Below are 113,332 nucleotides of genomic sequence, written 5' to 3'. Positions count from 1 at the left end.
CGAGCGCTGCGTGCTGTGCGCCCGCTGCACCCGCTTCTCCAACCAGATCGCGGGCGACCCGATGATCGAGCTGGTCGAGCGGGGCGCCCTGCAGCAGGTCGGCACCGGCGAGGGCGACCCCTTCGAGTCGTACTTCTCCGGGAACACCATCCAGATCTGCCCGGTCGGCGCGCTCACCTCGGCGGCGTACCGCTTCCGCTCGCGCCCCTTCGACCTGGTCTCCTCGCCGAGCGTGTGCGAGCACTGCTCGGGCGGCTGCGCGACCCGCACCGACCACCGGCGCGGCAAGGTCATGCGGCGGCTCGCCGCCGACGACCCCGAGGTCAACGAGGAGTGGATCTGCGACAAGGGCCGGTTCGCCTTCCGGTACGCGCAGCGCCCGGACCGGCTGACGACCCCCCTCGTGCGCAACGGGCAGGGCGTCCTCGAACCCGCCTCCTGGCCGGAGGCCCTGGAGGCGGCGGCCCGGGGGCTGCTGGCGGCCCGCGGCCGGGCGGGCGTCCTGACCGGCGGCCGGCTGACCGTCGAGGACGCCTACGCGTACAGCAAGTTCGCGCGCGTGGCGCTCGGCACGAACGACATCGACTTCCGCGCGCGCGTGCACAGCGAGGAGGAGGCCGAGTTCCTCGCCGCCCGGGTCGCCGGACGCGGAAGGGACCTCGACAGCACGGGCGTGACGTACGCCCTCCTGGAGAAGGCGCCCGCCGTCCTGCTCGTCGGGTTCGAGGCGGAGGAGGAGGCGCCCGGCGTCTTCCTGCGGCTGCGCAAGGCCTGGCGCGGGCACGGGCAGCAGACCTTCGCCCTGGCCACGTACGCCACCCGGGGCCTGGAGAAGGCGGGCGGCACGCTGCTCCCCGCGGCGCCCGGCACCGAGACCGAGTGGCTGGACGCGCTCGCGAGCGGCGTCGGCCTGGAGGGCGACGGGGCGCGGGCCGCCGAGGCGCTGCGCGGCGAGGGCGCCGTGATCGTCGTCGGCGAGCGGCTGGCCGGTGTCGCCGGCGGGCTCACCGCCGCCGTACGGGCCGCCTCCGCGACCGGCGCCCGCCTGGCGTGGATCCCGCGCCGGGCCGGGGAGCGCGGCGCGGTCGAGGCGGGCGCCCTGCCGTCGCTGCTGCCGGGCGGGCGCCCGGCCACCGACCCGCGCGCGCGGGACGAGGTCGCCGCCGTCTGGAACGTGGCCGCGCTGCCGCACCGCTTCGGGCGCGACACCGGCCGGATCGTCGAGGCCGCCGCCACGGGCGAACTGGGCGCCCTGGTGGTGGCGGGCGTCGAGGTCGCCGACCTGCCCGACCCGGCCCGCGCGCGCGTGGCGCTCGACGAGGTGGGCTTCGTGGTCTCCCTGGAGCTGCGCCCGAGCGAGGTCACCGAACGCGCCGACGTGGTGCTGCCGGTGGCCGCGGTCGCCGAGAAGGCGGGCACCTTCCTCAACTGGGAGGGCCGGGTCCGCCTCTTCGAGGCCGCCCTCAAGCCCGACCAGATGACCCGCCGCCTGGCGCCCACCGACGCCCGGGTGCTGCAGATGCTCGCCGACGCCATGGACGTGCACCTGGGCCTGCCCGACCTGCGCACCGTCCGCGCGGAGCTGGACCGGCTCGGCACCTGGGACGGTCCCCGGGCGACGGAACCGCTGGAGAGCGCGGTCCAGCCGCCGCGGCCCGCCGCCGGGGAGGCGGTCCTGGCCGGCCACCGGCTGCTGCTCGACCAGGGGCGCCTGCAGGACGGCGACGAGGCGCTCGCCGGGACGCGGCACGCCGCCCGCGCGCGCGTGTCGCCCGCCACGGCCGCCGAGGCGGGCGTCGCGGACGGCGAGCCGCTGGCCGTCACCGGCCCCGCCGGAGCGGTCGTGCTCCCGCTGCAGATCACGGAGATGCCCGACCGCGTGGTGTGGCTCCCGCTGAACTCCGCGGGCACGGGCGTCGCCTCCGGCACCGGCGCGCTGCCCGGCGCGCTCGTCCGCATCGGCCCGGCGGCCCCCGCCGGCCGGGCCCCCGAGGCTCCCGAGGAGGTGGAGGCATGACCCCGTACCTCGCCGCGTCCCCGTACCTGGCTGCGGAGGACCTCTCCATGTTCGGCCGCGACCCCTGGTGGCTGGTCGTGGTCAAGGCGGTGTTCTGCTTCGCCTTCCTGATGGTGACCGTGCTGTTCTCCATCGTCTGGGAGCGCAAGGTCGTCGCCTGGATGCAGCTGCGCATCGGCCCCAACCGGCACGGCCCCTGGGGCATGCTCCAGTCGCTCGCCGACGGTGTGAAGCTGATGCTCAAGGAGGACCTCGTCGTCAGGCGCGCGGACAAGGTGGTCTACGTCCTCGCGCCGATCGTCGCCGCGATCCCCGCCTTCATGGCGATCGCCGTGATCCCCTTCGGGCCGGCCGGCAACGAGGTCTCGATCTTCGGCACGCGCACCGCGATGCAGCTCACCGACCTGCCGATCGCGATGCTCTACATCCTCGCGGTCGCCTCGGTCGGCATCTACGGCATCGTGCTCGCGGGCTGGTCCTCCGGCTCCACCTACCCGCTGCTCGGCGGCCTGCGCTCGTGCGCCCAGATGATCTCGTACGAGATCGCCATGGGCGCCGCGTTCGCCTCGGTGTTCCTGTACTCGGGCTCGATGTCGACCTCGGAGATCGTCGCCCAGCAGCAGGACCGCTGGTACGTGCTGCTGCTGCCGGTGTCGTTCCTGATCTACATCGTGACGATGGTCGGCGAGACCAACCGCGCCCCCTTCGACATGCCGGAGTCCGAGGGCGACCTGGTCGGCGGCTTCAACACCGAGTACTCGTCCATCAAGTTCGCGATGTTCATGCTCGCCGAGTACGTGAACATGGTGACGGTCTCGGCGGTGTCGGTGACGCTCTTCCTGGGCGGCTGGCGGGCCCCGTGGCCCGTCAGCACCTTCTGGGAGGGCGCCAACCACGGCTGGTGGCCGATGCTCTGGTTCACGGTGAAGGTGCAGCTGCTGCTGTTCTTCTTCATCTGGCTGCGCGGCACGCTGCCGCGCGTGCGCTACGACCAGCTGATGAAGCTCGGCTGGAAGGTCCTGATCCCGGTCTCCGTGGTGTGGCTGATGCTCGTGGCGACCGTCCGGACCCTGCGCAACGAGAACTACGACTTCACCGACATCGCCCTCTACGTGGGCGGCGGTGTCCTGGTCCTGCTGCTGCTCTCCTTCGTGGCCGACCTCTTCCGCGACCGGAAGGACGCGCAGGAGGCGTCCGGCGGACCGGCCGCCTTCGACCCGATGGCGGGCGGGTTCCCCGTACCGCCGCTGCCGGGGCAGGAGCTGCCGCCGGTACCGCGGCGCAGGCCGCGACGGGAGCGGGAGCGGGAGCTCATTGTCAGTGGCGGGGGCGATACTCACAGTGACGGGCCCGTGGGCGGATCGCACGACGGAAAGGAGGCGTCCGATGGCTGACGAGCAGCACGACGAGCAGCACAAGGAGACCGGCACCGGTTTCCTCAACCCCGTGGCCGGCTTCGGCGTGACCTTCAAGGCCATGTTCAAGAAGCGGCTCACCGAGCAGTATCCGGAGCAGCCGAAGACGACCGCCCCGCGGTTCCACGGCCGGCACCAGCTCAACCGCCATCCGGACGGCCTGGAGAAGTGCGTCGGCTGCGAGCTGTGCGCCTGGGCGTGTCCCGCCGACGCCATCTACGTGGAGGGCGCGGACAACACCGACGAGGAGCGCTACTCGCCCGGCGAGCGCTACGGCCGCGTCTACCAGATCAACTACGCCCGCTGCATCCTGTGCGGGCTGTGCATCGAGGCGTGCCCCACGCGCGCGCTGACGATGACGAACGAGTTCGAGCTGGCCGACTCCAGCCGCGCGAACCTCATCTACACCAAGGAGCAGCTGCTCGCCGGTCTGGAGGAGGGCATGGTCGACACCCCCCACGCCATCCACCCCGGCACGGACGAGCAGGACTACTACCGCGGGCTGGTGACGGAGGCCGCGCCGGGCACCACCCGGCAGGTCGCCCTCTCCAAGGGCGAGGTGCCGCAGGAGGCCGCCTCCGACTTCGGTCCGGGGGAGCCCGCCTCGGAGAAGGTGGTCGGCCGATGACGCACATCGCGGCCTACGCCACCTCCACCGGCGAGGCCTTCCAGTTCTGGGTCCTCGGCACCGTCGCGGTGATCGGCGCCCTGTGCACCGTCTTCATGAAGAAGGCCGTGCACAGTGCGCTCTGCCTGGCCGGCACCATGATCGTCCTGGCGGTGTTCTACCTCGCCAACGGCGCCTACTTCCTGGGCATCGTGCAGATCGTCGTCTACACCGGCGCGATCATGATGCTGTTCCTCTTCGTGGTCATGCTCGTCGGCGTCACCGCGGCCGACTCGCTGAAGGAGACCATCAGGGGCCAGCGCTGGCTCGCCCTGCTGTGCGGGCTCGGCTTCGGCATCCTGCTGATCGCGGGCATCGGCAACGCCTCGCTGACGGAGTTCAACGGCCTGGGCGAGGCCAACGCCGGGGGCAACGTCGAGGGCCTGGCGGCGCTGATCTTCACCAAGTACGTCTTCGCCTTCGAGCTCACCGGCGCCCTGCTGATCACGGCCGCCGTCGGCGCGATGGTGCTCACGCACCGCGAGCGCACCGAGCGCGCGAAGACCCAGCGCGAGCTGGCCGAGCAGCGCGTGCGCGAGGGCAGGCAGGTGCCTCCGCTGCCCGCCCCGGGCGTCTACGCCCGGCACAACGCGGTGGACATCGCCGGTCTCCTCCCGGACGGCACCCCGTCCGAGCTGACCGTGAACAAGACGCTGCGCGAGCGCGGCCAGATCCGCGACGTGTCGCAGGACGCGATCAACGACCTGCGGGCCCTGGAGCAGCGGGCGGCCGACCGCCTGGAGCGGCGCGGCGCGGTCCGGCCCGCCGAGCGAGCCGAGGAGGCGTCGAAGTGAATCCCGTCAACTACCTCTACCTCGCCGCCCTGCTGTTCACCATCGGCGCCACCGGCGTACTGATCAGGCGGAACGCGATCGTGGTCTTCATGTGCGTCGAGCTGATGCTCAACGCCTGCAACCTCGCGCTCGTCGCCTTCTCCCGACTGCACGGCAACCTCGACGGCCAGATCATCGCCTTCTTCACGATGGTCGTCGCCGCCGCGGAGGTCGTGGTCGGGCTCGCGATCATCGTGTCGCTGTTCCGTACCCGCCACTCGGCCTCGGTCGACGACGCCGGCCTGATGAAGCTCTGAGGGGCGCTGAATCGTGGAGAACCTGATTGCGCTGCTGATCGCGGCGCCCCTGCTCGGAGCGGCGGTCCTGCTGTGCGGCGGCCGGCGGCTCGACGCCGTCGGCCACTGGATCGGCACGGTACTCGCCGCGGCCTCCTTCGCCGTCGGCGTGGTGCTCTTCACCGACATGCTCGGCCGGTCCGCCGAGGAGCGCACGCTCACCCGGCACCTGTACAGCTGGATCCCGGTCGAGGGCTTCCGGGCGGACGTCGCCTTCCACCTCGACCAGCTGTCGATGACGTTCGTGCTGCTGATCTCCGGGGTCGGCACGCTCATCCACGTGTACTCGATCGGGTACATGGAGCACGACGAGCGCCGGCGCCGCTTCTTCGGCTACCTGAACCTGTTCCTCGCGGCGATGCTGCTGCTCGTCCTCGCCGACAACTACCTGCTGCTGTACGTCGGCTGGGAGGGCGTCGGCCTCGCCTCGTACCTGCTGATCGGCTTCTGGCAGCACAAGCCCAGCGCGGCCACCGCCGCGAAGAAGGCCTTCCTGGTCAACCGCGTCGGCGACGTGGGCCTGTCCATCGCCATCATGCTGATGTTCACCACCTTCGGGACCTTCGCCTTCGGGCCGGTCCTGGCGGCGGCCGGGGACACGGGCGAGGGGAAGCTCACCGCGATCGCGCTGATGCTGCTGCTCGCCGCCTGCGGCAAGTCCGCCCAGGTGCCGCTCCAGTCCTGGCTGGGCGACGCCATGGAGGGCCCGACCCCGGTCTCGGCCCTGATCCACGCCGCGACCATGGTGACCGCGGGCGTGTACCTCATCGTCCGCTCCGGCGCGATCTTCAACGCGGCGCCCGACGCGCAGCTGGTCGTCACCGTCGTCGGCGCCGTCACGCTGCTGTTCGGTGCGGTCGTCGGTTGCGCCAAGGACGACATCAAGAAGGCGCTCGCCGGGTCGACCATGTCGCAGATCGGCTACATGGTGCTGGCCGCGGGCCTCGGCCCGATCGGCTACGTCTTCGCGATCATGCACCTGGTGACGCACGGCTTCTTCAAGGCCGGCCTGTTCCTCGGAGCCGGCTCGGTCATGCACGGCATGAACGACGAGGTCGACATGCGCCGCTACGGCGGTCTGCGGAAGTACATGCCGGTCACGTTCGTCACCTTCGGCCTCGGCTACCTGGCCATCATCGGCTTCCCCGGCCTGTCCGGCTTCTTCTCCAAGGACAAGATCATCGAGGCGGCGTTCGCCAAGGGCGGCGCCGAGGGCTGGATCCTCGGCGGCGCGGCCCTGCTGGGCGCGGCCATCACGGCGTACTACATGACCCGCGTGATGCTGATGACCTTCTTCGGCGAGGAGCGCTGGCGCGACGCGCCGACGCCGTCCCCGGCCGAGTCCGACGTGGAGCCCGCCGCCGAGACCAGGGGCGAGTACACCCCGCCGCACCCGCACGAGTCGCCCTCGTCCATGACGATCCCCATGATCGTGCTGGCCTTCGGCTCGGTCTTCGCGGGCGCGTTCTTCGGCATCGGCGACCGCTTCCTGCACTGGCTGGAGCCGGTCACCGGGCACGCCCACGGGCACCCGCCGGTCAGCGCCCTGACGGTCACGCTCTCCACGGTCGTCGTGCTGATCGTCGGTGTCGCGATCGCCTGGGCGCAGTACGGGCGCCGCCCGGTCCCGGCCGTCGCCCCGCGCGGCTCGCTGCTCACCCGGGCCGCCCGGCGCGACCTGCTCCAGGACGACTTCAACCACGTCGTGCTGGTGCGCGGCGGCGAGCACCTGACCCGCTCGCTGGTCTACGTCGACCACACCCTGGTCGACGGGGTCGTCAACGGCACGGCCGCCTCGGTCGGCGGCCTCTCCGGCCGGCTCCGCAAGCTGCAGAACGGCTACGCGCGCTCGTACGCGGTCTCGATGTTCGGCGGCGCGGCGGTCCTCGTCGCCGCGACCCTGCTGATGAGGGCGGTCTGATACCGATGTCCTTTCCCCTGCTGACAGCGACGGCGGCGCTCCCCGCGCTCGGCGCGGTCGCCACGGCCGCCGTGCCGGCCGCGCGGCGCACCGCCGCGAAGTGGCTGGCGCTGCTCGTCTCGCTCGCCACCCTGGTGCTCGCCGCTCTCGTCGCGGTGCGCTTCGAACCCGGCGGCGACCGCTACCAGCTCACCGAGTCCCACGCCTGGATCAAGGACTTCGGGGTGCGGTACGAGCTGGGCGTGGACGGCATCGGGGTGGCGCTCATCGCGCTGACCGCGCTGCTGATCCCGTTCATCGTCCTCGCGGGCTGGCACGACGCCGACCCCCAGGAGACGGGCAGCAAGCGGTGGCGGCCCACTCAGGGCTTCTTCGCCCTGATCCTGGCCGTCGAGGCGATGGTGATCCTCTCCTTCGAGGCCACCGACGTCTTCCTCTTCTACATCTTCTTCGAGGCCATGCTGATCCCGATGTACTTCCTCATCGGCGGCTTCGGGGACCGTGCCCACGAGCACGGCGAGGAGACGGCGTCCACGCAGCGGTCGTACGCGGCCGTGAAGTTCCTCCTCTACAACCTGGCCGGCGGTCTGATCATGCTGGCCGCGGTGATCGGCCTCTACGTGGTCGCCGGGAGCTTCTCGCTCCAGGAGATCGCCGAGGCGCGGGCGAACGGCTCGCTGCAGATGGCGGCCACCACCGAGCGGTGGCTGTTCCTCGGCTTCTTCTTCGCCTTCGCGGTGAAGGCGCCGCTGTGGCCGCTGCACACCTGGCTGCCCAACGCCATGGGCGAGGCCACCGCCCCCGTCGCCGTACTGATCACCGCGGTCGTCGACAAGGTCGGCACCTTCGCGATGCTCCGCTTCTGCCTCGGGCTGTTCCCGGAGGCGAGCAAGTGGGCGACGCCGGTGATCCTGGTCCTGGCGCTGGTCAGCATCGTCTACGGCGCGCTGCTCGCGGTGGGCCAGCGCGACATCAAGCGCCTGGTGGCGTACGCGTCGATCTCCCACTTCGGCTTCATCGTCATGGGCATCTTCGCGATGACCAGCCAGGGGCAGTCGGGCGCGACGCTGTACATGGTCAACCACGGGATCTCGACGGCCGCGCTGATGCTGGTGGCGGGCTTCCTGATCTCGCGGCGCGGCTCGCGCCTCATCGCCGACTACGGCGGGGTGCAGAAGGTCGCGCCGGTGCTCGCCGGCACCTTCCTGATCGGCGGTCTGGCGACCCTGTCGCTGCCGGGGCTCGCGCCGTTCGTGAGCGAGTTCCTGGTGCTGGTCGGCACGTTCGCGCGCTATCCGGTGATCGGGATCATCGCCACCGTCGGCATCGTCCTGGCCGCGCTCTACACGCTCGTCCTCTACCAGCGGACGATGACGGGCCCGGTGCGGCCCGAGGTCTCGCGGATGCCCGACCTCAGGGCGCGCGAGCTCGCGGTGGTCGCCCCCCTGATCGCCCTCCTGATCCTCCTGGGCGTCTTCCCGAAGCCGCTCACCGACATCGTGAACCCGGCGGTCGAGCACACCATGTCCGACGTCCAGCAGAAGGACCCCCAGCCCGAGGTGGAGGCGGCCAAGTGAGCGCACCAGCCGTCCACAGCCTGTGGACAACAGCGGCCGACCCGATCTCGAAGATCGACGCGCCGAAGATCGAGTACGGACAGCTGTCGCCCACGCTGATCGTCATCGGCGCGGCGGTCGTCGGCGTGCTCGTCGAGGCGTTCGTACCGCGCAGGTCCCGGTACTACGTCCAGGTGTTCGTGTCCGTCGTCGCGCTGGCCGCCGCGTTCGCCGCGGTGGTCGCCCTCGCGGCCGGCGGGTACGGCACGACGAGGGCGCACATCGCGGCGATGGGCGCCGTCGCCGTCGACGGGCCCGCGCTCTTCCTGCAGGGCACGATCCTGCTGGCCGCCCTGCTCGGCGTGTTCACCTTCGCCGAGCGGCGCCTGGACCCCGAAGCGCACGGCAACCGCGTCGACTCCTTCGCCGCCCAGGCCGCCTCCGTGCCCGGCAGCGACAGCGAGAAGGCCGCGGTCAGGGCCGGGTTCACCACCACCGAGGTGTTCCCGCTGCTGCTCTTCGCGGTCGGCGGCATGCTGATCTTCCCGGCGGCGAACGACCTGCTGACCCTGTTCGTCGCCCTGGAGGTCTTCTCCCTCCCGCTGTACCTGCTGTGCGCCGTGGCCCGCCGCAAGCGGCTCATGTCGCAGGAGGCCGCGGTCAAGTACTTCCTGCTCGGCGCCTTCGCGTCCGCGTTCACCCTGTTCGGCATCGCCCTGCTGTACGGCTACGCGGGCTCGGTGTCGTACGCCCGCATCGCCCAGGTGGTCGACGGCTCCGTGCAGAACGTGGACCCGGCGCTCGCCGGCACCATGGGCAACGACGCGCTGCTGCTCGTCGGCGCCGCGCTGACCGTGATGGGCCTGCTGTTCAAGGTGGGCGCGGTGCCGTTCCACATGTGGACCCCGGACGTGTACCAGGGCGCGCCGACGCCGGTGACCGGCTTCATGGCGGCGGCGACGAAGGTGGCGGCGTTCGGCGCGCTGCTGCGCCTGCTGTACGTCGTGCTGCCGGGCCTGCGCTGGGACTGGCGCCCGGTGATGTGGGCCGTGGCGGTGGTCACCATGCTGGGCGGCGCGATCGTCGCGATCACCCAGACCGACATCAAGCGGCTGCTGGCGTACTCGTCGATCGCGCACGCGGGCTTCATCCTCGCCGGCGTCATCGCCACGTCGGCCGAGGGCATCTCGTCGGTGCTCTTCTACCTGGGCGCGTACTCCTTCGTCACCATCGGCGCGTTCGCGGTGGTGACCCTGGTCCGGGACGCCGGCGGCGAGGCCACGCACCTGTCCAAGTGGGCCGGGCTCGGACGGCGCTCGCCCCTGGTGGCGGCCGTCTTCGCGGTCTTCCTGCTGGCCTTCGCCGGTATTCCGCTGACCTCGGGCTTCGCGGGCAAGTTCGCGGTGTTCAAGGCGGCGGCCCAGGGCGGCGCGGGCGCGCTGGTCGTGGTCGGTGTGATCGCCTCGGCGGTCGCGGCGTTCTTCTACATCCGCGTGATCGTCCTGATGTTCTTCAGCGAGCCGCGCCCCGAGGGGCCGACGGTCGCCGTGCCGTCCCCGCTGACCATGACGGCGATCGCCGTCGGCGTGGCGGTCACGGTGGTGCTGGGCGTGGCCCCGCAGTACTTCCTGGACCTGGCGGGCCAGGCGAGCGTCTTCGTGCGCTGACACGCCCGACCCGTCACACACGGCGGCCCGGCCCCTGGGAGTGGGGCCGGGCCGCCGGCGTGCGGTGCGCGGTACCCGCTCGCTGGTGCCGTGCCGGGTGTCGTGAGCCGGTGAACCTCTCCGGTCACGGCACTAGCGGCTCTCCTTGCGCCCCGTCCTGATGGCGGTGAGGTCCAGATCCACGGGGAACGGGGAGGCCAGCTTCATCCGCTCCCGGAAGATGCCGACGCTGGTGCAGGCGCCGATGGCGGGCTCCAGCTCGAAGACGTGCACGACGGCGAGCCCCTTCTCGTGCTCGACCCGCCAGTAGTGCGGAATCCCCGCCCGGGCGTACTTGAGCGGCTTGGTCTCCCGGTCCCGCGAGACGGAGTCCGGGGAGACGACCTCGACCGCGAGCACGACGGCTTCGGCCGGGAAGCGGATCTGCTCCGGATCCTGCACCACGTCACCGCGCACCACGACCACGTCCGGCTAGGGCCGGTTCTGCCGGTCGATGTCGATGGTGAACTCGCGAATGACCTCGAGCTCCTCGGGAGCCAGCGATTCCAGTCGCCGCTCGAAGAAGGTGACAGCGCGTGAGTGGAAAAGAGTCTGCGGACTCACGAAGACGAGGCTCCCGTCGATCAGTTCCGTGTGCGGAGGCAGATTCGGAAGCCGGTCCAGGTCGTCGGCGGTCCAGCTGCCCTCCGGCGGAGTCGGCCAGGTGGGTGTGGACGTCTCGGGTCGGACGCGCATGAGTGCTCCCATGGGACGGAGTCTCGCCGGTCGCTCCAGGCTAGCGGCCGGGAACGGGCTGGTCTCCCGCGTACGTGTGAACGAGTGGCGTGTCCTGACACGGGTCCCGCGGGGGCGGCCTGTGGACAACTCCGTGGGTGTCGGTGCGGACCCCTATCGTGGACGCAGTGGTCGAGGAGGCCGGACGTACGGGGACAGGACGATGGGCGGCACAGGGTGATGACGGAATCGGACGCGGCGGGACCAGCCGTGGCGGGACGGCCCGCGGCGGGCGGAGTGCCGGGCGGGGGCGAGGACAGCGAGGCGCTCGCCACACTGCACCGCGTCTTCGGGTACGAGGCGTTCCGCGGGCAGCAGGAAGAGATCATCGAGCACGTGGTGGCCGGCGGCGACGCGGTCGTCCTCATGCCGACCGGCGGAGGAAAGTCGCTGTGCTACCAGATCCCGGCTCTGGTCAGAGCGGGTACCGGCATCGTGGTCTCCCCCCTCATCGCGCTGATGCAGGACCAGGTCGACGCGCTGCGGGCGCTCGGCGTGCAGGCCGGCTTCATCAACTCCACGCAGGACTTCGACGAGCGCCGCGTGGTGGAGGCCCAGTTCCTGGCGGGCGAGCTGGACCTGCTGTACCTCGCGCCCGAGCGGCTGCGTCTCGAGGGCACGCTCGACCTCCTCTCGCGCGGCAAGATCTCCGTCTTCGCCATCGACGAGGCGCACTGCGTGTCCCAGTGGGGGCACGACTTCCGCCCCGACTACCTGGCCCTGTCGATGCTGGGCGAGCGCTGGCCGGACGTCCCGCGCATCGCGCTGACGGCGACGGCCACGCGCGCCACGCACCGGGAGATCACCGAGCGGCTCGGCATGCCGGAGGCCCGGCACTTCGAGGCGAGCTTCGACCGGCCCAACATCCAGTACCGGATCGTGCCGAAGGCCGACCCGAAGAAGCAGCTGCTGTCGTTCCTGCGCGAGGAGCACGCGGGCGACGCGGGCATCGTCTACTGCCTGTCGCGCAATTCGGTGGAGAAGACCGCCGAGTTCCTCGTGCGCAACGGCGTCGAGGCGGTGCCCTACCACGCGGGCCTCGACGCGGCCGTGCGCGCCGGGAACCAGGCGCGGTTCCTGCGCGAGGACGGCCTCGTGGTCGTCGCGACCATCGCCTTCGGCATGGGCATCGACAAGCCGGACGTGCGCTTCGTCGCCCACCTCGATCTGCCGAAGTCGGTCGAGGGCTACTACCAGGAGACGGGCCGCGCGGGCCGCGACGGCCTGCCGTCCACGGCCTGGATGGCGTACGGCCTGCAGGACGTGGTCCAGCAGCGCAAGATGATCCAGTCCGGCGAGGGCGACGAGGCGTTCCGGCGGCGGGCGGCCGCGCACCTGGACTCGATGCTCGCGCTGTGCGAGACCGCCCAGTGCCGCCGCACCCAGCTCCTCGCCTACTTCGGCCAGGAGGCCGAGACGCCGGCCTGCGGCAACTGCGACACGTGCCTGGCACCGCCGGAGACCTGGGACGGCACGGTCGCCGCGCAGAAGCTGCTGTCCACGGTGTGGCGGCTGCACCACGAGCGGCGGCAGAAGTTCGGCGTCGTGCAGGCGGTGGACATCCTGCTGGGGAAGCGGACGGCCAAGGTCATCCAGTTCGACCACGACCAGCTGTCGGTGTTCGGCATCGGCCAGGAGCTGACCGAGGCCGAGTGGCGGGGCGTGGCCCGCCAGCTCCTGGCCCAGCGGCTCCTCGCGGTCGAGGGGGAGTACGGGGCACTGGTGCTGACGGAGGCGAGCGGCGAGGTGCTCGGGCGCAAGAGGGAGGTGCCGCTGCGCAAGGAGCCGAAGCGGCCGGCCGCGGCACGGTCCGGCTCCGGCTCCGGTTCCGCGCGGGGCGAGCGCAAGGCGCGGACCGCCGCGGCCGAGCTGCCCGAGGAGCTGCTGCCGGTGTTCGAGGCGCTGCGCGCGTGGCGCGCCGCACAGGCGAAGGAGCAGGGCGTCCCGGCCTACGTGATCTTCCACGACGCGACGCTCCGGGAGATCGCCACGGCCGCGCCCACCACGATCGCCGAGCTGGGCGGCATCAGCGGCGTCGGCGAGAAGAAGCTGGCCACGTACGGGGAAGGGGTGCTGGAGGCGCTCGCCTCCGCGGGCGGGGGCGGGGCGGGCGGCTCCGCGGAGGAACCCCCGGCCCCGGCCCGGGCGTCGGTCCCGGCCCAGAAATCGGCCTCGGCCTCGGTCCCGGCGGCCCGTGCCGACGCCGACGGATCCGCCTTCGACTGGCCGGACGAGGAGCCGGAGCCCGAGCCGGAGGACTGGGCGTAGGAGGAGCGAAGAGGAGCGGGCCCCGTCCCGCTCCTCGCGCCCGGGCCACGTCCCGCTCCTCGCGCCCGGGCCCCGTCCCGCTCCTCGCGCCCGGGCCACGTCCCGCTCCTCGCGCCCGGGCCCCGTCCCGCTCCTCGCGCCCGGGCCCCGTCCCGCTCCTCGCGCCCGGGCGCCGCCTCGTTCCCCGGCTCAGGGGCCCGCCCCGCTCCTCACGCCCGTGGCACGATCCGCCCCCTGACCTCGCCCAGTCCGACCCGCGTCCCGTCCGGTCCCGGTGCCCACGCCGTCAGGGTGACCTCGTCGCCGTCCTCCAGGAACGTGCGCTCGCCGCCGGGGAGTCCGAGGGGGTCGCGGCCGTTCCAGGTCAGTTCGAGGAGCGAGCCGCGCTCGCCCTCGCCGGGACCGCTCACCGTTCCGGAGGCGAAGAGGTCGCCGGTGCGCAGGGAGGCGCCGTTGACCGTCAAATGCGCGAGCTGCTGCCCGGCCGTCCAGTACATGGTGCGGAACGGCGGCTCGGAGACGGTGTGGCCGTTGAGGGCGACGGAGAGGCGGAGGTCGTAGCCGCCGGGCTCCTCCTCCGCGTCGTCGAGGTAGGGCAGCAGCGGGTGGGTGCGCGCGGGGGGCGCCACCCGGGCGTCCTCCAGGGCGTCGAGCGGGGTGATCCACGCCGACACGGACGTGGCGAAGGACTTGCCGAGGAACGGGCCCAGCGGGACGTACTCCCAGGCCTGGATGTCGCGGGCGGACCAGTCGTTGAGGAGGCACAGGCCGAAGACGTGGTCGCGGAAGGCGCTCAGCGGGACGGGGGCGCCGGGCGCGGACGGCACGCCGACCACGAACCCGACCTCCGCCTCGATGTCCAGCCGGACCGACGGGCCGAAGACCGGCGCGGCGTCCCCCGGCGCCTTGCGCTGGCCGGAGGGGCGCACGACGTCCGTGCCGGAGACGACGACCGTGCCGGCCCGGCCGTGGTAACCGATCGGCAGGTGCTTCCAGTTGGGCGTCAGCGAGTCCGCCGCGTCGGGGCGGAAGATCTTCCCGACGTTCCGGGCGTGGTGCTCGGACGCGTAGAAGTCGACGTAGTCCGCCACCTCGAAGGGCAGGTGCAGGACCACCTCGGACAGCGGATGGAAGAAGGGGACGAGCGTCTCGCGGTGGGCGGGCACCGTCACCCACGCGGTCAGCGCGCGCCGTACGTCCGACCACGCGGTGCGGCCGGCCGACAGCAGCGCATCGAGGGAGGGCCGGGCCAGCAAGGAGACGTAGGGAGAGCCGAGCGCGGCGGCCGCGGCGCCCGCGTCCAGGACGTGGTCCCCGAGCCGGATGCCTACGGTCCGCTCGGTGGAGCCCGACCGGGAGAACACGCCGTACGGAAGATTGTGCGGGCCGAAGGGGTCGCCCTCGGAGACATCGAAGGGGGGCATCGAACGCTGCCTCGCTTTCCGTGTGGTGGTGTCTCACGTTACGGCGCGAGGGAGCACTCGTCCGGCCATGCCTAAAGAGTTCGTAATGTCCTGATAAGCCTTGTCGGAGTGGTGAATTCCGTCTTAGCGTCCTTTGGGGGGCGACGGACGGAATGGGTCCGGCCCGTAGGGGGGACACGTGGGGGGACCCGTGGCCAGGACCGCCGGCGGTGCGCCGTGGGGCGCGGACCGGAACGTACCGGGCCTGATCGTGAAGTTCGGCCGTTATCCGCTGCACCACGGCGGCGTCGGCGCCATCCGCACCCTCGGGCGGCTGGGCGTGCCGATGTACGCGATCACCGAGGACGGCTGGACGCCGGCGGCGGCGTCCCGCCATCTGCGCCGCGCGATCGTCTGGCCGACCACCGGGACGGAGGAGCCGGAGCGGCTCGTCGAGGGCCTGCTGCGCGCCGGACGCCGCATCGGGCGCCCGGCCGTGCTGATCCCGACCGACGAGGAGGCGGCGGTGCTCATCGCCGAGCACCAGGAGGCGCTGGCGGGCGCCTTCCTGTTCCCGCGGGTGCGGCCCGATCTGCCGCGCAGGCTCGCCAGCAAGCAGGGCCTGTACGAGCTGTGCGTGGAGCACGGCGTCCCGAGCCCGGCGACGGTCTTCCCGCGCTCGTACGCGGAGATCGAGGAGTTCGCGCGGGCGGCGCGCTTCCCGCTGGTCGCCAAGAACCGCGAGGCGTTCCTGCGCCGCGAGCGGCCCGCGGTGAACGGCACGACGCGCATCGCGACCCGCCGGGCCCTGCTGGCGCTCGCGCGCGACTGGGGCGAGCACCCCGGCGTGATCCTCCAGGAGTACCTGCCGAAGGAGGAGGCCGAGGACTGGATCGTGCACGGGTACTTCGACGCGGAGTCGGCGCCGCTCGCCCTGTTCACGGGCGTCAAGATCCGCTCGTGGCCGCCGCACGCGGGGATGACCGCGCACGCGTGCGTCGTCGACAACCCGGACCTCGCGGACCTCGCCGCGCGGTTCGTCAAGGAGATCGGCTACAGCGGGATCATCGACCTCGACCTGCGCTTCGACCGGCGTGACGGCCGGTACAAGCTGCTGGACTTCAACCCCCGGGCGGGCGCGCAGTTCCGGCTCTTCGAGAACGAGGCGGGGGTCGACGTCGTCCGGGCCATGCACCTGGACCTGACCGGCCGCGCCGTCCCGGAGGGGGAGCAGCGGGCCGGGCGCCGCTACGTCGTGGAGAACATCGACCTGCCGGCGCTGCTCGCGTACCGCCGCGGCCGGCGCCACGCCCGCCACCGCCACGACCGCCGGCGCGGCGACGGCCGTACGACACCGCACGTGCCGGCCCGGGCGAACGGCACGGAGCTGGCCTGGTTCGCGCGGGACGACCCGCGGCCGTTCCTCACGCTGCTCGTGCGCATGGTGCGGCCCGGGGCGAAACACCTCTACCAGCTGTGGCGGGCCCACCGCCGCGGGACCGGCCGGGCCGCCGGCTAGTGCCGTGACCGGAAGGGTTCACCGGCTCGCGGCGTCCGGCACGGCATTCCCCTGGCTCTTCGAGCAGGGGGACCCCACGCCGCGTTGCCGGAGCCACCCGGGTACGCCCGGTACGAGGGTGGTCCTCCGCTTGCGACGCGCCGCACCGGACGCCGCGAGCCCACGGCGGACCCTTCCGGTCACGGCACCAGCGGGCCCGCCGCACCGCGCAGCCCGCGGCCGCGCTCCGCCGCCCACGGCAGCGCACAGCGCCCAGGCCATCGCACACCGCCCACGACCGCACTCCGACACCCATGACCGCACTCCGACACCCATGACTACGTCTCACACGCCTCATCGGCCGACCACCAGCAGATCAGACCACCACCACGAAGTGACGCAGCCGCGTCCTGGGGGAGGGACTTCGTGAACCAACCGGTAGCAGTGATCGGGGCCGGGCCGTTCGGCCTGTCCACCGCGGCCCATCTGCGGGCGCGCGGCATTCCCGTACGCGTCTTCGGCGAGCCCATGGTGAGCTGGCGCGCGCACATGCCCGTGGGCATGCTCCTGAAATCGACCCCGGCCGCGTCCAACATCGACGCACCGCAGCCCGGGCACGACCTCGTCGACTACTGCGACGCGGCCGGCATCCCGAGGCTCGTCACGGACGAGGACATCGTGCCGGTCGAGACGTTCGTGGCGTACGGGGAGTGGTTCCAGCAGCGGCTCGTGCCCGACCTGGAGCGGGTGCGGGTCGTCTCCGTGGACCGCCGCGACGGCTCCGGCTTCGACCTCAAGCTCGACTCGGGTGAGTCGTTCACGGCGCGGGCCGTGGTCGTGGCCACCGGGCTGTCCGGGCTCGCGTACGTGCCCCCGGAGCTGGCCGCCGCCGTGCCGGACGGGCCGAGCCCCACGGGAGCGGTGTCGCACAGCTCACAGCACCACGACCTGAGCGGGTTCGCCGGACGGGAGCTGCTGGTCGTCGGGGCGGGGCAGTCCGCCCTGGAGACGGCGGCGCTGGCGGCGGAGGCCGGGGCGAGCGTCCGGGTGGTGGCGCGCGGCAAGGGCGCGGTGGCCTTCGGAGCGCCCCCGTGGCAGCAGCCGAGACTGCGTCCGGAGTCGCCGTTCGGCCGGGCCTGGTCGCTGTACGCGATCAGCTACTACCCCCACCCGTACCGCTTCCTGCCGCCGCAGGCCCGGCACTACCTGGTCCGCCGCATCCTGGGGCCGCTCGGCGCGTGGTGGCTCCAGGAGCGCTTCGAGGACCAGGTGCGGGTGCGCGAGGTCGCGCGGATCACGGGGGCGGGCACGACGGGCGGGCGGCCGTCGGTCGAGGTGCGCACCCTCGGCGGCCGGACGCAGGAGCTGACGGCGGACCACGTCGTCGCCGCGACCGGCTACCGCGTCGACACCGCCGCGATGGACTTCCTCGGGCACGGGCTGCGCGCGCGGCTCGCGGTGAGCCGCGGCACCCCGAAGCTCGGCGCGGGCTACCGCTCCTCCGTCCCCGGCCTGTACTTCACGGGCCTGCCGGCGGCGGCGTCGTACGGCCCGGTGATGCGCTTCGTCTGCGGTACGGAGTTCGCCTCGCCGCGGCTGGCGCAGCACCTGGCGGCGGCGCACGGGCGGGCGGGGCGCGGGTAGCCGGGGCACGGCACGGCGCGGCACCGGCCGCTCCCGGCGGCCGGTGCCGTCGTGGGCGGTCGGGACGCCGGAAGCGGCCGGGACCGTCGTGGGCGGTCGGGACGCCGGAAGCGGCTGAGGCCCCGGAGCCGTGCCTTCCTCCTTCGAACACGAGGTACCGAAGGGATCACATCGGCCACCGCAACGCCTGCGCACGGGAACGGAGTTGCGGGGACCTGGACGCCCGTGGGACCGCTGGAACGCCGCGGGACCGGCGCGAACAGGGGCGGGCGCCGACCACCGGAGTGCCCGGGCGGTGCCCGTGGTGACGGGTGGGACGGCGGAGGCGTCGTACTACGTCCGGTTACGGTCGAGCCGAGGGGCCCCGCGATCCGTATTCTCTGATCATGGCCCCACCGATCGCGTACTCACTCATCGCCACGGACCTGGACGGGACGCTGCTGCGCGGTGACGACACCCTCTCCGACCGGTCACGGTCCGCTCTGGCGGCGGCGGTCGCGGCGGGCGCCAGACATCTGGTGGTGACGGGCCGCCCGGCCCCCCGCGTCCAGCCGCTGCTCGCCGAACTCGGCGGCACGGGACTCGCGGTGTGCGGCCAGGGCGCGCAGCTGTACGACGCCGGGACGCACCGCATGGTGTGGTCGGTGACCCTGGACCGCGAGCTGGCCGACACGGCGCTCGGCAAGATCGAGGCGGAGGTCGGCTACGTCTACGCGGCCGTCGACCAGGACGGAGTGGACGGGCTCACGCTCATCGAGCCCGGGTACGAGATGCCGCACCCCACGCTGCCCGCGGTGCGCGTGCCCCGCCGCGACGACCTCTGGGCGGAGCCCATCAGCAAGGTGCTGCTGCGCCACCCGTACCTGTCGGACGACGCGTTGGCGGCCGCGGCGCGCCAGGTCGTCGGCTCCATGGCGACGGTCACGATGTCGGGGCCGGGCACCGTGGAGCTCCAGCCGTCGGGCGTGACCAAGGCCACAGGGCTGGCGCGGGCGGCCGACCTGATGGGTCTGGAGCCGTCCGGCACGATCGCCTTCGGCGACATGCCCAACGACATCCCGATGTTCGCCTGGGCCGCCCGCGGCGTGGCCATGGCGAACGCGCACCCCGAACTCAAGGCGACGGCGGACGAGGTGACCCTCTCGAACGAGGAGGACGGCATCGCGGTGGTGCTGGAGCGCCTGCTGGAGGACGGGCGGCGGGGGCCGGGGGCCGCGGCGTCCCGGGCGTGACGGCGGAGGCCGTCCCCGACCGCGCCGGCGGCGGCCGACGGCACGGCCGGAAGCCGGGGTCATCGGCTGTGACGCGGCGGTCGTGGAGTGTGACGCGGCGGCGTGGAGCGTGACGGCGGCAGTCGCCGTCCGGGAGGAGCGGGTCCGGCCGGAAGGGCCGGCGAGGGCGGGGCCGAGGGCGGGGCCGGGCGGGTGCGTCCGGGGGCCGGCCGCCGAAGCGCGGCTTCCGCGGGCGCCGGTGCACCGGATCCGGCCGAATGTCCGCGCCAGGGCAGGTGACGGCTGTCCCGCGCGTACCGGAACGGCGCGGGAGCCGGGCCGGCCGCCGGGGCGGACCGTCGCGCCGGGGAGCGGGACGGTGAACCGCCCGCCGGAACGTCTCCTGGTTTGTCAAGACATTCGTTGCCATATGCGTAGATCGAGCACATTCCGCTTCTGGCCCGGTACGGCCCGTCTCGGACGAGTGGGCGCTCGCCGTGATCGAACAACGACCGGATACGCTGACTTGAGAGCCGACAACGACACATCGACAAACCCTCTGAACACCCAGAGCATCATCCAGAGCACCTAGAGATCGCCCTTGAGAGCGTCAGCAGACAGGAGACCCTCGTGACCGTCGTCGAGCCGTTCGGGCTGAGCGTGCGGGACCAGGCTCTCGAAGCCGATGTCCAGGCCGGACTGGCGGCCGCCGAGGAGGGCCTGCTGGAGGCCACCAAGAGCGAGGTCCCGTTCATCACGGAGGCCGCGCAGCACCTCGTGCGCGCGGGCGGGAAGCGGTTCCGCCCGCTGCTCGTGATGCTCGCCGCCCAGTTCGGCGACCCGTACGCGCCGGGGGTCGTGCCCTCCGCCGTGGTCGTCGAGCTGACCCACCTCGCCACGCTGTACCACGACGACGTGATGGACGAGGCCGACGTGCGCCGCGGCGTGCCCAGCGCGAACGTCCGGTGGGGCAACTCGCTGGCCGTCCTGACCGGTGACTTCCTCTTCTCCCGTGCCTCGCACATCCTGGCCGACCTGGGGCCCGAGGCGGTCCGGATCCAGGCCGAGGCGTTCGAGCGCCTGGTCACGGGGCAGATCCTGGAGACGGCCGGGCCGCGCGACGGCCGCGACCCCATCGAGCACTACATGGACGTGCTCAGCGGCAAGACCGGCTCGCTGGTCGCCGTGGCGGGACGGTTCGGCGCGATGATGTCGGGCGCCGACGAGACGGTCGTCGACGTGCTGACCCAGTACGGCGAGCGGCTCGGCGTCGCCTTCCAGCTCGCCGACGACGTCCTGGACATCGCGAGCGACTCGCACGAGTCCGGCAAGACGCCGGGCACCGACCTGCGCGAGGGCGTCGCCACGCTGCCGGTGCTGCGGCTGCGCGAGCGGATCCGCAAGCTCGGCCTCCCCGAGGACGTCGCCCTCGGCGAACTCCTCGACTCCGACCTCACCGACGACGCCCGGCACGCGGAGGCCCTGGCCCGGCTGCGCGCCCACCCCGCCCTCGAACTCGCCCGCCAGGACACCGTGCGGTACGCGCAGGAGGCCCGCGCGGTGCTCGCCCCGCTCCCGGAGTGCGACGCGAAGTCCGCCCTGGTGGACCTCTGCGACGCGGTGGTGCACCGGGCGGGCTGAGCCCCCCGGGGTCCGCCGGACCCGCCGGCCCGGGTCCGGGAAGAGGGCGGACGCCGAGCCGCGACCGCCCTCCGGCGCCCGCACCGGTCCTCCGGCACCTGGTACCGCCCTCCGCGCCCGCACCGGTCCTCCGGCACCTGGTACCGCCCTCCGGCGTCCCGTACCGGCCCACGGAGCCCGCCCGTCCGGCGGCCCGGGCGACCGGATGCGCGCGATCCGCGGCCCGTGGTGGGAAGGCATACGGCGAGGAGTGGCCCACGTCACTCCTCCGCACCGAGTCCGGACCCCGATCCGCTCCGTACGCATCCTCGGAGGCCGGCGCAGCGGGCGCCGCCCGGGAAGGGCTGGGACGATCATGGGTACTGTCGCTGTGCCGTCAGCGCCGCCGAAGGCGCCTGCGCCGTCGGGGCGCCGTGGAAGGCTGTTCGTCACCTGCGCCGCGGTGGCCGCCGTGCTCGCCGTGGCGGCTCCGGCCGCCGCGGGGGGAAGCACGGAGGCGGTCCGCCCGCGATCCCCGTACGCCGCCGGGGGCGACGGCCGTGCCGCCGAGGTCCGGGGCGGTGGCGGCGGGGGCACGATCCTCGCGGCGAGCCTGCGCGGCAGGAACGAGGTGGCGCAGCCCGGCGGCCCCGCCGCCGACGACCCGGACGGCACCGCGCTGCAGTTCGTGGAGGTCGAGGGCGACGAGGTGTCCGTCGCGGTCGAGTGGCGCGGCACCGGGAGGCCGGTCGGGCTCCGCCTCCACGAAGGGGGCGACGGCGCCGACGGCTCCGTGAGGGTCGACTTCACCGGGCAGCTCGACCGGGCCCGGCAGCGGACGTTCACCGGCAGGGTCGAGGTGCGCGACGCCGCGCTGCTGGAACGCCTGAGGACGGAACCGGAGGATTTCTACGCCAACCTGTACACGTCCGAATTCCCCGGCGGCGCCGTCCGCGGCCGGCTCCACCACGTCACCACGCCCTTCGACTTCCGGTACGCGCTGCGCAGCTTCCAGGCCGCCGTGGTCGAGGGCGAGCAGGTCTACGTGTGCAAGGAGGCGGCCGACGGGACCACGGCCTTCGCCCAGCGGGACGTGCGGGCCCGGCTCGACCGCGGGGTGCGGCACTCCTTCGTCGCGCCGGACTCCGGCACGCCGCAGTGGGTGGCGCCCGACCGCAGCGCGGTCACCGGCACGGTCCTCACGAGGACGCCGAACGGCGACGGGAACATCCCCGAACTGGACCTGGGCGCCACGCCGTCCGGGGCGCGGCACGGCCTGTTCGCCGGGGTCGCGGAGGTCCTGCGCCTGAACACGGTGGGCGGCGCGGCCCCCGCCGGGTCCTGCCGGACGGGGACGGTCGTCGGCGTGCCCTACCGGGCGGACTACGTATTCGTACGCTCCTGACGGGCCGCGGACGGGCGACAGATGGACGACGGGCGGCGGGCGGACGACGGGCCGGACGCCCGACGGCCACGACGGGCGCCGCATGACGGCGGACGGTGTTCTCCCTGCCCGACCCCTACGGGTCGGGGAGGACGCCACCCGGTGCGCGTCATACCGCAGGAGTACGCGGAGTTGAATCCCCGGTCTGACGCTTCCCGTTGGCCGATTTGGTCAGATGGAGAGAAGCACCCCTGGACCCGTTCGGGTAAGAATGGCGGCGCGGGGTGGACGAGGACAGTGACGGTTGGCCGCCGCCGACAACGGAGGTAGGGCACACATGGCACCGTACGAATCCGACGACAGCACGAACGCCGACGAAGTACAGGACGTGCGCTCCGGCCGGCGCAGGGCGGCGCGGTACGTCGTTCCCGTCACGGTGGTGGGGGTGGCCGCGGCGACCATCGGGCTGGTCCCGGCGTTCGCCGGCTCCGGCGACCCGGGCCTGCCGGAGATCAGCGCACAGGAGCTCATCGAGAGGGTGGCGGCCTCGGACACCGAGCGGCTGTCCGGCACGGTGAAGGTCAGCACGGACCTGGGGCTGCCCGACCTGGGCGGCCTGGAGAGCGCCTTCACGTCCGGCGCGGCGCGCGGCGGTGACGGCTCCGCCGCCGACCCCGCGTCGAAGCTGACGGAGCTGGCGTCCGGCACGCACACGCTGCGCGTCGCCGTCGACGGCCCCGACAGGGCGAAGGTGTCCCTGCTGGACAACGCCTCCGAGTACAGCCTGATCCACAACGGCGACGAGGTGTGGGCGTACGACAGCAGGTCGAACGAGGCGTACCACATGGCCGCGCCCGAGACCTCCGGCTCCGCCGGGAAGCGTGCGCAGGAGCCGCGGGGCGCCGAGGACTTCGGGGCGACGCCCAAGGAGCTGACGGCGCAGGCGCTGAAGGCGGTCGACGGCACGACGTCCGTCACCGTCGACGGCACCGTGCGGGTCGCGGACCGGGACGCGTACAAGCTGCTGATCAAGCCCAGGCAGTCCGGTTCGACGGTCGGGGCGATATCGATCGCGGTGGACGCGAGGACCGGCACGCCGCTGAAGTTCACGCTGTCGCCGTCGGGCGGCGGAGCGGCCGTCGTGGACGCGGGCTTCACCGAGGTGGACTTCGCCGCGCCGGCGGCCTCCACCTTCGACTTCAGCCCGCCGAAGGGCGCGAAGGTCACCGAGGGCGACGAGCTGAAGGAGGCCGGCGAGGCCGGGAAGGCGGCGCCGAAGGCCGACGAGCACCTCGGCAAGGAGCTCGGCGCGGGCCTCGGGCAGGAGCTCGACGGGCTGACGGTCCTCGGCGAGGGCTGGAGCTCCGTCGCCCGCTTCGAGACGGGCGGCTCGGGCATGCCGGCCTCCGGCGAGGTGTCCGGTGACGCGGGCCGCTTCCTCGACTCGCTCGGCGAGCAGGTCAAGGGCTCGTTCGGCTCGGGCACCGTCTTCTCGACGCGCCTGGTCAACGCGCTCGTCACGGACGACGGCACGGTGTACGCCGGCACGGTCACCAAGGAGACGCTGCTGAAGGCGGCGAACGCCGGGCGGTAGCCGCCCGTACGACGCCCGGCGCCCGGCGCACCTCCCGGGCGTCCGGCGCCCGACCCACGAGCCACGCACGCGGCACGCCCGCCGTGCGTGGCTCACGGGTCGTGCAAGGGGGCCGGGCGAAGGGTGCGGCCACGGTCCCGGGGCAGCGACGAATCGAGGGAGCCGATGGCGGAACCGTCCACCGCGCGGGACGGCGGGCAGCACGGCGGCGGGACCGACGCGGACGGCCCGGCCGCGGGCCCCGGGGCTCGCGGGGGAACGGGCAGGCACAGGCAGGAAGCCCGCGGTACGACCGCTGAGGGCGAAGCCGCCGGTGGTTCCGGCGGGGCCGGGACCACCGGCGCGACGGGCAGGCACAGGCAGGTGGCCGGCGGAGCGGTCGGCGAGGACGGAACCGCCGGTACGGCCCGCAGGAGCGAGGCCACCGACGCGACCGGCCGGGACAGGACCGGCCGGAGCGGGACCGGCGGCGCGACTGGCCGGGACGGGACCGGCAACGCGGCCGGCCGGAGCGGGACCGGCGGCGTGACCGGCCGGGACGGGGTTGGCGGCGTGACCGGCCGGGGCAGGGGCGGGCGGCGTGCGGTCGGCGGCGTGGTCGGGCGGCGTGCGGTCGGCGGGGCGCGGGGGCGGGGCGGGAGCGACGGCCCGGCCGACGGCGCGGTGATCGCCACCCGTGCGCTCACCAAGCGCTACCGCAGCGGGCAGCTCGCCGTGGACCGCCTCGACCTGACCGTCCCGGCGGGCAGCGTCTTCGGGTTCCTCGGCCCCAACGGCTCCGGCAAGACCACCACCATCAGGATGCTGATGGGGCTGATCGAACCGACCTCGGGCACGGCACAGGTGCTCGGCCGCCCGATGCCGCGCGCGGTGCGCACCGTCCTGCCGCAGGTCGGCGCGCTGATCGAGGGACCCGCGCTGTACGGGTTCCTGTCCGGCAGGGACAACCTCCTGCGCTACGACTCCGCCGACCCCACCGCCGACCCGCGCACCCGGCGGCTCCGGGTCGCGGCCGCGCTCGACCGGGTGGGGCTCACCGCGGCCGCGGGCAAGAGGGCCAAGGCGTACTCCCTGGGCATGAAGCAGCGGCTGGGGATCGCCGCGGCGCTGCTCCGGCCCCGGCGGCTGCTGGTCCTCGACGAGCCGACCAACGGCCTCGACCCGCAGGGCATGCGCGAGATCCGCTCGCTCGTGCGCGAGCTGGCCTCGGACGGCACGACCGTCTTCCTCTCCTCGCACCTGCTCGACGAGATCGAGCAGGTGTGCACGCACGCCGCCGTGATGGCGCAGGGGCGGCTGATCACGCAGGGACCGGTGGCCGGGCTGCTGGCGGGCGCGCGCGGACGGCTGGTCGTGACGACACCGGACCAGGCGGACGCGGCCCGCGTGCTGAAGGAGATGGGGGTGGGCGACATCGTGGTGGAGGAGGACCGGGTGACGGGCGAGGTGCCGCGGCGGGACCTCGCCGAGATCACCTCGACCCTGGTGCTGATGAACGTACGGGTGCGCGGCCTGACGGTCGAACGCCCCTCCCTGGAGGACACCTTCGTGGCGCTGACGGGGGAGGGCTTCGATGTCGCGGGCTGACGCGGGCCGCCCGCCCGCCGGGACGCGGAAGGGTCCGGCTCCGGGGACGCCGGGCCCGGGGACACCGGCCGCGGCCACGCCCATGGGCACGGCCGCACCGGCCGCGGCCGTGCGCCCGGTCCGGCCCTGGTGGTCCCTCGGCCTGCTGCGCAGCGAGCTCGGCACCACCTTCCGGCGCTGGCGCACCCTCGCCCTGCTCGGCGTGCTGGCCGCCGTGCCGGTCCTCGTCGGGGCCGCCGTGAAGATCGAGACGAGCGACGGGGAGAGGATCGGGGCGCAGGGGCCCGCGTTCATCGCGCAGATCACCAACAACGGCCTGTTCCTGGTGTTCACCGCGCTCGCCGCGACCCTGCCCTTCTTCCTGCCGATGGCCGTCGGCGTCGTCGCGGGCGACGCGATCGCGGGCGAGGCGAACGCCGGCACCCTGCGCTACCTCCTCGTCGCCCCGGCCGGGCGCACCCGGCTGCTGCTGGCCAAGTTCGCGACGACCGTGGCGTTCTGCCTGGTGGGCACGCTCGTGGTGGCGGTCTCGGCGCTGGCCGTGGGCCTGCTGCTGTTCCCGCTCGGCGAGCTGACGACCATCTCGGGGACGCGCATCGGCTTCGAGGAGGGGCTGGGGCGGGCCCTGCTGATCGCGCTGCTCGTCGCGGCCTCGCTGATCGGCGTCGCGGCGCTCGGCCTGTTCGTCTCGACGCTCGCCAACAGCGGCATCGCGGCGATGGCGACCACCGTGGGCCTGCTCATCACGGTGCAGATCCTCGACCAGGTCCCGCAGCTCGACGAGGTGCAGCCGTACTTCTTCTCGCACTACTGGCTGTCCTTCGCCGACCTCATGCGCGACCCCGTCCACACGGACGACCTGGTCCGCAACCTCGTCCTGCAGGGGCTGTACGCGGCGGTGTTCGGCACGGCGGCGTGGGCGCGGTTCACGACGAAGGACATCTCGGCGTAGGCGCGAGGGGGACGGCGGCGGGGGCCCGCGGCGACCGCGGGACCGGCCCCGCCGCCGTCCCGCGCGTCACGAGGACAGCTGCCAGACCGCGTACGCCAGCGCGTCGCTGTTGCGGTTCAGCGCCGTGTCGTCGACGTTCGCCGTCGTGTCGCACGAGGAGTGGTAGCAGCGGTCGAAGGCCCGGCCCGCGGTCCCGCCCCACTTGGCGGCCTGTGCCGAGGTCTTGATGTAGTCCGCGCCGCTGAACAGGCCGCCCACCGGGATGCCCGCGTTCTTGAAGGGGGCGTGGTCGGAGCGGCCGTCGCCCTCGGTCTCGATCTCCGTGGAGACGCCGAGGCCCGCGTAGTAGTCCTTGAACGTCTTCTCGATGGCCGGGTCGTCGTCGTAGACGAAGTAGCCGGGGTTCGGCGAGCCGATCATGTCGAGGTTCAGATAGCCGCTGATCCTCGAACGGTTGGCGGCGGACAGGCCGTTCACGTACGAGCGGGAGCCGACCATGCCCAGCTCCTCGGCGCCCCACCAGGCGAATCTGAGGTGCTTGGCGGGCTTGTACTGGGCGCGGGAGACGGCGAGGGCGGTCTCCAGGACCGCGGCGGAGCCCGAGCCGTTGTCGTTGATGCCCGCCCCCGACGTCACGCTGTCGAGGTGGGCGCCCGCCATGAGGACCTGGTTCGTGTCGCCGCCGGGCCAGTCGGCGATCAGGTTGTAGCCGGTGCGGCCGGAGGCCGTGAACTGCTGCACGGTCGTGGTGAACCCGGCGGCGTCCAGCTTGGCCTTCACGTAGTCGATGGAGGCCTTGTAGCCGGTGCGTCCGTGCGCGCGGTTGCCGCCGTTGGCGTTGGCTATGGACTGGAACTGGGCGAGGTGCGCCTTGACGTCGGCCACGGATATGTCCGGCGCGGCGGCGGCCGCCGGGGCGGGGACGGGCGCGGGTGCCGCGCCGGCCACGGTGCCGGTGGTCAGGAGCGCCGCGGCCGCCAGGACGGCGGTGGCCGTGACGCGTCGGGGAACCGAGAGCTGCATGTGGGGGGCTCCGAATTCCTCGGGATCCACGGTGGGATCCGCGTGAAGGGGGTGCCTGGATGGTGCGGGGGTGACTGACTCTCCGTCAAGACCGCTGTCGGGGCCGGGCCGTCCGCATACCGGTGACCCCGGCGCCACCTGCCGCTCCCGCCCCGTCCACTTCGGCTCCCCTTTTCACATACGGGCCCGGACCTCCCCGCGCAGGGGGAGGGGCCCGGACCCCGCGCACGGGTCCGGGCCCCTCCTGTCCTGCCGACGGCGGCCGGCGCCGACCGCCGTCGGCACGCCCCTCACGACACGCAGAACTCGTTTCCCTCCGGGTCCGTCATCAGCACCCACTCGCCCCCCGGCTCCTTGACGTGCCGCAGCACCGACGCGCCGAGCCCCTCCAGGCGGGCGACCTCCTCGTCCCGCCGACCCGCTCCGGTGTGCACGTCGATGTGCAGCCGGTTCTTCACCGTCTTCGGCTCCGGTACGCGCTGGAAGAGCAGCCGCCTGCCCCGTCCCGTCCCGCTCTCCTCCTCGTAGGGGTCCTCGGGGTGGCGGGCGGCGGCCAGGTCGCGCCAGGCCCGGCGCCCGTGCGCCTCCACGGTCGCCTCCGGCGGCACGGCGCCGGAGGCCAGCAGGCGTTCGACCAGCGGGCTGTTGTCCTCGACCACGTAGCCGAGCGCGGCGGCCCAGAAGTCGGCCTGGGCGTGCGGGTCGGCCGCGTCGACGACGAGTTTCCAGTGCAGGGTGGTGTGCGTCATGGGCCACTTATAGCCGCGGGCACCGACAGTTCTCCGTCGTTCGTCCGGATCCGCCCCCGGTGATCGCCACGATGTTCGAACGGCCCCCTCGCCCGCGCTCCCCGAGCGCACCCGGCTCGCCGCGTCCGGCGACCCCTGCCGCGCGGGGACGACGGCCGCCCGGCTGCGCCGCCTGTTCGGCTCACCGGCCGCGGCGGCCGCGTTCGCCGAGGCGTACCCGGGCCCGGAGGCCGATCACTGGGACCGCGGGTCCGCCAGGGCCGCCGCGTCGGCGGCCCCCACCGGACCCGCCGCCTCCGCGAAGCTCCCCGCCTGTGCGGCGCTTCCCGCCGTCTCCGTGCCCGCCGCGGCCGCGGCGGCGCGCAGGGCCTCCCGCGAGCGGCGCGCCGTGCGCAGCGCGTCCCAGGTCAGCAGGGTCAGCGCCAGCCACACCAGGGCGAACCCCGCCCACCGCTCGGCGGGCATCTCCTCGTGGAAGTACAGGATGCCGAGCACGAACTGGAAGACCGGCGCCAGGTACTGCAGCAGGCCGAGCGTGGACAGCGGCACCCGGATCGCCGCCGCGCCGAAGCAGACCAGCGGCACCGCGGTGACCAGGCCGGTCGAGGCGAGCAGCAGCGCGTGCCCGAAGCCCTCCGTGCCGAACGTGGACCCGCCGCGCGAGCCGAGCCACAGCAGGTAGCCGAGCGCGGGCAGGAACTGCACCGCGGTCTCGGCGGCCAGCGACTCGACGCCGCCCATGTTGACCTTCTTCTTCACCAGGCCGTACGTGGCGAAGGAGAAGGCGAGGCAGAGGGAGATCCACGGCGGGCGGCCGTAGCCGACGGTCAGCACGACGACCGCCGCGAAGCCGACGCCGACGGCCACCCACTGCGCCGGGCGCAGCCGCTCCTTGAGGAGCAGCACACCCATCGCGATGGTGACCAGCGGGTTGATGAAGTAGCCGAGGGAGGCCTCCACGACGTGGCCGGCGTTCACGGCCCAGATGTAGACGCCCCAGTTGACGGTGATGACCGCCGCGGCGACGGCGACCAGCCCCAGCCGCCCGGGCTGCCGCAGCAGTTCGCCCGCCCAGGACCAGCGCCGCAGCACCAGCAGCGCGACGCCGACGATGACGAGGGACCACACCATGCGGTGGGCGAGGATCTCGGCGGCCCCGGCCGGCTTCAGCAGCGGCCAGAACAGCGGGACGAGTCCCCACATCCCGTACGCGGCGATCCCGTTCAGCAGGCCCGCCCGCTGGTCGCCCTTCGCGCTCTTCGCCTGTACAGCCTGCCCAGCCACCGGCACCGGCCCTTCTCGTCGTGTCGGCTGCCTCGGAGCAGCCCCCACGAAGGTAGCGCCGGGCGGCCCCGGCTGTCATGTCCGTATCGCCATACGGTCGTGACAGCCGGGGCCGCCCGGCGCGGAACGCCGCGGTGCCCCCGGGCTCAGCCCTTCAGGGCCGCCGCGACCGAGTCCGCGATCGGCGTGGTCGGGCGGCCGATCAGCCGGGCCAGGTCGCCGGTGCGGCGCGCCAGCAGCCCGCGCGCGATGGCCTTGTCCACGTCCACCAGCGTCGCCACCAGCGGCTCGGGCAGGCCGGCGCCGGCGAGGATGCCGTGCAGCGTCTCGGCGGGCACGTCGTTGTACGCGATCTCCTTGCCGGACTGCCGCGCGACCTCGGCGGCGTACTCCTCGAAGCTCCACGCCTCGTCGCCGCTCAGCTCGTACACCTTGTTCTCGTGGCCCTCGCCGGTGAGCACGGCGACGGCGGCCGCGGCGAAGTCGGCGCGCGAGGCGGAGGCGACGCGGCCCTCGCCGGCACTCTGCGTCACGGCGCCGTGCTCCAGGACGGGGGCGAGGTTCTCGGTGTAGTTCTCGTTGTACCAGCCGTTGCGCAGGAACGCGTACGTCAGGCCGGAGTCGAGGATCGCCTGCTCGGTGCCCTTGTGGTCGGCCGCCAGGAGGAAGTCCGCCTCCGGTCCGCCGAGGACGCCCGTGTACGCGAGCAGCGCCACGCCCGCCTCCTTCGCGGCCCCGACCACGGCGGTGTGCTGCGGGACGCGCCGGCCGACCTCGCTGCCGGAGATCAGCAGCACCTTGTCGCCCGGGGCGAAGGCGCCCTTGAGCGTCTCGGGCGCGTCGTAGTCGGCGACGCGCACCTCGACGCCCTTCGCGGCCAGGTCGGCGGCCTTCCCGCGGTCGCGGACGACGGCCACGACCTCGGAGGCCGGGACCTTCTCCAGCAGCCCGTCCACGACGAGGCGGCCCAGGTGCCCGGTGGCTCCGGTGACGACGATGCTCATGGTGCAACTCCTTGTGGGGTGGTCTCGTGCTCACTTTAGGGAGTGCACTAACTGAAAGAAAGTACCCACTTTGAAGTAAGGTACTGGTATGCCAGTAAGTAAAGCGGACGGGAAGGCCGCGGAGGCCGCGGCGCGGCGCGCCGAGGGCGAGGCGATGTGCCCGTACCGGCTGGTCCTGGAGCACGTGACCAGCCGCTGGGGCGTCCTCGTGCTGATCCGTCTCCTGGAGCGCCCGCACCGCTTCGGCGAGCTGCGCCGGAGCGTCGGGCGGGTCAGCGAGAAGATGCTCACCCAGACCCTGCAGACCCTGGAGCGCGACGGCCTGGTGCACCGGGACGCGCACCCCGTCATCCCGCCGCGCGTCGACTACTCGCTCACCGCCCTCGGCCGAGAGGCCGCCGGCCAGGTGCGGGCGCTGGCGAACTGGACGCAGGAGCGCATGGACGACGTGCAGCGGGCCCGGGACGCGTACGACGCCTCCCGGGCCTGACGACGCCGTGACGACTGCCCGACGGCGGGAAGGCCCGGACCTGGTTTCCCAGGTCCGGGCCTTCCCGGTGTACCGGTCGTGCCGGTCTCAGCCGACGACGGTCCAGGTGTCGCCGCCCGCCAGCAGCGAGGACAGGTCGCCCTTGCCGTGCCGCTCGATCGCCGTGTCGAGCTGGTCGGCCATCAGCGTGTCGTAGACGGGGCGGTCCACCGAGCGGAAGACGCCGATCGGGGTGTGGTGCAGGGTGTCCGGGTCGGCCAGCCGGGAGAGCGCGAAGGCGGTGGTCGGGGACGCGGAGTGCGCGTCGTGGACCAGGATGTCCCCCTCGTTCTCCGGCGTCACCGTGACGACCTTCAGGTCGCCGGTGGCCGCGTCGCGCACGACGCCCCTGCCGCCGTCGGCGCCGAAGCGGATCGGCTGCCCGTGCTCCAGCCGGATCACCGCCTCCTCGGCCTGCTGCTTGTCCTTGAGGACCTCGAAGGCGCCGTCGTTGAAGATGTTGCAGTTCTGGTAGATCTCCACCAGCGCGGTGCCCGGGTGGGCGGCGGCCTGGCGCAGCACGCCCGTCAGGTGCTGGCGGTCGGAGTCGACCGTGCGGGCCACGAAGGAGGCCTCGGCGCCGATCGCCAGCGAGACGGGGTTGAAGGGCGCGTCCAGCGAGCCCATCGGCGTCGACTTGGTGATCTTGCCGACCTCGGAGGTCGGCGAGTACTGGCCCTTGGTCAGGCCGTAGATCCGGTTGTTGAACAGCAGGATCTTCAGGTTGACGTTGCGCCGCAGGGCGTGGATGAGGTGGTTGCCGCCGATGGAGAGCGCGTCGCCGTCGCCGGTCACCACCCACACGCTCAGGTCCTGCCGGGAGGAGGCCAGACCGGTCGCGATGGCGGGGGCGCGGCCGTGGATGGAGTGCATCCCGTAGGTGTTCATGTAGTACGGGAAGCGGGACGAGCAGCCGATGCCCGAGACGAAGACGATGTTCTCCTTCGCCAGGCCCAGCTCGGGCATGAAGCCCTGCACGGCGGCCAGGATCGCGTAGTCGCCGCAGCCGGGGCACCAGCGCACTTCCTGGTCGGACTTGAAGTCCTTCATGGACTGCCGGGCCTCGGCCCTGGGAACGAGGGAGAGCGCCTCGATCGTGCCCGTGCCCTCCGTGGTCGTCTCAGCCATCGATGGCCTCCTTCAGAGCCGTGGCGAGCTGTTCGGCCTTGAACGGCATGCCGTTGACCTGGTTGTACGAGCGGGCGTCCACCAGGTACTTCGCCCGGATCAGCGTGGCGAGCTGGCCGAGGTTCATCTCGGGGACCACCACCTTGTCGTAACGCCTCAGCACCTCGCCGAGATTCCGCGGGAAGGGGTTGAGGTGGCGCAGATGCGCCTGGGCGACGGCCTGCCCCTGCGCGCGCAGCCGGCGCACCGCCGCGGTGATCGGGCCGTACGTCGAGCCCCAGCCCAGCACCAGGGTGCGGGCGTCGTCCGGGTCGTCGACCTCGACGTCCGGCACCTCGATGCCGTCGACCTTGGCCTGCCGGGTGCGCACCATGAAGTCGTGGTTGGCCGGGTCGTAGGAGATGTTGCCCGTGCCGTCCTGCTTCTCGATGCCGCCGATGCGGTGCTCCAGGCCCGGCGTGCCGGGGACCGCCCAGGGGCGGGCCAGCGTCTGCGGGTCGCGCTTGTAGGGCCAGAAGACCTCGGTGCCGTCCTCGAGGGTGTGGTTCGGGCCCTGGGCGAACCGCACGCGCAGGTCCGGCAGTTCCTCCGGCTCCGGGACGCGCCACGGCTCGGAGCCGTTGGCCAGGTAGCCGTCGGACAGCAGGAACACCGGGGTGCGGTAGGCCAGGGCGATCCGGGCGGCCTCCAGGGCGGCGTCGAAGCAGTCCGCGGGGGTGCGCGGCGCGACCACCGGGACCGGCGCCTCGCCGTTGCGGCCGTACATCGCCTGCAGCAGGTCCGCCTGCTCGGTCTTGGTCGGCAGACCCGTGGACGGGCCGCCGCGCTGGATGTCCACGATCAGCAGCGGCAGCTCCAGGGAGACCGCGAGGCCGATCGTCTCCGACTTCAGCGCCACACCGGGGCCCGAGGTCGTGGTCACGGCGAGCGAGCCGCCGAAGGCCGCGCCCAGGGCGGCGCCGATGCCCGCGATCTCGTCCTCGGCCTGGAAGGTGCGCACGCCGAAGTTCTTGTGCCTGCTCAGCTCGTGCAGGATGTCGGAGGCCGGGGTGATCGGGTACGAGCCCAGGTACAGCGGCAGGTCCGCCTGGTGCGAGGCGGCGATCAGCCCGTACGACAGCGCCAGGTTGCCGGAGATGTTGCGGTAGGTGCCGGCCGGGAAGGTCTGGGCGGCCGGCGCGACCTCGTAGGAGACCGCGAAGTCCTCGGTGGTCTCACCGAAGTTCCAGCCCGCCCGGAACGCGGCGATGTTCGCCGCGGCGATCTCCGGCTTCTTGGCGAACTTGGTGTTCAGGAACTTCTCGGTGCCCTCGGTGGGCCGGTGGTACATCCAGGACAGCAGGCCGAGGGCGAACATGTTCTTGCTGCGGCCCGCGTCCTTGCGCGACAGGCCGAAGTCCTTCAGCGCCTCGACCGTCAGTGTCGTCAGCGGCACCGGGTGGACGCTGTAGCCGTCCAGCGACCCGTCCTCCAGCGGCGAGGTCTCGTAGCCGACCTTCTGCATCGCCCGCTTGGTGAACTCGTCGGTGTTGACGATGATCTCCGCGCCGCGCGGCACGTCGCCGATGTTGGCCTTCAGCGCGGCCGGGTTCATCGCCACCAGCACGTTCGGCGCGTCGCCCGGTGTGAGGATGTCGTGGTCGGCGAAGTGCAGCTGGAAGCTGGATACGCCGGGCAGGGTGCCGGCGGGGGCACGGATCTCGGCGGGGAAGTTCGGCAGCGTCGACAGGTCGTTGCCGAACGACGCCGTCTCGGAGGTGAAGCGGTCACCGGTGAGCTGCATGCCGTCACCGGAGTCACCCGCGAAGCGGATGATCACTCGGTCGAGCCGGCGGACGTCCTTCGCCGGCGCCGTCGCGCGCGGATCTCCTGCCACGGCCCCGTCGGCCTGCTCGGCTGGGCTACTGACCTGGCTGGTCACTGAACTGGACCTCCTTCGAGGCGGCTGTCTGGGAGGGGCCCTCCCGCAGGCCTTCCCACGCTCAACCCTACGTCGGTAAGGGTCGCCTTCCTGGTGCCGCTCGCATCATGGACACGAATATGAGACGGCGCGACGACCCGGTTTGCAATGTTTTGCTCATTCCCCGGGGCCTTCCCGAAGACCTTCCCCGCTCGTCCTTCGGTCCTAGGCTTCCCCACGCTCCCGTGCTTCCCCACGTCTCCCGCCTCCTGCTCCCGTCCCGTCCGCGGCGCGCGGACGGACCGTCCCGGCCGCAGGACCGGGCGGGGATCAGGAGCCGAGGTAGGTGAGGACGGCGAGGACACGCCGGTGGTCCCCGTCGCTGGGGGACAGGCCCAGCTTCAGGAAGATGTTGCTGACGTGCTTCTCGACCGCGCCGTCGCTCACCACCAGCTGCCGGGCGATCGCCGAGTTGGTCCTGCCCTCGGCCATCAGTCCCAGGACCTCGCGTTCGCGCGGCGTGAGCCCCGCGAGCACGTCCTGCTTGCGGCTGCGCCCGAGCAGCTGGGCGACGACCTCCGGGTCCAGGGCGGTGCCGCCCCGCGCCACCCGCACGACCGCGTCCACGAACTCGCGCACCTCGGCCACCCGGTCCTTCAGGAGGTAGCCGACGCCGCGGCTGGAGCCGGCCAGCAGCTCGGTGGCGTACCGCTCCTCCACGTACTGCGACAGCACGAGGACCCCGAGGCCGGGGTGGCGGCGGCGCAGCCGGACCGCCGCGCGCACCCCCTCGTCGGTGTGCGTCGGCGGCATCCGCACGTCCGCGACGACCACGTCCGGCAGCGCGTCCTGGTCGCTCAGCTCGCCGACCGTCTTCACCAGCGCCTCGGCGTCGCCGACCCCGGCGACGACGTCGTGCCCGCGGTCGGTCAGCAGCCGGGTCAGCCCCTCCCTCAGCAGCACCGAGTCCTCGGCGATGACCACGCGCACTCTGTCCTCCACGATCCTCGGCCCCCCACAGCCCGACCCGGTCGCCCGGGTGCGTGTCCCCCGCCCGCGCGTCCGTCCGCCCGTGCGGCCCCGGGGGCTTCTCGCCGCCCCCGGGCACAGCCTCCACCTTTCCACGATTCGGACGCGGGGTGGGCGGGTTGCGGACGGGCTGGGGTGGCCAGGGGTGCGGACGGGCCACCGCCCCGGCACGGGAGGGGGCCCGTGCCGGGGCGGTGCGGTGCCGTCCGGTTCCGTTCGGCCCGGCCCGGCGGCCGGGCGGGGTCACGCGCGCCAGGGCAGCTCTGCCGTGGCCCGGGTCGGGCCCCCGGCGGGCGAGTCGACGACCAGGACGCCGTCGACCGCGCCGAGCCGTTCGGCGAGTCCCGCCAGGCCGGAGCCCGCGGACGCGTCCGCGCCGCCCACCCCGTCGTCCGTGACCTGGATCATCAGCCGGTTCTCGACCCGCCACACGTCGACGGAGGCCGACCGGGCGCGGCTGTGCCTGCCGACGTTCTGCAGCAGCTCGGAGACCGTGAAGTACGCGATGCCCTCGATCGCGGGGGAGGGCCGGCCCGGCAGGTCCACCTCCACCCGCACCGGCACCGGGCACCGCGAGGCCACCGCCGACAGCGCCGCGTCCAGGCCCCGGTCGGTGAGGACCGCCGGGTGGATGCCCCGGGCCAGGTCCCGCAGCTCCTGCAGGGCCGTCTTCACCTCGCCGTGCGCCTCGTCCACCATCCGCGCCGCCGCCCGCGGGTCCTCCGCCAGCTTCTCCTTGGCCAGCCCCAGGTCCATCGCGAGGTTCACCAGCCGGGCCTGCGCCCCGTCGTGCAGGTCCCGCTCGATGCGCCGCAGGTCGGCCGCCGCCGTGTCGACGACCACCCCGCGGTCCGACTCCAGCTCCACCACGCGCGTCGCCAGCGGCGACGGCCCGAGCAGCCCGTGCACCAGCAGCCGGTCAACCGTCGTCAGCGCCCGCACGATCCACGGCGTGACCAGCGTGAACAGCAGCCCGACCAGTGCCGTCGTCGTGACCTCGAAGGCGTTGTCCAGGTACACCGCGTGCGTCTCGTCCCCGTACAGCTGCAGCCCGTCCTGCCCGGTGTACATCGGGAAGACCCAGCACCACAGCGGGTACGTCAGCATCGCCCAGCCGGCCGTCCAGAACGTCACCGCCACCGAGAAGGCGAAGACCGCCCACGGGAAGTGCAGCACCGCGTACAGCAGGTGCCGCCAGGAGGCGCCGCTCTTCAGGAGCGCGCCGATCCAGGACAGGGCGCCACGGCCGCGCCGGCGCGGCGGCTCCGGCGGCGCGACCTCCAGGCCGAGCAGCCCGCGCGCCCGGGCCCGCTCCAGCGCGCCGAGGCCGCGGCAGCCCGCGAGCGCCGCGGCCAGCACCGGGACGCCGAGGAAGGTCACCAGCAGGCCCGCGCCGAGCGAGAACATCGTCACCGCGAACGTGAACATCACGATGCTCACCGGCAGGCTCAGCAGCACGTAGCCGAACTCCCGCCAGCTGCGCCCCTCGACCGGCGCCCGCAGCGCGGCCGGAAGCGGATGCCGCCGCGGGCCGGCCCCCGTCCCGCGGAGCCCGGACCCGCCCCCGTGCCCGTGGCCGTACTCCTGTCCGTACTCGGTGGTCATCGGCGTCGTCCGTTTCTGCTCGTGGTCCTGGTCCGTCCGTCGTGCTCCAGCCTTCCGCGCGACGGCGCCGGGGGACATGGAGCGGGTCGGCGTCCTGGGACGGGGGTTATCCCCACCTCGGGCCGGGAGGGGAGGGGCGAGGACCGGCTCCGGGGGCCGCGGCGACCGGTTCCGCCGGCTCCGAGGGACTGCGACGACCGCTTCCGTCGGCTCCGAGGGGGCCGCAACGGGTCGTCCCCGTCCCGCGGGGTGCGGGACGGGGACGAGGGAGGAAGGAGGCAGCAGAAGGGAGCGGGGGACGGAGGCGAAGGGGGAGGGGGCTGGTGAGCGCCGCCGGGTCGGGGACGGCCACCGGAAGCGGAGGACGGGCCGGCGCCGGTCTACGCGCGGGACCGTGTGCGCCCTGCCGGGGAGGACGCCTCGCTGCCGCGGTCGCGCCACGGCAGCTCCGCCGTGACGGTCGTCGGACCGCCCTCCGGGGAGTCGACGACGAACAGGCCGTCGACCGCGCCGAGCCGGTCGGCGAGCCCCGCCATGCCGGTGCCGCCGTCGAGGCGCGCGCCGCCGCGCCCGTCGTCCCGCACCTGGATGAGCAGCCGGTCGCCCGAGCGCCACACGTCGACGGAGGCCGACCCGGCCCCGCTGTGCTTGCTGACGTTCTGCAGCAGCTCGGAGACCGTGAAGTACGCGATGCCCTCGATCGCCGCGGCCGGGCGCGTCGCCAGGTCGGCCGTCACCTTCACCGGCACGGTGCACCGCGAGGCCACCGCCGACAGCGCCGCGTCCAGGCCCCGGTCGGTGAGCACGGCGGGATGGATGCCCCGGGCCAGGTCCCGCAGCTCCTGGAGGGCGAGCTTCACCTCGCCGTGCGCCTCCTCGACCATCGCCGCGGCCGCGTCCGGGTTCTCCAGCAGCTTCTCCTTGGCGAGACCGAGCCCCATCGCGAGGTTCACCAGCCGGGCCTGCGCCCCGTCGTGCAGGTCCCGCTCGATGCGCCGCAGGTCGGCCGCCGCCGTGTCGACGACGACGCCCCGGTCGGACTCCAGCTCCGCGATCCGCCGCTCCAGTTCGTCGGAGGGCGACAGCAGCCCGCGCACCAGCACGCGGTCCACGGTGGTCAGCCCGCGCGCGAGGAACGGCAGGACCGGCCACAGCAGGAACAGCGAGATGAACGTGATCGTGAAGGTGGCGATGCCCCACGGCAGCCGGATCAGGTCGTACAGCACCGTCCGCCAGCCGACCGGGTCCTTCAGGCTCGACCACAGCCAGCTCAGCAGGCCGCCGCGGCGCAGCGGCAGCGGACTCGGCTCGTCGATCCGTACCCCGAGCAGCATCCGCGCCCGGCCCCGTTCGAACTTGCCCAGCTGGCGCGCGCCCAGCAGTCCGAACGCCAGCACCGGCAGCCCGACCACCGTCACCGCGAGCCCCGCGCCCACCGCGAGCACCGTCACCACGTACATGAACCCGAACGTCGCCATCGGCAGATTGGTCAGGAGATGCGCGATCTCCTTCCAGGTGCGGCCGTCGAGGGCCAGGCGCGGCGGCGGCAGCCGGCCGTCGTCGTCCGAGGTGTCCGAGGTGTCCGTGGCGTTCGTGGCGTCCGGGGTGCGGGGGACGGCGATGCGTTCGGTCATACGGGTCAGCGTGCCGGGCGCGCGGCCGGAGCGCCATGAGGCGGACCGCCCCGGGACACGGGGGAAAACCCCACCTCCGGGCGGACCGGGCGGAACGCGCCCCGGGCGGCTGCGCGCGCCCGCCCGGCGGACGCTCGCGTTCCGCCGTGCGCACGCCACAGAAAGGCGTAGAAGGGGCGAAAAGGCAGGTAAGGGGTAGGGCGAAGCGGATGGCGGGGGCAGCGGCGGAGGAGTGGCGGGGGCGGTGACAACGGGGTGGCGGGAGCGGTGACAAAGGGGTGGCATGGGCACGTCGGCCGCCTGTCGCGCGGCCGTCCGGCGGCCGCCCGCCGGACGCCCATGTGCGTGCCCGTGCGGGTGCCTACGCGTGACGGGCTGCTTACCCTCCCTTTAGCAGGCCCTAGACTCCCGTCCGTACAGATCGTCGAACGCGGCGCACCACGGGCGCACCGCACGGCGCGTCGCACGGCCCCACCCGCCGTGCGCTCGCGCCGGGCCGCGGCACGCACCGAGCGCACGCGATCACACGAGGTCAGGGAGCGAGGGGCGGACGTGCCGGAACCGACCGTGGTCACGGGGACCGGGACCGTCGTCGCGGCGGACCACTTCCAGTCCTACTCGGTCGTCGGACTGCTCGCCGCCGTCGGCGTGCTGTTCGTCGCCTTCGCCTTCGGCGCGGGACGCCTGCTGCGGCCGGTGGTCCCCACCCCCGAGAAACTCATGACGTACGAGTGCGGCGTCGACCCCGTCGGCGACGGCTGGGCCCACACCCAGGTCCGCTACTACGTCTACGCCTTCCTCTACGTGATCTTCGCCGTCGACTCGATCTTCCTCTTCCCCTGGGCGACGGTCTTCGCCGATCCCCGCTACGGCGCGGCGACGCTGGTGGAGATGTTCGTCTTCCTCGGCTTCCTGGCCGTGGGCCTGCTCTACGCATACAAGAAGGGCGTCCTGACGTGGACGTGACCCCCGACACCTCCTCCGCACCGGCCGAGCCCGTCCTGCTGCCGGAGCCGAAACGCCTGGGCGTGCTCTCCCGCCTCGCCCCGGAACCGATGAAGGTGGTCCTGAACTGGGGCCGCCGCTACTCGCTGTGGGTCTTCAACTTCGGGCTCGCCTGCTGCGCCATCGAGTTCATCGCCGCGTCGATGTCCCGCCACGACTTCATGCGGCTCGGCGTGATCCCGTTCGCGCCCGGTCCGCGCCAGGCCGACCTGATGGTGGTGTCCGGCACGGTGACGGACAAGATGGCCCCGGCCGTCAAGCGCCTGTACGAGCAGATGCCCGAGCCGAAGTACGTCATCTCCTTCGGCGCCTGCGCCAACTGCGGCGGCCCCTACTGGGACTCGTACGCCGTCACCAAGGGCGTCGACCAGATCATCCCCGTCGACGTGTACGTGCCCGGCTGCCCGCCGCGGCCCGAGGCCCTGCTCCAGGGCATCCTGAAGCTCCAGGAGAAGATCGCCCGCGAGTCGCTGGGCGAGCGGTACGGGAACGGGAGGCCGCGGCCGTCGGCTGCCGCCCTGCAGAGCGGATTGGTCCGGTCGCCGGCCGTGCCGGGGGCGGACGGCGCCACCGCGGCCGGCGGGACCGGCCCGGACGCCGGCAAGGACGCCTCGGGCACCGGCGGGAACGCCTCGGGCGCCGGGGAGGGGGAGCGGTGACCGGCTGGCTGCCCGCCCCCGCCGAGGAACTGTTCGGCCCGGACGCCACCGCCGAGGAGTCGTACGAGGTCCTGACCGTCGACGTGCCGCCGACGGCCTGGATCTCCGCCCTCACGGCCGCCCGTGACACCCTCGGCTGCACCTACTTCGACTGGCTGAGCGCGGTCGACGAGCCCGGCACGGGCTTCCTCGTCTCGGCCCACGTGGCGGCCCTGGGGCCGGTGCGGCGGCTGCTCGTCCGCACGACGGTCCCGCACGACGCGCCCGCCCTGCCGTCCGCCGTCGGCGTCTACGCGGGGGCCGCGTGGCACGAGCGCGAGACCCACGAAATGTTCGGCGTGGTCTTCGAGGACCACCCGGACCTCGCCCCGCTGCTGCTGCCCGAGAACTTCGAGGGACACCCGCTGCGCAAGGACTTCGTCCTGGCCGCGCGGGTCGCCAAGGCATGGCCGGGAGCCAAGGAGCCGGGCGAGTCCGAGCACGGCGGCCCGAAGCGCCGCCAGATGCTGCCGCCCGGCGTCCCCGACCCGAACGAGTGGGGCCCGCTCAAGGGCCAGCTCCCGCCCGCCCCCGCCCGTCCGGCCCGCGGCGCCCGCGCCGCGGGCGACCGGCCCGTACGGCGCACCCGTACGGCGGGGGAGGCGACGCCCGCGGCCGCCGCGGCGGCCGGAGCCGCGGGTGCGGAGGCCGGTGCCGCCGGTGCCGAGCGTCCGGACCGCTCCGAACGCCCCGCCCGCGCCGGCGGTCCCCGCCGGGCGCGCAGCGCGAGTGAGGGGTCCGCCACGCAGCGGGCGACGGGCGCGGGCGCGGAGCCGGCCACGGGGCCGGCCGCCGCGGAACCGGCCGCGGGTGCGGCCGCGCCCGCCGGTCCGCGCCGCTCGCGCAGCGCGTCGCAGGGTTCGGCCAGCCAGCGGGCCGCGTCCGGGGCGGGGCCCGCAGCCGGCTCCGAGCCGGGAGCCGGGTCCGAGCCGGGAGCCGGGTCCGAGCCCGCAACCGGGCCCGAGCCGGGAGCCGCGTCCGGCCCCTCGACGCCCGCCCGCAGCTCGGACGCCCCCTGGCACCACGCCCGCCCGGCCTTCGACGACCCGGCCCCGACGGCGAAGCCGGAACCGGCGCCTGAGCCTGAGCCGGAGCCGAGTACTGGACCGGCGACGAAGCCGGAAGCGACGACGGATCCGGAGCCGGGGCCTGAGCCGTCGGCGCAGCGGAAGCCGGAGCCCGAAGCGGCGGCGAAGCCGGTCCGGACTCCGGAGCCGGAGTCCGCAGCGGCGAAGGAACCGGAGCCCGAAGCGACACCGGAGCCGGAGCCCGACCCGGCGGCACAGCCGGAGCCGGAGCCCGAAACCGGTGGTTCCGAGAACCGGCCCGGCGGCGACACCGACCGAGCACCCGACGACCCGGCAGGAGGCCCGCAGTGAACGACGTGCTCGACGTCGCCCTGCGACTCCTGGTCGTCTTCGTCGTGTTCCTCGTCCTCCCGCTGGTCGTCGGCCAGACGGAGCACAAGGTGATGGCGCACATGCAGGGCCGCCTCGGCCCCATGTACGCGGGCGGCTTCCACGGCTGGGCCCAGCTCGTCGCGGACGGCGTGAAGTTCGCGCAGAAGGAGGACGTCGTCCCCGAGGGCGCGGACCGCCGGATCTTCCAGCTCGCCCCCGCCGTCGCCCTGCTGCCGTACCTCCTGGTCGTCCTGGCCATCCCCGTCGGCCCCGGCGAGGGCGCCGTCGGACAGGCCGTCGACGCGGGCATCTTCTTCGCGCTGGCGGTGATGGGCGTCGGTGTGCTCGGCTCGCTGATGGCCGGCTGGGCCTCCGCGAACAAGTTCTCCCTGCTCGGCGGCTTGCGCACCGCCGCCCAGCTGCTCGCCTACGAGCTCCCGATGCTGCTGGCCGCCGCCTCGGTCGCGATGGCGGCGGGCACCGTCTCCCTGACGGGCATCGCGGACGCCTTCGAGTGGTGGTGGCTGCCCTGGCAGATCGTCGGCGCGCTCGTCTTCTTCGTCGCGGGCCTCGCCGAGCTGCAGCGCCCGCCGTTCGACATGCCCGTCGCCGACTCGGAGATCATCTTCGGCGCGTACACCGAGTACACCGGTCTGCGCTTCGCGCTCTTCCTGCTCGCCGAGTACGCCGGGATCGTCGTCCTGTGCGGCCTCACCACCGTCCTCTTCCTGGGCGGCTGGCACGGCCCGTGGGGCGCCGACGGCCTCGGCTGGGTCTGGACCCTGCTGAAGACCGCGGTCCTCGCCTTCGTCGTGATCTGGCTGCGCGTCACCTATCCCCGTCTCCGCGAGGACCAGCTCCAGAAGCTCTCCTGGACGCTCCTCGTCCCGCTCGCCCTCGCCCAGATCGCCCTCACCGGCATCGTCAAGGTGGTGATCTCCTGACATGTCCCGCCCCCCGCACGACCACCACTCCCCGACGACGCCCGCCGGACGGTCCCGGCCGTCGTTCCCCGGCTCCGGCCTCGCCAAGGGCCTGGCCGTCACGCTGCGCACGATGACGAAGAGGACCGTCACCGCGCAGTACCCGGAGGTCCAGCCCGAGCTGCCGCCCCGCAGCCGCGGCGTCATCGGCCTCTTCGAGGAGAACTGCACGGTCTGCATGCTCTGCGCCCGGGAGTGCCCGGACTGGTGCATCTACATCGACTCCCACAAGGAGACGGTGCCGCCCGCGGCCCCCGGCGGCCGCGAGCGCAGCCGCAACGTCCTGGACCGCTTCGCCATCGACTTCTCCCTGTGCATGTACTGCGGTATCTGCATCGAGGTCTGTCCTTTCGACGCGCTGTTCTGGTCGCCCGAGTTCGAGTACGCGGAGACCGACATCCACGACCTCACCCACGAGCGCGACAAGCTGCGCGAGTGGATGTGGACGGTCCCGGCCCCGCCCGCCCTCGACCCGGGCGCCGAGGAGCCGAAGGAGCTCGCAGCCGCCCGCAAGAGCGCCGAGAAGCTCGCCGCGGCCGCCGGGCAGCCCGAGGACTCCGGCACCCCCGGCACCGAGGGGGGCGCCTCGTGAGTACGGCCCTCGCCGTGACGACGGCGGCGGCCGCCGCCGAGACGCGCGGCTTCCTCTCGCCGACCGGCGTCGAGATCGCCTTCCTGCTCGTCGGCGTCGTGACCTTCGGCGCCGCGGTCGTCACCGTCACCACCCGGCAGCTGGTGCACGCCGCCCTGTGGCTGGTGGTGGCGCTCGGCGGGCTCGCCGTCGAGTACCTGCTGCTCACGGCCGAGTTCATCGCCTGGGTCCAGGTGCTGATCTACGTCGGTTCCGTCGTCGTCCTCCTCCTCTTCGGGCTGATGCTGACCAAGGCGCCCATCGGCCGGTCGCCGGACGCCGACTCCGGCAACCGCCCGGTCGCCCTCGCCGTGGCCGTCGCCGCGGCCGCCGCCCTGGTCTGGGTGGTCGTCGACGCCTTCCGCACGACGTGGATCGACCTGAGCGGCCCGGCCGCCGGCACCACCGCGGTGACCGGCGCGAGCCTCTTCCAGAGCTGGGTGCTCCCCTTCGAGGCCCTGTCGGTCCTGCTCCTCGCCGCCCTCGTCGGCGCGATCGTCCTGTCCCGCAGGACGGGCGGGACGGACGGGTCGGACGGGGACCGCAGGTCCACCGCTCCCGCCGCCCGGACCGGGTCCGGCCCGGACCCCGCCGCGCCGGACAAGGAAGGCGCCCGCTGATGCACCTCGCCTACCCCGCCGTACTCTCCGCCCTCCTCTTCGCCACGGGGCTGTACGGAGTCCTGGCCCGTCGCAACGCGATCCTGGTCCTGATGTCCGTCGAGCTGATGCTCAACGCCGTCAACCTCAACCTCGTCGCCTTCGACGTCTGGCTCGACGGCATCGCCCGGGACACCCTGCACTCCGGCCAGGCCCTGACCCTGTTCACCATCGCCGTCGCCGCCGCCGAGATCGGCATCGGCCTGGCGATCGTCCTCGCCGTGTACCGCAACCGCGGCACCTCGGACATCGACAGGCTCCGCGACACCGCCGAGAGCGGCGACGACCCCGACGACGCAGGCCCGGGCACCGCCGCCGCCGCGGCCGAGAAGGCCGAGGCCACCGCGTGACCACCACGACCCTCGCCGTCCTCGTCCCCCTCCTCCCGTTCCTGGGAGCCCTGGCCGGCCTCCTGCTGGGCCGCGCCGCCCCCGGCTTCGTCCGTCCCCTCGCCGTCCTGCCCCCTCTCGCGTCGCTCGTGCTCGCCGTGCTGGTGGCCGTGCGCCAGGGCGGCGGCCGGGCCGTCGACGCCGCCACCGAGCTCACCCCGACGGGCTCGGTCCCGATCGAGCTGGCCCTGCACATCGACGGCTTCGCCGCCCTCGTCGCCGTCCTGGTCGCCCTGGTCGCGTCCTGCGTGCAGATCTACTCGACCGGCTATCTGCGCGAGGACCCGCGCTACCCCTCGTACGCCGCGCTCGTCTCGCTGTTCACCTCCGCGATGCTGCTCGTCGTCTACACCGGCGACCTGATGGTGCTGCTGGTCGGCTGGGAGGCCATGGGCATCTGCTCGTACTTCCTCGTCGGCCACTACTGGGAGACCCCCGAGGCGCGCGCCGCCTCCCTGAAGGCATTCCTCGTCACCAAGCTCGGCGACGTCCCCTTCCTCATCGGCCTGCTCGCGCTGGCCGCGGACGCCGGGTCCTTCCGCATCACGACCGTCGTCGCCGGCGCCGCGAACGGCGGGCTGGACCACCCGACCCTGATCGCCCTGCTGCTCCTCGCAGGCGTGGCGGGCAAGTCGGCGCAGTTCCCGCTGCACACCTGGCTCCCCGACGCGATGGCGGGCCCCACGCCCGTCTCCGCGCTGATCCACGCCGCGACGATGGTCGCCGCCGGCGTCTACTTCGTCGCCCGGCTCCTCCCGGTCTTCGCCGCCTCCGCGGCCGCACTGGTCGTCCTCGCCGCCATGGCCGCCGTCACGATGGCCGGCTCCGCCCTCGCCGCGCTCGCCCAGGACGACATCAAACGCGTCCTCGCGTACTCGACGATCGGCCAGCTCGGCTACATGACCGGCGCCCTCGCCGTCGGCGACCGCGGGGCCGCCGTCTTCCACCTCCTGTCGCACGGCGCCTTCAAGGCGCTGCTGTTCCTCGCCGCCGGCGTGATCATCCACGCCGCCGGCACCAACTCGCTGGCCGCCATGTCCCGTATGCGGAACCTGCGCGACCGCGTCCCCGACGCCTACTGGACGATGACCGTGGCGCTGCTCGCGCTCGCCGCGATCCCGCCGTTCAGCGGCTTCTTCTCCAAGGAGGCCGTCCTCGGCGCCGCCGAGCACACCGCCACCGGGCACACCGAGGGCGTCCCCGGCGCCGCCGGCTGGATCGTGCTCGTCGCCGGCCTGGTCACGGCCCTGCTCACCGCCGCGTACGCGACCCGCCTGTGGCTGCTCGCCTTCCGCGGCCGCGGCGCCGACGCCCCCGACCACGGGAGGCAGCCCGTCGCCATGAACGCCGTGCTGTGGGTGCTCACCGTCCCGTCGATCGTCTTCGGCCTGGGCTACGGCCTGCTGCCCGGCTGGTTCGACGGCCGCAGTCTGACGCCCACCTTCGCCACCTCCGTGCTCGGCACGGGCGCCGCCCTGGTCGGCGGCATCGTCACCTACGGCGCCTGGCGGCACACCACCGCCCTGGCCGCCCGCGTACCGCTGGGCGCGGTCGCGGCCCATCCCGAGGGCGACGCCGGGAAGGTCGAGGCCGAGGCGATCGCCAGTCACGCGCCCGCGTACGGCGGCGTGGCCTCCGCCGACGACCCGGCGGACCCCGGGCGGCTGCTGCTCGGCCCGCTGCACCGCCACGCGGCCGCGGGCTTCCGCCTCGACGCCCTCTACGCGGTGCTCTTCGTCCGCCCGGTCCTGGCCGCCGCCGACGTGGTCCGCTTCCTGGACCGCGAGGTCGTCGACACCTACGTACGCGCCGCGGGCGCCGTACCCCGCCTGCTGGGAACGGCCGTGCGCCGCGCCCAGACCGGCAACGTGCAGACCTATGTGAGCGTGCTGCTCGCCGGCACCGTCGTCCTGGCGGTCGCCGCCCTCCTCGCCGCCACGGGAGCGTGAGCAGGCATGATCGATATCAGCGAGTCCGTGATGCAGTTCCTTCTCGCGTTGATCGTCGTCGGCCCGCTCATCGGCGCGGCCGCCGCCCTCCTGCCCGCCCCGCCCGGGCTGAAGGGGAAGTCACCGGACCAGGCCGTACTGCGCCACGGCGTGGTCGTGACCGGCGCCGTCCTCGTCGCCGCGATCGTCCTCGCGCTCGGCTTCGACCACAGCCGGCCGTCGAGGATGCAGGCCACGACCGACATCAGCTGGATCCCCGCACTCGACGTGCGCATCCACCTCGGCATCGACGGCATCTCCCTCCCCCTGCTGGTCCTGACCGCGCTGCTGACCTTCCTGTGCGCGCTGTACTCCTACTTCAAGACGCCCGCGGGCCCGAGCCCGAAGGCGTTCGTCGCGCTGCTGCTGGTCCTGGAGACCGGCACCCTCGCGACCTTCGCCGTCCTCGATCTGCTGCTGTTCTTCCTGGCGTTCGAGACGGTGCTCGTCCCGATGTACTTCCTGATCGCCCGGTGGGGCGGCGCCGGACGCCGGGCGGCCGCCTGGAAGTTCATCCTCTACACCCTGCTCGGCTCGGTCGTGATGCTGCTGGGCCTGCTGCTCGTCGGCCTGAACTCCGGCACGTTCGACATGGTGGCACTCGCCACTGACAACGGCCGCTCGCTGACCACGTCCGTGCAGGTCGTCGCCGTTCTGGCGATCGGGATCGGACTCGCCGTCAAGACGCCGATGTGGCCGCTGCACAGCTGGCTGCCGGACGCGCACACCGCCGCGCCCACCGTCGGCTCGGTCCTGCTGGCCGGTGTCCTGCTGAAGATGGGTACGTACGGGTTCGTCCGGATCCTGCTGCCGGTCGCGCCCGAGGGGATGCGGACCTTCGCGCCGTACCTGGCCGCCTTCGCGGTCGTCGGGATCGTCTACGGCTCCCTTGCCTGCCTGTCCCTCGCCAAACAGGGCGCGAAGGGCGACCTGAAGCGCCTCATCGCGTACTCGTCCGTCGGCCACATGGGCTTCGTGCTCCTCGGCATCGCGACGATGAGCCCGACCGGCGTGAACGGCGCGCTGTTCGCCAACATCGCCCACGGCCTCATCACCGGCCTGCTGTTCTTCCTGGTCGGCGCGGTCAAGGACCGCACCGGCACCACCGACCTCGACGCCCTCTCCCGCGCGGCGGCCGGAACGCGCTCCGTGGCGGGCGCCACCGGCGCACCCGGAAGCGCCGGAAGCACGAGCGGTACCGGAGGTACGAGCGGTACCGGAAGCACAGGCGCCGCCGGGACCGGAGGCGCCCTCTACAGCCGGGCCCCGCGCCTCGGCGGCCTGCTCTCCTTCGCCGCCGTCGCCTCCCTGGGACTGCCCGGTCTCGGCGGGTTCTGGGGCGAGATGCTGGCGCTGTTCGGCGCGTTCCGGCCCGCCGAGGGCCTCAGCCGCCCCGCGTTCCTCGTCTTCATGGCGGTCGCCGCCTTCGGGACCCTGCTCACCGCCGCGTACCTGCTCGTCGTCGTGCGCCGCGTCTGCATGGGCCCCGCCGAGCGGGAGAGTCCGGAACTCGCCGACGTCCGGACGTACGAGTTCGCCGCCTGGACCCCGCTCGTCGTCCTCACCGTCGTCGCCGGCCTGTGGCCGCGCGCCCTCCTCGGCCTGACCGACCCGGCCGTGCAGCAGCTCCTCTCAGGAGGCACCCGATGAGCTCCCTCGTCCAGTCGGTCGACTGGCTCGCGATCGCGCCGCCGACCATCGCGGCCGTCGTCGGGCTCGCCGTGCTCGTCGCCGACCTCTTCCTGGCCGACGCCAGGAAGGCGCTGCTGGGCTGGTCCTCGGTGGCGGGCCTCGCCCTGTCCCTGCTCGCGCTGCTGCCCCTCCTGGACGGCGACCGCGCCACCTTCTGCCGCGTCACCGGCGGCGACGCCTGCAGCTACGCCGCGGACCGGTTCACCCTGGTCGTCCAGCTGCTCGTGCTCGGCGGCGCGCTCCTGGCGGCCCTGCTGTCGGTGACCGCCCTGAAGGACGCGGACCGACGGCTCCCCGAAGGGGAGTACTGGTTCCTGCTGCTCTCCTCGGCCGCCGGCGCCGCCCTGCTGCCCGCGTCCCGGGACCTCGCGACCCTGATCGTCGCCCTGGAGGTCGCCTCGCTGCCCGCGTTCGCCCTGGTGGGCATCCGCCACGGCGACCGGCGCTCCTCCGAGGCGGCCCTGAAGTTCTTCCTGTCCTCGGTCACCGCGACCGCCGTGAGCCTCCTGGGCGTCAGCTTCGTGTACGCCACGACCGGCACCCTGTACCTCACCGAGGTCGCCGGCCGGATCGGGGACGTCGACGGGCAGCTGCACACGCTCGCGCAGACCGGCGTCGTCCTCACCCTCGTCGGCTTCGCCTTCAAGACGGCCGCCGTCCCGTTCCACTTCTGGGTGCCCGACACCTACGTGGGCGCGCCCCTGCCGATCGCCGCCTACCTGTCGGTCGTCGGCAAGGCGGTCGGCTTCTCCGGCCTGATCCTCGTCACCGTCGTCGCGTTCCCGCCGTACGCCGGCGTGTGGGGCCCGGCGCTGGCCGTCCTCGCCGCGCTCACCATGACCGCCGGCAACGTCGGCGCCCTCAGGCAGCGGGCCACGCGCGCGCACGGCGCGGTCCGCCTGCTCGCCTGGTCCTCCGTCGGCCAGGCCGGCTACCTCCTGGTGCCGATCGCCGCCGCCGCGTACACCGACGACGCCGAGGGGGCCGTCGGGTCCACCGTCGCGTACGCCCTCATGTACGCGGCCGTGAACCTGGGCGCCTTCGCGATCGCCGCCCTGGTGGCCCGCAGGAGCCCGCTCAACCGCGTCGCCGACTACCGGGGCCTGTACGCCTCGCACCCCGTCACCGCGCTCGTCCTGGCCTTCTTCCTGCTCTGCCTGGCCGGTCTGCCGCCGGGCGTCGTGGGCCTGTTCGCGAAGGTCACCGTCTTCTCGGCGGCCGTCGACGCGGGCCTGGGCTGGCTCTCCGTGGTCATGGCCGTCAACGTCGTGATCGCGCTGGTCTACTACCTCCGGTGGACGGCGCTGCTGTTCCGCGCCCCCGAGGGGGAGACGCGCAAGCACCGCGTCCCGGCACCGCTGACCGCGGCGATCGCCCTCACCGCGGTCCTCGGGGTCGCCCTCTCCGGGGCGCCCCAGCTGATCCTCCGCTTCTCGGACACCGGCCTCTTCTGACCCGCGGCGGCCCTCGCCGCCGCGGCCCGTCCGAAACACCCGCGCGCCTGTGGGGACCGTCACCCGGACGGTCCACTCATGCCGTCGTGCGCACAAGGGAACTAGTGCTCCCCGCCTGGCGTTGACCCATACGGGAGGGTCCACTGGACCGCAGGGACCGACACCAGTGGCAGCAGAGATCGACAGGCAGAGGGTTCCCCGCCGCACCACTTGGAGGGCGTACCGTGCACCGCCGGCACAACGGGCTGAGGACCGCCGTACTCCTCGGGGGGCTGTCCGCACTCATCATCCTCATCGGCAGCTTCTTCGGCCGCGGGGGACTCGTCGTCGCACTGCTCGTCGCGGTCGGCACCAACGCGTACGCGTACTGGAACAGCGACAAGCTGGCCCTTCGCGCGATGCGCGCCCGGCCGGTGAGCGAGTTCGAGGCGCCGGAGCTGTACCGCATGGTCCGCGAGCTCTCCACGCAGGCCCGCCAGCCGATGCCCCGGCTGTACATCTCGCCCACGGAGAACCCCAACGCCTTCGCCACGGGCCGCAACCCGCGCAACGCCGCCGTGTGCTGCACCGAGGGCATCCTGCGCATCCTCAGCGAGCGCGAGCTGCGCGGCGTCATCGGCCACGAGCTCAGCCACGTCTACAACCGCGACATCCTGATCTCGTCCGTCGCCGGCGCCCTCGCCTCCGTGATCATGTTCCTGGTCAACTTCGCCTGGCTGATCCCGGTCGGCCGCTCCAACGACGACGACGGCCCCGGCCTCCTGGGCATGCTGCTGATCATGCTCCTCGGGCCGCTCGCCGCGTCCCTCATCCAGTTGGCCGTCAGCCGCTCCCGGGAGTACGAGGCGGACGCCTCCGGGGCCCAGCTCACCGGCGACCCCCTGGCGCTCGCCAGTGCGCTGCGCAAGCTCGAAGCGGGCACGAAGCAGCTGCCCCTGCCGCCCGAGCCCCGCATCGAGACCGCGAGCCACATGATGATCGCGAACCCGTTCCGGCCGGGCCAGGGCCTGGCCAGGATGTTCTCCACGCACCCGCCGATGGCGGAGCGCATCGCCCGGCTCGAGCAGATGGCAGGTCCTCACCGGTGAAGACACTCCTGAACCTCATATGGCTGGTCCTGAGCGGCTTCTGGCTCTTCCTGGGCTACCTGGCCGCGGGCGTCCTCCTGTGCGTCACGGTCATCGGCATCCCGTTCGGGATCGCCGCGTTCCGCATCGGCGTCTACGCCCTGTGGCCCTTCGGGCGCACGACGGTCGAGCGCCGCGACGCGGGCGCCCCCTCCTGCGTCGGCAACGTGCTGTGGCTGGTCCTCGCCGGCTGGTGGCTCGTCCTCGCCCACATCACCACCGGCATCGCCCTGTGCGTCACGATCGTCGGCATCCCGTTCGGCATCGCCAACTTCAAGCTCATACCGGTCTCGCTGTTCCCGCTGGGCCGCGAGATCGTACCCACGGACCAGCCGTTCGCGGCCCGCTGACCGGCCGGGGACCGACCGGCTAACGTGCGGCGGCCCGCCGCCGCAGCGCGTACACGGCCGCACCGGCCCCGATCACGCCCGCGCCGGCGGCCACCGACGTCCAGGGCAGCGAGAAGGCCAGCGCCACGCACCCGACGAGCCCCGCTGCGGGCAGGAGGCGGGTCCGGACCGCCGGGGACAGCGTCCAGGCGGAGGCGTTGGCGACCGCGTAGTAGAGCAGCACGCCGAAGGAGGAGAAGCCCACGGCCTCCCGTACGTCCGCCGTCGCGGCCAGGACGGCCACCACCGCGCCCACGGCCAGCTCCGCCCGGTGGGGCACCCGGTGGCGCGGGTGCACGGCGGCCAGCGCGCCCGGCAGGTGCCGGTCGCGGGCCATGGCAAGCACCGTCCGGGACACGCCCAGGACCAGCGCCAGGAGCGAGCCGAGCGCGGCCGCCGCGGCGCCCGCCCGCACCACCGGCACGAGCGCCGGCGCGCCCGCCGCCCGCACCGCGTCCGCGAGCGGCGCGGTCGCCCGCCCGAGCCCCTCCGCGCCCAGCACGGAGAGGACGGCCACCACCACGGCCGCGTACACCACGAGCGCGATGCCGAGGGCCAGCGGGATCGCGCGCGGGATGGTGCGGGCCGGGTCCCGCACCTCCTCCCCGAGCGTGGCGATGCGCGCGTAACCGGCGAAGGCGAAGAACAGCAGCCCCGCCGCCTCCAGCACCCCGCCCGCACCGGCGGAGGCGCCGACGACCGGCCCCCCGGCGCCGGAGGAGCCGGAGCCCAGGCACACGACGACCACGGCGGCGAGGACCGCCAGGACCACCGCCACGATCACCCGCGTCGCCCACGCGGACTTGCGCACCCCGCCGTAGTTCACCGCGGTCAGCGCCACGACCGCGGCCACCGCCACGGCGTGCGCCCGCTCCGGCCACAGGTACGCGCCCGCGGTCAGCGCCATCGCCGCGCACGAGGCGGTCTTGCCGACGACGAACGCCCAGCCCGCCAGCCACCCCCAGAAGGCGCCGAGCCGCTCGCGCCCGTACACGTAGGTGCCGCCCGAGGCCGGGTAGAGCGCGGCCAGCCGGGCGGACGAGGTCGCGTTGCAGTAGGCGACGACGGCGGCGAGGGCGAGCGCGGGCAGCAGGCCGGTCCCGGCGGCCCGCGCCGCCGGGCCGGGGGCCGCGAAGATCCCGGCGCCGACCATCGAGCCGAGCCCGATGACGACGGCGTCCCCGGTCCCGAGCGTCCGCCGCAGCCCGGGGCCGGGCTCCCGCGGGTCAGGCCCGCGCCCGCCGGGGGAACCGGAACCGAGCTGTGTCATGGAGCGCACCTCATCTGGTCGTGACCCACGCCTCGCCGGCCGCTGCAACCGGTCACCGAGGCACAGGCGTCATTCCGGGCGATGGATGACGAACACCAGTACACCGAACCACCGCGTCAGCACGACGTGCAGAACATGGACACGGCATGAACGTGACCGGGCGCGAGCAGGATCACAGCGCGAACGCAGCGCAGAGGGGCAGGTTCACGGCATGAGCATCATCGGCTGGATCATCCTGGGACTGTTGGCCGGTGCCATCGCCAAATTCCTGCTGCCGGGACGCGACCCGGGCGGCTTCATCGGCACGACGGTCATCGGCATCGCGGGCGCGTTCATCGGCGGCTGGATCTCCGCCCGCTGGCTGGACCACCCGATCTCGAAGGACTTCTACGACGGCGCCACCTGGGCCGCGGCGATCGGCGGCTCCCTGGTGCTGCTCATCGTCTACCGCCTGCTGTTCGGCCACTCGCGCGACTGACCGCGCACTCCACGACCCGCAGCCAGCAGGCGAGAAGGGTGGGCACCCGCCGGGGTGCCCACCCTTTCTCGTCCTCACGTCCGCGTTCCGTACGCGCCCCGGGCGCGTCGTCACCGGTACGTCACCGGTAGTTGACGAACTGCAGCGCGAAGTCGAAGTCCTTGCCCTTCAGGAGGGCGATCACGGTCTGCAGGTCGTCCCGGCTCTTCGAGCTGACGCGCAGCTCGTCGCCCTGCACCTGGGCCTTCACGCCCTTCGGGCCCTCGTCGCGGATGATCTTCGCCACCTTCTTGGCGTTCTCCTGGGAGATGCCCTCCTGGATCGACGCGAAGATCTTGTACTCCTTGCCGGAGAGCTGCGGCTCGCCCGCGTCGAGCGCCTTCAGCGAGATGCCCCGCTTGATCAGCTTGGACTGGAAGACGTCGAGGATCGCCTTGACCCGCTCCTCGGAGTTCGCCTCCATCAGGATCTTCTCGCCGGACCAGGAGATGGAGGCGCCCACGTTCTTGAAGTCGTAGCGCTGCGAGATCTCCTTGGCGGCCTGGTTGAGGGCGTTGTCGACCTCCTGCCGCTCGACCTTCGAGACGATGTCGAAACTGGAGTCGGCCATGTCCTGTGGCTCCTTGTATCGGGGTGCGTAAAGGGCGGCCGCCGGGCCCGGCATGGGCTCCGCGCCGCGTCCGGACAAGCCTAGTCACCCCCCGCCCCCCGGGTGGCGATCAATCGGGTGGCGAAGCACCCCTGGGCATCGGGTATCGTTTACGTCGTTGCCACGGAGCACCGCCGAAAGGCGGTTCGAAGAGGCAGCGGACCCGGCGGTGTGGCTCAGCCTTCCCAGGTTCGAATCCTGGCGCCGCCACGCTGAGGGAGACCCCCTCCGATCCGTGAAGAACGGACCGGAGGGGGTCTCTTCGTGTGTCCGGGCGCACGCACTCGCAGGCCCGGGTGTATTCACGAACTCGCGTGCCCGGGGCACGGCTTGCGCACGCCGACGGGCGATCCGTTCGAGCGGAATCGAAAACGAGCGGGTCGTAACGCGCTGTCACTGCCCGACCGTACGCTGAGCCCATGTCCTCACGTCGCAGACAGTGTCCCGAGTGCCGTCGCGATATCGCCGTCGTCGCCGGGCGGTTCGCCCGGCACGACCCGCCGGGCGCGCGGCAGAGCGGGGAGCTGGTGTCGTGCCCGGGCTCGCGCAGGCAGGCGGAGCTGGGAGCCGCCCAGCCGACGCTGGACGGGTACGCCGTCCCGGACTTCCCCGGGCAGCTCCCGCTGTTCTGAGGGCACCGCGGAGCCCGGGGCGGCGCCAGGGCCGTGCCCGGGGGCGCGGTCGCCGTTGCGGCAGTCACGGCCGCGGCCCCGCGGGAGAGGAGGACCGACACGGCCGCGACCACGGTCGCGGCCGCGCGGACGCGTCCGGCCCCCTCAGTTCCCCGCCACCGACTTGACCGCCACCGACACCGGGGCCGAACCGCTGATCAGCTCCAGGGTCAGGCCGGCCGTAGCCGGGGAGTCCAGCAGCTCGGCCAGGACCGCCGCCACGTCGTCGCGCGGGACGGGGCCGCGGCCGGTGGACGCCTCCAGGCGGACCAGGCCGGTGCCCGCGTCGTCCGTCAGCATCCCGGGGCGGAGGATCGTCCAGTCCAGGGCCTCGCGGCCGCGCACGTACGCGTCCGCCTCGCCCTTGGCGCGCTGGTACGCGTCGAAGATCTCGTCGCCCTCGTGGTGCGGGTCGGCGCCCATGGAGGACACCACCACGTACCGCCGCACGCCAGCCCGCTCCGCGGCGTCCGCGACCAGCACGGCGGCGCCCCGGTCCACCGTGTCCTTGCGGGCCGCGCCGCTGCCCGGACCGGCGCCCGCCGCGAAGACCACGGCGTCCGCGCCCTCCAGGAGCGCGGCGACCTCCTCGACCCGTGCCGACTCCAGGTCGCAGACGGCCGGCTCGGCACCGGCCGCCCGCAGATCGTCGCCCTGTTCGGCGTTGCGGATGATCCCCACGACCTCGTCACCGCGCGCGGCGAGCAGACGCTCCAGCCGCAGCGCGATCTGACCATGACCTCCAGCGATGACAATGCGCATGCCCTCGACCGTACGCCCGGACCCGCGCTCGCGCGCCGCGGCCACGCCCTCCCGCCCGCGACCGTCCTCCCGCCCCGCGGCCACGCCCTCCCGCCCCGCTCGTCAGGAGACCCACCGGCACCCGCGGGGAAGTCCGCCCGCGCCCGCCGCGGCGTGCACCGCCTAGGACGTCGCCCCGCCCCGGGCCTGCCGGGGCACGTCGAGCGCCGCGGCCGCCGTCGCGGACGCCGGTCCGCAGAACTCCCGTACCGCGCTCGTCCGTGTCACCACCCGTCCGCGGTGCACCACGATCCGGCTGTACGCCAGGGACAGCGCCCCGTCCAGCCGGTCGCCCCGCACGGCGAGCAGGTCGGCCGGGAACCCCGCCTCCACGCGCACCGCGGGCAGCCCGAGCGCCGCCCGCGCGGACGCGCTCACCGCCTCGTACGCGTCCTCGGCGCGCAGCCCGTGGCGCGAGGCCAGCAGGTACGCCGCCTCCAGCGGGTCGCCGCGCCCGACCGGGTTGGACGCGTCCCGCAGGGCGCCGCTGCCCGCCGCCACCCGTACGCCGGCCGCGTGCAGCAGCCGTGCCGGGGCCGTGCCGCGCCCGTCGACGGCGCCGCAGCCGCCCTGCGGCAGGCAGACCACGGTCACCCCGGCCGCGGCGAGCCGCTCCGCGGTGTGCGCCACCACCTCGCCGGGCAGCCGGTCCAGGCCGCCGCACGGGCCCAGCGCGACCCCGGCCCGCAGGCCGCCCGCCATCGCCGCGAACCGGGCCAGGCGCGCCGGGTCGGCGCCGTCCGTGTGCAGGTCGACGGGACGGTCGTGTGCGGAGGCCACCTCCAGGACGGCCTCCACGTACCCGGCCGGGTCGGGGTCCAGGTCCGGGCAGCCGCCCACCGCGGACGCACCCATCTCCAGCGCGTCCCGCAGCATCGCCAGCCCGTCGGCGCCCGCGCGCCCGGTCAGCACCCGCGGCATCGCCACGACGGTCAGGTCCACGAGCCCGCGCAGGGCGCGCCCGGCCCGCAGCACCGCCCGCAGCGGGCCGAGTCCCTGCACGCCGCCGATCCGCACGTGCGAGCGCACCGCCGTGGCCCCGTGCCCCAGCTGCAGGAGCGCGGCCTCCGTGGTACGCCGCTGCACCTCGGCGGGCCCGTACAAGACCGGCCCCTCGGCCTCGGCGGAGAGGGCCGTGTCGCAGTGTGCGTGCGGCTCTGCGGGGGCCGGGAGGAGCAGGTGGCCCCGGAGGTCCAGGCGCGGGGCGTGCGCGGTGAGGCTGCCCGCCGTGCCGACCGCCTCGATGCGGCCGCCGCCGAGCCGTACGTCCACGGTCCGGCCGTCGGTCAGCCGCGCGCCGCACAGCAGCAGGGCGGAGCCGTCGGACCGCGCCGGCGAGGCGGCCTCCGCGGGGAGCGGGGAGGCGGGGGAGGGCGGCACGGACGGCGAGGACGAGGAGCGGGGCGGCTGTGGCCGGCTGTCGGGCATCGCACTCCTGAGGGCTCGGGGCCGTGACGGCTGCGGACGAGGCGCAAGATCACACAGCGTGAGGCGAGCCTAGGACCGCGGTCCGCCGCCATCGAGGAGGAACCGAGGGGGAGCCGAATAGTCGTACCGGCGTGGTCCGCACAGGCCGGACACTCCGCGCGCGGCCCCGCGCACCCGCCTCGGAACGCTTCCGGGCGCCCGGAGTCCGGCGACTCCTCCCGCGTGCCGCGGAGCATCCGGCCCCCACGTCCCGCGCTTCCGTCCGCACGGCTCACGCCACCTCCGTGCCTGGGCGTTTCCCCCCGCGCGTCCGGCCTCGGGACCGCCGCCCGCCCCCACCCTGCACAAACCGCGGACGAGCCCGGCGGAGCCCCCGCGTCGCAGCTCCTCCCATGCGGCGCGAAACGGATTTGGGCGAACGGCGGGCGACCGTGTAATGTCTTCATCGCTCGCCCCAATAGCTCAGTCGGCAGAGCGTCTCCATGGTAAGGAGAAGGTCAACGGTTCGATTCCGTTTTGGGGCTCTGGTGTGTGAGGTTCCCGCCGCGAGGCGGGGCCCGATCGCATCACAGCGGTGTAGCTCAGTCGGTAGAGCAAGCGGCTCATAATCGCTGTGTCACCGGTTCAAGTCCGGTCACCGCTACTCACAGTAGCCGATTGCGGGGTCGGTCCTTCGGTCGGCTACTCTTTCTTGCGTTAAACCAATCCACCCGTTCGTCAAGGAGCACTCACGTGGCTGCCACCGACGTCCGCCCGAAGATCACGCTGGCCTGCGTGGAGTGCAAGGAGCGGAACTACATCACCAAGAAGAACCGGCGTAACAACCCGGACCGACTGGAGATGAAGAAGCACTGCCCGCGTTGCAACGCGCACACCGCGCACCGCGAGACGCGATAACAAGGCTCGTACGCGAGGCCGTCCCCTGAGAGGGGGACGGCCTCGCGTCGTTTTCGTCCAGGTCTGTCACGTACGTCACGTCTGTAGCAGGAGGTAGCGGGCCATGGCGCTCGACCAGTCCTTCGTGGGGCGGTCCTACCCGCCCACCGACCCCTACGAGGTCGGCCGGGAGAAGATCCGCGAGTTCGCGGAAGCGGTGGGGGACACCAATCCGGCGTACACGGACCCCGACGCCGCCAAGGCGCTCGGGTACCCCGACGTGATCGCCCCGCCGACGTTCGTGTTCTCCATCACCTTCAAGGCCGCGGGCGACGTCGTGCGGGACCCGCAGCTCGGCCTGGACTACAGCCGCGTCGTGCACGGCGACCAGAGGTTCGCGTACACGCGCCCGGTGCGCGCCGGCGACCGGCTCACCGTCACCTCGACCATCGAGGCCGTCAAGTCCATGGCGGGCAACGACATCCTCGACGTGCGCGGCGAGGTGCACGACGAGACGGGCGAGCACGTGGTGACCGCCTGGACGAAGCTGGTGGCCCGCGCGGCAGAGGAGGCGTGAGGAATCCGATGGCGGCGAAGATCGCATACGCGGACGTCGAGGTCGGCACCGAGCTGCCGGCGCAGACCTTCCAGGTGACCCGCGCCACGCTGGTGCAGTACGCGGGCGCCTCCGGGGACTTCAACCCCATCCACTGGAACGAGAAGTTCGCGGTCGAGGTCGGACTGCCCGACGTCATCGCGCACGGCATGTTCACCATGGCCGAGGCCGTCCGCGTGGTCACCGACTGGGTCGGGGACCCGGGCGCCGTGGCCGAGTACGGAGTGCGCTTCACCAAGCCCGTGGTCGTCCCGAACGACGACGAGGGCGCCACGATCGAGGTCTCCGGCAAGGTCGCGGCCAAGCTCGACGACAACACCGTGCGCGTCGACCTGCTGGCGACCAGTGCGGGCCAGAAGGTCCTCGGCATGTCCCGGGCCCTCGTGCGCCTGGCCTGAGCCGCGCGGAGGCGGCACCCCGTCCTGCGCGGACGCGGCGCGTGACCTGTGCGGACGCGGTGTCTCACGGGCCCGGCCGGGAGGACTCCCGGCCGGGCCCCGCGCGTACGGGACCCATGTGCGCAGGAGTGGCGCGCGGAAGTGTCCTTGACCTAGGTAGTGATTGGACACTAACTTTCTCGCATGGTCAGGATGAGCGCGGAGGAGCGGCGCGAGAGCGTCGTCCGGGCGGCGATGCACGAGTTCGCGCGGGGCGGTTACGACGGCACGTCCACCGAGGCGATCGCCAGACGGGTCGGTGTCTCGCAGCCGTACCTCTTCCGGCTCTTCCCCGGCAAGCGGGCGCTCTTCCTCGCGGTGGTGGAGCGCTGCCTGCAGGACACCCGGCGCACCTTCGACGAGGCCGCCGGGGGGCTGGAGGGCGAGGAGGCCCTGGAGGCCATGGGCGGCGCGTACGCGAAGGTGATCGCCGAGCACCCCGAGTACCTGCTGATGCAGTTGCAGATGTTCGTCGCGGTGGCCGCCGCCGAGGAGAGCGGCGACCACGAGTTCGGCGAGGCGGTACGGGCCGGCTGGATGCGCCTGTGGGACGAGGTCCATCTGGCGCTCGGGGCCGACGAGGAGGGGACCGCGGCGTTCATGGCGCAGGGAATGCTGATCAATTCCCTGGTCGCGATGGGCTTTCCGGCGGACCACCGGGTGTGGGCAGGGTTCGGGTCGCCGTCCCAGGTCGAGAAGAAGTTCTCGCCCTGACCGGCCGCCGGTCCGTCACCGGCCGGCGTCGGACCGGCGGCCGGGCGCGGGACCGGGCCGCCCCCGGCCCGACGCTGGGCCGTGCAGGCGGCCGTCCCGCCCGTGCTCGTACCCGCACGGCCGCTTTTTTCATGGTCGTGAAAGTTAGTCATCAATTACTAACCAACCGTCGACCGGCCCGGCCGGGCCCGGCCGAACGCTCTGGAGGAGCGATGCCCGAACGGACAGCACAGCGCGGGGGAGCCGGCTGGGCCCTCGGCATCACCGGTGCCGCCGGATTCATGGCGGCACTCGACAACCTCGTCGTCACCACCGCGCTCCCGTCGATCCGCGAGGACCTCGGGGGAGCGCTGCACGACCTCGAGTGGACCGTGAGCGCGTACACGCTCACCTTCGCCGTACTGCTGATGACCGGCGCGTCCCTGGGCGACCGGTTCGGGCGCCGCCGGCTCTTCATGGCCGGGCTCACCGTCTTCACCGCGGCCTCCGCGGCCGCCGCGCTGGCGCCCGGCATCGACTCGCTCATCGCCGCCCGCGCGGTGCAGGGCGTCGGCGCGGCCGTGATGATGCCGCTCACGCTGACCCTGCTCACGGCCGCCGTCCCGGCCGAGCGGCGCGGCATGGCGTACGGCGTCTGGGGCGCCGTCAACGGACTCGCCGTCGCCTCGGGCCCGCTCATCGGCGGCAGCCTCACCGAGCACGTGTCCTGGCAGTGGATCTTCTGGCTGAACGTACCGCTGGGCCTCGCCCTCCTGCCCCTGGCCCGCCTGCGCCTGCGCGAGTCGTACGGCTCCGGGGCGCCGCTCGACCTCCCCGGCACCTTGCTCGCCAGCGGCGGCCTCTTCGGGATCGTGTACGGACTGGTGCGCGGACCCGCCGTCGGCTGGAGCGACCCCCTGGTGCTCCTCGGCCCGACCGCGGGCACCGCGCTGCTGGCCGGATTCGTGCTGCACGGCAGCCGGGCGGCGCACCCGATGCTGCCGATGCGGCTGTTCCGCAGCCGGGCCTTCACCGGGATCAACGCGGCGAGTCTGCTGATGTTCCTCGGCATGTTCGGCTCGATCTTCCTGCTCAGCCAGTACCTGCAGGGCGCGCTCGGCTACTCGCCCACCGAGGCGGGCCTGCGGATGCTGCCCTGGACCGGCATGCCGATGCTCGTCGCGCCGCTGGCCGGCTATCTGTCCGACCGGGTCGGCGGCCGTCCGGTCGTCGCCGCCGGGCTCTTCCTCCAGGCCGCGGGGCTGGCCTGGTTCGCCCTCGTGGCCGCCGCCGACACCTCGTACGCGGCGCAGCTGCCCGCCCTGGTGATCAGCGGCCTCGGGATGTCCCTGTACTTCGCGCCGGCCTCGGCGCTGGTCATGTCCAGCGTCCTGCCGCAGGAGCAGGGGATCGCCTCCGGCGCCAACAACGCGCTGCGCGAGGTGGGCGGCGCGCTCGGCGTCGCGGTGATGTCCTCGGTCTTCTCCGCCCGGGGCGGCTACGCGTCCGCTCAGGACTTCGCCGACGGCCTGCGGCCCGCGCTGTGGGCCGGTGCGGCGGCGGTGGCCCTGGCCGGCGGCGCGGCCCTGCTGATCCCCTCCCGGCGGCGCGCGCGGGACGGGGCCGCACCCGGAGCGGACGCGGACGGCCGCCGGAAGCTCCCGGCGGGCGCCCCGCCGGGCGCTTTCCGGGGAACGGCTCCGCAGGGCTCCTGCCGGACTGCCGCCGGACGCCCCGTGACGGCGTCACGCACCGGAACGGCCCCGCCACGGCAGGCGGGGCCGTTCTCGTACTCTTGTGCCGTGCAGGAACTCCACGACGCCCCGCTCGCCCCGCTGACGACCTTCCGGCTCGGCGGGCCCGCCACGCGGCTGGTCACCGCGACGACCGACGACGAGGTGATCGCCGCGGTCCGCGAGGCCGACGACACCGGTACGCCGCTGCTGCTCATCGGCGGCGGGTCCAACCTGGTCATCGGAGACAAGGGCTTCGCGGGCACGGCCCTGCGCATCGCCACGGTCGGCTTCTCGCTGGACGGCACGGCGCTGGAGCTCGCGGCCGGCGAGGTGTGGACCGACGCCGTCGCCCGCACCGTCGAGGCGGGCCTCGCGGGCATCGAGTGCCTGGCGGGCATCCCCGGCTCCGCGGGCGCCACCCCGATCCAGAACGTGGGCGCGTACGGCCAGGAAGTGTCCTCGACCATCACCGAAGTGATCGCGTACGACCGGATCTCGCGGGAGACGGTCACCCTCTCGAACGAGGAGTGCCGCTTCTCGTACCGCCACAGCCGCTTCAAGGCCGAGCCGGAACGCTTCGTCGTGCTGCGCGTCCGCTTCGGCCTGGAGGACGCGGACGGGCTGTCGGCCCCGGTCCGGTACGCCGAGACGGCCCGCGTCCTCGGCGTCGGGACGGGCGACCGCGTGCCCCTGGCCGCCGCCCGCGAGACCGTGCTGAAGCTGCGGTCCGGGAAGGGCATGGTGCTCGACCCGGAGGACCACGACACCTGGTCGGCGGGGTCCTTCTTCACCAACCCGATCCTGACGGACGAGGACTTCGCCGTCTTCCGCGCGCGCGTGGAGGAGCGGCTGGGCGCGGACGTGGCCCCGCCCGCGTACCCGGCGGGCGAGGGCCGCACCAAGACCTCCGCGGCCTGGCTGATCGACAGGGCCGGCTTCACGAAGGGCTACGGCACCGGCCGCGCCCGGATCTCCACCAAGCACACGCTGGCGCTCACCAACCGGGGCGGCGCCACCACCGAGGACCTGCTCGCGCTGGCCCGCGAGGTCGTCGCCGGCGTCCGCGACGCCTTCGGGATCACGCTGGTCAACGAGCCGGTGACGGTCGGGGTCGAGCTCTAGCCCGACCCCGCCGTCCCGGGGCCCCGAAGACCTCGGGGACTCCTGCAGGTCCAAAGGCCCGGCCGTCAGACGGCGGAAGCCCGGTCGTCAGGCGGCGGCCGGGGCCGGGGCCGCCAGCCAGGCGTCGACCCCGGACAGCAGCTTGTCCTTGACGTCCTGCGGGGCCGCCGAGCCGCGCACCGACTGCCGCGCCAGCTCGGCCAGTTCCGCGTCCGTGAAGCCGTGGTACCGCCGCGCGATCTCGTACTGGGCGGCCAGCCGCGAGCCGAACAGCAGCGGGTCGTCCGCGCCGAGCGCCATGGGGACCCCGGCCTCGAAGAGCGTGCGCAGGGGCACGTCCTCCGGTTTCTCGTACACCCCGAGGGCGACGTTGGACGCCGGGCACACCTCGCAGGTCACGCCCCGGTCGGCGAGCCGCTTCAGCAGCCGCGGGTCCTCGGCCGCGCGCACCCCGTGCCCGATCCGCGAGGCGTGCAGGTCGTCCAGGCAGTCCCGCACGGACGCGGGCCCGGTCAGCTCACCGCCGTGCGGCGCGGCCAGCAGCCCGCCCTCCCGGGCGATCGCGAAGGCCCGGTCGAAGTCGCGGGCCATGCCCCGGCGCTCGTCGTTGGAGAGGCCGAAACCGACGACGCCCCGGTCCGCGTAGCGCACGGCCAGGCGGGCCAGCGTGCGGGCGTCCAGCGGGTGCTTCATGCGGTTCGCCGCGACCAGCACCCGCATGCCGAGCCCGGTCTCGCGCACGGTCGTGTCCACCGCGTCGAGGATGATCTCCAGGGCCGGGATCAGACCGCCGAGGCGGGGCGCGTACGAGGTCGGGTCGACCTGGATCTCCAGCCAGCCGGAGCCGTCCCTGACGTCCTCCTCGGCGGCCTCGCGCACCAGCCGCCGGATGTCCTCGGGCTCTCTGATGCACGACCGCGCCGCGTCGTACAGCCGCTGGAAGCGGAACCACCCCCGCTCGTCGGTGGCCCGCAGCTTCGGCGGCTCCGCGGCGGTCAGCGCGTCGGGCAGCCGCACGCCGTACTTGTCGGCCAGCTCCAGCAGGGTCGAGGGCCGCATCGACCCGGTGAAGTGCAGATGCAGATGGGCCTTCGGCAACTCAGAGACATCACGTGCACGCTCCATCCCAGGATCTTGCCGCACGCGTTCGCCCGTCCGGTAGCACTTTCCCTGTTCGGGGTCTTGGCCGAACGAAGAAACGGGCCACGGTCCGCTCCTCGTGAGCGGACCGCGGCCCGTACGCGCGCGGGGCGTGCGGAAGGACGGCGGGGACGTCAGTCGCGCGCCTCGGCCAGCAGCTTCTGGATGCGCGAGACGCCCTCGACGAGGTCCTCGTCGCCCAGGGCGTACGACAGCCGCAGGTAGCCCGGCGTGCCGAAGGCCTCGCCCGGGACGACCGCGACCTCGGCCTCCTCCAGGATCAGCGCGGCCAGCTCGACGGTGTTCTGCGGACGCCTGCCGCGGATCTCCTTGCCGACCAGGGCCTTCACCGACGGGTACGCGTAGAAGGCGCCCTCCGGCTCCGGGCAGAGCACGCCGTCGATCTCGTTCAGCATCCGCACGATCGTCCTGCGGCGCCGGTCGAAGGCCTCGCGCATCTCCTCGACGGCGGTCAGGTCGCCGGAGACGGCGGCCAGGGCGGCGGCCTGCGCCACGTTCGAGACGTTGGAGGTGGCGTGCGACTGGAGGTTCGTGGCGGCCTTCACGACGTCCTTGGGGCCGATGACCCAGCCCACACGCCAGCCGGTCATCGCGTACGTCTTCGCCACGCCGTTGACCACGATGCACTTGTCGCGCAGCTCGGGCACGAGCGCCGGCAGCGAGGTGAACTTCGCGTCCCCGTAGACCAGGTGCTCGTAGATCTCGTCGGTCAGCACCCACAGGCCGTGCTCGACGGCCCAGCGGCCGATCGCCTCGGCGTCGGCCTCGCTGTAGACGGCACCGGTCGGGTTCGACGGCGAGACGAACAGGACGACCTTGGTCCGCTCGGTGCGGGCGGCCTCCAGCTGCTCCACCGAGACGCGGTAGCCGGCGGTCTCGTCGGCGACGACCTCGACGGGCACACCGCCGGCCAGCCGGATCGACTCCGGGTACGTCGTCCAGTACGGCGCCGGGACGATGACCTCGTCGCCCGGGTCGAGGATCGCGGCGAACGCCTCGTAGATGGCCTGCTTGCCGCCGTTGGTCACCAGGACCTGGGCGGCGTCGATCTCGTACCCGGAGTCCCGCAGCGTCTTGGCCGCGATCGCGGCCTTCAGCTCGGGCAGCCCGCCCGCCGGCGTGTACCGGTGGTACTTGGGGTTCTTGCACGCCTCGACGGCGGCCTCGACGATGTAGTCCGGCGTCGGGAAGTCGGGCTCACCGGCACCGAAGCCGATCACCGGGCGCCCGGCGGCCTTCAGGGCCTTGGCCTTGGCGTCCACGGCGAGGGTGGCGGACTCGGAGATCGCACCGACCCGGGCGGAGACCCGGCGCTCGGTGGGAGGGGTTGCAGCGCTCATGGGCCCCATCGTTTCAGACCGGAAACTCCCGCGGCATACGGGTTTCACAGACTGAGCACCCCCGTGGAACCGCAGGAAGATCGCCGTACGGACGCTTTCTGTTCGACGGCGGGCGCCGGACCACGTACACTCTCACCTCGTTGGCCTCCAGCGGCCGCTCTCATCGGGTGCACGCCGAGCATCCGGGCGGATGCGGTACGTTTGTGGGGAACCAAAGGGTCGTAGCTCAATTGGTAGAGCACTGGTCTCCAAAACCAGCGGTTGGGGGTTCAAGTCCCTCCGGCCCTGCTACACACACCTTCGCCAGGATGTGTGCGCATGTACGTACTGCAATGCACCGCCGTGCGGCTCCACCGGGCGCGGCACGGCCACGACCCGGAATCAGGTGAGGACGAGTGACGGACGCCGTGGGCTCCATCGACATGCCTGATGCCCAGGACGAGGCGCCGGAGTCCGGCAAGAAGACCCGCAAGGGCGGCAAGCGCGCCAAGAAGGGCCCGCTGAAGCGCCTCGCCCTCTTCTACCGCCAGATCATCGCGGAGCTCCGCAAGGTCGTCTGGCCGACACGCGGCCAGCTGACGACGTACACCACTGTGGTGATCATTTTCGTGGTCATCATGATCGGTCTGGTGACCGTGATTGACTATGGACTCAACCACGCGGCCAAGTACGTCTTCGGCTGAGTCAAGAGCGAAGGGCGCCGTACCCGGCGCCCCTTTCGCGTGTTCCACCCCTCTGTATCCAGGAAGAAGCAGCCACAGTGTCTGACCCGAACCTGAACGACGCCGTCGAGTCGGCGCGGTCCGTCGATGACGAGCTCGACACCGTCGAGGGCGCGGACACCACGGACACCGAGGAGCGCGACGAGGTCGAGGCTGCCGAGGGCGCTGCTGACCAGGCCGACGACGTCGAGGAAGCCGCGGACGAACCCGTCGAGGACGAGGCCGCCGAGGAGGAGACCGAGCCGGTCGACCCCGTCGCCGCGCTCCGTGAGGAGCTGCGCACCCTGCCCGGCGAGTGGTACGTCATCCACACCTACGCCGGCTACGAGAAGCGCGTGAAGGCCAACCTGGAGCAGCGCGCCGTCTCCCTGAACGTCGAGGACTTCATCTACCAGGCCGAGGTCCCCGAGGAGGAGATCGTCCAGATCAAGAACGGCGAGCGCAAGACCGTCCGGCAGAACAAGCTGCCCGGCTACGTGCTCGTCCGCATGGATCTGACGAACGAGTCCTGGGGCGTCGTCCGCAACACGCCCGGCGTCACCGGCTTCGTGGGCAACGCCTACGACCCGTACCCGCTGTCCCTGGACGAGATCGTGAAGATGCTCGCCCCGGAGGCGGAGGAGAAGGCCGCCCGCGAGGCCGCCGAGGCCGAGGGCAAGCCGGCGCCGCAGCGCAAGGTCGAGGTCCAGGTCCTGGACTTCGAGGTGGGCGACTCGGTCACCGTCACCGACGGCCCGTTCGCCACGCTGCAGGCGACCATCAACGAGATCAACGCCGACTCGAAGAAGGTCAAGGGCCTCGTCGAGATCTTCGGCCGCGAGACCCCGGTCGAGCTGAGCTTCGACCAGATCCAGAAGAACTAGCTCCTTCTGGACGTACCGCTTCCGACCAGGTCAGACCATGCTCCTACTGGGGGCACCTCCCGCTTGCGGGGGACGGTCTGACCTGCTCGGTTTTTGGCCGCGCATGGATACCCGTTATCGTTGTGCGGTATGCCTCCATCCGGATGATCCGGATGAGTGGGCTGAAAACTCTCACTAGGACCCGGAGAGAGCAATGCCTCCCAAGAAGAAGAAGGTCACGGGGCTCATCAAGCTCCAGATCCAGGCCGGCGCCGCCAACCCGGCCCCGCCGGTCGGCCCCGCGCTGGGTCAGCACGGCGTCAACATCATGGAGTTCTGCAAGGCCTACAACGCCGCGACCGAGTCGCAGCGCGGTTGGGTCATCCCGGTGGAGATCACGGTCTACGAGGACCGTTCCTTCACCTTCATCACCAAGACCCCGCCGGCCGCGAAGATGATCCTCAAGGCCGCAGGCGTCGAGAAGGGCTCCGGCGAGCCGCACAAGACCAAGGTCGCCAAGATCACCGAGGCGCAGGTCCGCGAGATCGCCCAGACCAAGCTGCCCGACCTCAACGCCAACGACCTGGACGCCGCGTCGAAGATCATCGCCGGCACCGCCCGCTCCATGGGCATCACGGTCGAGGGCTGAACCCCACCTTCGTAGAACCCCGTGGAAGGGCCTGCTCGGCCCGTACCACGACTCCTCAGAACACACAGGAGCAGCAGTGAGCAAGCGCAGCAAGTCCCTCCGCGCTGCGGACGCCAAGGTCGACCGGGAGAAGCTGTACGCCCCGCTCGAGGCCGTGCGTCTCGCCAAGGAGACCTCCACGACGAAGTTCGACGGCACCGTCGAGGTCGCCTTCCGCCTGGGTGTCGACCCGCGCAAGGCCGACCAGATGGTCCGTGGCACCGTGAACCTTCCGCACGGCACCGGTAAGACCGCCCGGGTCCTGGTCTTCGCGACCGGCGACCGTGCCGAGGCCGCGCGTGCCGCGGGCGCCGACATCGTCGGCGCCGACGAGCTCATCGACGAGGTGTCGAAGGGCCGCCTGGACTTCGACGCCGTCGTCGCCACCCCGGACCTCATGGGCAAGGTCGGCCGCCTCGGCCGCGTGCTCGGTCCCCGTGGTCTCATGCCGAACCCCAAGACCGGCACCGTGACCCCGGACGTCGCCAAGGCTGTCACCGACATCAAGGGCGGCAAGATCGAGTTCCGCGTCGACAAGCACTCGAACCTGCACTTCATCATCGGCAAGACCTCGTTCGAGGACTCCCAGCTGGTGGAGAACTACGGTGCGGCCCTGGAGGAGATCCTCCGTCTGAAGCCGTCCGCCGCCAAGGGCCGCTACATCAAGAAGGCCGCCATCAGCACCACGATGGGCCCCGGCATCCCGGTCGACTCCAACCGCACCCGCAACCTCCTCGTCGAGGAGGACCCGGCCGCCGTCTGAGCCCTTTCGCTCACTCCGGCAGCCGCGTCGCGCACGCGCAGCACGGGCCCCGCACCTTCCGAGGTGCGGGGCCCGTTCCCGTGTCCACGAGGGGCAGCGGCCCGCCCCGCGTGAGGGGGAGGGGCGGGCGCCCCGGAGCGGGGGCCGACTGGTGCGGCGGCCCCCAGGCGTCCCGGCGCCGGCCGCGGGCGCACGAGGGCGCGGGGCGGCGCGCCGTGCGGCCCAGCCGCCCTGCCGCCCCTCCGCGCCCCTGGAAGCCCCAGGAAGCCGCTGGAAGCCACGAAGCGGTGAAACGGCGGGCGGGCCGGACGGAGGACTGGGTTCACCCGATTTGGTCGTACCGCCGGGGTCGGTTACTCTTTTCCAGAAGCCAAAGACCGCTGGTCGTTGCCGTGCACTCGAACGAGAGCGCGGTGGCCGAAGGATCCGCTGAACCGCGGACGACCCGCGCAGGTGACTGTGGAAGTGCTCCCGGATCCTCTCGTCCCGCAGACGAGGACGTCCGGTCGAGCTCACGCCCCGTGCGCCTGCGCCGGGGCGTTTCGTTTACCTCAGTCCTCCTTCGGGTCCGCGCGGTCAGAATCACCCGGAAGGAGGCCGAGGCTCTATGGCGAGGCCCGACAAGGCTGCCGCGGTTGCCGAGCTGACGGACCAGTTCCGCAACTCGAACGCCGCCGTGCTGACCGAGTACCGCGGTCTCACCGTGGCCCAGCTCAAGCAGCTGCGCCGTTCGCTCGGTGAGAACGCCCAGTACGCCGTGGTGAAGAACACGCTGACCAAGATTGCGGCCAACGAGGCCGGGATCGACACGCTCGACGACCTGTTCAACGGTCCGACGGCGGTCGCCTTCGTCACCGGTGACCCGGTGGAGTCGGCGAAGGGTCTTCGTGACTTCGCCAAGGACAACCCGAATCTCGTCATCAAGGGCGGTGTCCTTGACGGCAAGGCGCTGTCCGCCGACGAGATCAAGAAGCTTGCGGACCTCGAGTCCCGCGAGGTTCTGCTCTCCAAGCTGGCCGGTGCCTTCAAGGCGAAGCAGTCCCAGGCTGCCTCCGTCTTCCAGGCGCTGCCGTCGAAGCTCGTCCGCACCGTGGACGCGCTCCGTGCCAAGCAGGACGAGCAGGGCGGTGCCGAGTAATTCGGCTCGCTTTCTGACCCTCGCCGCCTGAGCGCGGCAGGGGTCGCAGCGGGCCCGACGTACGCCCGCCTCACCCAGTACATCCGGCACCTGCCGATTTAGTGGAAGGACCGCCATCATGGCGAAGCTCACCCAGGACGAGCTGCTGGCCCAGTTCGAGGAGATGACCCTCATCGAGCTCTCCGAGTTCGTGAAGGCCTTCGAGGAGAAGTTCGACGTCACCGCCGCCGCGGCCGCCCCGGTCGTCGTCGCCGGTGGTGCCGCTGGTGGCGCCGCTGCCGAGGCCCCGGAGGAGAAGGACGAGTTCGACGTCATCCTCACCGGCGCCGGCGACAAGAAGATCCAGGTCATCAAGGTCGTGCGCGAGCTGACCTCCCTGGGTCTGAAGGAGGCCAAGGACCTCGTCGACGGCACCCCGAAGCCGGTCCTCGAGAAGGTCAACAAGGAGACCGCCGACAAGGCCGCCGAGTCCCTCAAGGGCGCCGGCGCCTCCGTCGAGGTCAAGTAAGACCTCACGGGTCCGTACGGACCCGGCACAGGCGCACACGGCGCTCCTGTAGCGCTGTAACGCCTACGCACTGAAGAGCGATCACCCAACCGGGTGGTCGCTCTTCGGCGTTCCGGGGGTCCGGCGGCGGCTGCCTTGCGGTGCCGGTCACGACGAGTATGGTGATCTTCGTCGTGCCTCCGGCCGCCCTGGTGGCGGACGGGCGGGCGGGGCCGCATGTGACGGCGGCAGACCCGGTAAGGGCATGGGGGGCCTTGACGAACTGCACGCAGCGCGCAATTCTCAGGACGCGTCGTCACAACGATCCGGATCCGAGGCATGGATCGGTGACGAAGAGGGCAGTATCGATGTGCGTTGAGGGCGTGGCTTGCCGCAGGTAGTGAGAACGACGAGGGTCTCAAAAAATCGGGACTGGACATCAGTGTGCCGGGTGGCTACACTGTCCCTTTGCGCTGCCTGTTAGCTGCCTCCTGCCCGTCACCAGGGGCATGCCCGTGCTTGAGCACCGACGATCGGACCATCCCTGACCTGGCCTTATCGACCAGATCAGAGGGGCCTTGTCTCTGTGCCCCGGCTTGGGACCGGTACGCGCGTAGTGAGTCCGAGCCCTCGGAAGGACCCCCTCTTGGCCGCCTCGCGCAACGCCTCGACCGCGAATACGAACAACGGCGCCAGCACCGCCCCGCTGCGCATCTCCTTTGCAAAGATCAAGGAGCCCCTCGAGGTTCCGAACCTTCTTGCGCTGCAAACCGAGAGCTTCGACTGGCTGCTCGGCAACGACGCGTGGAAGGCTCGTGTCGAGGCGGCTCTGGACAGCGGACAGGACGTCCCCACCAAGTCCGGTCTGGAGGAGATCTTCGAGGAGATCTCCCCGATCGAGGACTTCTCCGGGTCGATGTCGCTGACCTTCCGTGACCACCGCTTCGAGCCGCCGAAGAACTCCATCGACGAGTGCAAGGAGCGCGACTTCACGTACGCCGCCCCGCTCTTCGTCACCGCGGAGTTCACCAACAACGAGACCGGCGAGATCAAGTCCCAGACGGTCTTCATGGGCGACTTCCCGCTCATGACCAACAAGGGCACCTTCGTCATCAACGGCACCGAGCGTGTCGTGGTGTCGCAGCTGGTCCGCTCGCCGGGCGTCTACTTCGACTCCTCCATCGACAAGACGTCCGACAAGGACATCTTCTCCGCCAAGGTCATCCCCTCCCGCGGTGCCTGGCTGGAGATGGAGATCGACAAGCGCGACATGGTCGGCGTCCGCATCGACCGCAAGCGCAAGCAGTCCGTCACCGTCCTCCTGAAGGCGCTCGGCTGGACGACCGAGCAGATCCTCGAGGAGTTCGGCGAGTACGAGTCCATGCGCGCCACCCTGGAGAAGGACCACACCCAGGGGCAGGACGACGCGCTGCTCGACATCTACCGCAAGCTGCGCCCGGGCGAGCCCCCGACCCGCGAGGCCGCGCAGACGCTGCTCGAGAACCTCTACTTCAACCCCAAGCGCTACGACCTCGCGAAGGTCGGCCGCTACAAGGTCAACAAGAAGCTGGGCGGCGACGCCCCGCTCGACGCCGGCATCCTGACCGTCGAGGACATCATCTCGACGATCAAGTACCTGGTGAAGCTGCACGCGGGCGAGACCGAGACGGTCGGCGACAACGGCCAGTCGATCGTCGTCGAGACCGACGACATCGACCACTTCGGCAACCGCCGCCTGCGCAACGTCGGCGAGCTCATCCAGAACCAGGTCCGCACGGGTCTGGCCCGTATGGAGCGCGTCGTGCGCGAGCGCATGACCACCCAGGACGTCGAGGCGATCACGCCGCAGACCCTGATCAACATCCGGCCGGTCGTCGCCTCCATCAAGGAGTTCTTCGGCACCAGCCAGCTCTCGCAGTTCATGGACCAGAACAACCCGCTGTCGGGTCTGACGCACAAGCGTCGCCTCTCGGCGCTGGGTCCCGGCGGTCTGTCGCGTGAGCGGGCCGGCTTCGAGGTCCGTGACGTGCACCCCTCGCACTACGGCCGCATGTGCCCGATCGAGACGCCCGAAGGCCCGAACATCGGTCTGATCGGCTCGCTCGCCTCCTACGGCCGGGTCAACGCGTTCGGCTTCGTCGAGACGCCGTACCGCAAGGTCGTCGAGGGCCAGGTCACCGACGAGGTGGACTACCTGACCGCCGACGAGGAGGACCGCTTCGTCATCGCGCAGGCCAACGCGCCGCTCACCGACGAGCTGCGGTTCGCCGAGGCCCGCGTCCTGGTCCGCCGCCGCGGCGGCGAGGTCGACTACGTCGCGCCCGACGACGTGGACTACATGGACGTCTCGCCGCGCCAGATGGTGTCGGTCGCGACCGCCATGATCCCGTTCCTCGAGCACGACGACGCCAACCGCGCCCTCATGGGCGCGAACATGATGCGCCAGGCCGTGCCGCTGATCAAGTCCGAGGCGCCGCTGGTCGGCACCGGCATGGAGTACCGCTGCGCGGTCGACGCCGGTGACGTCCTGAAGTCGGACAAGGACGGTGTGGTCCAGGAGGTCTCCGCGGACTACATCACCACCGCCAACGACGACGGCACGTACACCACGTACCGCCTGGCGAAGTTCTCCCGCTCCAACCAGGGCACCTCGGTCAACCAGAAGGTCGTCGTGGACGAGGGCGCCCGGGTCGTCGCCGGCCAGGTCCTGGCCGACGGTCCGGCGACCGAGAACGGCGAGATGGCGCTCGGCAAGAACCTGCTCGTGGCGTTCATGCCGTGGGAGGGCCACAACTACGAGGACGCGATCATCCTGTCGCAGCGCCTCGTGCAGGACGACGTCCTCTCCTCGATCCACATCGAGGAGCACGAGGTCGACGCCCGTGACACCAAGCTCGGCCCCGAGGAGATCACCCGGGACATCCCGAACGTCTCCGAGGAGGTCCTCGCCGACCTCGACGAGCGCGGCATCATCCGCATCGGTGCCGAGGTCATCGCCGGCGACATCCTCGTCGGCAAGGTGACCCCGAAGGGTGAGACCGAGCTGACGCCGGAGGAGCGCCTGCTGCGCGCGATCTTCGGTGAGAAGGCCCGTGAGGTCCGTGACACCTCGCTGAAGGTGCCGCACGGCGAGACCGGCAAGGTCATCGGCGTCCGCGTCTTCGACCGCGAGGAGGGCGACGAGCTGCCGCCGGGCGTGAACCAGCTGGTCCGCGTCTACGTCGCGCAGAAGCGCAAGATCACCGACGGTGACAAGCTCGCCGGCCGCCACGGCAACAAGGGCGTCATCTCGAAGATCCTGCCGATCGAGGACATGCCGTTCCTGGAGGACGGCACCCCGGTCGACATCATCCTCAACCCGCTCGGTGTGCCGTCCCGCATGAACCCGGGGCAGGTCCTGGAGATCCACCTCGGCTGGCTCGCCAGCCAGGGCTGGGACGTCTCCGGTCTCGCCGACGACTGGGCGCGGCGTCTGCAGGCCATCGGCGCCGACCAGGTCGACCCGCGGACCAACGTGGCGACCCCGGTCTTCGACGGTGCCCGCGAGGACGAGCTGGCCGGTCTGCTGGAGAACACCCTGCCGAACCGCGACGGCGACCGCATGGTCCTCCCGTCCGGCAAGGCGCGGCTGTTCGACGGCCGCTCCGGCGAGCCGTTCCCGGACCCGATCTCGGTCGGGTACATGTACATCCTCAAGCTGCACCACCTGGTCGACGACAAGCTGCACGCCCGCTCGACCGGTCCGTACTCGATGATCACCCAGCAGCCGCTGGGTGGTAAGGCCCAGTTCGGTGGCCAGCGCTTCGGTGAGATGGAGGTGTGGGCGCTGGAGGCGTACGGCGCCGCCTACGCCCTCCAGGAGCTGCTGACCATCAAGTCCGACGACGTGACCGGCCGCGTGAAGGTCTACGAGGCCATCGTCAAGGGCGAGAACATCCCCGAGCCGGGAATCCCCGAGTCGTTCAAGGTGCTCATCAAGGAGATGCAGTCCCTGTGCCTGAACGTGGAGGTGCTGTCCAGCGACGGCATGTCCATCGAGATGCGTGACACCGACGAGGACGTCTTCCGCGCGGCGGAGGAGCTCGGCATCGACCTGTCCCGGCGCGAGCCGAGCAGCGTCGAAGAGGTCTGACGGGAGTTCCGGTCGGGAGGCCCGGCGATGACACCACTGGCATCACCGGGCCCCCGGCCGGCCCCAGGACCCCCGTTTCAGACCCCAAGACTTACAACCCTGAGAGGGATTGACGCATAGTGCTCGACGTCAACTTCTTCGACGAGCTCCGGATCGGCCTGGCCACCGCTGACGACATCCGTCAGTGGAGCCACGGCGAGGTCAAGAAGCCCGAGACCATCAACTACCGCACCCTCAAGCCGGAAAAGGACGGGCTCTTCTGCGAGAAGATCTTCGGCCCCACCCGGGACTGGGAGTGCTACTGCGGCAAGTACAAGCGCGTCCGCTTCAAGGGCATCATCTGTGAGCGCTGCGGCGTCGAGGTGACCCGCGCCAAGGTGCGCCGTGAGCGGATGGGCCACATCGAGCTGGCCGCCCCCGTCACCCACATCTGGTACTTCAAGGGCGTCCCGTCGCGTCTGGGCTACCTGCTCGACCTGGCGCCGAAGGACCTGGAGAAGGTCATCTACTTCGCGGCGTACATGATCACGTACGTCGACGAGGAGCGCCGCACCCGCGACCTGCCCTCCCTGGAGGCGCACGTCTCCGTCGAGCGGCAGCAGATCGAGAACCGCCGGGACGCCGACCTGGAGGCCCGCGCCAAGAAGCTCGAGACCGACCTGGCCGAGCTGGAGGCCGAGGGCGCCAAGGCCGACGTGCGCCGCAAGGTGCGCGAGGGCGCCGAGCGCGAGATGAAGCAGCTGCGCGACCGCGCGCAGCGCGAGATCGACCGCCTCGACGAGGTGTGGACCCGGTTCAAGAACCTCAAGGTCCAGGACCTGGAGGGCGACGAGCTCCTCTACCGCGAGCTGCGTGACCGCTTCGGCACGTACTTCGACGGCTCGATGGGCGCCGCCGCGCTGCAGAAGCGCCTGGAGTCCTTCGACCTGGAGGAGGAGGCCGAGCGCCTCCGCGAGATCATCCGTACCGGCAAGGGCCAGAAGAAGACCCGTGCGCTCAAGCGCCTGAAGGTCGTCTCCGCGTTCCTGCAGACCAGCAACAGCCCCAAGGGCATGGTGCTCGACTGCGTGCCGGTCATCCCGCCGGACCTGCGTCCGATGGTGCAGCTGGACGGTGGCCGCTTCGCGACCTCCGACCTGAACGACCTGTACCGCCGTGTCATCAACCGCAACAACCGCCTGAAGCGGCTTCTCGACCTCGGCGCGCCCGAGATCATCGTCAACAACGAGAAGCGCATGCTCCAGGAGGCGGTCGACGCCCTCTTCGACAACGGCCGCCGCGGCCGCCCGGTCACGGGCCCCGGCAACCGCCCGCTGAAGTCCCTCAGCGACATGCTGAAGGGCAAGCAGGGTCGTTTCCGTCAGAACCTGCTCGGCAAGCGAGTCGACTACTCGGCGCGTTCCGTCATCGTCGTCGGCCCGCAGCTGAAGCTGCACCAGTGCGGTCTGCCCAAGGCCATGGCCCTGGAGCTCTTCAAGCCGTTCGTGATGAAGCGCCTGGTCGACCTGAACCACGCGCAGAACATCAAGAGCGCCAAGCGGATGGTCGAGCGCGGCCGCACGGTCGTGTACGACGTCCTGGAAGAGGTCATCGCGGAGCACCCGGTTCTGCTGAACCGTGCGCCCACGCTGCACCGCCTCGGCATCCAGGCCTTCGAGCCGCAGCTGGTCGAGGGCAAGGCCATCCAGATCCACCCGCTCGTCTGCACCGCGTTCAACGCGGACTTCGACGGCGACCAGATGGCCGTGCACCTGCCGCTGTCCGCGGAGGCGCAGGCCGAGGCCCGCATCCTGATGCTGTCCTCGAACAACATCCTCAAGCCGGCCGACGGCCGTCCGGTGACGATGCCGACCCAGGACATGGTCCTCGGTCTGTTCTTCCTCACCACCGACGGCGAGATGCGGAACGTCAAGGGCGAGGACCGCTCCTTCGCGTCCGTGGCCGAGGCGATCATGGCGTTCGACGCCGGCGAGCTCTCGCTGCAGTCGCGCGTGGACATCCGCTTCCCGGTGGGCACCATCCCGCCGCGCGGCTGGACCCCGCCGGCGCAGGAGGAGGGCGAGCCCGAGTGGCAGCAGGGTGACAGCTTCCGCCTGAAGACCACGCTGGGCCGTGCGCTCTTCAACGAGCTGCTGCCCGAGGACTACCCGTTCGTCGACTACGAGGTCGGCAAGAAGCAGCTCTCCGAGATCGTCAACGACCTCGCCGAGCGCTACCCGAAGGTCATCGTGGCGGCGACGCTCGACAACCTGAAGGCGGCCGGCTTCTTCTGGGCCACCCGTTCCGGCGTCACCGTGGCCATCTCCGACGTCGTCGTCCCCGAGGCGAAGAAGGAGATCGTCCGCGGCTACGAGGCCCAGGACGAGAAGGTCCAGAAGCAGTACGAGCGCGGTCTGATCACCAAGGACGAGCGCACGCAGGAGCTCATCGCGATCTGGACCAAGGCGACCAACGAGGTCGCCGAGGCGATGAACGACAACTTCCCGAAGACCAACCCGATCTTCATGATGGTGAACTCGGGTGCACGAGGCAACATGATGCAGATGCGTCAGATCGCCGGTATGCGTGGTCTGGTGTCGAACGCGAAGAACGAGACCATCCCGCGTCCGATCAAGGCGTCCTTCCGCGAGGGCCTGTCGGTGCTGGAGTACTTCATCTCCACGCACGGTGCCCGTAAGGGTCTGGCGGACACCGCCCTGCGCACCGCCGACTCGGGTTACCTCACCCGTCGTCTCGTCGACGTCTCCCAGGACGTCATCATCCGCGAGGAGGACTGTGGCACCGACCGCGGCCTGCGCCTGCACATCGCGGAGCGGGGCGCGGACGGCGTGCTGCGCAAGGCGGACGACGTCGAGACGTCCGTGTACGCGCGCTGCCTCGCCGAGGACATCGTCGTCGACGGCAAGGTGCTGGCCCCGGCCGGCACGGACCTCGGTGACGTGCTCATCGACGAGCTGGTCAAGCACGGCGTCGAGGAGGTCAAGACCCGCTCGGTCCTGACCTGCGAGTCCGCCGTCGGCACCTGCGCCATGTGCTACGGCCGCTCGCTGGCCACCGGCAAGCTGGTCGACATCGGTGAGGCGGTCGGCATCATCGCCGCCCAGTCCATCGGTGAGCCCGGCACCCAGCTGACGATGCGTACCTTCCACACCGGTGGTGTGGCCGGTGACGACATCACCCAGGGTCTGCCGCGTGTCGTCGAGCTCTTCGAGGCCCGTACGCCCAAGGGTGTCGCCCCGATCTCCGAGGCCTCCGGCCGCGTGCGGATCGAGGAGACCGAGAAGACCAAGAAGATCGTCGTCACCCCGGACGACGGCAGCGACGAGACGGCGTACCCGATCTCGAAGCGCGCCCGTCTCCTGGTGGGCGAGGGCGACCACGTCGAGGTGGGCCAGAAGCTCACCGTGGGTGCCACCAACCCGCACGACGTGCTGCGCATCCTCGGCCAGCGGGCCGTCCAGGTCCACCTGGTCGGCGAGGTCCAGAAGGTCTACAACTCGCAGGGCGTGTCGATCCACGACAAGCACATCGAGATCATCATCCGGCAGATGCTCCGCCGTGTGACGATCATCGAGTCGGGCGACGCGGAGCTGCTGCCCGGCGAGCTGGTCGAGCGCTCGAAGTTCGAGCAGGAGAACCGTCGCGTGGTCCAGGAAGGCGGCCACCCGGCCTCCGGCCGTCCGCAGCTGATGGGTATCACCAAGGCCTCGCTGGCGACCGAGTCGTGGCTGTCGGCGGCGTCCTTCCAGGAGACGACCAGGGTCCTCACGGACGCGGCGATCAACGCCAAGTCCGACTCCCTGATCGGCCTCAAGGAGAACGTCATCATCGGTAAGCTCATCCCGGCCGGTACGGGCCTGTCCCGCTACCGCAACATCCGGGTCGAGCCGACCGAGGAGGCCAAGGCCGCGATGTACTCGGCCGTCGGCTACGACGACATCGACTACTCGCCGTTCGGCACCGGCTCCGGCCAGGCCGTTCCGCTGGAGGACTACGACTACGGTCCGTACAACCAGTAAGCGGGCAGCTTGACGCACAGGGCGGTCCTTCCTCCGGGAGGGGCCGCCCTGCGGCGTTGTGGGCGTCGGGGGCATCCAGGGCAGGGGCCATGGGGCCTGGAGGGTCCCTGGCGGCCGTATACCGGGCATCCCGGGCATCAACGTGCCCCGGAGCCCCTCGGGTCCCGCGGGCCGTTCCGAGCCGGTCCGCCGGCCCGCTCGGCGAACCCCCAGGGCAGCCCCGCGTTTCATACGCCCAGGGGGTATCCTGTAAGGGGAGGGCTGCCGGCGTGTCCTGTGCGGGGGCATTTGTTTTGACCGGAGTGGATGCGATAGGTACGCTCAGACCTTGTGCCTGGGGTGTGCCCTGGCTCCCGTGCGTGCCTTCAACCGCAAGGGGAGTCGTCACCGGCCACCGTAATCTGCGCCCTTCTCGCCTCGCGGTGGAAGTCTGCAGCATTCGACACACCCGACCGCGTGGGTCGGTGACGTTCCAGGTTAGCTTTACCAATCGGCACACAGAAACCGGAGAAGTAGTGCCTACGATCCAGCAGCTGGTCCGCAAGGGCCGGCAGGACAAGGTCGAGAAGAACAAGACGCCCGCACTCGAGGGTTCCCCTCAGCGCCGCGGCGTCTGCACGCGTGTGTTCACGACCACCCCGAAGAAGCCGAACTCGGCCCTGCGGAAGGTCGCGCGTGTGCGTCTGACCTCCGGCATCGAGGTCACGGCCTACATTCCGGGTGAGGGACACAACCTGCAGGAGCACTCCATCGTGCTCGTGCGCGGCGGCCGTGTGAAGGACCTGCCGGGTGTTCGTTACAAGATCATCCGCGGCTCGCTCGACACCCAGGGTGTCAAGAACCGCAAGCAGGCCCGCAGCCGCTACGGCGCCAAGAAGGAGAAGTAAGAATGCCTCGTAAGGGCCCCGCCCCGAAGCGTCCGGTCATCATCGACCCGGTCTACGGCTCTCCTCTGGTGACCTCCCTGATCAACAAGGTGCTGCTGAACGGCAAGCGCTCCACCGCCGAGCGCATCGTCTACGGCGCCATGGAGGGCCTGCGCGAGAAGACCGGCAACGACCCGGTCATCACGCTGAAGCGCGCTCTCGAGAACATCAAGCCGACCCTCGAGGTCAAGTCCCGCCGTGTCGGTGGCGCCACCTACCAGGTGCCGGTCGAGGTCAAGCCCGGCCGCGCCAACACCCTGGCGCTGCGCTGGCTGGTCGGTTACTCCCGCGCCCGTCGCGAGAAGACCATGACCGAGCGTCTGCTCAACGAGCTTCTCGACGCCTCGAACGGCCTCGGTGCGGCCGTGAAGAAGCGCGAGGACACCCACAAGATGGCCGAGTCCAACAAGGCCTTCGCGCACTACCGCTGGTAGTCGCTACCCACATCGAGACCGAGAGAAGACTGAAGCCTTATGGCTACCACTTCACTTGACCTGGCCAGGGTCCGCAACATCGGGATCATGGCCCACATCGACGCGGGCAAGACGACCACCACCGAGCGGATCCTCTTCTACACCGGCGTCTCGTACAAGATCGGTGAGGTCCACGACGGCGCTGCCACCATGGACTGGATGGAGCAGGAGCAGGAGCGTGGCATCACGATCACCTCTGCTGCCACCACCTGTCACTGGCCGCTTGAGGACGTCGACCACACCATCAACATCATCGACACCCCGGGTCACGTCGACTTCACCGTCGAGGTGGAGCGCTCCCTGCGCGTGCTCGACGGTGCCGTGACGGTGTTCGACGGCGTCGCCGGTGTCGAGCCGCAGTCCGAGACGGTGTGGCGTCAGGCCGACCGTTACGGCGTGCCGCGCATCTGCTTCGTCAACAAGCTGGACCGCACCGGCGCCGAGTTCCACCGCTGCGTGGACATGATCTCGGACCGCCTGGGTGCCCAGCCGCTGGTCATGCAGCTGCCGATCGGCGCCGAGGCCGACTTCAAGGGCGTCGTGGACCTGGTCCGCATGAAGGCGCTCGTGTGGTCCGCCGAGGCCGCGAAGGGCGAGATGTACGACGTCGTCGACATCCCGGCCACGCACACCGAGGCCGCCGAGGAGTGGCGCGGCAAGCTGCTCGAGGCCGTCGCGGAGAACGACGAAGAGATCATGGAGCTGTACCTGGAGGGCGAGGAGCCCTCCGAGGAGCAGCTGTACGCCGCGATCCGTCGCATCACCATCGCGTCCGGCAAGTCCAGCGACACCACCGTCACCCCGGTGTTCTGCGGCACCGCCTTCAAGAACAAGGGCGTCCAGCCCCTGCTCGACGCGGTCGTGCGCTACCTCCCCTCCCCGCTCGACGTCGAGGCCATCGAGGGCCACGCCGTCAACGACCCGGAGGAGGTCGTCAAGCGCAAGCCGTCCGACGACGAGCCGCTGTCCGCGCTGGCGTTCAAGATCATGAGCGACCCGCACCTCGGCAAGCTCACCTTCGTCCGGGTCTACTCGGGCCGCCTGGAGTCCGGCACCTCGGTGCTGAACTCCGTCAAGGGCAAGAAGGAGCGCATCGGCAAGATCTACCGCATGCACGCCAACAAGCGTGAGGAGATCGAGTCGGTGGGCGCCGGCGACATCGTCGCCGTCATGGGCCTGAAGCAGACCACCACCGGTGAGACGCTGGCCGACGACAAGAACCCGGTGATCCTGGAGTCCATGGACTTCCCGGCGCCGGTCATCGAGGTCGCCATCGAGCCCAAGTCCAAGGGCGACCAGGAGAAGCTGGGTGTCGCCATCCAGCGTCTCGCGGAGGAGGACCCCTCCTTCCAGGTGCACACCAACGAGGAGACCGGCCAGACCGTCATCGGCGGTATGGGCGAGCTTCACCTCGAGGTGCTCGTCGACCGCATGAAGCGCGAGTTCAAGGTCGAGGCGAACGTCGGCAAGCCGCAGGTCGCCTACCGCGAGACGATCCGCAAGGCCGTCGAGCGCGTCGACTACACGCACAAGAAGCAGACCGGTGGTACCGGTCAGTTCGCCAAGGTGCAGATCGCGATCGAGCCGATCGAGGGCGGCGACGCCTCGTACGAGTTCGTGAACAAGGTCACCGGTGGCCGCATCCCGAAGGAGTACATCCCTTCGGTCGACGCCGGTGCGCAGGAGGCCATGCAGTTCGGCATCCTCGCCGGTTACGAGATGACCGGTGTCCGCGTCACGCTGCTCGACGGTGCGTACCACGAGGTCGACTCCTCCGAGCTCGCGTTCAAGATCGCCGGTTCGCAGGCCTTCAAGGAGGCCGCGCGCAAGGCCAGCCCCGTGCTGCTCGAGCCGATGATGGCCGTCGAGGTCACCACGCCCGAGGACTACATGGGTGAGGTCATCGGCGACATCAACTCCCGCCGTGGTCAGATCCAGGCCATGGAGGAGCGTGCCGGCGCCCGCGTCGTGAAGGGCCTGGTTCCGCTGTCGGAGATGTTCGGCTACGTCGGCGACCTCCGCAGCAAGACGTCGGGTCGCGCGAGCTACTCGATGCAGTTCGACTCCTACGCCGAGGTTCCGCGGAACGTCGCCGAGGAGATCATCGCGAAGGCCAAGGGCGAGTAACGCACCCCGTTCCACGCCTTAGGCTTGACACCGACCGCCGGGATCCGATCCCGGGTTCCGGCGGCCGGCACCCCAGCAAAGATCACCTGGCGCCGATGAGTAAGGCGTACAGAACCACTCCACAGGAGGACCCCAGTGGCGAAGGCGAAGTTCGAGCGGACTAAGCCGCACGTCAACATCGGCACCATCGGTCACATCGACCACGGTAAGACGACCCTCACGGCCGCCATTACCAAGGTGCTGCACGACGCGTACCCGGACCTGAACGAGGCCTCGGCCTTCGACCAGATCGACAAGGCTCCTGAGGAGCGCCAGCGCGGTATCACCATCTCCATCGCGCACGTCGAGTACCAGACCGAGACGCGTCACTACGCCCACGTCGACTGCCCCGGTCACGCGGACTACATCAAGAACATGATCACGGGTGCGGCGCAGATGGACGGCGCCATCCTCGTGGTCGCCGCCACCGACGGCCCGATGCCGCAGACCAAGGAGCACGTGCTCCTGGCCCGCCAGGTCGGCGTTCCGTACATCGTCGTCGCCCTGAACAAGGCCGACATGGTGGACGACGAGGAGATCCTGGAGCTCGTCGAGCTCGAGGTGCGTGAGCTCCTCTCCGAGTACGAGTTCCCGGGCGACGACGTTCCGGTCGTCAAGGTCTCCGCTCTGAAGGCGCTCGAGGGCGACAAGGAGTGGGGCCAGTCGGTCCTGGACCTGATGGCCGCCGTCGACGAGTCGATCCCGGAGCCGGAGCGCGACGTCGACAAGCCGTTCCTCATGCCGATCGAGGACGTCTTCACGATCACCGGTCGCGGTACGGTCGTCACCGGCCGTATCGAGCGCGGTGTCCTGAAGGTCAACGAGACCGTGGACATCATCGGCATCAAGCCGGAGAAGACCTCCACCACGGTCACCGGCATCGAGATGTTCCGCAAGCTGCTCGACGAGGGCCAGGCCGGTGAGAACGTCGGTCTGCTGCTCCGCGGCATCAAGCGCGAGGACGTCGAGCGCGGCCAGGTCATCATCAAGCCCGGTTCGGTCACCCCGCACACCGAGTTCGAGGCCCAGGCCTACATCCTGTCGAAGGACGAGGGTGGCCGCCACACCCCGTTCTTCAACAACTACCGCCCGCAGTTCTACTTCCGTACGACGGACGTGACCGGCGTCGTGACCCTCCCCGAGGGCACCGAGATGGTCATGCCGGGTGACAACACCGAGATGAAGGTGGAGCTCATCCAGCCCGTCGCCATGGAGGAGGGCCTGAAGTTCGCCATCCGTGAGGGTGGCCGGACCGTGGGCGCCGGCCAGGTCACCAAGATCAACAAGTAAGTTCCGGCTTACCTGTTGGGCTTGACCGCCCGGTAGCTCCGGGGGTGCCGTGAGGCATCCCGGCACGAGCACACGAGAGGACCCGTACGACTTCGGTCGTACGGGTCCTCTTGTCGTGTGCGGTGGTGCGCTGGAACGGTTCCGCCGGTGAGGCCGGCCTCCCCCTCGGCCCGTCCGCCCACCGGCGATGGCGCCGAGCGCATCCGTGCCGGCCGTTGCCGGCGTCCGCGCCAGAAGGGCTCCCGTGGTGTCACGACCCGATACGAAGACCGTGCTCGCCTCCCTGCGGACCGGGATCGAGCGCCGGAACCCGGCCCAGCCCGAGTTCCACCAGGCGGTCCACGAGGTGCTGGAGACCCTCGCGCCGGTGCTCGCGGCCCGTCCCGAGTACGCGGAGCCGGGCCTGCTGGAGCGGCTCTGCGAGCCGGAGCGGCAGATCATCTTCCGGGTGCCGTGGCAGGACGACCGGGGCCGGGTCCATGTGAACCGAGGCTTCCGGGTCGAGTTCAACAGCGCGCTCGGCCCGTACAAGGGCGGCCTGCGCTTCCACCCCTCGGTCGACCTCGGCATCGTGAAGTCCCTCACCGGCAAGGGACGGCAGTGGGGCGGTTCCGCGATCCGGCCCGAGGCGACCGGGTACGGCAACGTCCTGTTCGCGGCGGCGATGCTGCGCGAACGCGGCGAGGACCTGGCGGGCCGGACGGCCGTGGTCTCCGGCTCCGGCAACGTCGCGATCCACACGATCGAGAAGCTGACGGCCCTCGGGGCCAACCCGCTGACCTGCTCGGACTCCAGCGGTTACGTGATCGACGAGAAGGGCGTCGACCTGGAGCTGCTCAAGCAGGTCAAGGAGGTCGAGCGGACCCGGATCAGCGTGTACGCGGAGCGCCGCGGCGCGTCCGCGCGGTTCGTGCCCGGCGGACGGGTCCGGGAGGTCCCGGCCGGCGTCGCGCTGCCGTCGGCCACCCAGAACGAGCTGGACGAGGACGACGCGGCCGCGTTGATCCGCAACGGCGTCAAGGCGGTCTCCGAGGGCGCGAACATGCCCGCCACGCCGCGGGCGGTGGAGCTCTTCCGGGAGGCGGGCGTCGCGTTCGGCCCCGGCAAGGCGGCCAACGCGGGCGGGGTCGCGGTCAGCGCCCTGGAGATGGCGCAGAACGCGGCACGGACCGTGTGGGCGCCACAGCGGGTGGAGGACGAGCTGGCACGCGTCATGAACGACGTCCACACCACCTGCCGCGAGACCGCCGAGCGCTACGGCGCGCCCGGCGACCACGTGACCGGTGCGGACATCGCGGGCTTCGAGCGGGTCGCGGGCGCGATGCTGGCGTAGGGGGTCGTCTAGGGACGCGGCCTCGAACGAGAGCATCGCCACGACGGCCACGCATGAGTACGCGTACTCAATCCGCTTGGTGGCGGATGCGAATGTGGCGCATGGCCTTGATGGTTACCGTACGTCGAGGCAGCCGTGGCTGTCGTGAAGATCTGTGCCGTAGGGACGGCAGGTCGATTCTTCTCAGGACCGGAGCCGTAAGGGGGAGCCAGGTATGGCGTGGGAGGAGTGGGAGCGCCTCAAGGCGGATGCCTCGGCGCATGGTTCGGCGCAGATGCAGCTGAACCAGGTGGCCGATTCCGGCAACGGCGCTCCGGGCGGTGCGGCCTCGGAGCGGTTGAAGTCGGACAAGAAGGCGTGGGCCAAGGCCGGTGAAGGCACCAAGGGCCTGAAGGACGACATCGGCAAAGCCCTCACGCAGTTGGAGAACGGGCAGGCGGGCCTCGGGGGGACGGAAGGCTGCCAGTCCGCGGCGGCGCAGAAGGAGCTGTACGACTCCTGGAAGAAGTACGTCGGTGATGTGAGCAGCCGTTGTACGGAGCTGGGCGGACTCCTGGAGCAGTCCGGTCACGACCTCGCCGGGACCGACGACCAGCTCAAGGCGGAGCTGGACCGGATCAAGACGAAGTACCAGGACACCGAGGCCGTCGGCGGCCAGGCGAAGGGAAAGTGATCCCCAGCCGTGGACCTCGCGACGCTGAAGGCTTTCAAGTCCACCGAGTACGAACAGGCCGCGGACGGGTACCGGGCCATCGGAGACATGGCCGGTGCGGCCAAGGACACGGTCGACCACCAGATCTGCGCCGGGATCCGCAACACGCTCGAGGGCGAGGCGGCGAAGGCCGCGCTGCGGGAACTGCAGGAACTGTCGAAGAACTTCCACTACGCGCAGACGGAGTGCGGCCTGGTCAGCACGGCGCTGAACGGCTTCGCCTTCGACATGGCCGCGGCGAAGCGGAAGCTGGAGACGGCGCTCGCTGACGCCCGTGCCAGCGGCTGCACGGTGGGCGCTGACGGCTCGGTCGGCTATCCGGCGGGCGGCGAGGAGGTCGACGGCAAGGTTCCCGAGGGCGGCACCGTGACGGGCACGGCGGGTCCCATGGATCCCACGGCCTCGGCACTGGAGCGCCAGGCGGCCGGCATCCATCCGAACCCGAACTACGGCAAGGCGCTGGGATTCGCCAACCGCATCGCGGGCGCTCTCGAGGAAGCCACGGACGCGGACGCGAAGTGGGCGCCGAAGCTGCGCGCGCTGAAGGCCGACGACGACCTGGTCGTCTCCCAGCGGGACTGGGCCGACGCGCAGGCGGACACGGGCGGCGTACGCGAAGCCGGCCAGGACTATCTCGGCTCCCTGCCGCGGCCGCCCGAGGGCGGGAGCCCGAAGGACAACGCGGAATGGTGGAGGGGACTGAGCCCGGAGGAACAGACGGCCTGGATGTCCGCCGAGCCCGCCGTCGTGGGCAGGCTCGACGGGCTGCCGTCCGCGGTCAGGGACGAGGCCAACCGCGTCGTGTTCAACGAGACGCGGGCAAGCATGCAGATGGAACTGGACTCGATCCCGAAGCCGCCCGCCAACGAATGGACGTGGATCACCGCAGGCCCGTACCCGTCCAAGGTGCACACCGACGAATGGATGGAGTGGCACAGACAGTACGGGGACCGCTACGAGCAGCTGAACAAGTCGCTCAAGGGGATGCAGAGCATCCAGGACCGTTTCGACTCGACGGGCGTCAGGGGCCTGCCCGAGGCGTACCTGCTGGGTTTCAGCGCCGAGGGCAACGGCCGGGCCGTCGTCGCCAACGGCAACCCGGACACGGCGGACCACCAGGCGGTGTTTGTGCCCGGTACGACATCGAATCTGGGAAGTATCGGCGGAGACATCAACCGCATGGTGAATCTCTGGCATGTAGCCGACGACGCGGCTGACGGCAAGTCGGTCTCCACGGTCACCTGGCTCGGATACGACGCGCCCCAGGACATCGTCAAGGACTCGCCGTTCAGCCATTATGCGAACGACGGCGCTCCTGCCTTCAACCGGTTCATGGACGGCCTCGAAGCGTCGCATTCCGGTCAGTCGGAACCGCATCGCACGGCGATCGGCCACTCGTACGGCACGACCCTCATCGGCTCTGCGGCACGGCAGGGGGAGCTGAACGCCGACGACGTGATCCTCGCGGGCAGTCCGGGAGTCCAAGTGCCCAAGGCTGAGCAGATGGACGTTCCCGAAGGGCACGTGTGGAACGAAGAGGCCGACGGGGATCCCGTCCCGGACATCGGTCGCTTCGGGCACGGCGGAACGGACTGGGACGGTCCCTGGACGATCCCGAGCGATGAACGTTTCGGTGCCCAGCAGATGACCACGGACACCGAGGGGCACAGCGATTACTGGAAGGAGAGCACAGAGAGCCTGTGGAACCAGGGCCAAGTGGTGGCCGGGCACGGGGACAACGCGAAGTTGGAGGAACCGACGAACCCCTCGGCATACATGAGATAGACACAGTTCCGTCGGGCCGGTTCGTGCCGTTCGTCGATCGGCTGCGGACTGCTCGACGGCTCGATCGGCCGACATTCCGGTCCCGCTAACAGAGGCTTCTCGACTTGAAGACCAAAATGAGCGTCCCCGCGCTCCTCGTACCCTTCACCCTCGCGACCATCACTGGATGCAGCATGACCGACAGCAAGGACTCCGACGAAGTTCCGTCCGCCGGCACGAGCACCTCGCTCGCTGCCGCAGAGGAGACAGAGAAGGTCTCCAGCGAGCTCTATGACCTGATCGGGGTCAAGGGGAAAGCCTCCGACAGCCGCTCGACAGTCACGGAATGCCCGGGGAGGGATCGGGAGAAGTATTTTCAGATCTTGCATCCGTGGAGCTTCTACCCCGCATCGCCGAACGACCTCGACAAGGCGATGGAGCAACTGAAGGAGAACCTCCCCGAGCACGGGTGGAAGATCGTCGAGTACGGGCCGGACACCAGTAAGAACAAGAACATCAACCTCACGGCCGACCACGACGAGAAGAAGTTCGGCGTCAACATCGTCCAGATGGCGAAGAACGATCCTCCGAAACTGAGTCTGAGCGTCGTCTCCGGTTGCTACAAGATCCCTGACGGCGAGAAGATCCAACGTTTCTGAATCCGGGGAAGCGCCGAACCGGCCCCGGTGGGTACGAGTGGGGCGTCGAGACGTGGCAAGGAATTCCCTTCAACGCCGGATACGTGCAGGTCATCCCGTCCGACGAGGCGTTCGGTGCTCAGCGCGTGGACATCGGCACCAGCGGACACGGCGGGTACTGGGACCGTGATTCTCCGTCGCCGAAGAACCAGGGCGCCGTTGTCGCTGGCCACTACGACGATGTGAGGGAAGACGAGCGGTCCCGCCCCGCCGTCGGCCTGGGTGGCGCCACGTCCCCGGCGCCGTCGTCCTGGCCGTTCCACTCGCTGTGACGGGACGCTCCACTGACATGAACGATCTCGGTTGCGCCCCCGTCACGCTTGACATCGACAGGGCCCGGGAGAAGACCGAAGACGTCTCCAGCCAGGTTCTCGACCTGATCGGTATCGAGGCCGGACAGGTCACCGAGCCCGGTCCCGGCACCTCCGCCTGCGAGGAGGACGCCGAGCATCTGTACCGTGCCCGCCGTCCCCGGTCGGTCCACGGGTGCCGGCGGAGGACCTCGAGACCGGGTTTCAGCGGCTGGAGGACGGACTGCCCGAGCGCGGCCGGAAGGTCACCGACCACGGGGAGGACTCCAGCGCCGACGAGAACCTCGAGCTCACCGCGGACTCGGAGAAGGACCGCTTCTCGGTCGACGCCTTTTTGCACGTCACAGGAGCGTCCGGCGAGGAGAACCCCGCGTTGCAGGTGACCGTCGTGTCCGGCTGCTTCCGTGCTTCCGACGGGGCGAACCTCGACGGAGAATCCTGAGGCGCAGCCGGAGCGCCCTGCTCGGCCGCGATGAAGACGCGGCTTCGTGGGCAGCCCCCGTGGCGCGCCGTGGTGCGATGCCGGACGAGCCCTGTACCGGGGGCGCTCTGCCGGGTGAAGGGTGCCGCAGGCGTTCCACGTCGTGAGAGGGGCTTCACTGCCCGGAGGCAGTCGTTCCCGGTGGGTAGGTGCAGAAGGTGCCGGTGTCCTCCTGAGCCGTTCGGCCGTAGGCCGGGAGGGCGGGGCCGAGCACGGCGATCGCGGAAGCGCGAAACAGGCACGGGGTGCACGGCGTACGGTCACCGCAGTGGTCGGTCCCGTGAGGTCGTACGGTGCGCCCCACCGGAGTGTCGGCGATCTCTGCGTACCCATGCGGAGAGGGATGCCTCGGGCGGTCGCGCAAGGCCCCGGGTTTGACCTACGTCACTCCCGGGGTAATCTCTTCGGCTCGATTGGCCAGTCCGCCGCCGGGTGTGGCAGACTGTCCGGGTTGCTCGGTTGAGTGCCGATGCTGCGCGCCTCCCGCCGGGAGGACCGGAAGCGAGTCCCACAGTACTCGTCGCTCCAACTGCCGAGAGGCAGCGCTGGAGCGGACGTACGGGAATCTTCCGGGAAGCGTCAGCGGGGTGCCGGCCAGGCGCCCGGTGGGTGTTCCATCCCCGGTCCGCGGTCCGAGGCCGCGCCCCAGCAGGGAAATCCCTTGTGGATATCCATGCAGTCGGAGCGCGACACGCCCGACCGCGGGGGTCGGAGAGGGAACGGGAACCCCCGGGCTCCAGAGCGTTTACGAGAGACGAAGGACTACGAAGTAGCCATGGCGGGACAGAAGATCCGCATCCGGCTCAAGGCCTACGACCACGAGGTCATCGACTCCTCGGCGAAGAAGATCGTCGAGACGGTGACCCGTACTGGTGCGTCGGTCGCGGGCCCGGTGCCGCTGCCCACTGAGAAGAACGTGTACTGCGTCATCAAGTCGCCGCACAAGTACAAGGACTCGCGCGAGCACTTCGAGATGCGCACGCACAAGCGCCTGATCGACATCCTCGACCCGACGCCCAAGACCGTTGACTCTCTGATGCGACTCGACCTCCCGGCCGGTGTCGACATCGAGATCAAGCTCTGAGGGTCGGTGATCTGAGAATGGCTAAGCAGATCAAGGGCATCCTGGGCGAGAAGCTCGGCATGACGCAGGTGTGGGACGAGAACAACCGCGTTGTTCCCGTCACCGTCGTCAAGGCCGGCCCGAACGTCGTGACCCAGGTCCGTACGAACGACACCGACGGCTACGAGTCGGTCCAGATCGCCTTCGGCGAGATCGACCCGCGCAAGGTGAACAAGCCCCTCAAGGGCCACTTCGCCAAGGCCGACGTCACCCCCCGCCGCCACCTCGTCGAGATCCGTACCGCTGACGCCAGCGAGTACACCCTCGGCCAGGAGATCACCGCCGAGACCTTCGAGGCCGGCGTCAAGGTGGACGTGACCGGCAAGAGCAAGGGCAAGGGCTTCGCCGGTGTCATGAAGCGCCACAACTTCGGTGGCCTCGGCGCCGGGCACGGCACCCAGCGCAAGCACCGCTCTCCCGGTTCCATCGGTGGCTGCGCCACCCCGGGCCGTGTGTTCAAGGGCCTCCGCATGGCTGGCCGCATGGGCAACGAGCGGGTCACCACCCAGAACCTGACCGTTCACGCCGTTGACGCGGAGAAGGGCCTGCTCCTCATCAAGGGCGCGGTTCCTGGTCCGAACGGCGGCCTCGTCCTGGTCCGCACCGCGGCCAAGGGGGCCTGAGGACTATGAGCACCATTGACATTCTGTCGCCCGCCGGCGACAAGACCGGGACCATCGAGCTCCCGGCCGAGATCTTCGACGTCGAGAAGGTCAGCATCCCGCTGATCCACCAGGTCGTCGTGGCGCAGCTCGCTGCCGCCCGCCAGGGCACCCACAAGACCAAGACTCGCGGCGAGGTCCGTGGTGGTGGCAAGAAGCCGTACCGCCAGAAGGGCACCGGCCGCGCCCGCCAGGGCTCGACCCGCGCGCCGCAGTTCGCCGGTGGTGGCGTCGTGCACGGTCCCGTGCCGCGCGACTACTCGCAGCGGACCCCCAAGAAGATGAAGGCCGCGGCCCTGCGCCACGCCCTCACCGACCGGGCCCGCAGCAACCGCGTCCACGTCGTCACCGGCGTGGTCGAGGGCGAGATCTCCACCAAGGCCGCCAAGACCCTGCTCGGCAAGATCAGCGACCGTAAGAACGTGCTGCTGGTCGTCGACCGCGCGGACGAGAAGAGCCTGCTCTCCGCCCGCAACCTGCCCCAGGTCCACATCCTGGAGCCGGGCCAGCTGAACACGTACGACGTGATCGTCTCCGACGACGTGGTCTTCACCCAGGCCGCTTTCGAGTCCTTCGTGTCCGGCCCGAAGGCCACTGACACCGAAGGGAGCGAGGCCTGATGGCTACGCGTCACCCCAGCATCGCCTCCAAGGCGGCCAAGGCCGCCAAGGCCGCGCGTGTCGCCAAGGCGAAGCGCCACGCCACCGAGGGCAAGAACACCGTCGAGACGCCGCTGAGCAAGTCCTTCACGGACCCCCGTGACGTGCTGCTCCGTCCCGTCGTCTCCGAGAAGAGCTACGCGCTCCTCGACGAGGGCAAGTACACCTTCATCGTCGACCCGCGTGCCAACAAGACCCAGATCAAGGAGGCCGTGCAGTCGGTCTTCTCGGTCAAGGTCACCGGGGTCAACACGATCAACCGCCAGGGCAAGCGCAAGCGGACCCGCACGGGCTTCGGCAAGCGCGCCGACAGCAAGCGCGCGATCGTGACCCTCGCCGAGGGCGACCGTATCGACATCTTCGGCGGTCCGACCGCGTAAGCGGTCAGGATCGTCCGATATCGGACGAGGACTGAGAAATGGGTATCCGCAAGTACAAGCCGACGACTCCGGGCCGTCGTGGCTCCAGCGTCGCCGACTTCGTCGAGGTCACGCGGTCCACGCCGGAGAAGTCGCTGGTCCGCCCGCTGCACAGCAAGGGCGGCCGTAACAACGCCGGTCGTGTGACCGTTCGCCACCAGGGTGGCGGACACAAGCGCGCCTACCGCGTGATCGACTTCCGTCGTCACGACAAGGACGGCGTGCCGGCGAAGGTCGCGCACATCGAGTACGACCCCAACCGCACCGCGCGCATCGCGCTGCTGCACTACGCCGACGGCGAGAAGCGCTACATCATCGCGCCGCGCGGCCTGTCGCAGGGCGACCGTGTCGAGAACGGTCCCGGGGCCGACATCAAGCCGGGCAACAACCTGGCGCTCCGCAACATCCCGGTCGGTACCACGATCCACGCGATCGAGCTCCGTCCCGGTGGCGGCGCGAAGTTCGCCCGCTCCGCCGGTGCCTCCGTGCAGCTGCTCGCGAAGGAGGGCCAGATGGCCCACCTCCGTATGCCGTCCGGTGAGATCCGTCTGGTCGACGTGCGCTGCCGCGCCACCGTCGGCGAGGTCGGCAACGCCGAGCAGTCGAACATCAACTGGGGCAAGGCCGGCCGCAAGCGCTGGCTCGGCGTCCGCCCGACCGTCCGCGGTGTGGCGATGAACCCGGTTGACCACCCGCACGGTGGTGGTGAGGGCAAGACCTCCGGTGGTCGCCACCCGGTCTCCCCGTGGGGTCAGAAGGAAGGTCGTACTCGTGCTCCCAAGAAGGCGAGCAACAAGTACATCGTCCGCCGCCGCAAGACGAACAAGAAGCGCTAGGAGCGGGTTTAGATGCCGCGCAGTATCAAGAAGGGGCCCTTCGTCGACGACCACCTGATCAAGAAGGTGGACGCCCAGAACGAAGCCGGCACCAAGAACGTCATCAAGACCTGGTCCCGTCGCTCGATGATCGTCCCGGCCATGCTCGGCCACACGATCGCGGTGCACAACGGCAAGACCCACATCCCGGTGTTTGTCACCGAGTCGATGGTCGGCCACAAGCTCGGCGAGTTCTCGCCGACGCGCACCTTCCGGGGTCACGTCAAGGACGACCGGAAGTCGAAGCGCCGCTAGTCAGCGGGGTGTGAATGATCATGACAAACACTGAAGGGACAACCATGGAAGCCAGGGCCCAGGCGCGGTACATCCGCGTCACGCCCATGAAGGCCCGCCGCGTGGTGGACCTCATCCGTGGCATGGATGCCACGGAGGCTCAGGCGGTCCTGCGTTTCGCCCCGCAGGCCGCGAGCGTGCCGGTCGGCAAGGTGCTGGACAGCGCCATCGCCAACGCCGCGCACAACTACGACCACACCGATGTCGACAGCCTCTTCGTCTCCGAGGCCTACGTCGACGAGGGCCCGACCCTGAAGCGGTTCCGTCCGCGCGCCCAGGGCCGTGCCTACCGGATCCGCAAGCGGACCAGCCACATCACCGTGGTCGTCAGCAGCAAGGAAGGAACCCGGTAATGGGCCAGAAGGTAAACCCGCATGGGTTCCGGCTCGGTGTCACGACCGACTTCAAGTCGCGTTGGTACGCCGACAAGCTGTACAAGGACTACGTCAAGGAAGACGTCGCCATCCGTCGGATGATGACGTCCGGCATGGAGCGCGCCGGCATCTCCAAGGTCGAGATCGAGCGCACCCGTGACCGTGTGCGTGTGGACATCCACACCGCGCGTCCGGGCATCGTCATCGGCCGCCGCGGCGCCGAGGCCGACCGCATCCGCGGCGACCTCGAGAAGCTCACCGGCAAGCAGGTCCAGCTGAACATCCTCGAGGTCAAGAACCCCGAGACGGACGCTCAGCTCGTGGCCCAGGCCGTCGCCGAGCAGCTCTCCTCCCGCGTCTCCTTCCGTCGGGCCATGCGCAAGAGCATGCAGTCCGCCATGAAGGCCGGCGCCAAGGGCATCAAGATCCAGTGCGGTGGCCGCCTCGGCGGCGCCGAGATGTCCCGCTCGGAGTTCTACCGCGAGGGCCGCGTGCCCCTGCACACGCTCCGTGCGAACGTGGACTACGGCTTCTTCGAGGCCAAGACGACCTTCGGCCGCATCGGCGTGAAGGTCTGGATCTACAAGGGCGACGTCAAGAACATCGCCGAGGTCCGCGCCGAGAACGCCGCTGCCCGCGCCGGCAACCGCCCGGCCCGTGGTGGCAACGACCGCCCGGCCCGTGGTGGCCGCGGTGGCGAGCGTGGCGGTCGCGGTCGCAAGCCGCAGCAGCAGTCGGCTCCGGCCGCCGAGGCCCCCAAGGCCGAGGCGCCCGCCGCTGCCGCTCCGGCTGAGAGCACCGGAACGGAGGCCTGACCGACATGCTGATCCCCCGTAGGGTCAAGCACCGCAAGCAGCACCACCCCAAGCGCCGCGGCATGGCCAAGGGCGGTACGCAGGTTGCGTTCGGCGAGTACGGCATCCAGGCCCTCACGCCGGCGTACGTGACCAACCGCCAGATCGAGGCGGCTCGTATCGCGATGACCCGCCACATCAAGCGTGGCGGCAAGGTCTGGATCAACATCTACCCGGACCGCCCGCTGACCAAGAAGCCCGCCGAGACCCGCATGGGTTCCGGTAAGGGTTCGCCCGAGTGGTGGGTCGCGAACGTGCACCCGGGTCGGGTCATGTTCGAGCTGTCCTACCCGAACGAGAAGATTGCGCGTGAGGCTCTGACGCGTGCGGCCCACAAGCTGCCGATGAAGTGCCGGATCGTCAAGCGCGAGGCAGGTGAAGCGTGATGTCGGCCGGTACCAAGGCGTCCGAGCTGCGCGAGCTGGGCAACGAGGAGCTTCTCGGCAAGCTCCGCGAGGCCAAGGAAGAGCTGTTCAACCTCCGCTTCCAGGCGGCGACGGGTCAGCTCGAGAACCACGGCCGTCTGAAGGCGGTCCGTAAGGACATCGCCCGGATCTACACCCTGATGCGTGAGCGCGAGCTGGGCATCGAGACGGTGGAGAGCGCCTGATGAGCGAGAGCAACGTGACTGAGAACACCGAGACCCGCGGTTTCCGCAAGACCCGTGAGGGTCTGGTCGTCAGCGACAAGATGGACAAGACCGTCGTCGTCGCCGTCGAGGACCGTGTCAAGCACGCGCTGTACGGCAAGGTCATCCGCCGTACGAACAAGCTCAAGGCGCACGACGAGCAGAACGCCGCGGGTGTCGGCGACCGCGTCCTCCTCATGGAGACCCGGCCGCTGTCCGCGACCAAGCGCTGGCGCGTCGTCGAGATCCTCGAGAAGGCCAAGTAATCCCTCCTAGGGGGACTCCCTAGGAACAGTTCCGCCAGGCTCGGCAGGGACCGCTCGCAGAAGAGGTCCCTGCCGGGAACCGGCAGACAATCAGGAGATAGACGTGATCCAGCAGGAGTCGCGACTGCGCGTCGCCGACAACACGGGTGCGAAGGAAATTCTCACCATCCGTGTGCTCGGTGGCTCCGGTCGCCGCTACGCGGGCATCGGTGACGTCATCGTCGCCACCGTCAAGGACGCGATCCCCGGTGGCAACGTGAAGAAGGGTGACGTCGTCAAGGCGGTCATCGTTCGCACCGTCAAGGAGCGCCGCCGTCCGGACGGCTCGTACATCCGCTTCGACGAGAACGCCGCCGTCATTCTGAAGAACGACGGCGACCCTCGCGGCACCCGTATCTTCGGCCCCGTCGGCCGTGAGCTGCGCGAGAAGAAGTTCATGAAGATCATCTCGCTCGCGCCGGAGGTGCTGTAAGCATGAAGATCAAGAAGGGCGACCTGGTCCAGGTCATCACCGGCAAGGACAAGGGCAAGCAGGGCAAGGTCATCGCGGCCTACCCCCGCGAGGACCGCGTCCTGGTCGAGGGTGTCAACCGGGTCAAGAAGCACACCAAGGCCGGCCCGACCGCTCGCGGTTCCCAGGCCGGCGGCATCGTGACCACCGAGGCCCCGATCCACGTGTCCAACGTTCAGCTGGTCGTGGAGAAGGACGGCAACAAGGTCGTCACGCGTGTCGGTTACCGCTTCGACGACGAGGGCAACAAGATCCGCGTTGCCAAGCGGACGGGTGAGGACATCTGATGGCTACCACCACCACTCCGCGTCTCAAGACGAAGTACCGCGAGGAGATCGCGGGCAAGCTGCGTGACGAGTTCAAGTACGAGAACGTCATGCAGATCCCCGGCCTCGTGAAGATCGTGGTCAACATGGGTGTGGGCGACGCCGCCCGCGACTCCAAGCTGATCGACGGCGCGATCCGCGACCTCACCACGATCACCGGTCAGAAGCCGGCCGTCACCAAGGCCCGCAAGTCCATCGCGCAGTTCAAGCTGCGTGAGGGCCAGCCGATCGGTGCCCACGTCACGCTCCGTGGCGACCGCATGTGGGAGTTCCTGGACCGCACCCTGTCGCTCGCGCTGCCGCGCATCCGCGACTTCCGCGGTCTGTCCCCCAAGCAGTTCGACGGCCGTGGCAACTACACCTTCGGTCTCACCGAGCAGGTCATGTTCCACGAGATCGACCAGGACAAGATCGACCGTACCCGGGGTATGGACATCACCGTGGTCACCACGGCGACCAACGACGCCGAGGGCCGCGCCCTCCTCCGTCACCTCGGCTTCCCCTTCAAGGAGGCGTGAGCGAGATGGCGAAGAAGGCTCTGATCGCGAAGGCTGCTCGCAAGCCCAAGTTCGGCGTGCGTGGCTACACGCGCTGCCAGCGCTGCGGCCGTCCCCACTCCGTGTACCGCAAGTTCGGCCTGTGCCGCGTGTGCCTTCGTGAGATGGCTCACCGTGGCGAGCTGCCGGGCGTGACCAAGAGCTCCTGGTAATACCGGTTATTCCGGGTTACCAAGGCTCTCGGTAAGCATTCGGGGCGGCGGAACGCCCACGCCACATGCCGTAGGCTTGTGGGGTTGGGCGTCTGCCGCCGCCCGTACGACTTACTACGCCGTAGGTCCACCGCGCCGCACCCGTCCCGTCTCGGATCGGGGAGAGGGATGGCGCACCAGGAAACCCCGGCGAGAGAGGCCGAAGGCCAATTCATGACCATGACTGATCCGATCGCAGACATGCTTACGCGTCTGCGGAACGCGAACTCGGCATACCACGACTCCGTGACGATGCCCGCTTCCAAGATCAAGTCGCACATCGCGGAGATCCTCCAGCAGGAGGGCTTCATCACGGGCTGGAAGGTCGAGGACGCCGAGGTCGGCAAGAACCTCACCCTCGAGCTGAAGTTCGGCCCGAACCGTGAGCGCTCCATCGCGGGCATCAAGCGGATCTCCAAGCCCGGTCTCCGGGTGTACGCGAAGTCCACCAACCTGCCGAAGGTGCTCGGCGGCCTCGGCGTGGCGATCATCTCCACGTCGCACGGGCTCCTCACCGACAAGCAGGCCGGCAAGAAGGGCGTGGGTGGGGAAGTCCTCGCCTACGTCTGGTAGCAGAAGGGAACGGAGGAAACAGCTATGTCGCGCATTGGCAAGCTCCCCATCACGGTTCCCGCCGGCGTGGACGTCACCATCGACGGCCGTACGGTCCAGGTGAAGGGCCCCAAGGGCACCCTCTCCCACACCGTTGTCGCGCCGATCGAGATCGCTAAGGGTGAGGACGGCGTTCTCAGCGTCACCCGCCCGAACGACGAGCGTCAGAACAAGGCCCTCCACGGCCTGTCCCGCACGCTGGTGGCGAACATGATCACCGGCGTGACCCAGGGTTACGTGAAGAAGCTCGAGATCAGCGGTGTCGGTTACCGCGTGACGGCCAAGGGTTCGAACCTCGAGTTCGCGCTCGGCTACAGCCACCCGATCACCGTCGAGGCGCCCGAGGGCATCACCTTCAAGGTGGAGTCCCCGACCCGCTTCTCGGTCGAGGGCATCGACAAGCAGAAGGTCGGCGAGGTCGCGGCGAACATCCGCAAGCTCCGCAAGCCCGACCCGTACAAGGCCAAGGGCGTCAAGTACGAGGGCGAAGTCATCCGCCGCAAGGTCGGAAAGGCGGGTAAGTAAGCCATGGCATACGGTACGAAGATCGCTAAGGGCGACGCCTACAAGCGCGCCGCGATCAAGCGCCGCCACATCCGGATCCGCAAGAAGGTCTCGGGTACGGCCGAGCGTCCCCGCCTGGTCGTGACGCGTTCGAACCGCCACATCGTGGCCCAGGTCATCGACGACATCAAGGGTCACACCCTGGCGTCGGCGTCGACCCTGGACGCCTCGATCCGTGGCAACGACGACAAGTCGGCGCAGGCCGGCAAGGTCGGCGCCCTGGTCGCCGAGCGTGCCAAGGCCGCGGGCGTCGAGGCCGTCGTGTTCGACCGTGGTGGCAACCGGTACGCGGGTCGCATCGCGGCTCTGGCCGACGCCGCCCGCGAAGCCGGGCTCAAGTTCTGAGCCGCTTCCGTAGCTAGCGGAAAAGAGAGAGGTAAATCCAATGGCTGGACCCCAGCGCCGCGGTGGCGGTGCCGGTGGCGGCGAGCGGCGGGACCGGAAGGGCCGTGACGGCGGCGCAGCTGCCGCCGAGAAGACCGCGTACGTCGAGCGCGTCGTCGCGATCAACCGCGTCGCCAAGGTTGTGAAGGGTGGTCGTCGCTTCAGCTTCACCGCGCTGGTCGTGGTGGGCGACGGTGACGGCACCGTGGGTGTCGGTTACGGCAAGGCCAAGGAGGTGCCGGCCGCCATCGCCAAGGGTGTCGAGGAGGCCAAGAAGCACTTCTTCAAGGTCCCCCGTATCCAGGGCACCATCCCGCACCCGATCCAGGGTGAGAAGGCCGCGGGCGTCGTCCTGCTCAAGCCGGCTTCCCCCGGTACCGGTGTTATCGCCGGTGGCCCGGTGCGTGCCGTGCTCGAGTGCGCCGGCGTTCACGACATCCTGTCGAAGTCCCTCGGCTCCGACAACGCGATCAACATCGTGCACGCGACCGTGGAGGCCCTGAAGGGCCTGCAGCGTCCCGAGGAGATCGCGGCCCGCCGCGGTCTGCCGCTCGAGGACGTCGCCCCCGCGGCTCTGCTGCGTGCGCGTGCCGGGGCTGGTGCGTAATGGCTCAGCTCAAGATCACGCAGGTGAAGTCGTACATCGGCAGCAAGCAGAACCACCGTGACACCCTGCGCTCCCTTGGTCTCAAGGGCATCAACACGCAGGTCGTCAAGGAGGACCGCCCCGAGTTCCGCGGCATGGTGCACACCGTCCGCCACCTCGTGACGGTCGAGGAGGTCGACTGATCATGGCGGAGCAGAACCCGCTCAAGATCCACAACCTCCGTCCCGCCCCGGGCGCCAAGACCGCCAAGACCCGTGTCGGTCGTGGTGAGGCGTCGAAGGGTAAGACGGCCGGTCGTGGTACCAAGGGCACGAAGGCCCGTTACCAGGTTCCGGAGCGCTTCGAGGGTGGCCAGATGCCGCTCCACATGCGCCTCCCGAAGCTCAAGGGCTTCAAGAACCCGTTCAAGACCGAGTACCAGGTCGTGAACCTCGACAAGCTGGCCGCGCTCTACCCCGAGGGTGGCGAGGTCACGGTCGAGGGTCTCGTGGCCAAGGGTGCCGTGCGCAAGAACAGCCTCGTCAAGGTCCTGGGCCAGGGCGAGCTCTCCGTGGCGCTGCAGGTGACGGTCGACGCCGTCTCCGGCTCCGCCAAGGAGAAGATCACCGCCGCCGGCGGTACCGTCACCGAGCTCGTCTGACCCGTTCAGGCCTCTCGATGACATGAGCGATCCCGACCGGGGATGCCCCACAAAAGGGGCATCCCCGGTTGGTCGTTCCTAGGGGGGCGGTGTCGCCGGTATGGTGGCCTGCGCTGCTGATTTCCCCCGGTTCCCCCGACAGGGGCACCCAGAACGGCAGCGAACCGTTACACATGTCGTCCTTAGTCGAATCTCAAGACCGTCACCTCTGACGCACTTGCGCGGGGGTCGCAGGAGGCACCGTGCTCACCGCGTTCGCCCGGGCGTTCAGAACGCCCGACCTGCGCAAGAAGCTCCTCTTCACGCTCGGCATCATCGTGGTCTACCGGGTCGGTACCCATATCCCGATTCCCGGTGTCGACTACAAGAACGTCCAGTTCTGTCTGGACCAGGCGAGCCAGAACCAGGGCTTGTTCGGTCTGGTCAACATGTTCAGCGGCGGCGCGCTGCTCCAGATCACGATCTTCGCGCTCGGCATCATGCCGTACATCACCGCCAGCATCATCCTGCAGCTGCTCACCGTGGTGATCCCGCGCCTGGAGGCCCTGAAGAAGGAGGGCCAGTCCGGCACGGCGAAGATCACGCAGTACACCCGCTACCTGACGGTCGCCCTGGCGATCCTCCAGGGCACCGGTCTCGTCGCGACCGCGCGCAGCGGCGCGCTCTTCAGCGGCTGCCAGCTGGCCGGCCAGATCGTCCCGGACCAGTCGATCTTCGTCACCATCACCATGGTCATCACCATGACCGCCGGTACGGCCGTCGTCATGTGGCTCGGTGAGCTCATCACCGACCGCGGCATCGGCAACGGCATGTCGATCCTGATGTTCATCTCGATCGCCGCCACGTTCCCGTCCGCCCTGTGGGCCATCAAGGAGCAGGGCAGCCTGGCCGACGGCTGGATCGAGTTCGGGACCGTCATCCTCGTCGGTCTCGTCATGGTCGCCCTGGTGGTCTTCGTCGAGCAGGCGCAGCGCCGTATCCCGGTGCAGTACGCGAAGCGGATGATCGGCCGCCGTTCCTACGGCGGTACGTCGACCTACATCCCGCTCAAGGTGAACCAGGCCGGCGTGATCCCCGTCATCTTCGCGTCGTCGCTGCTCTACATCCCGGCGCTGATCGCTCAGTTCACGGGCGGTGACGCGGGCTGGAAGACCTGGATCGAGCAGAACCTGACCAAGGGTGACCACCCGATCTACATCACCCTCTACTTCCTTCTCATCGTTTTCTTCGCGTTCTTCTACGTGGCCATCTCGTTCAACCCCGAGGAAGTCGCGGACAACATGAAGAAGTATGGTGGCTTCATCCCGGGCATCCGGGCTGGCCGACCGACCGCTGAGTACCTCAGCTACGTACTCAACCGGATCACCTGGCCGGGTTCGCTGTATCTGGGACTGATCGCTCTCGTACCGACGATGGCGTTGGTTGGCTTCGGGGCAAGCCAGAACTTCCCGTTCGGCGGGACCAGCATCCTGATCATCGTGGGTGTGGGTCTCGAGACGGTGAAGCAGATCGAGAGCCAGCTTCAGCAGCGCAATTACGAAGGGTTCCTCCGCTGATGCGAATCGTCCTCGTCGGGCCGCCCGGTGCCGGCAAGGGAACGCAAGCCGCCTACCTTGCCAAGAACCTGTCGATCCCCCACATCTCCACCGGCGACCTCTTCCGTGCGAACATCAGCCACTCCACGGAGCTGGGCAAACTCGCCAAGTCCTACATGGACGCGGGGAACCTGGTACCCGACGAGGTCACCATCGCCATGGCCAAGGACCGCATGGAGCAGCCGGACGCCGAGGGCGGCTTCCTGCTCGACGGCTTCCCGCGCAACGTGTCGCAGGCCGAGGCGCTGGACGAGATGCTGCAGTCCGGCGGCATGAAGCTGGACGCGGTGCTCGACCTGGAGGTCCCCGAGGACGAGGTGGTCCGGCGCATCGCCGGCCGCCGCATCTGCCGCAACGACTCGGCGCACGTCTTCCACGAGACGTACAAGAGGCCGAAGCAGGACGGCGTCTGCGACGAGTGCGGCGGCGAGCTGTACCAGCGCGACGACGACTCCGAGGACACCGTCCGCAAGCGCCTCGAGGTCTACCACACGCAGACCGAGCCGATCATCGACTACTACAAGGCGCAGGACCTGGTGGTCACGATCTCGGCCCTCGGCAAGGTGGAAGAGGTCACCCAGCGGGCGATGGACGCGCTGAAGCGCGGGGACGACCGGAAGTAGACAGGGGCGTCCCTCCGGCCGCGGTGCCCCCATGGGTGCCGCGGCCGTAGTGTTGTGCAGGTAACGGCCCACGGAAAGACGGAGAGCGCAGGCCCCCATGGTGCAGATCAAGACCCCCGAGCAGATCGCCAAGATGCGTGAGGCGGGCCTTGTGGTCGCCGCCATCCACAAGGCGACGCGAGAGGCCGCGGTGCCCGGGGCGAGCACCAAGGACCTGGACGAGGTCGCCCGCAAGGTCCTCGCCGAGCACGGCGCGAAGCCGAACTTCCTCGGCTACGGCGGCTTCCCCGCCACCATCTGCACCTCGGTCAACGAGGTCGTCGTCCACGGCATCCCGGACGAGAAGACCGTCCTGAAGGACGGCGACATCATCTCGATCGACTGCGGCGCCATCGTCGACGGCTGGCACGGCGACGCGGCGTTCACGGCCTTCGTGGGCTCCGGCCACGCCCCGGAGCTGATCGAGCTCTCCCGGGTGACCGAGGAGTCGATGTGGGCGGGCATCGCGGCGATGAAGCCGGGCAACCGGCTCGTCGACATCTCCCGCGCCATCGAGACCTACATCCGCCGCCAGCCCAAGCCCGGCGGCGGCAAGTACGGGATCGTCGAGGACTACGGCGGCCACGGCATCGGCACCGAGATGCACATGGACCCGCACCTGCTGAACTACGTCGAGCGCCGGCGCGGCAAGGGCCCGAAGCTGGTGCCCGGCTTCTGCCTGGCGATCGAGCCGATGGTGTCGCTCGGCACCCCCAAGACCCGGGTCCTCTCCGACGACTGGACGGTCGTCACCACGGACGGCACGTGGTCCTCGCACTGGGAGCACTCGGTCGCCCTGACCGAGGAGGGCCCGCTGGTCCTGACCTCCCCCGACGGCGGCAGGGCCAAGCTGGCGGAGCTCGGGGTCACGGCGGCGCCGGACCCGCTGGGCTAGCCGCGGGGCCCTTCCCGGGTCCCATACGGCCGAGGTAGGTCCCTGTGGGGCCGCCTCGCGCGCCCGTGCAGGGCGCCGCGCACCGGCTCCGGTGCGGTCCCGCGCCTCGCGCACAGGCCCGTGCGTCCCGCCCGGTCCGGTGCGGTCCCGCGCGTGAGCGCCGGGCGGCCCGTCCCGGGCAGCGCGCCGCAGGGCCCCCGCCAGGCCGGGGGCGCGCCGGAGACCGCGCCGCACGCCCCGCGACCGCCGCTCGGCGCCGCCGGGCCCCAGGAGGACCCGGACCCCGGCCGTGAGCCCGGGACACGGGTCCGCACGGGCCCGCATAACGATCTCCGAAGCCGGGCAGCCTCCCTCGATTCGTCTTTCCGGGAGCACTGACGTAGACTGACTCGTCGGCTCTCGTGCACCCGCATGTCCTCATGCGGTCGGCGGAGTCGATCAAGGTAGTCGATTCGAAGGGCGAAGCGTGGCCAAGAAGCAAGGTGCCATCGAGATCGAGGGCACTGTCGTCGAGTCTCTTCCGAACGCCATGTTCAAGGTCGAGCTCCAGAACGGCCACCAGGTCCTGGCACACATCAGCGGCAAGATGCGCATGCACTACATCCGCATCCTCCCTGACGACCGGGTCGTGGTGGAGCTCTCTCCGTACGACCTGACGCGTGGCCGGATCGTCTACCGCTACAAGTAGATCTTGCCTGTGCCCCGTTCCGGCGGGGTGGTGGCACTGACCCGGAGAACCTCACATCCCATGAAGGTCAAGCCGAGCGTCAAGAAGATCTGCGACAAGTGCAGGGTGATCCGCCGTCACGGCCGGGTCATGGTCATCTGCGACAACCCGCGCCACAAGCAGCGCCAGGGCTGACGCACGACCGCACCTCTGCATCCGCAGATCTCGCGCGACGCAAGCAGTACATGTTCATACGCAGATCCCGGGCCGGGCGTTCAGCCGGTCCGACACCCCCGGTCGGAGGCCGGGGACCCAGTTCGTACCTCGTACGGCGGCTGGGAGCCGGTTCTGTGGAAGACCTCCGAACGACAACTGGAGCCATTGAATGGCACGCGTTTCCGGTGTTGACATCCCGCGCGACAAGCGCGTGGAGGTTGCCCTCACCTACGTGTTCGGCATCGGCCGGACCCTGTCCCAGAAGACGCTGGCCGAGACCGGCGTCGACCCGAACACCCGCGTTCGCGACCTCTCCGAGGAGGAGCTGGTCAAGATCCGCGAGTACGTGGACGCCAACATCCAGACCGAGGGTGACCTCCGTCGCGAGATCCAGGCCGACATCCGCCGCAAGGTGGAGATCGGTTCCTACCAGGGTCTGCGCCACCGTCGTGGCCTGCCCGTCCGCGGTCAGCGCACCAGCACGAACGCCCGTACCCGCAAGGGCCCGCGTCGCGCCATCGCCGGCAAGAAGAAGCCGGGCAAGAAGTAGTCCTCAGCGGACGCTGCGCTGTCCGGGCCCGCCCCGGACGCCGCATTCCAGCGGTCTTCGCTGTAGGACCGACCACCTCCCGTAGGAGAACAAGACATGCCCCCCAAGGGACGTCAGGGCGCTGCCAAGAAGGTGCGCCGCAAGGAAAAGAAGAACGTCGCTCACGGCCACGCGCACATCAAGAGCACGTTCAACAACACGATCGTCTCGATCACGGACCCGACCGGCAACGTGATCTCCTGGGCCTCCGCCGGCCACGTCGGCTTCAAGGGCTCGCGCAAGTCCACCCCCTTCGCCGCGCAGATGGCCGCCGAGTCGGCCGCCCGCCGCGCGCAGGAGCACGGCATGCGCAAGGTCGACGTCTTCGTCAAGGGTCCCGGCTCCGGCCGTGAGACCGCGATCCGCTCCCTCCAGGCCACCGGCCTCGAGGTCGGCTCGATCCAGGATGTCACCCCCACCCCGCACAACGGCTGCCGTCCGCCGAAGCGCCGCCGCGTCTGACGCACGGCCTTCACCGCGGCCCGGGCCGTGCCGGTCACGCTCCGGCGCGGCCGGTCGCCGGGTTCGAGGTTCCGGGCGGTACGGCTCCTGAAAAAGGACCGTATCGCCCGTATCCTTGCAGTACCCGCGCGGTGCACCGCGCGGTTCCGTCGGGCGTCAAATAGCGGGCGTCCACGAATGAAGGATCTGATCCCCACATGCTGATCGCTCAGCGTCCCTCGTTGACCGAAGAGGTCGTCGACGAGTTCCGCTCCCGGTTCGTGATCGAGCCGCTGGAGCCGGGCTTCGGCTACACCCTCGGCAACTCCCTCCGCCGTACGCTCCTGTCCTCGATCCCGGGTGCCGCCGTCACCTCGATCCGGATCGACGGCGTCCTGCACGAGTTCACCACCGTGCCGGGCGTCAAGGAGGACGTCACCGACCTGATCCTCAACATCAAGCAGCTGGTCGTCTCCTCGGAGCACGACGAGCCGGTCGTGATGTACCTGCGCAAGCAGGGCCCGGGTCTGGTCACCGCCGCCGACATCGCGCCCCCGGCCGGTGTCGAGGTGCACAACCCCGACCTCGTCCTCGCCACGCTCAACGGCAAGGGCAAGCTGGAGATGGAGCTGACCGTCGAGCGCGGTCGCGGCTACGTCTCCGCCGTCCAGAACAAGCAGGTGGGCCAGGAGATCGGCCGTATCCCGGTCGACTCCATCTACAGCCCCGTGCTCAAGGTCACCTACAAGGTCGAGGCGACCCGAGTCGAGCAGCGCACCGACTTCGACAAGCTCATCGTCGACGTCGAGACCAAGCAGGCCATGCGTCCGCGCGACGCCATGGCGTCGGCCGGCAAGACCCTGGTCGAGCTGTTCGGTCTGGCCCGCGAGCTCAACATCGACGCCGAGGGCATCGACATGGGTCCGTCCCCGACGGACGCCGCGCTCGCCGCGGACCTGGCGCTGCCGATCGAGGAGCTGGAGCTCACGGTCCGCTCCTACAACTGCCTCAAGCGCGAGGGCATCCACTCCGTGGGTGAGCTCGTCGCCCGCTCCGAGGCCGACCTGCTGGACATCCGCAACTTCGGTGCGAAGTCCATCGACGAGGTCAAGGCGAAGCTGGCCGGCATGGGCCTGGCCCTCAAGGACAGCCCGCCCGGATTCGACCCGACCGCCGCGGCCGACGCCTTCGGCGCGGACGACGACGCGGACGCGGGCTTCGTCGAGACCGAGCAGTACTGAGAGCTCGGGACCGACGGTCCGTTCCCGGGTGCGGGTGCGCTGCGGCTTGTCGCGTCCACGCGACGGAGTCGCACATCGACACCGTCCCGCACCCCTTCCGGGGCGCCCCTTCGGGGACGCCCCGGATCTCCGACGGGCGACCGCCCGCTCGGATACTGACCCCGGTACCTGATACGGCCGGGGCAGACACACAGGAGAAGAACCATGCCGAAGCCCACCAAGGGTGCCCGTCTGGGCGGCAGCGCCGCGCACGAGAAGCTGCTCCTCGCGAACCTCGCGAAGGCGCTGTTCGAGCACGGCAAGATCACGACCACCGAGGCGAAGGCCCGCCGTCTGCGGCCGTACGCCGAGCGTCTGGTCACCAAGGCGAAGAAGGGCGACCTTCACAACCGCCGTCAGGTGCTCCAGGTCATCACGGACAAGAGCGTCGTCCACACGCTCTTCACCGAGATCGGCCCGCGCTACGAGAACCGCCCGGGTGGCTACACCCGTATCACCAAGATCGGTAACCGCCGTGGCGACAACGCGCCCATGGCCGTCATCGAGCTGGTGGAGGCCCTGACCGTGGCCCAGCAGGCCACCGGTGAGGCCGAGGCGGCCACCAAGCGCGCCGTCAAGGAAGACGCCCTGAAGAAGGACGAGGCCGCCGAGGCCACGTCCGACGAGGCCGTCGAGGACGCCAAGCCGGCCGACGAGGCCGCCGCCGAGGAGTCGAAGGACGCCTGAGGCTGCTGCTTCGCGGTGAGCGGGTCCGCCCTTCGGGGCGGGCCCGCTTTCGTTCGTCCGGAGGCCGTTTCGGCCCTGAGAGGATCTGTGTGTGAGTGACGAGGTGGAGCCCGGGTTCGTCCGGGTGCGGCTGGATCTGTCGTACGACGGCTCGGAGTTCTCCGGGTGGGCCAAGCAGGCCGGGGGGCGGCGGACCGTCCAGGGGGAGATCGAGGACGCGCTGCGGGTGGTGACCCGGTCCGCACGGCCGTACGAGCTGACGGTGGCCGGGCGGACCGACGCCGGGGTGCACGCGCGGGGCCAGGTCGCGCACGTGGACCTGCCGGGGGAGGTCTGGGAGGAGCAGCGGGGAAAGCTGCTCAAGCGGCTGGCCGGGCGGCTGCCGCGGGACGTGCGGATCTGGTCGGTCGCCGAGGCGCCGAGCGGCTTCGACGCCCGCTTCTCGGCGATCTGGCGCCGCTACGCCTACCGGGTCACCGACCACCCCGGCGGCGTCGACCCGCTGCTGCGGAACCACGTGCTCTGGCACGACTGGCCGCTGGACGTCGACGCCATGAACGAGGCGGCGCGCGGGCTGCTGGGGGAGCACGACTTCGCGGCGTACTGCAAGAAGCGGGAGGGCGCGACCACGATCCGCACCCTGCAGGAGCTGAGCCTGGTGCGGGGCGAGGACGGCGTCGTCACCGCGACCGTGCGCGCCGACGCCTTCTGCCACAACATGGTGCGTTCGCTGATCGGGGCGCTGCTGTTCGTGGGGGACGGACACCGGGGGCCCGAGTGGCCGGCGAAGGTGCTGGCCGCGGGCGTGCGCGACTCCGCCGTGCACGTCGTGCGCCCGCACGGCCTGACCCTGGAGGAGGTCGGCTACCCGGCGGACGGGCTGCTGGCGGCCCGGAGCAAGGAGGCGCGCAACCGGCGGTCCCTGCCGGTACGGGGCGGCTGCTGCGGCTGAGGACGACGCGGGAGGACCGGACGGGACGGCGGCGTGAGCCTGCCCCGCCGGGTGCGGCGGCGGCCGGTCCGGGGAGCGGTGCCGGTCCGGCGTACGTGGTGCGGTGCCGGTCCGGCGTACGTGGTGCGGTCCCGCTCTGGGCGCGGTGGCGGTCCGGGGTGTGTGGCGGCGAGCCCGCCGGGTGCGGCGCCGGTCGGTCCGGGGTGGGCGGTGCCGGTCCGGCGGGTGCGGCGGCGGTCCGGCGGGTGCGGGGTCAGCCCGCTGTCGCCGCCGCCGACGCCTGGGCCTCGCCGCGGCGGTGGATCTGGCGGAAGGCGAACTCGGCCAGGTCGTCGCCGGTGGAGAAGACCTTCTCGTCCTTGGTCGTCACGTCCTTGCCGTCGGTGAAGCCGGCGACCGTCAGGTACATGTAGCGGCCGTAGGAGTTCGTGGTCGAGCGGCAGACGGCGGCGCGGCAGAAGGTGGGGACGCCCGAGCCGGGCAGCGAGACGACGCCGCTCCTGCTGTCCGCGTCCGTCTTGGCCTTGGCGGCCTGCGCCTCGGTGTCGAAGACGGCGACCCCGACCGTGACCGCGACGCCGTCCTTGCTGTACGTGGCGCGGACGACCCGGGTGCAGCCGTTCTTCGCGAGGATCGCGGGAAGGGTGCCGCGGGCGACGGACGCGCAGTTCGTCGTGGAGTCCGTGGGGCCCTTCTTGTAGACGGTCTCGCCCATCGTCAGCTGCGTGCCGGGGAAGAGGGTGTCCGCGCTCAGCGGGGCCGTGTCCTTCTTCGCGCTGGAGATGAAGTCCTTCGGGTCGAGCGGCGGCGGCGCCGACGTCTTTGCGAAGGAGGGCTCGGGACGGTCCGACCCGCTCGGGATGTCGGCCGTGGCCGGCAGGCCGGAGGAGGGCCGGTTCGACGCCTGGTCGCTGCCGTCCGCCGAGACCACGGCCACCGCGACGGCCGCGCCGACCGCGATCGTGGCGATCGCTCCGCCGCCGATCAGCAGCCATCTGCGGCGCCGGTTGCGCGTCTCGGACGCCTCGGCGAGCGCGGCCCAGTCGGGGGACTGGCCGGCCTGACCGCCCCACCCCGACCCCTGATCGCCCCACTGCGGCCGCTGTGAACCCGATCCCCCGGAACCCCACTGGGGTCCCCCCTGCCCAAAGCTCATGGGCGGCATCTTAGACGGGACGGGGGGCGTGCTGGTCCGTCCCGAACGGCACTCGACGCCCTAGCGTTACCCGGGTGAGAAGCGGCGAAAAGGACATCTGCGCATGGTTCGTACGGCCCGCCTCCTGGCCCGGCCGGACGGTGCTCATGGCGGTGCTCGCGGCGGCCGTCGTGCAGACCGCCCGGCACACGCGCGACGGAGGCATGGACAACGGGATCGTCGTCGACGCCGCCCGCACCTGGCTGCGCGGCGGCTCCCCGTACGCCGACCCGCACTTCCTCTATCTGCCCAGCGCCGTCCTCGCCGGCGTCCCGCAGACCGTGCTGCCGCTCACCGTGCTGCGCGCGGCGGTGCCCCTCGCGGTCGCCGGCTGCCTGCTCGGCGGCTGGGTGTGCGCGCTGCGGCTGCACGGCGTCCCGGTGCGCAGCCGGTTCGCCGTGCTCGGCGCGACGGCGCTCGCGCTCGGCTTCGCGCCCTTCGGGCACCTGGTCCGCCTGGGCAACTGGACCGCGGTGGCCGCGCTCGCCCTGCCCGCGGCGCTGCTGCTGGCCCACCGCGGCCGGTGGACCGCCGCCGGTGCGGTGGTCGGCGCCGCGATCGCCGTGAAACCGCTGCTCGTGCCCGTCCTGCTGCTCTTCGTCCTGGCCCGCCGGTGGCGCGGGCTGGCCGCCGCGGTCCTGGTCCCGGCCGCCGCCTCGGGCCTCGCCGCGCTGCTGATGCCCGACCCCGCCGGGTTCCTCACCCGTACCCTGCCCTTCCTGCTGCGCGGCGGCGACGACTTCATGCGGCCCTACGAGATGTCCCCGGCGGCGGTGCTGCCGCGGCTCGGTGTGCCGGAGCACGCCGCCTCGCTGCTGGCGACGGCCGCCGCGGGCTGCCTGGTGTGGTGCGCGTACCGACGCTGGCGGCGGGGCGGTCCCGGGCCCGCACGGCTCGCGGAGACCGCCGCGCCGCTGCTGCTGGCGGCCTTCCTCGCCTCCCGGACCTCCTACGACCACTACCTGATGGCCGTCGTGCCGGTGCTGCTCGCCGGGGCGCTGGAGCCGGGGGCGGTGGCCCGCGGCCCGTGGTTCTGGGCCGCGCTGGTGCCGCAGGTGCCGGGGTTCTCCCTGCCGTACCTGGAGGCGGAGACCCGGCGGGCCTTCCGGGACGCGGTGACGCTGTGCGTGCTGGCCGCGGCGGTGGGCCGCCGGGCGGCGACGGGCGCGGTGCCGGGGCGGCGGGGGCCGCGTCCGGCCGCCGGGGAGGCGCGTCCGGCCGCCGAGACGGAGGACCCGGCCGCCGAGGGGGAGCGTCCGGCTGTCGGCGCGGAGCGGCCGGGCCACTGACGGGGAGGGGTCCGGCCGCTGCCGGGGTCTGTCTGCGGGCGGGGGCGCCCGGCCGCAGGGAAGCCGCAGGGAAGGGACGTCCCGCGGTCTCCGGCGCGGGCGAGGAGCCGCCGTGCTGCCGGTGCTGCCGGCGCTTTCCCCGCCGCGCAGTATCCTGAAACACGGCAGGAGCCTCGCGAGGGCTCCCCGTTTTGACCCATCCGGGGCGAGACGGGTAACCTGCCAGTTCGTTATGTGTATTGGCTTGCTCATTCTCACGTGAGGGGCCCTTACACCGGTCCACCGGGCCGATGACCAGCGACCAGCACGCGGTTTGCGTCACCGCAGTGCGGTCAGGGCTGTCGTGATCGTCTTCGGTGACCTTGTCAGGACCATTCACTGAAGAAGCGAAGGCTACGAACCGTGCGTACGTACAGCCCCAAGCCCGGCGATATCACCCGCCAGTGGCACGTCATCGATGCCCGGGACGTCGTCCTGGGCCGCCTGGCGTCCACCGCCGCCACCCTTCTGCGGGGCAAGCACAAGCCGATCTACGCGCCGCACGTCGACGCTGGTGACTTCGTCATCATCATCAACGCCGACAAGGTGCACCTGTCCGGCAACAAGCGGACCCAGAAGATGGCGTACCGCCACTCCGGCTACCCGGGCGGTCTGCGGTCCGTCCGCTACGACGACCTGCTGGCGAACAACCCCGAGAAGGCCGTCGAGAAGGCCGTCAAGGGCATGCTCCCGAAGAACTCCCTCGGCCGTCAGATGCTCTCGAAGCTGAAGGTCTACGCGGGCGAGAACCACCCGCACGCTGCTCAGCAGCCGGTTCCGTTCGAGATCACCCAGGTCGCGCAGTAAGTCCGGCCACCCCCTAAGACTGAAGAGAATCTGAGGAGAATCGTGGCCGAGACCACCGCCGAGCAGCCTCTCGACGAGACTGTCGACATCGACCAGTACACCACCGAGTCCGAGGTCCCCCTGGAGGGCGAGTACACCTCGGAGTCGCTGGCCTCCCGCTTCGGCGACCCGCAGCCGGCCGCCGGCCTGGGCCGTCGCAAGAACGCCATCGCCCGCGTCCGGATCGTTCCGGGCTCCGGCAAGTGGAAGATCAACGGTCGCACCCTCGAGGACTACTTCCCGAACAAGGTGCACCAGCAGGAAGTCAACGAGCCCTTCAAGGTGCTCGAGCTCGAGGGCCGCTACGACGTCGTCGCCCGCATCGCGGGTGGCGGTGTCTCCGGTCAGGCCGGCGCCCTGCGCCTCGGCGTGGCCCGCGCCCTGAACGAGGCGGACGTGGACAACAACCGCGGCCCGCTCAAGAAGGCCGGGTTCCTGCGTCGTGACGACCGCGCCGTCGAGCGCAAGAAGGCCGGTCTGAAGAAGGCCCGCAAGGCCCCGCAGTACAGCAAGCGCTAATCGCTGCCTGCTTCGTACGACCGTTCGCCCCGGCGGCACGCTGTGTGCCGTCGGGGCGTTCGTTTATTCATAGAGTTCGGCGTATAACGTCATATGGCGCTCAAAGGTTTGCACGCTCGGATGATTTTCGGAGCCCAACTGTCCTTCTGAGTCTCTCGGGCCCCGTCAGGGGGTGGACGCCGCGGCCTGGACGAGCTTCACCTTGCTTTTCTCGGGAATTTCCGACAGTTCGGAGGACATCACAGTGGGACGACTCTTCGGCACGGACGGTGTGCGCGGTGTCGCCAACGCGGATCTGACGGCCGAGCTCGCGCTCGGACTCTCCGTCGCGGCGGCGCACGTACTCGGTGAGGTGGGCACCTTCGAGGGGCACCGCCCGACCGCGGTCGTCGGGCGCGATCCGCGGGCGTCCGGCGAGTTCCTGGAGGCCGCCGTGGTCGCGGGGCTCGCGAGCGCCGGCGTGGACGTGCTGCGGGTCGGCGTGCTGCCGACGCCCGCGGTCGCGTACCTGACCGGCGTGCTCGGAGCGGACCTCGGCGTGATGCTCTCCGCCAGCCACAACGCCATGCCCGACAACGGCATCAAGTTCTTCGCGCGCGGCGGCCACAAGCTGGCCGACGAGCTGGAGGACCGGATCGAGGCCGTGTACGAGGAGCACCGCACCGGCGCCCCCTGGGACCGGCCGACCGGGGCCGGCGTCGGCCGCGTGAAGGACTACCACGAGGGCTTCGACCGGTACGTCGCCCACCTCGTCGGCGTGCTGCCGAACCGGCTCGACGGGCTGAAGATCGTGCTGGACGAGGCGCACGGGGCGGCCGCCCGCGTCTCGCCCGAGGCGTTCACGCGCGCCGGGGCCGAGGTCGTCACCATCGGCGCCGATCCGGACGGGCTCAACATCAACGACGGCTGCGGCTCGACCCACCTGGACCTGCTGCGGGCCAAGGTCGTCGAGCACGGGGCCGACCTCGGCATCGCGCACGACGGTGACGCCGACCGCTGCCTGGCCGTGGACCACGAGGGCAACGAGGTCGACGGCGACCAGATCCTCTCCGTGCTCGCGCTGGCGATGCGGGAGCGTTCCGCACTGCGCTCCGACACCGTCGTCGCGACCGTCATGTCCAACCTGGGCTTCAAGCTCGCCATGGAGCGCGAGGGCGTCCGGCTCGTCCAGACCGCGGTCGGCGACCGCTACGTGCTGGAGGAGATGAAGGAGCACGGCTACGCGCTCGGTGGCGAGCAGTCCGGGCACGTGATCATCCTGGACCACGCGACCACCGGCGACGGCACGCTCACCGGTCTGATGCTGGCCGCCCGGGTCGCCGAGACCAAGCGGTCCCTCAAGGAGCTCGCGTCCGTCATGGAGCGGCTGCCGCAGGTGCTCGTGAACGTGCCCGACGTGGACAAGTCCCGGGTGAACAGCTCCGCCGAGCTGTCCGAGGCCGTCAAGGAGGCCGAGCGGGAGCTGGGTTCCACCGGGCGGGTGCTGCTGCGGTCCTCGGGCACCGAGCCGCTGGTGCGCGTGATGGTCGAGGCCGCCGACATCGAGCAGGCGCGGTCCGTCGCCGCGCGCCTCGCCGACGTGGTGAAGTCGGCGCTGGGATAACGGCGCTGGGATAACGGCGTTCGGCCCCTGGCCGGTCGGTCCCTGGCCGGTCGGGCGGCGGTCGGGGCATGTGGCTCGGGCCCGTGGCCGGTGCACTTCGGTGGCCGGGTGCGGGTCCGGGCCGTTTCGGGTCCGGGGGTATGTCGGGTGCGGGTCCGGGCTGTTCTGGGTTCGGGGGCGGTCCGGGTGTGGTTCGGGGGTGTGTCGGGTGCGGGTTGTTTTCTATGGGGCGGCCGCGTTCCTGCGGTTCCAGAACCACTTCTGGGCCAGCAGGGTGAGGGTGCCGGCGACGACGATGCCCAGCAGGTTGAGCAGGAGTTGCTCCGCGGAGCCCACCGTCTGCCGCATGTCCCCGTAGCTGAGCGCGACGGCCGCGTTGGCGGCGGCCGGGACCGTCGTGACGGAGATGGCGACGCCGATCAGGGCACCGGACTTCGCTGAGGTCAGCGACAACGTGCCGGCGATGCCGGCGAGGACCGCCACGACGAAGGAGAAGGAATCCGGGGCGTACACGAAGCCGGTGTTGGGCCGGTCGCCCTCCAACTGGTCCTCGCTGAACAGGTGCAGCGCGTCCATGAACAGGCTGAAGCCCACCGTCACCGCCATCGCCACCGCGAACCCCACGAGCAGCGCGGTCAGCGAGCGCAGCGCCAGGCGCGGCGCCCGTTGCACGACGGCGGTGCTGAATCCGGCCAGCGGCCCGAACTCCGGGCCCACCGCCATCGCGCCCACGATCAGGACCGCGTTGTCGAGCACCACGCCGCAGGCCGCGATCATCGTGGCGAGCGTGATGAAGGCCAGGTAGGTGAAGGAGAGCGTGGACTCCTCGTGCGTGGCGTCCGCCAGGTGCTCCCACAGCACCGCGTCGGCGGCCTCGCCCGGAGCGTCCTCCGAGGCCTTCTCGGCCCGCTCCGACAGCGACAGGTCGATGCTCTCGACGGCGATCGACCCCGTCCTCTCGAGGTCCAGCTTCCGCAGCTTGCCGAGGAGTTCGTCGCCCGCCTCGCGCGCCACGTCGACCATCACCACGTCACCGGCCGGGTCGCGCGCGGCGCCCGGCAGCACGACCAGGTGCGTGGTGCCGACCGTTTCCTCGATCAGACGCACCGCGGACTCCGTGCGGTCGGCCGGGGTGATCAGGCGCAGATGCAGCATGGCGGCAGCGTAGCGGGAGGTGCGGACGGCTCCCCCGCCGTACCGTGGGCCCCGCGGGACGGCGGCGGCCGGTGTGCGACTAGAGCTTGCGCAGGCTCAGGCGCTGCACCTTGTGGTCCGGGCCCTTGCGCAGGATGAGCGTGGCGCGGCCGCGCGTGGGCGCCACGTTCTCCAGCAGGTTCGGCTTGTTGATGGTCCGCCAGGTCGTGCGCGCGTAGTCGAGCGCCTCCTCCTCCGAGACCCGCGTGTACTTCTGGAAGTACGAGGACGGGTTCTGGAACGCCGTCTGCCGGAGCTTGCGGAAGCGGTTGAGGTACCAGCGCTGGATGTCCTCCTCCTTCGCGTCCACGTACACGCTGAAGTCGAAGTAGTCCGCGAGGCCGACCCGGGTGCGGCCGTCCTTGCCGGGCAGGGCGGGCTGCAGGACGTTCAGGCCCTCGACGATGAGGATGTCCGGGCGGCGCACGACGAGCCGCTCGCCGGGGACGATGTCGTAGATGAGGTGCGAGTAGACGGGCGCCGTCACCTCGTCCTTGCCCGCCTTGATGTCGGCCACGAAGCGGGTCAGCGCGCGCCGGTCGTAGGACTCGGGGAAGCCCTTGCGCGAGACGAGGCCGCGCGCCTGGAGCTCCTTCATCGGCAGCAGGAAGCCGTCCGTGGTGACCAGCTCCACCCGCGGGTGCTCGGGCCAGCGGGCCAGCAGGGCCTGGAGCAGACGGGCGACGGTGGACTTGCCCACGGCGACCGAGCCGGCGACGCCTATGACGAACGGTGTGCCGGACTGCGAGCCCTTCTCGCCCAGGAAGGTGTTCAGGGCGCCCCTGAGTCCGTCGGTGGCGCCGACGTAGAGGTTGAGCAGCCGGGACAGCGGCAGGTAGACGTCCCGCACCTCGTCGAGGTCGATGACGTCGCCGAGGCCGCGCAGCCGCTCCACCTCCTCGGCGGTCAGCGGGAGCGGCGTCTTGTCGCGCAGCGCGCTCCACTCGGCACGGGTGAGGTCGACGTAGGGAGTCGCCTCCGGCCTGGACCGGTGGGCGCTCCGCGGCAACGAGGGGACCGGAGAGATCACAGTCCATTGTTACGGGAGTTCGAACGCGGGTGGGGGTGGAGTCCGTCACGCCGGGATTCCGGGACGAAAGGGGTGCTCTGTGTGTTTCCTGTGATCCCGGGGTGTCGGAGGTGTGGACCGGGGCGGACGGTGGGGGATAGCTTCGCGCCATCCGGGAGTGAGCCGTCTTCCGGGCTGTGAGGGGGCAGGGGGCCATGAGGGGGTTGGGATGGCGTTGACCGAGCACATACAGGGACTCTTACGCCGGAGACAGAAGT

108 protein-coding genes, 4 tRNA genes and 4 pseudogenes (1 of these 116 running past the window's edge) are annotated in these 113,332 nt (G+C 71.1%); 96 read left to right on the top strand and 20 right to left on the bottom strand.

The window, feature by feature from the left end; genetic code table 11:
* The 8 genes in view from IE271_RS07930 to nuoN are tightly spaced (at most 13 nt apart) and all read left to right on the top strand, a layout consistent with a single transcriptional unit that may run on beyond the window.
* On the top strand, positions 1 to 2,017 hold the 3' portion of the coding sequence (locus IE271_RS07930; protein WP_190189471.1) for an NADH-quinone oxidoreductase subunit G. It extends 497 nt beyond the left edge of the window; only the last 2,017 of its 2,514 coding nucleotides appear in the window; its start codon lies beyond the left edge, outside the window; the stop codon is at positions 2,015 to 2,017.
* On the top strand, positions 2,014 to 3,411 hold the full coding sequence (gene nuoH / locus IE271_RS07925; protein ID WP_190189470.1) for an NADH-quinone oxidoreductase subunit NuoH: 1,398 nt from the start codon (positions 2,014 to 2,016) through the stop codon (positions 3,409 to 3,411). The genes IE271_RS07930 and nuoH overlap by 4 nt, the downstream gene beginning before the upstream one ends.
* Positions 3,404 to 4,060: an NADH-quinone oxidoreductase subunit NuoI gene (nuoI, locus tag IE271_RS07920; protein WP_190189469.1), complete on the top strand. Its 657-nt coding sequence runs from the start codon at positions 3,404 to 3,406 to the stop codon at positions 4,058 to 4,060. The genes nuoH and nuoI overlap by 8 nt, the downstream gene beginning before the upstream one ends.
* Positions 4,057 to 4,893, top strand: coding sequence for an NADH-quinone oxidoreductase subunit J (locus tag IE271_RS07915; protein ID WP_190189468.1), 837 nt, complete (start codon positions 4,057 to 4,059; stop codon positions 4,891 to 4,893). The genes nuoI and IE271_RS07915 overlap by 4 nt, the downstream gene beginning before the upstream one ends.
* Entirely contained in the window at positions 4,890 to 5,189 is a 300-nt protein-coding gene (nuoK, locus tag IE271_RS07910; RefSeq protein WP_190189467.1) for an NADH-quinone oxidoreductase subunit NuoK, read from the top strand. Before IE271_RS07915 ends, nuoK (IE271_RS07910) begins: the two co-directional genes overlap by 4 nt.
* A gap of 13 nt (positions 5,190 to 5,202) precedes the next feature.
* Positions 5,203 to 7,149 carry an NADH-quinone oxidoreductase subunit L gene (nuoL, locus tag IE271_RS07905; protein ID WP_190189466.1) on the top strand — a complete coding sequence of 649 codons (1,947 nt, stop codon included), beginning with the start codon at positions 5,203 to 5,205 and terminating at the stop codon, positions 7,147 to 7,149.
* A gap of 5 nt (positions 7,150 to 7,154) precedes the next feature.
* Entirely contained in the window at positions 7,155 to 8,726 is a 1,572-nt protein-coding gene (locus IE271_RS07900) for an NADH-quinone oxidoreductase subunit M (protein WP_190189465.1), read from the top strand.
* A complete protein-coding gene (gene nuoN / locus IE271_RS07895; RefSeq protein WP_190189464.1) occupies positions 8,723 to 10,372 on the top strand; it encodes an NADH-quinone oxidoreductase subunit NuoN in 1,650 nt (549 codons plus the stop codon). The genes IE271_RS07900 and nuoN overlap by 4 nt, the downstream gene beginning before the upstream one ends.
* Before the next feature lie 132 nt (positions 10,373 to 10,504).
* Here nuoN and IE271_RS07890 read toward each other — a convergent pair.
* A pseudogene (locus IE271_RS07890) lies at positions 10,505 to 11,107 on the bottom strand (Uma2 family endonuclease).
* 219 nt (positions 11,108 to 11,326) lie between these two features.
* Here IE271_RS07890 and recQ point away from each other — a divergent pair.
* A complete protein-coding gene (recQ, locus tag IE271_RS07885) occupies positions 11,327 to 13,414 on the top strand; it encodes a DNA helicase RecQ (protein WP_190189463.1) in 2,088 nt (695 codons plus the stop codon).
* A gap of 209 nt (positions 13,415 to 13,623) precedes the next feature.
* Here the strand turns inward: recQ and fahA are convergent, their stop codons facing one another.
* Positions 13,624 to 14,838 (bottom strand): fumarylacetoacetase, encoded by a 1,215-nt coding sequence (gene fahA / locus IE271_RS07880; protein WP_190189462.1) that lies wholly within the window; start codon positions 14,836 to 14,838, stop codon positions 13,624 to 13,626.
* 190 nt (positions 14,839 to 15,028) lie between these two features.
* Between fahA and IE271_RS07875 the strand changes: the two genes are divergently transcribed.
* The 8 genes from IE271_RS07875 (at position 15,029) to IE271_RS07840 (ending at position 26,307) form a co-directional block, all read left to right on the top strand.
* The gene (locus IE271_RS07875) at positions 15,029 to 16,336 is read left to right on the top strand and encodes a carboxylate--amine ligase (protein ID WP_190189461.1); all 1,308 of its coding nucleotides are present in this window, start codon (positions 15,029 to 15,031) and stop codon (positions 16,334 to 16,336) included.
* A 405-nt stretch (positions 16,337 to 16,741) separates the two neighbouring features.
* Positions 16,742 to 17,959, top strand: a complete 1,218-nt coding sequence (locus IE271_RS07870; RefSeq protein ID WP_190189460.1) for an FAD-dependent oxidoreductase — start codon at positions 16,742 to 16,744, stop codon at positions 17,957 to 17,959.
* A gap of 386 nt (positions 17,960 to 18,345) precedes the next feature.
* Positions 18,346 to 19,191, top strand: coding sequence for an HAD family hydrolase (locus tag IE271_RS07865; protein ID WP_190189459.1), 846 nt, complete (start codon positions 18,346 to 18,348; stop codon positions 19,189 to 19,191).
* Between the two features lie 609 nt (positions 19,192 to 19,800).
* Positions 19,801 to 20,811: a polyprenyl synthetase family protein gene (locus tag IE271_RS07860; protein WP_190189458.1), complete on the top strand. Its 1,011-nt coding sequence runs from the start codon at positions 19,801 to 19,803 to the stop codon at positions 20,809 to 20,811.
* Positions 20,812 to 21,166: 355 nt separating this feature from the next.
* Entirely contained in the window at positions 21,167 to 22,195 is a 1,029-nt protein-coding gene (locus IE271_RS07855; protein WP_190189457.1) for a CHRD domain-containing protein, read from the top strand.
* A gap of 316 nt (positions 22,196 to 22,511) precedes the next feature.
* Positions 22,512 to 23,768, top strand: a complete 1,257-nt coding sequence (locus IE271_RS07850; RefSeq protein WP_190189456.1) for a LolA family protein — start codon at positions 22,512 to 22,514, stop codon at positions 23,766 to 23,768.
* 594 nt (positions 23,769 to 24,362) lie between these two features.
* The gene (locus tag IE271_RS07845; RefSeq protein ID WP_190189455.1) at positions 24,363 to 25,355 is read left to right on the top strand and encodes an ABC transporter ATP-binding protein; all 993 of its coding nucleotides are present in this window, start codon (positions 24,363 to 24,365) and stop codon (positions 25,353 to 25,355) included.
* Entirely contained in the window at positions 25,342 to 26,307 is a 966-nt protein-coding gene (locus IE271_RS07840; RefSeq protein ID WP_190189454.1) for an ABC transporter permease, read from the top strand. Before IE271_RS07845 ends, IE271_RS07840 begins: the two co-directional genes overlap by 14 nt.
* Before the next feature lie 66 nt (positions 26,308 to 26,373).
* On the opposite strand, the gene IE271_RS07835 is transcribed toward IE271_RS07840, so the two are convergent.
* From IE271_RS07835 to IE271_RS07820, 4 genes are all read right to left on the bottom strand, one after another.
* Positions 26,374 to 27,330: a M28 family metallopeptidase gene (locus IE271_RS07835; RefSeq protein ID WP_190189453.1), complete on the bottom strand. Its 957-nt coding sequence runs from the start codon at positions 27,328 to 27,330 to the stop codon at positions 26,374 to 26,376.
* 290 nt (positions 27,331 to 27,620) lie between these two features.
* Positions 27,621 to 28,079 carry a VOC family protein gene (locus tag IE271_RS07830; protein ID WP_190189452.1) on the bottom strand — a complete coding sequence of 153 codons (459 nt, stop codon included), beginning with the start codon at positions 28,077 to 28,079 and terminating at the stop codon, positions 27,621 to 27,623.
* 234 nt (positions 28,080 to 28,313) lie between these two features.
* Entirely contained in the window at positions 28,314 to 29,282 is a 969-nt protein-coding gene (gene rarD / locus IE271_RS07825) for an EamA family transporter RarD (protein ID WP_190189609.1), read from the bottom strand.
* A 227-nt stretch (positions 29,283 to 29,509) separates the two neighbouring features.
* Positions 29,510 to 30,367 (bottom strand): SDR family oxidoreductase, encoded by an 858-nt coding sequence (locus tag IE271_RS07820; protein WP_190189451.1) that lies wholly within the window; start codon positions 30,365 to 30,367, stop codon positions 29,510 to 29,512.
* 88 nt (positions 30,368 to 30,455) lie between these two features.
* Between IE271_RS07820 and IE271_RS07815 the strand changes: the two genes are divergently transcribed.
* On the top strand, positions 30,456 to 30,857 hold the full coding sequence (locus IE271_RS07815) for a winged helix-turn-helix transcriptional regulator (RefSeq protein ID WP_190189450.1): 402 nt from the start codon (positions 30,456 to 30,458) through the stop codon (positions 30,855 to 30,857).
* Between the two features lie 87 nt (positions 30,858 to 30,944).
* On the opposite strand, the gene IE271_RS07810 is transcribed toward IE271_RS07815, so the two are convergent.
* The 5 genes from IE271_RS07810 to IE271_RS07790 all read right to left on the bottom strand — a co-directional run bounded on the left by IE271_RS07810 (position 30,945) and on the right by IE271_RS07790 (position 38,192).
* Positions 30,945 to 32,024, bottom strand: coding sequence for a 2-oxoacid:ferredoxin oxidoreductase subunit beta (locus IE271_RS07810; protein ID WP_190189449.1), 1,080 nt, complete (start codon positions 32,022 to 32,024; stop codon positions 30,945 to 30,947).
* Complete coding sequence (locus IE271_RS07805; RefSeq protein WP_190189448.1) at positions 32,017 to 33,945, bottom strand: 2-oxoacid:acceptor oxidoreductase subunit alpha; 1,929 nt, start codon at positions 33,943 to 33,945, stop codon at positions 32,017 to 32,019. Before IE271_RS07805 ends, IE271_RS07810 begins: the two co-directional genes overlap by 8 nt.
* A gap of 309 nt (positions 33,946 to 34,254) precedes the next feature.
* The gene (locus tag IE271_RS07800; RefSeq protein WP_308435162.1) at positions 34,255 to 34,914 is read right to left on the bottom strand and encodes a response regulator transcription factor; all 660 of its coding nucleotides are present in this window, start codon (positions 34,912 to 34,914) and stop codon (positions 34,255 to 34,257) included.
* Positions 34,915 to 35,196: 282 nt separating this feature from the next.
* Positions 35,197 to 36,558, bottom strand: a complete 1,362-nt coding sequence (locus IE271_RS07795; RefSeq protein ID WP_190189446.1) for a sensor histidine kinase — start codon at positions 36,556 to 36,558, stop codon at positions 35,197 to 35,199.
* 380 nt (positions 36,559 to 36,938) lie between these two features.
* On the bottom strand, positions 36,939 to 38,192 hold the full coding sequence (locus IE271_RS07790) for a sensor histidine kinase (protein WP_190189445.1): 1,254 nt from the start codon (positions 38,190 to 38,192) through the stop codon (positions 36,939 to 36,941).
* 552 nt (positions 38,193 to 38,744) lie between these two features.
* On the opposite strand from IE271_RS07790, the gene IE271_RS07785 reads away from it, so the two are divergent.
* From IE271_RS07785 to IE271_RS07730, 13 genes and pseudogenes are all read left to right on the top strand, one after another.
* Positions 38,745 to 39,158, top strand: a complete 414-nt coding sequence (locus IE271_RS07785) for an NADH-quinone oxidoreductase subunit A (RefSeq protein ID WP_190189444.1) — start codon at positions 38,745 to 38,747, stop codon at positions 39,156 to 39,158.
* Positions 39,149 to 39,856, top strand: a complete 708-nt coding sequence (locus tag IE271_RS07780) for an NADH-quinone oxidoreductase subunit B (protein WP_190189443.1) — start codon at positions 39,149 to 39,151, stop codon at positions 39,854 to 39,856. Before IE271_RS07785 ends, IE271_RS07780 begins: the two co-directional genes overlap by 10 nt.
* Positions 39,853 to 41,274 (top strand): NADH-quinone oxidoreductase subunit C, encoded by a 1,422-nt coding sequence (locus IE271_RS07775; protein WP_190189442.1) that lies wholly within the window; start codon positions 39,853 to 39,855, stop codon positions 41,272 to 41,274. Before IE271_RS07780 ends, IE271_RS07775 begins: the two co-directional genes overlap by 4 nt.
* Positions 41,271 to 42,239 (top strand): complex I subunit 1/NuoH family protein, encoded by a 969-nt coding sequence (locus IE271_RS07770; protein ID WP_190189441.1) that lies wholly within the window; start codon positions 41,271 to 41,273, stop codon positions 42,237 to 42,239. Before IE271_RS07775 ends, IE271_RS07770 begins: the two co-directional genes overlap by 4 nt.
* 1 nt (position 42,240) lies before the next feature.
* A complete protein-coding gene (locus tag IE271_RS07765; protein WP_373308731.1) occupies positions 42,241 to 42,870 on the top strand; it encodes a NuoI/complex I 23 kDa subunit family protein in 630 nt (209 codons plus the stop codon).
* Complete coding sequence (locus IE271_RS07760) at positions 42,867 to 43,529, top strand: NADH-quinone oxidoreductase subunit J family protein (RefSeq protein ID WP_190189440.1); 663 nt, start codon at positions 42,867 to 42,869, stop codon at positions 43,527 to 43,529. The genes IE271_RS07765 and IE271_RS07760 overlap by 4 nt, the downstream gene beginning before the upstream one ends.
* A complete protein-coding gene (nuoK, locus tag IE271_RS07755; protein WP_190189439.1) occupies positions 43,529 to 43,918 on the top strand; it encodes an NADH-quinone oxidoreductase subunit NuoK in 390 nt (129 codons plus the stop codon). Before IE271_RS07760 ends, nuoK (IE271_RS07755) begins: the two co-directional genes overlap by 1 nt.
* Positions 43,915 to 45,906: an NADH-quinone oxidoreductase subunit 5 family protein gene (locus IE271_RS07750; RefSeq protein WP_190189438.1), complete on the top strand. Its 1,992-nt coding sequence runs from the start codon at positions 43,915 to 43,917 to the stop codon at positions 45,904 to 45,906. Before nuoK (IE271_RS07755) ends, IE271_RS07750 begins: the two co-directional genes overlap by 4 nt.
* A gap of 6 nt (positions 45,907 to 45,912) precedes the next feature.
* Positions 45,913 to 47,067: pseudogene (locus IE271_RS07745) on the top strand (complex I subunit 4 family protein); the annotation flags it as partial.
* A gap of 108 nt (positions 47,068 to 47,175) precedes the next feature.
* Positions 47,176 to 47,595: pseudogene (locus tag IE271_RS43875) on the top strand (NADH-quinone oxidoreductase subunit M); the annotation flags it as partial.
* The gene (locus IE271_RS07740; RefSeq protein WP_190189436.1) at positions 47,592 to 49,091 is read left to right on the top strand and encodes an NADH-quinone oxidoreductase subunit N; all 1,500 of its coding nucleotides are present in this window, start codon (positions 47,592 to 47,594) and stop codon (positions 49,089 to 49,091) included. The pseudogene IE271_RS43875 and the gene IE271_RS07740, both read left to right, overlap by 4 nt.
* A gap of 224 nt (positions 49,092 to 49,315) precedes the next feature.
* Positions 49,316 to 50,179 (top strand): zinc metalloprotease HtpX, encoded by an 864-nt coding sequence (gene htpX, locus IE271_RS07735; protein WP_190189435.1) that lies wholly within the window; start codon positions 49,316 to 49,318, stop codon positions 50,177 to 50,179.
* The gene (locus IE271_RS07730; RefSeq protein WP_190189434.1) at positions 50,176 to 50,568 is read left to right on the top strand and encodes a YccF domain-containing protein; all 393 of its coding nucleotides are present in this window, start codon (positions 50,176 to 50,178) and stop codon (positions 50,566 to 50,568) included. Before htpX ends, IE271_RS07730 begins: the two co-directional genes overlap by 4 nt.
* A gap of 19 nt (positions 50,569 to 50,587) precedes the next feature.
* Here the strand turns inward: IE271_RS07730 and IE271_RS07725 are convergent, their stop codons facing one another.
* Positions 50,588 to 51,877 (bottom strand): APC family permease, encoded by a 1,290-nt coding sequence (locus IE271_RS07725; RefSeq protein WP_190189433.1) that lies wholly within the window; start codon positions 51,875 to 51,877, stop codon positions 50,588 to 50,590.
* Positions 51,878 to 52,088: 211 nt separating this feature from the next.
* Here IE271_RS07725 and IE271_RS07720 point away from each other — a divergent pair, with 211 nt between their 5' ends.
* On the top strand, positions 52,089 to 52,355 hold the full coding sequence (locus IE271_RS07720; RefSeq protein ID WP_190189432.1) for a GlsB/YeaQ/YmgE family stress response membrane protein: 267 nt from the start codon (positions 52,089 to 52,091) through the stop codon (positions 52,353 to 52,355).
* A 121-nt stretch (positions 52,356 to 52,476) separates the two neighbouring features.
* Here the strand turns inward: IE271_RS07720 and IE271_RS07715 are convergent, their stop codons facing one another.
* Complete coding sequence (locus tag IE271_RS07715; protein ID WP_190189431.1) at positions 52,477 to 52,965, bottom strand: YajQ family cyclic di-GMP-binding protein; 489 nt, start codon at positions 52,963 to 52,965, stop codon at positions 52,477 to 52,479.
* A gap of 116 nt (positions 52,966 to 53,081) precedes the next feature.
* Between IE271_RS07715 and IE271_RS07710 the strand changes: the two genes are divergently transcribed.
* Both IE271_RS07710 and IE271_RS07705 read left to right on the top strand, forming a co-directional pair.
* A tRNA-OTHER gene (locus tag IE271_RS07710) sits at positions 53,082 to 53,214 on the top strand.
* A 209-nt stretch (positions 53,215 to 53,423) separates the two neighbouring features.
* On the top strand, positions 53,424 to 53,636 hold the full coding sequence (locus tag IE271_RS07705) for a hypothetical protein (protein WP_190189430.1): 213 nt from the start codon (positions 53,424 to 53,426) through the stop codon (positions 53,634 to 53,636).
* A gap of 144 nt (positions 53,637 to 53,780) precedes the next feature.
* Here the strand turns inward: IE271_RS07705 and IE271_RS07700 are convergent, their stop codons facing one another.
* Both IE271_RS07700 and IE271_RS07695 read right to left on the bottom strand, forming a co-directional pair.
* Complete coding sequence (locus tag IE271_RS07700; protein WP_190189429.1) at positions 53,781 to 54,437, bottom strand: SDR family oxidoreductase; 657 nt, start codon at positions 54,435 to 54,437, stop codon at positions 53,781 to 53,783.
* Between the two features lie 162 nt (positions 54,438 to 54,599).
* Positions 54,600 to 55,904 (bottom strand): amidohydrolase family protein, encoded by a 1,305-nt coding sequence (locus tag IE271_RS07695; RefSeq protein WP_190189428.1) that lies wholly within the window; start codon positions 55,902 to 55,904, stop codon positions 54,600 to 54,602.
* Between the two features lie 451 nt (positions 55,905 to 56,355).
* On the opposite strand from IE271_RS07695, the gene IE271_RS07690 reads away from it, so the two are divergent.
* The 8 genes and pseudogenes from IE271_RS07690 (at position 56,356) to IE271_RS07655 (ending at position 61,384) form a co-directional block, all read left to right on the top strand.
* Positions 56,356 to 56,428 (top strand) — tRNA-Thr (locus IE271_RS07690).
* Between the two features lie 46 nt (positions 56,429 to 56,474).
* Positions 56,475 to 56,547: transfer RNA gene (locus IE271_RS07685), tRNA-Met, on the top strand.
* Positions 56,548 to 56,636: 89 nt separating this feature from the next.
* Positions 56,637 to 56,801 (top strand): 50S ribosomal protein L33, encoded by a 165-nt coding sequence (gene rpmG, locus IE271_RS07680; protein WP_003948671.1) that lies wholly within the window; start codon positions 56,637 to 56,639, stop codon positions 56,799 to 56,801.
* A 103-nt stretch (positions 56,802 to 56,904) separates the two neighbouring features.
* A complete protein-coding gene (locus tag IE271_RS07675; protein ID WP_190189427.1) occupies positions 56,905 to 57,357 on the top strand; it encodes a MaoC family dehydratase N-terminal domain-containing protein in 453 nt (150 codons plus the stop codon).
* Positions 57,358 to 57,365: 8 nt separating this feature from the next.
* Complete coding sequence (locus tag IE271_RS07670; RefSeq protein WP_190189607.1) at positions 57,366 to 57,794, top strand: MaoC family dehydratase; 429 nt, start codon at positions 57,366 to 57,368, stop codon at positions 57,792 to 57,794.
* A 183-nt stretch (positions 57,795 to 57,977) separates the two neighbouring features.
* Complete coding sequence (locus IE271_RS07665) at positions 57,978 to 58,547, top strand: TetR/AcrR family transcriptional regulator (RefSeq protein ID WP_190189426.1); 570 nt, start codon at positions 57,978 to 57,980, stop codon at positions 58,545 to 58,547.
* Positions 58,548 to 58,759: 212 nt separating this feature from the next.
* Positions 58,760 to 60,169: pseudogene (locus tag IE271_RS07660) on the top strand (MFS transporter); the annotation flags it as partial.
* Between the two features lie 159 nt (positions 60,170 to 60,328).
* Positions 60,329 to 61,384 (top strand): UDP-N-acetylmuramate dehydrogenase, encoded by a 1,056-nt coding sequence (locus IE271_RS07655; protein WP_190189606.1) that lies wholly within the window; start codon positions 60,329 to 60,331, stop codon positions 61,382 to 61,384.
* A gap of 87 nt (positions 61,385 to 61,471) precedes the next feature.
* Here IE271_RS07655 and IE271_RS07650 read toward each other — a convergent pair whose 3' ends face one another.
* A complete protein-coding gene (locus tag IE271_RS07650) occupies positions 61,472 to 62,509 on the bottom strand; it encodes an adenosine deaminase (RefSeq protein WP_190189425.1) in 1,038 nt (345 codons plus the stop codon).
* 149 nt (positions 62,510 to 62,658) lie between these two features.
* Complete coding sequence (locus IE271_RS07645; RefSeq protein ID WP_190189424.1) at positions 62,659 to 63,885, bottom strand: pyridoxal phosphate-dependent aminotransferase; 1,227 nt, start codon at positions 63,883 to 63,885, stop codon at positions 62,659 to 62,661.
* Positions 63,886 to 64,100: 215 nt separating this feature from the next.
* Here IE271_RS07645 and IE271_RS07640 point away from each other — a divergent pair.
* The 50 genes from IE271_RS07640 (at position 64,101) to truA (ending at position 105,360) form a co-directional block, all read left to right on the top strand.
* Positions 64,101 to 64,173: transfer RNA gene (locus IE271_RS07640), tRNA-Trp, on the top strand.
* A 107-nt stretch (positions 64,174 to 64,280) separates the two neighbouring features.
* On the top strand, positions 64,281 to 64,568 hold the full coding sequence (gene secE, locus IE271_RS07635; RefSeq protein WP_190189423.1) for a preprotein translocase subunit SecE: 288 nt from the start codon (positions 64,281 to 64,283) through the stop codon (positions 64,566 to 64,568).
* A 77-nt stretch (positions 64,569 to 64,645) separates the two neighbouring features.
* Entirely contained in the window at positions 64,646 to 65,470 is an 825-nt protein-coding gene (gene nusG, locus IE271_RS07630; RefSeq protein ID WP_190189422.1) for a transcription termination/antitermination protein NusG, read from the top strand.
* Positions 65,471 to 65,663: 193 nt separating this feature from the next.
* Entirely contained in the window at positions 65,664 to 66,098 is a 435-nt protein-coding gene (gene rplK / locus IE271_RS07625; protein WP_190189421.1) for a 50S ribosomal protein L11, read from the top strand.
* Positions 66,099 to 66,174: 76 nt separating this feature from the next.
* Positions 66,175 to 66,900: a 50S ribosomal protein L1 gene (rplA, locus tag IE271_RS07620; RefSeq protein WP_190189420.1), complete on the top strand. Its 726-nt coding sequence runs from the start codon at positions 66,175 to 66,177 to the stop codon at positions 66,898 to 66,900.
* A gap of 607 nt (positions 66,901 to 67,507) precedes the next feature.
* Entirely contained in the window at positions 67,508 to 68,038 is a 531-nt protein-coding gene (rplJ, locus tag IE271_RS07615; RefSeq protein WP_190189419.1) for a 50S ribosomal protein L10, read from the top strand.
* 118 nt (positions 68,039 to 68,156) lie between these two features.
* On the top strand, positions 68,157 to 68,546 hold the full coding sequence (gene rplL / locus IE271_RS07610; protein ID WP_190189418.1) for a 50S ribosomal protein L7/L12: 390 nt from the start codon (positions 68,157 to 68,159) through the stop codon (positions 68,544 to 68,546).
* 625 nt (positions 68,547 to 69,171) lie between these two features.
* Positions 69,172 to 72,657 (top strand): DNA-directed RNA polymerase subunit beta, encoded by a 3,486-nt coding sequence (gene rpoB, locus IE271_RS07605; protein WP_190189417.1) that lies wholly within the window; start codon positions 69,172 to 69,174, stop codon positions 72,655 to 72,657.
* Positions 72,658 to 72,776: 119 nt separating this feature from the next.
* Positions 72,777 to 76,676, top strand: coding sequence for a DNA-directed RNA polymerase subunit beta' (locus IE271_RS07600; RefSeq protein ID WP_190189416.1), 3,900 nt, complete (start codon positions 72,777 to 72,779; stop codon positions 76,674 to 76,676).
* A gap of 515 nt (positions 76,677 to 77,191) precedes the next feature.
* A complete protein-coding gene (rpsL, locus tag IE271_RS07595) occupies positions 77,192 to 77,563 on the top strand; it encodes a 30S ribosomal protein S12 (protein ID WP_003948652.1) in 372 nt (123 codons plus the stop codon).
* A gap of 2 nt (positions 77,564 to 77,565) precedes the next feature.
* Positions 77,566 to 78,036: a 30S ribosomal protein S7 gene (gene rpsG, locus IE271_RS07590; protein WP_003998848.1), complete on the top strand. Its 471-nt coding sequence runs from the start codon at positions 77,566 to 77,568 to the stop codon at positions 78,034 to 78,036.
* 39 nt (positions 78,037 to 78,075) lie between these two features.
* Positions 78,076 to 80,202, top strand: coding sequence for an elongation factor G (fusA, locus tag IE271_RS07585; protein WP_190189415.1), 2,127 nt, complete (start codon positions 78,076 to 78,078; stop codon positions 80,200 to 80,202).
* A gap of 135 nt (positions 80,203 to 80,337) precedes the next feature.
* A complete protein-coding gene (gene tuf, locus IE271_RS07580) occupies positions 80,338 to 81,531 on the top strand; it encodes an elongation factor Tu (RefSeq protein ID WP_190189414.1) in 1,194 nt (397 codons plus the stop codon).
* A gap of 244 nt (positions 81,532 to 81,775) precedes the next feature.
* The gene (locus tag IE271_RS07575) at positions 81,776 to 82,864 is read left to right on the top strand and encodes a Glu/Leu/Phe/Val dehydrogenase dimerization domain-containing protein (RefSeq protein WP_190189413.1); all 1,089 of its coding nucleotides are present in this window, start codon (positions 81,776 to 81,778) and stop codon (positions 82,862 to 82,864) included.
* Positions 82,865 to 83,078: 214 nt separating this feature from the next.
* Positions 83,079 to 83,537 (top strand): hypothetical protein, encoded by a 459-nt coding sequence (locus IE271_RS07570; RefSeq protein WP_190189412.1) that lies wholly within the window; start codon positions 83,079 to 83,081, stop codon positions 83,535 to 83,537.
* 9 nt (positions 83,538 to 83,546) lie between these two features.
* On the top strand, positions 83,547 to 85,361 hold the full coding sequence (locus tag IE271_RS07565; protein WP_190189411.1) for an alpha/beta hydrolase: 1,815 nt from the start codon (positions 83,547 to 83,549) through the stop codon (positions 85,359 to 85,361).
* Between the two features lie 173 nt (positions 85,362 to 85,534).
* Positions 85,535 to 85,999: a hypothetical protein gene (locus tag IE271_RS07560; RefSeq protein ID WP_229919188.1), complete on the top strand. Its 465-nt coding sequence runs from the start codon at positions 85,535 to 85,537 to the stop codon at positions 85,997 to 85,999.
* A gap of 83 nt (positions 86,000 to 86,082) precedes the next feature.
* Positions 86,083 to 86,310: a hypothetical protein gene (locus IE271_RS07555; RefSeq protein WP_190189410.1), complete on the top strand. Its 228-nt coding sequence runs from the start codon at positions 86,083 to 86,085 to the stop codon at positions 86,308 to 86,310.
* Between the two features lie 214 nt (positions 86,311 to 86,524).
* Positions 86,525 to 86,791: a hypothetical protein gene (locus IE271_RS07550; protein ID WP_190189409.1), complete on the top strand. Its 267-nt coding sequence runs from the start codon at positions 86,525 to 86,527 to the stop codon at positions 86,789 to 86,791.
* Between the two features lie 814 nt (positions 86,792 to 87,605).
* Entirely contained in the window at positions 87,606 to 87,914 is a 309-nt protein-coding gene (gene rpsJ / locus IE271_RS07545; RefSeq protein WP_003948644.1) for a 30S ribosomal protein S10, read from the top strand.
* 17 nt (positions 87,915 to 87,931) lie between these two features.
* Entirely contained in the window at positions 87,932 to 88,576 is a 645-nt protein-coding gene (gene rplC / locus IE271_RS07540; RefSeq protein ID WP_190189408.1) for a 50S ribosomal protein L3, read from the top strand.
* Between the two features lie 5 nt (positions 88,577 to 88,581).
* A complete protein-coding gene (rplD, locus tag IE271_RS07535; RefSeq protein WP_190189407.1) occupies positions 88,582 to 89,235 on the top strand; it encodes a 50S ribosomal protein L4 in 654 nt (217 codons plus the stop codon).
* Positions 89,235 to 89,654, top strand: coding sequence for a 50S ribosomal protein L23 (gene rplW / locus IE271_RS07530; RefSeq protein WP_190189406.1), 420 nt, complete (start codon positions 89,235 to 89,237; stop codon positions 89,652 to 89,654). Before rplD ends, rplW begins: the two co-directional genes overlap by 1 nt.
* 38 nt (positions 89,655 to 89,692) lie before the next feature.
* Positions 89,693 to 90,529 (top strand): 50S ribosomal protein L2, encoded by an 837-nt coding sequence (rplB, locus tag IE271_RS07525; RefSeq protein ID WP_190189405.1) that lies wholly within the window; start codon positions 89,693 to 89,695, stop codon positions 90,527 to 90,529.
* 12 nt (positions 90,530 to 90,541) lie between these two features.
* The gene (gene rpsS / locus IE271_RS07520) at positions 90,542 to 90,823 is read left to right on the top strand and encodes a 30S ribosomal protein S19 (protein ID WP_190189404.1); all 282 of its coding nucleotides are present in this window, start codon (positions 90,542 to 90,544) and stop codon (positions 90,821 to 90,823) included.
* Positions 90,824 to 90,867: 44 nt separating this feature from the next.
* Positions 90,868 to 91,215 (top strand): 50S ribosomal protein L22, encoded by a 348-nt coding sequence (rplV, locus tag IE271_RS07515; protein WP_030778516.1) that lies wholly within the window; start codon positions 90,868 to 90,870, stop codon positions 91,213 to 91,215.
* Positions 91,215 to 92,051, top strand: a complete 837-nt coding sequence (rpsC, locus tag IE271_RS07510; protein ID WP_190134826.1) for a 30S ribosomal protein S3 — start codon at positions 91,215 to 91,217, stop codon at positions 92,049 to 92,051. The genes rplV and rpsC overlap by 1 nt, the downstream gene beginning before the upstream one ends.
* A gap of 5 nt (positions 92,052 to 92,056) precedes the next feature.
* Entirely contained in the window at positions 92,057 to 92,476 is a 420-nt protein-coding gene (gene rplP / locus IE271_RS07505; RefSeq protein ID WP_190189403.1) for a 50S ribosomal protein L16, read from the top strand.
* Positions 92,476 to 92,700, top strand: coding sequence for a 50S ribosomal protein L29 (rpmC, locus tag IE271_RS07500; RefSeq protein ID WP_030174543.1), 225 nt, complete (start codon positions 92,476 to 92,478; stop codon positions 92,698 to 92,700). Before rplP ends, rpmC begins: the two co-directional genes overlap by 1 nt.
* Entirely contained in the window at positions 92,700 to 92,984 is a 285-nt protein-coding gene (gene rpsQ, locus IE271_RS07495) for a 30S ribosomal protein S17 (protein WP_190189402.1), read from the top strand. The genes rpmC and rpsQ overlap by 1 nt, the downstream gene beginning before the upstream one ends.
* A 103-nt stretch (positions 92,985 to 93,087) precedes the next feature.
* Positions 93,088 to 93,456, top strand: coding sequence for a 50S ribosomal protein L14 (gene rplN / locus IE271_RS07490; protein ID WP_003974257.1), 369 nt, complete (start codon positions 93,088 to 93,090; stop codon positions 93,454 to 93,456).
* A 2-nt stretch (positions 93,457 to 93,458) separates the two neighbouring features.
* A complete protein-coding gene (gene rplX / locus IE271_RS07485; protein ID WP_030671805.1) occupies positions 93,459 to 93,782 on the top strand; it encodes a 50S ribosomal protein L24 in 324 nt (107 codons plus the stop codon).
* Positions 93,782 to 94,339, top strand: a complete 558-nt coding sequence (gene rplE / locus IE271_RS07480; protein WP_007384074.1) for a 50S ribosomal protein L5 — start codon at positions 93,782 to 93,784, stop codon at positions 94,337 to 94,339. Before rplX ends, rplE begins: the two co-directional genes overlap by 1 nt.
* A 5-nt stretch (positions 94,340 to 94,344) precedes the next feature.
* Entirely contained in the window at positions 94,345 to 94,530 is a 186-nt protein-coding gene (locus IE271_RS07475) for a type Z 30S ribosomal protein S14 (protein ID WP_003948630.1), read from the top strand.
* A gap of 213 nt (positions 94,531 to 94,743) precedes the next feature.
* Positions 94,744 to 95,142 (top strand): 30S ribosomal protein S8, encoded by a 399-nt coding sequence (gene rpsH / locus IE271_RS07470; protein WP_030571221.1) that lies wholly within the window; start codon positions 94,744 to 94,746, stop codon positions 95,140 to 95,142.
* Positions 95,143 to 95,166: 24 nt separating this feature from the next.
* Positions 95,167 to 95,706, top strand: a complete 540-nt coding sequence (gene rplF, locus IE271_RS07465) for a 50S ribosomal protein L6 (RefSeq protein ID WP_190189401.1) — start codon at positions 95,167 to 95,169, stop codon at positions 95,704 to 95,706.
* Between the two features lie 3 nt (positions 95,707 to 95,709).
* The gene (gene rplR, locus IE271_RS07460; protein WP_190189400.1) at positions 95,710 to 96,090 is read left to right on the top strand and encodes a 50S ribosomal protein L18; all 381 of its coding nucleotides are present in this window, start codon (positions 95,710 to 95,712) and stop codon (positions 96,088 to 96,090) included.
* Between the two features lie 40 nt (positions 96,091 to 96,130).
* The gene (rpsE, locus tag IE271_RS07455) at positions 96,131 to 96,736 is read left to right on the top strand and encodes a 30S ribosomal protein S5 (RefSeq protein WP_030788249.1); all 606 of its coding nucleotides are present in this window, start codon (positions 96,131 to 96,133) and stop codon (positions 96,734 to 96,736) included.
* Positions 96,736 to 96,918, top strand: a complete 183-nt coding sequence (gene rpmD / locus IE271_RS07450) for a 50S ribosomal protein L30 (protein ID WP_003974250.1) — start codon at positions 96,736 to 96,738, stop codon at positions 96,916 to 96,918. The genes rpsE and rpmD overlap by 1 nt, the downstream gene beginning before the upstream one ends.
* A 2-nt stretch (positions 96,919 to 96,920) precedes the next feature.
* Positions 96,921 to 97,376 carry a 50S ribosomal protein L15 gene (rplO, locus tag IE271_RS07445; RefSeq protein ID WP_190189399.1) on the top strand — a complete coding sequence of 152 codons (456 nt, stop codon included), beginning with the start codon at positions 96,921 to 96,923 and terminating at the stop codon, positions 97,374 to 97,376.
* 242 nt (positions 97,377 to 97,618) lie between these two features.
* A complete protein-coding gene (gene secY, locus IE271_RS07440; protein ID WP_190189398.1) occupies positions 97,619 to 98,932 on the top strand; it encodes a preprotein translocase subunit SecY in 1,314 nt (437 codons plus the stop codon).
* Positions 98,932 to 99,594 carry an adenylate kinase gene (locus IE271_RS07435; RefSeq protein WP_190189397.1) on the top strand — a complete coding sequence of 221 codons (663 nt, stop codon included), beginning with the start codon at positions 98,932 to 98,934 and terminating at the stop codon, positions 99,592 to 99,594. The genes secY and IE271_RS07435 overlap by 1 nt, the downstream gene beginning before the upstream one ends.
* Before the next feature lie 97 nt (positions 99,595 to 99,691).
* The gene (gene map, locus IE271_RS07430; RefSeq protein WP_190189396.1) at positions 99,692 to 100,528 is read left to right on the top strand and encodes a type I methionyl aminopeptidase; all 837 of its coding nucleotides are present in this window, start codon (positions 99,692 to 99,694) and stop codon (positions 100,526 to 100,528) included.
* A gap of 466 nt (positions 100,529 to 100,994) precedes the next feature.
* Entirely contained in the window at positions 100,995 to 101,216 is a 222-nt protein-coding gene (gene infA / locus IE271_RS07425; RefSeq protein ID WP_003948620.1) for a translation initiation factor IF-1, read from the top strand.
* Between the two features lie 60 nt (positions 101,217 to 101,276).
* The gene (gene rpmJ, locus IE271_RS07420; RefSeq protein ID WP_003974245.1) at positions 101,277 to 101,390 is read left to right on the top strand and encodes a 50S ribosomal protein L36; all 114 of its coding nucleotides are present in this window, start codon (positions 101,277 to 101,279) and stop codon (positions 101,388 to 101,390) included.
* A 190-nt stretch (positions 101,391 to 101,580) separates the two neighbouring features.
* On the top strand, positions 101,581 to 101,961 hold the full coding sequence (gene rpsM, locus IE271_RS07415; RefSeq protein ID WP_190189395.1) for a 30S ribosomal protein S13: 381 nt from the start codon (positions 101,581 to 101,583) through the stop codon (positions 101,959 to 101,961).
* Positions 101,962 to 102,057: 96 nt separating this feature from the next.
* Positions 102,058 to 102,462: a 30S ribosomal protein S11 gene (rpsK, locus tag IE271_RS07410; RefSeq protein WP_003948617.1), complete on the top strand. Its 405-nt coding sequence runs from the start codon at positions 102,058 to 102,060 to the stop codon at positions 102,460 to 102,462.
* Positions 102,463 to 102,659: 197 nt separating this feature from the next.
* The gene (locus tag IE271_RS07405) at positions 102,660 to 103,682 is read left to right on the top strand and encodes a DNA-directed RNA polymerase subunit alpha (RefSeq protein WP_003966937.1); all 1,023 of its coding nucleotides are present in this window, start codon (positions 102,660 to 102,662) and stop codon (positions 103,680 to 103,682) included.
* A gap of 204 nt (positions 103,683 to 103,886) precedes the next feature.
* On the top strand, positions 103,887 to 104,408 hold the full coding sequence (gene rplQ, locus IE271_RS07400; protein ID WP_190189394.1) for a 50S ribosomal protein L17: 522 nt from the start codon (positions 103,887 to 103,889) through the stop codon (positions 104,406 to 104,408).
* Positions 104,409 to 104,499: 91 nt separating this feature from the next.
* Positions 104,500 to 105,360, top strand: a complete 861-nt coding sequence (gene truA, locus IE271_RS07395; protein WP_190189393.1) for a tRNA pseudouridine(38-40) synthase TruA — start codon at positions 104,500 to 104,502, stop codon at positions 105,358 to 105,360.
* A gap of 253 nt (positions 105,361 to 105,613) precedes the next feature.
* On the opposite strand, the gene IE271_RS07390 is transcribed toward truA, so the two are convergent.
* Positions 105,614 to 106,516 carry a hypothetical protein gene (locus IE271_RS07390; RefSeq protein ID WP_190189392.1) on the bottom strand — a complete coding sequence of 301 codons (903 nt, stop codon included), beginning with the start codon at positions 106,514 to 106,516 and terminating at the stop codon, positions 105,614 to 105,616.
* A gap of 74 nt (positions 106,517 to 106,590) precedes the next feature.
* Here IE271_RS07390 and IE271_RS07385 point away from each other — a divergent pair, with 74 nt between their 5' ends.
* From IE271_RS07385 to glmM, 4 genes are all read left to right on the top strand, one after another.
* On the top strand, positions 106,591 to 107,844 hold the full coding sequence (locus IE271_RS07385; protein WP_229919187.1) for a glycosyltransferase 87 family protein: 1,254 nt from the start codon (positions 106,591 to 106,593) through the stop codon (positions 107,842 to 107,844).
* 402 nt (positions 107,845 to 108,246) lie between these two features.
* Positions 108,247 to 108,690, top strand: coding sequence for a 50S ribosomal protein L13 (rplM, locus tag IE271_RS07380; RefSeq protein WP_190189391.1), 444 nt, complete (start codon positions 108,247 to 108,249; stop codon positions 108,688 to 108,690).
* Positions 108,691 to 108,732: 42 nt separating this feature from the next.
* Complete coding sequence (gene rpsI, locus IE271_RS07375; RefSeq protein WP_190189390.1) at positions 108,733 to 109,248, top strand: 30S ribosomal protein S9; 516 nt, start codon at positions 108,733 to 108,735, stop codon at positions 109,246 to 109,248.
* A 244-nt stretch (positions 109,249 to 109,492) separates the two neighbouring features.
* On the top strand, positions 109,493 to 110,851 hold the full coding sequence (glmM, locus tag IE271_RS07370) for a phosphoglucosamine mutase (RefSeq protein ID WP_190189389.1): 1,359 nt from the start codon (positions 109,493 to 109,495) through the stop codon (positions 110,849 to 110,851).
* Positions 110,852 to 111,073: 222 nt separating this feature from the next.
* On the opposite strand, the gene IE271_RS07365 is transcribed toward glmM, so the two are convergent.
* Together IE271_RS07365 and coaA are read right to left on the bottom strand one after the other, a co-directional pair.
* Positions 111,074 to 112,006: a DUF389 domain-containing protein gene (locus tag IE271_RS07365; RefSeq protein WP_190189388.1), complete on the bottom strand. Its 933-nt coding sequence runs from the start codon at positions 112,004 to 112,006 to the stop codon at positions 111,074 to 111,076.
* 79 nt (positions 112,007 to 112,085) lie between these two features.
* Entirely contained in the window at positions 112,086 to 113,075 is a 990-nt protein-coding gene (gene coaA, locus IE271_RS07360; protein ID WP_190189387.1) for a type I pantothenate kinase, read from the bottom strand.
* Positions 113,076 to 113,332 lie beyond the last annotated feature (257 nt).

This window comes from Streptomyces minutiscleroticus (assembly GCF_014650875.1).
Taxonomy (GTDB): Bacteria; Actinomycetota; Actinomycetes; order Streptomycetales; family Streptomycetaceae; genus Streptomyces; species Streptomyces minutiscleroticus.
This window is presented reverse-complemented; position numbering and strand designations above follow the sequence as displayed.

Excerpts from the sequence above, each read along its gene's own strand:
- nuoH (WP_190189470.1), top strand. The coding sequence starts at position 2,014 with ATGACCCCGTACCTCGCCGCGTCCCCGTACCTGGCTGCGGAGGACCTC.
- nuoI (WP_190189469.1), top strand. The coding sequence starts at position 3,404 with ATGGCTGACGAGCAGCACGACGAGCAGCACAAGGAGACCGGCACCGGT.
- IE271_RS07915 (WP_190189468.1), top strand. The coding sequence starts at position 4,057 with ATGACGCACATCGCGGCCTACGCCACCTCCACCGGCGAGGCCTTCCAG.
- IE271_RS07900 (WP_190189465.1), top strand. The coding sequence starts at position 7,155 with ATGTCCTTTCCCCTGCTGACAGCGACGGCGGCGCTCCCCGCGCTCGGC.
- recQ (WP_190189463.1), top strand. The coding sequence starts at position 11,327 with ATGACGGAATCGGACGCGGCGGGACCAGCCGTGGCGGGACGGCCCGCG.
- fahA (WP_190189462.1), bottom strand. The coding sequence starts at position 14,838 with ATGCCCCCCTTCGATGTCTCCGAGGGCGACCCCTTCGGCCCGCACAAT.
- IE271_RS07865 (WP_190189459.1), top strand. The coding sequence starts at position 18,346 with ATGGCCCCACCGATCGCGTACTCACTCATCGCCACGGACCTGGACGGG.
- IE271_RS07855 (WP_190189457.1), top strand. The coding sequence starts at position 21,167 with ATGGGTACTGTCGCTGTGCCGTCAGCGCCGCCGAAGGCGCCTGCGCCG.
- IE271_RS07850 (WP_190189456.1), top strand. The coding sequence starts at position 22,512 with ATGGCACCGTACGAATCCGACGACAGCACGAACGCCGACGAAGTACAG.
- IE271_RS07840 (WP_190189454.1), top strand. The coding sequence starts at position 25,342 with ATGTCGCGGGCTGACGCGGGCCGCCCGCCCGCCGGGACGCGGAAGGGT.
- IE271_RS07835 (WP_190189453.1), bottom strand. The coding sequence starts at position 27,330 with ATGCAGCTCTCGGTTCCCCGACGCGTCACGGCCACCGCCGTCCTGGCG.
- IE271_RS07830 (WP_190189452.1), bottom strand. The coding sequence starts at position 28,079 with ATGACGCACACCACCCTGCACTGGAAACTCGTCGTCGACGCGGCCGAC.
- rarD (WP_190189609.1), bottom strand. The coding sequence starts at position 29,282 with ATGTGGGGACTCGTCCCGCTGTTCTGGCCGCTGCTGAAGCCGGCCGGG.
- IE271_RS07820 (WP_190189451.1), bottom strand. The coding sequence starts at position 30,367 with ATGAGCATCGTCGTCACCGGAGCCACCGGGCACCTGGGCCGCCTCGTC.
- IE271_RS07815 (WP_190189450.1), top strand. The coding sequence starts at position 30,456 with ATGCCAGTAAGTAAAGCGGACGGGAAGGCCGCGGAGGCCGCGGCGCGG.
- IE271_RS07810 (WP_190189449.1), bottom strand. The coding sequence starts at position 32,024 with ATGGCTGAGACGACCACGGAGGGCACGGGCACGATCGAGGCGCTCTCC.
- IE271_RS07795 (WP_190189446.1), bottom strand. The coding sequence starts at position 36,558 with ATGACCACCGAGTACGGACAGGAGTACGGCCACGGGCACGGGGGCGGG.
- IE271_RS07790 (WP_190189445.1), bottom strand. The coding sequence starts at position 38,192 with ATGACCGAACGCATCGCCGTCCCCCGCACCCCGGACGCCACGAACGCC.
- IE271_RS07765 (WP_373308731.1), top strand. The coding sequence starts at position 42,241 with ATGTCCCGCCCCCCGCACGACCACCACTCCCCGACGACGCCCGCCGGA.
- nuoK (WP_190189439.1), top strand. The coding sequence starts at position 43,529 with ATGCACCTCGCCTACCCCGCCGTACTCTCCGCCCTCCTCTTCGCCACG.
- IE271_RS07740 (WP_190189436.1), top strand. The coding sequence starts at position 47,592 with ATGAGCTCCCTCGTCCAGTCGGTCGACTGGCTCGCGATCGCGCCGCCG.
- IE271_RS07725 (WP_190189433.1), bottom strand. The coding sequence starts at position 51,877 with ATGACACAGCTCGGTTCCGGTTCCCCCGGCGGGCGCGGGCCTGACCCG.
- IE271_RS07720 (WP_190189432.1), top strand. The coding sequence starts at position 52,089 with ATGAGCATCATCGGCTGGATCATCCTGGGACTGTTGGCCGGTGCCATC.
- IE271_RS07715 (WP_190189431.1), bottom strand. The coding sequence starts at position 52,965 with ATGGCCGACTCCAGTTTCGACATCGTCTCGAAGGTCGAGCGGCAGGAG.
- IE271_RS07705 (WP_190189430.1), top strand. The coding sequence starts at position 53,424 with ATGTCCTCACGTCGCAGACAGTGTCCCGAGTGCCGTCGCGATATCGCC.
- IE271_RS07700 (WP_190189429.1), bottom strand. The coding sequence starts at position 54,437 with ATGCGCATTGTCATCGCTGGAGGTCATGGTCAGATCGCGCTGCGGCTG.
- IE271_RS07695 (WP_190189428.1), bottom strand. The coding sequence starts at position 55,904 with ATGCCCGACAGCCGGCCACAGCCGCCCCGCTCCTCGTCCTCGCCGTCC.
- IE271_RS07675 (WP_190189427.1), top strand. The coding sequence starts at position 56,905 with ATGGCGCTCGACCAGTCCTTCGTGGGGCGGTCCTACCCGCCCACCGAC.
- IE271_RS07670 (WP_190189607.1), top strand. The coding sequence starts at position 57,366 with ATGGCGGCGAAGATCGCATACGCGGACGTCGAGGTCGGCACCGAGCTG.
- IE271_RS07665 (WP_190189426.1), top strand. The coding sequence starts at position 57,978 with ATGGTCAGGATGAGCGCGGAGGAGCGGCGCGAGAGCGTCGTCCGGGCG.
- IE271_RS07650 (WP_190189425.1), bottom strand. The coding sequence starts at position 62,509 with ATGGAGCGTGCACGTGATGTCTCTGAGTTGCCGAAGGCCCATCTGCAT.
- IE271_RS07645 (WP_190189424.1), bottom strand. The coding sequence starts at position 63,885 with ATGAGCGCTGCAACCCCTCCCACCGAGCGCCGGGTCTCCGCCCGGGTC.
- rplK (WP_190189421.1), top strand. The coding sequence starts at position 65,664 with ATGCCTCCCAAGAAGAAGAAGGTCACGGGGCTCATCAAGCTCCAGATC.
- rplJ (WP_190189419.1), top strand. The coding sequence starts at position 67,508 with ATGGCGAGGCCCGACAAGGCTGCCGCGGTTGCCGAGCTGACGGACCAG.
- rplL (WP_190189418.1), top strand. The coding sequence starts at position 68,157 with ATGGCGAAGCTCACCCAGGACGAGCTGCTGGCCCAGTTCGAGGAGATG.
- rpsG (WP_003998848.1), top strand. The coding sequence starts at position 77,566 with ATGCCTCGTAAGGGCCCCGCCCCGAAGCGTCCGGTCATCATCGACCCG.
- fusA (WP_190189415.1), top strand. The coding sequence starts at position 78,076 with ATGGCTACCACTTCACTTGACCTGGCCAGGGTCCGCAACATCGGGATC.
- IE271_RS07570 (WP_190189412.1), top strand. The coding sequence starts at position 83,079 with ATGGCGTGGGAGGAGTGGGAGCGCCTCAAGGCGGATGCCTCGGCGCAT.
- IE271_RS07560 (WP_229919188.1), top strand. The coding sequence starts at position 85,535 with ATGACCGACAGCAAGGACTCCGACGAAGTTCCGTCCGCCGGCACGAGC.
- rpsJ (WP_003948644.1), top strand. The coding sequence starts at position 87,606 with ATGGCGGGACAGAAGATCCGCATCCGGCTCAAGGCCTACGACCACGAG.
- rplC (WP_190189408.1), top strand. The coding sequence starts at position 87,932 with ATGGCTAAGCAGATCAAGGGCATCCTGGGCGAGAAGCTCGGCATGACG.
- rplD (WP_190189407.1), top strand. The coding sequence starts at position 88,582 with ATGAGCACCATTGACATTCTGTCGCCCGCCGGCGACAAGACCGGGACC.
- rplW (WP_190189406.1), top strand. The coding sequence starts at position 89,235 with ATGGCTACGCGTCACCCCAGCATCGCCTCCAAGGCGGCCAAGGCCGCC.
- rplB (WP_190189405.1), top strand. The coding sequence starts at position 89,693 with ATGGGTATCCGCAAGTACAAGCCGACGACTCCGGGCCGTCGTGGCTCC.
- rpsS (WP_190189404.1), top strand. The coding sequence starts at position 90,542 with ATGCCGCGCAGTATCAAGAAGGGGCCCTTCGTCGACGACCACCTGATC.
- rplV (WP_030778516.1), top strand. The coding sequence starts at position 90,868 with ATGGAAGCCAGGGCCCAGGCGCGGTACATCCGCGTCACGCCCATGAAG.
- rpsC (WP_190134826.1), top strand. The coding sequence starts at position 91,215 with ATGGGCCAGAAGGTAAACCCGCATGGGTTCCGGCTCGGTGTCACGACC.
- rplP (WP_190189403.1), top strand. The coding sequence starts at position 92,057 with ATGCTGATCCCCCGTAGGGTCAAGCACCGCAAGCAGCACCACCCCAAG.
- rpmC (WP_030174543.1), top strand. The coding sequence starts at position 92,476 with ATGTCGGCCGGTACCAAGGCGTCCGAGCTGCGCGAGCTGGGCAACGAG.
- rpsQ (WP_190189402.1), top strand. The coding sequence starts at position 92,700 with ATGAGCGAGAGCAACGTGACTGAGAACACCGAGACCCGCGGTTTCCGC.
- rplX (WP_030671805.1), top strand. The coding sequence starts at position 93,459 with ATGAAGATCAAGAAGGGCGACCTGGTCCAGGTCATCACCGGCAAGGAC.
- rplE (WP_007384074.1), top strand. The coding sequence starts at position 93,782 with ATGGCTACCACCACCACTCCGCGTCTCAAGACGAAGTACCGCGAGGAG.
- IE271_RS07475 (WP_003948630.1), top strand. The coding sequence starts at position 94,345 with ATGGCGAAGAAGGCTCTGATCGCGAAGGCTGCTCGCAAGCCCAAGTTC.
- rpsH (WP_030571221.1), top strand. The coding sequence starts at position 94,744 with ATGACCATGACTGATCCGATCGCAGACATGCTTACGCGTCTGCGGAAC.
- rplF (WP_190189401.1), top strand. The coding sequence starts at position 95,167 with ATGTCGCGCATTGGCAAGCTCCCCATCACGGTTCCCGCCGGCGTGGAC.
- rplR (WP_190189400.1), top strand. The coding sequence starts at position 95,710 with ATGGCATACGGTACGAAGATCGCTAAGGGCGACGCCTACAAGCGCGCC.
- rpsE (WP_030788249.1), top strand. The coding sequence starts at position 96,131 with ATGGCTGGACCCCAGCGCCGCGGTGGCGGTGCCGGTGGCGGCGAGCGG.
- rpmD (WP_003974250.1), top strand. The coding sequence starts at position 96,736 with ATGGCTCAGCTCAAGATCACGCAGGTGAAGTCGTACATCGGCAGCAAG.
- rplO (WP_190189399.1), top strand. The coding sequence starts at position 96,921 with ATGGCGGAGCAGAACCCGCTCAAGATCCACAACCTCCGTCCCGCCCCG.
- IE271_RS07435 (WP_190189397.1), top strand. The coding sequence starts at position 98,932 with ATGCGAATCGTCCTCGTCGGGCCGCCCGGTGCCGGCAAGGGAACGCAA.
- map (WP_190189396.1), top strand. The coding sequence starts at position 99,692 with ATGGTGCAGATCAAGACCCCCGAGCAGATCGCCAAGATGCGTGAGGCG.
- rpmJ (WP_003974245.1), top strand. The coding sequence starts at position 101,277 with ATGAAGGTCAAGCCGAGCGTCAAGAAGATCTGCGACAAGTGCAGGGTG.
- rpsM (WP_190189395.1), top strand. The coding sequence starts at position 101,581 with ATGGCACGCGTTTCCGGTGTTGACATCCCGCGCGACAAGCGCGTGGAG.
- rpsK (WP_003948617.1), top strand. The coding sequence starts at position 102,058 with ATGCCCCCCAAGGGACGTCAGGGCGCTGCCAAGAAGGTGCGCCGCAAG.
- IE271_RS07405 (WP_003966937.1), top strand. The coding sequence starts at position 102,660 with ATGCTGATCGCTCAGCGTCCCTCGTTGACCGAAGAGGTCGTCGACGAG.
- rplQ (WP_190189394.1), top strand. The coding sequence starts at position 103,887 with ATGCCGAAGCCCACCAAGGGTGCCCGTCTGGGCGGCAGCGCCGCGCAC.
- IE271_RS07390 (WP_190189392.1), bottom strand. The coding sequence starts at position 106,516 with ATGAGCTTTGGGCAGGGGGGACCCCAGTGGGGTTCCGGGGGATCGGGT.
- IE271_RS07365 (WP_190189388.1), bottom strand. The coding sequence starts at position 112,006 with ATGCTGCATCTGCGCCTGATCACCCCGGCCGACCGCACGGAGTCCGCG.